This is a genomic window from Haloferax prahovense, assembly GCF_000723845.1.
In the GTDB taxonomy this organism is placed as follows: Archaea; Halobacteriota; Halobacteria; order Halobacteriales; family Haloferacaceae; genus Haloferax; species Haloferax prahovense.
This window is the reverse complement of the sequence record NZ_LK053000.1, coordinates 889,539-997,963: the sequence shown is the minus strand read 5'-3', so window position 1 is coordinate 997,963 and position 108,425 is coordinate 889,539. Positions and strand designations below refer to the sequence as shown.

Here is a 108,425-nt window from a genome sequence, read left to right as displayed (position 1 = left end):
ACGCGGTGCTGGCCGCGGGGCTGGCCCAACTGGTCATCATGAAGGGTCTGGCTGACGTGAGCGCGACGATAACCGGCGTCGACGCCCGGGTCTGGGGCGTCGCGTGGGCGGTCGTCCTCGCGGCCGGGCTGGCCGGGCGGGGCTACCGCTTCGTCGAACTCCTCGCGAAGGGGCTCGTCGCGGCCGTCGTCGTCGCGTTCCTCGCGTCGCTGTTTTTCGTCCCCATCGACCCGGCGGCCGCGGTCGGCGGGCTCGTGCCGCGCATCCCGGCCGGGGTCGACGGCGCGCTCGTCGCCGCCGGCATCCTCGGCGGCGCGGTCCACATCACGCTCATCACGATGCACTCGTACACGATGCGCGCCCGCGGCTGGACGACCCGCGACTACGGGCTGGCGACGTTCGACGTGGGCGCGTCGATGCTCGTCGCCTTCGGCATCTACAGCCTCGCCATCTTCGTCGTCGCGGCGGGCGTCCTCCATACCCCCGAGGTGGCCGCGAGCGACCTCTCGGCGGTGACGGCCGCGCAGGCGCTCGGCCCGCTGGCGGGCGCGAACGCCAAGTGGCTGTTCCTCCTCGGCCTCTTGGGCGCGGCCGTCTCCACGCTCGGCGGCAACACCGTCGTCCCGCCGTATCTCGTCGCCGACAAACTGGGCTGGGGGACGGACCTCTCCGACGGTCGGTACCGCGCGCTCCTCGCGGGCGTGGCGCTGTTCTCCGGCGTTGGCGCGTTCCTCGGCGGCGCGTTCTTCCCGCTTCTCGTGTTGGTGCTGGCGTTCGGGCTCGTCGGCACGCCCTTCGCCATCGCCGTCGTGCTCGTCCTGCTCAACAGCGACGCGGTCGCGGAGCCGAACTCGACGCTCGCCAACCTCGGCGGCGTCGTCCTGCTGGCCGTGACGACCGTCCTCGCCGCGAACTTCGTCCGCTCGCGGGCGCTGTCCGACCTCGGCGACCCGCTTTCGGTGTTCGTCGTCGCCTTCGCCGCGGCGATGGGGGCGGCGACGCTCGGACTGCTCGGCAAGTTCGTCCGCGAGACCGTCGGGCGACCGACCGCGGCCTGACCGGCAGGCGCTCACTCGCGGGGGGGAATCAAGCGACTTATTTTCGACCCCGACAAGCGACAGAGACGCGACAGTGCCCTCCGAAACAGCCGCGGACGATACTCTCGACGGCGTCGTCCCCGACGACGATGTCCCTGACAGCGACATCTCTGACGACGAACGCGAGGCGCTCTTGACCATCGGCCACGGCGCGGTCGTCGCCTCCGGCGGACAGTCGCTCCAGCGGGCGCTGACGACGGCGACCGAGTACGCGCTCGCACAGGGGTTCGGCCCGGTCGTCTACGGCGTCTACGCGTTCGCGTGGCGAGTCTCCCAGCTCTTGTTCCGTCTCGTGAACTTCGGGTCGGTCCCGACGCTCCAGCGGTACCTCTCCGCACACGACGACGACCCCGCGCGTCAGGGACGAGTGGTGGGGCTGGCGTATCTGACGACGCTCATCGTCGGTCTCGGATTCGCCGGCGGGTTGGTCCTCGCGAGCGGGCGGCTCAACGCCGCGACCGTCTCGCACCCTGACTTCCCGCCGACGATACACCTGTTCGCGGCGCTGGTTATCCTCGTCGGCTTGGTGCAGGTCCACGCGGGAATCCTCAGGGCCGTGCAGTCGGCCCGCGGCGAGGCGCTTTTCAACCGCATCCTCCGCCCGGCGGTCAGGCTGGTGGGGGCCGTCGGCGCGATGGCGCTCGGGTACTCGCTCGTCGGCGTCGCCGGCGCGTTCGTCGTCGGCATGGCCGTGCTCGTCTTGGTGGGCTTTCCGATGGCCGTCTCGGCGAGCGGTATCCGACCCGGTCTTCGCGGCGTGCGCTCCGAGGCCCGGCGGTTCTACAACCACTCCGCGCCCATCGCGCTGAGCAGCCTCGGGAAGGTGTTCCAGAACCGCGTCGACGTGATGCTCGTGGGGTTCCTCCTGACGGCGAAGGCGGCGGGCGTCTACAACGTCGTACTCGTGTTGGTGACGCTGGCGTGGATTCCGCTCCTCTCGTTCAACATGCTCCTGCCGCCGGTCGCGTCGGCGCTCTACGCCGACGACGAGATGGAAACGCTCAACGCGGTGTACACGGCGGTGACGCGGCTCATCGTCACCTGCGTCGTTCCGATACTGGTCGTGCTCACGGTGTACGGGCGGTCGATTCTCTCCGTGTTCGGCCCGAACTTCACGGCGGGCTACGTCCCACTCGTGGTCTACCTCGGCGGCGTCTTAGTCGGGAGCGCCGTCGGCGCGACGGGGTGGCTGCTCATGATGACCGACCACCAGTACGCCCGGATGGCGCTCGACTGGCTGCTCGCCGTGCTGAACACGCTCCTCACGTTCGCGTTCGTCCGGGCGTTCGGCTTGTCGGGCGCGGCGCTCGGAACGGCCGTCGCCATCGCCGTCCAGAACTCGATTCAGGTCGTCCTCCTGCGGCGCTTCGAGGGGCTGTGGCCCTTCGACGCGACGTTTTTCAAGCCGCTCGGCGCGGGCGTCGCGGCGGCCGGTGTCATGTTCTTCGTCCGCGAGGCGTTGGGCGGGGCCGGTGCGGTCGTCGTCGCCACCGGCGCGACGCTGGGCGCGGCGACGTACGTGGTCGCGCTCGTCGCGCTCGGCGTCAACGACCGCGACCGACTCGTGGTGACGGCGTTGGCCGCCCGGTACCGCCGGGCGATACGCGCGGCACTCGGTGAACGGTCCGGCACGTTCGGGGACCGATAGCGGCTGCTCGCGGGGCTTCGGATTCGCCACACTCGCGAGTCGGGCCGGCGACTGGCGACTGACGGCTGACGAGCGTCGACGAAGTCTCTCACCGAGAGAAGGTGTCGCCCAGAACACTAACGGCCGGTCTCATCCCGAGGCGGCGTGCCGCGTCGACCGGGAAACCCTCGTGCCGGGCGGTCCGTCTTTCGGGCGCGGACGTTCCGAAGTACGCCGGCGTCTGCCGGCCAGTAGCTGTTGCGTACCCGGGTTCGCCGTGCTGTCATCGCTCCCGAAGCGGGAACACTCGGACGGGGACTTGAGGTACGCAGTCGACCCTAGCGCGCCGGGGGTAAAACGAGTTCCGACCGGCGGGCGTCGTCGCCGGCGAAGAAGACGGCCCGAAGTCGGACGACCTGCCCGTTGACGCGGACGAAGTAGAGACGGTCTTCGGACCGGTCGAACGCCGGGAGCGCGTCGAGGTCCGCGCGGAGGGCGTCGTAGTCGCTCAGGCAGTCGGAGATACTCGACTCGCGGGGGTGGCCCTCGGCGGCCGCTTCGACCACCTTCAGCACCCACGGGCTGTTCGCGACCCGTGGGTCGGCGGCGTCGACGACGGTCGCCCCGTCCGGGGCGTTCCCGACCAGTTCCGCCCGGAGGACGATTTCGGCCGACGTACACCCACGAAGCGACGAGCAGCCGGCGAGGCCGCCGGTCAGCCCGACGCCGACCGCCGCGGCTCCGCGGCGGAGCAGTTGACGGCGAGAGGGTCGACCGGCCATCCACTGACAGAAATTCGGAGAAACTGATAAGTCTTCCGTCGACTACAGCGCGTACTCGTCTTCGCGCAGTTGGACGTACTTGCCCTTGCGGTACTTCACCTTCGTCCGCTGGTACTGCGTGGCGAGTTTGGCGGCGCTGAACCCCGCGCTGAGCTTCGAGGCGCCGAACGCCTTGTAGCCCTCGTCCTTTTCGAGGAGCTTCCGGGCCGCCTTGAACGTCTTGTCCCACTGGCCGGGGCCGTAGTCGTGGACGATTTCGGCCATGGCGACGTTCCGGAGGATTTCGTCGCCGATGGCGTCCTTCCAGCGGTCGTTGTAGTCGCTCAGGTCGCCCTCGGCGGCGAGTTCGCCGGCGATGGCTCCCGTCCGGACGGCGACGTGGTCGCCGCCCTCGTGGAAGGCCGAAGTCGCGCCCATCGCCCCGCCGGTGACGGCGATGCCGGCCGCCGCGGGCGAGTCGATAGGTCGCGTCGAGGAGATGGCGTACGTCTCGGTCCCCTTCGTCTTCCCGCGGTCCTCGACGAGGGGGAAGTCCTCGTCGATGTCGTACTCGTCGCCGTACTCCTGTTCGAGGAGGCGGCGGACGTACTCGCGGCCCTGCGGGATTCGCTCGTCGTCCTCGCGGAGGAGCTTGTACGCCTCGCGGTCTTCGACCTCGTCGATGTCGAGACCGATGGGCATCGTGAGGCCGACCCGGCAGACGTTGTTGTCGTTCGGGAAAATCCACGGATACGCCGTGTGGCCGGGCATGTAGCCCCACCAGAACTTAATCGCGCCGTCGACCTCGTCGAACAGTTCCGGCGGGAACTCGCGGTGTTCCTGATAGGCGATGTGGTTCGCCTCGGTCGACGACAGGCGGTCCGTGATGGGGAACGGAAGCAGGTCGTCGAGCACCTTGTTCGTGATCGTCCGCTGGGGGCCGTCGGCGAGCACGACGAAGTCAGCGCCCACGTCCTCGCCGTTGGCGAGGCGGACGACGTGCCGGGGGTCGCCGCCGGCGGCGTCGAGGTCGGTCTCCACGTCGCGGACGGAGGCCTTCACGCGGTACTCCGCGCCGACGTCTTCGGCGCGACTGCGGAGCCAGTCGTCGAACTTCGCCCGGTGGAAGGTGTAGCCGAACTCGTCGTACGAGGAGTCGATGCCGGTGCTCCGAAGGGTCAGCGACTCGTTCGGCCCGATGAACTCCGCGCGGTCGAGGATGTCGAGCACGACGTCGTCGGGGAACTCGTCGGGGTGGATGCCCATGATGTCCACCCAGTAGTCGAGGATACCGGCCGCGTCCGTCGAGTCGGGCCCGAGGCGCGGTCGGTCTGCTCGGGGGACGCCCTTCTCGAGGACCAGGGCGGAGGCCCCGGCCGAGGCCGCGGCGTGTGCCGCCGACGTGCCGGCCGGACCGCCGCCGATGATGGCGACATCTACGCGTTCCATACCGCTACAGCACTTCGCTCGGGTATTAAACCCCCTGAACCGACGCGGCGTCCGACGGTTTCGAGCCGCGCGTCCGCGCGCTGCACCGACCGCGCTCCAGCAACGCCGCGTTCGCAGCTCGACGCGCCGCCGCTCGGCCCTCTCGACGGGAACTCCCCGGTCGATTCCGTGACGTGGCTCACCGCTCTTTCAAAATACTACTACCGATAATCATAGGGCTCGATGAATTTCATCGACGTATAGCGTTTTTGTCAACAGAATCTAGCTGAATACCGGGGGTGATAACTGAGTGCGGAGGTTTATAGCGGAGAGCGCGGTAGCTCCGAGTCAATGACCGCAGACGAGCCGGACGAACCGAGAGAGCCCGTCGTGTTTCGCGACGAGACGGGCGACCTCGTCTTCGTCGACGGCGGCCCCGCCCCACAGGGGTATGCGCCCGTTGCGTGGAGACTCGGTGAAGACGGCTCGCGGTTCGTCGTCGACCCGACAGTCGATGCCGTCGCGGTCACCCGTACGATTTCGAAACGTCACCCGCGACGGCGGGAGCCCATCGAGTGAGCGTACACCCGGCCGAATCGGACAGATTCATCACCGACTTCGAGAATCATCGAGCATGTCCGACCCAGACATCGCGGTGCTTCGGCAGAAGATTCACGGCCTGTCTGCCGAGGCGTACGCCGAAACGCTCCGCGAGCGGCTCCCCGACCGCGAGGTCGCCCTCGCCACGACTCCCGCGGAGGAGCGAGACCTCCTCTCCCGCGCGCGAGTCGCGACCGGCTTCGACGCGGACGAAGCGGACCTCGAAGCCGCAGAGAACCTCGACCTGTTCGCCTGCGTGTTCGCCGGCACGGGCCACCTCCCCATCGAGGCGTTCGAGGCTCGCGACGTGGCCGTCACAAACGCCTCCGGTGTCCACGGCCCGAACATCGCCGAGCAGGTCCTCGGCAGCCTCCTCTACTTCGCCCGCCGCTTCCACGTCGCGGAGCGCCAGCAGGACGCCGGTGTCTGGCAGTCGTACCCGACGGTCGAACTGCAGGACTCGACGGTCACCGTCGTCGGTCTCGGCGCGCTCGGCGAGGCGATCGTGGACCGACTCGAACCGTTCGGCGTCGAGACCGTCGGCGTGCGCTACTCGCCGGAGAAGGGCGGCCCGACCGACGAGGTCGTCGGCTTCGACGACGAACAGGGCCTCCACGACGCCTTCGCCCGCGGGGACTACGTCGTCATCGCGTGCCCGCTGACCGACGCCACCCGCGGTCTCGTCGACGCCGACGCGTTCGCGTCGATGGCCCCCGACACCGTCCTCGTCAACGTCGGCCGCGGCCCGGTCGTCGACACCGACGCGCTCGTCTCGCAACTCCGGAGCAACGGCATCCGCGGGGCGGCACTCGACGTGACCGACCCCGAACCACTCCCCTCGGACCACCCGCTTTGGGACTTCGAGAACGTCCTCATCACCCCCCACAACGCCGGCCACACCCCGAAGTACTGGGAACGCATGGCCGACATCATCGCCGAGAACCTCGACAAACTAGACGCCGGCGACGACGACGACCTGCGGAACCGCGTGGCCTAATCCGAGTCGACTCGGCGACTCCGCGACCCCGCAGTCGGCGACACCGTGACCGAGTTCCGCACCGAAACTGTCAATCCAGTAGCTACTGTCGGTTGCGCCGTGCAGTTCGCATCGTGGCGGTGGAACCGAATCATCGCGTTCTTCGGCGGCGCTGGACTCCTCTTTTTGGTTCCGTGGTCGGGGCTCTCGCCCGCCCTCCCGGAGTGGACGATAGACGTGCTGCTGTCCGTCCCGGTCGGCCTGTGCGTCTACGGGTTCACCGAACAGCCGCGAAAAGTGATTGCGCTGATACCGGTCGGAACCGCACTCGGAATCGGGGGGTTCGCCCTGTACCGGACGTCCGGCGTGCACCTGTTTTGACGACTGTGGTCGCGTCGCGGGAGACGCCGCGGCGACTCGTCGTTACTCGTCGCGCGTGAGCGCGGGATTCGTCACCGCGCCGTTCGCGGCGGAGCCGAAGTCGCGGGCGTACTTCGCCAGCACGCCGGAGGTGTACGCCGGCGGCTTGGGTTCCCAGTCCTCTTTCCGCGCTTCGAGTTCCTCGTCGGAGAGGTCCACGGAGAGTTCGCGGTTCGGGATATCGACGGTCACCTCGTCGCCGTCTTCGAGGAGGCCGATGGGGCCGCCCTCGGTGGCCTCGGGGGCGACGTGGCCGACCATCGGGCCGCGCGTCGCGCCGGAGAACCGGCCGTCGGTGAGAAGCGCCACGTCGTCCTCGTGGCCCTGTCCGACGACGGCCGCGGTGACGCCGAGCATCTCGCGCATGCCGGGGCCGCCGCGCGGACCCTCGTTGCGGATGGCGATGACGTCGCCCTCCTCGATGTGACCCTCCTGCACGTAGCGCATCGCGTCCTCCTCGTTCTCGAAGACGCGGGCGGGGCCGGTGTGGTGGAAGGCGTCGTCGCCGGTCACCTTCAGGACCGCGCCGTCGGGCGCGAGGTTGCCGGTGAGAATCTTGATGGCTCCCTCCTCCTGATACGGCTCGTCGACCGTGTAGAGGAAGTCCGCTTCGAGGCCCTCGTCGTCCGGGAGGTCGAGGTGGTCGAGTTCCTCGGCGATGGTGCGACCGGTGACGGTCATCGCGTCGCCGTGGAACAGACCGGCCTCGACGAGACGGCGGATGACGACCGGGATGCCGCCGATTTCGTGGAGGTCGTTCATGACGCGCGTGCCGCCGGGCTGGAGGTTGGCGATTTTCGGCGTGCGTCGGGAGATTTCGTCGAACTCCTCGATGTCGAGGTCGACGCCCGCCTCGGCGGCGAGCGCGAGCAGGTGGAGCACGGCGTTGGTCGACCCGCCGGTGGCGACCTGCAGGGTGATGGCGTTCTCGAAGGACTTCTTCGTGAGGATGTCGGAGGGGCGGCGGTCGTTTTCGACGCAGTCGAGGACGACCTCGCCGGCGCGGCGGGCGTTCTCGTAGCGCTCGTCGGACTCGGCGGGCGCGGAGGCGGAGCCGAGGGGGGCCATTCCGAGCGCCTCGGAGATGGAGGCCATCGTGTTGGCCGTGAACATCCCGCCGCAGGAGCCCGCGCCGGGGCAGGCGTGGCGTTCGAGGTCGTCGAGTTCGTCGGCGCTCATGTCGCCTTCGGCGTAGGTGCCGACGCCCTCGAAGACGTTCTGGACGGTGACCTCGCGGCCCTCGTGCTGGCCGGGCATGATGGAACCGCCGTAGAGGAAGACGGAGGGGAGGTCCGTCCGGATGGCGGCCATCATCATGCCGGGGAGGTTCTTGTCGCAGCCGGCGACGGTGACGAGCGCGTCCATGCGCTCGCCGAAGGAGACGAGTTCGACGGAGTCGGCGATGACCTCGCGGGAGATGAGCGAGGCCTTCATGCCCTCGGTCCCCATGGAGATGGCGTCGGAGATGGTGACGGTCCCGAACTCGATGGGCATCCCGCCCGCGGCGTCGATACCCTCGATGGCCGCGTCGGCAACGTCGTCGAGGTGGACGTTACACGGCGTGATATCGGCGGCGGGGTTCGGCACGCCGACCATCGGCGACGAGAAGTCCTCGTCGTCGAAGCCCATGGCGCGGAACATCGCACGGTGCGGGGCCTTGTCGGGACCCTCCGTGACCTCCGTGCTGCGGAGGTTCGGGTCCTTACCGCTGGAGAACACGTCGTCCGGGTCCTCCTCGCGTGGGGACTGCTGGCTCATACCTCTTCGGAGCGTGTGCGCGAACTTAAATGGCCGCGACTGGGCAGACGTTGCAGTCGGATTCGCCCGAGGACCCCCGATTCTGTGGGCACTTACCTACTCCTCGTCGCGCCGAGCTAGGCCGGTGAGATGCGGCGCTTCCGGGACGATTATCTCCGCGGTCCCGAGTCGGGCGGCGTTTTCGCTCCCCGGCAGACAGAACGTCGGCATCCCGTCGACGACGCCCGCGGTCGCGCGGGTGCCGACGACCTTGGTGCCGATTTCGTCGTACGAGAGCCGCCGGAACAGCTCGCCGAAGCCCGGAAGCGTCTTGTCGAACAACTGGGTCGCCGCCTCGACGGTCCGGTCGTCGGGCGTGACGCCGGTCCCGCCGGTCGTGACCGTCACGTCGACGTCGCCGCGGTCGGCCATCCGCGAGACCGCGGTCTGTATCGCGTCGTAGTCGTCGTCGACGACCCGCCGGACCGACACCGAGTGTCCGGCCTCGTGGAGCAGTTCCGCTATCGCGTCGCCCGCCGGGTCGTCGTCCACGTCGCGGGTGGACGAAACCGTCAGCACCGCCGCGTCGAGGTCGTCGATGTCGTGGTGGTGATGGTCGTGGTCGTGTTCGCCGTCGCCGTGGTGACCGTCGTGGTCGTGGTGATGGCTGTCGTCTCCGGCTCCGTGGCTCTCGCCGTGGTCGTGGTCGCTCACGGCCGCGGCTTCGTCGTCTGGCGATAAAATTCCCGCGTCGGCCCGGCGGTCGCTGGCTCGCGGCGGCCGGCCGGACAGTTCACCGCCGAGCGGTGCGGCTCACTCGCCGTCGGCTTCGTCGAGGTCATCGAGCGTCAGGCGTTCTGCGTTCTCGCGGAGCGTCTCGAACTGCTCGTTGGCCCACTCGACCGCGTCTTCGGTATCGTTGCGGGCGACCCCGCCGAGGCCGGTGTCGGTGTAGACGACGATGCCCGCCTCGTCTTCCGTCACCCAGAGGCCGAACCGGAACGGAACCTCGGCCCGGTAGAGCGTCACCGACTCGTGTCGGAGCTGGTCGGCGATGACCGCGTGAGAGTCCGGAGTGGCGACGAGACGGTCGAACAGCTCGTCGGCGATTATCATCTCGACAACCGTCCCGCCGGCCGTCGCCGTCTCGTAGAACGGGCGGAGCTGACCGACGAGCGCGACCGGGGCGACGCCGTAGACTCGCTCCGCGCTCTCGACGCTCGAAAACAGCTCCTGAATCGCGCTGTCCGGGATGTTCGGACTCGACGTGTGCACCGTCGCGCCCGTCAAGAACGCGGGGTCGAGCGGCGCGTCGACCGGGAGCATCGAGAGGAGGTCTCGGGCCGCGTAGACGCCGCGGAGCGAGTCGAGACACTCGTCGTACGCGTCGAGCGCGCGCCGGCCGACGCACGTCAGTCGGTACTCGCCGTCGCCGCGCTCGACGAGCCCGGCGTCGAGCAGTTCGCGGACGACGCGGTCGACCGTCGAACGCGACGTACCGAGGTCGTCGGCGAGCCCGCGCTTGTCTCGCGGTCGCTCCGCGAGCGCTCGGACGAACGCCGACCGCCTCACGAGCAGACGCGAGAGCTGTGCTGAAGTCCCGTCTCTGGTCACGTGCGTGCCTCTCTTCGGAGCAGGGTCCGACGACTGTCGGCCCGGCTGTTCAGCCCGCTGATCCCGTCGGCGAGCGCGACTGCCAAACCCGACTGTGTTGGGTACCCTGCGTCGTATATATCTTCGCACCGATAGGTTTTGACACCTATGAAATTACGTTAAATGTCGAAATAGAGGAAAGACGATTGGCGTAAACCCACACTTTAGTTCCTACCCTCCCTCGGTGAAGTCGAGATGAAAGCGGTCCAATTCACGGAACACGGCGACCGAGACGTCCTCGAATACGGCGACTTCCCGGACCCGGAGGTCAGCCCCGACGAGGTCCTCGTCGACGTGAAGGCGGCGTCGCTCAACCACCTCGACATCTGGACGCGACGCGGTCTTCCGGGCGTCGAGTTGGAGATGCCGCACATCCCCGGCAGCGACATGGCCGGCGTCGTCACCGAGGTCGGCGAGCGCGTGACCCGGTTCGAGGCGGGCGACCACGTCGCTCTCATCGCGGGCGTCGCCGGCGGCGGCGACGAGTTCTCCCGAAAGGGCGACCCGACGCTCGCGCCGGACTTCCACATCATCGGCGAGCACGTCCGCGGCGTCCACGCCGAGTTCGCGGCGGTTCCCGAGGAGAACCTCGTGCCCGTCCCCGAGGACGTGCCGTGGGAGGTCGCCGGTTCCGCGTCGCTCGTCTTCCAGACCGCGTGGCGGATGCTCGTCGACCGCGGCGAACTGCGCCCCGGCGAGAAGGTGCTCGTCCTCGGCGCGTCCGGCGGCGTCGGGCACGCGGCCGTCCAAATCGCCGACTACGCGGGCGCGGAAGTGTACGCGACCGCCTCCACCGACGAGAAACTGGAGTACGCGAAGGAGTGCGGCGCGGACCACGTCATCAACTACGAGGAGGAGGACTTCTCGAAGGAGATTCGGAAGCTCACGGACGGCCGCGGCGTCGACATGGTCGTCGACCACATCGGCGAAGCGACCTACAAGCAGTCGCTCAAGAGCCTTGTCAAGGGCGGCCGCGTCGTCACCTGCGGGGCGACGACCGGTCCCGACCCGGGCGCGGGCCTCAACTACATCTTCTGGAACCAGCTTTCGGTCATCGGCTCGACGATGGCGACGCCCGGCGAGGCCGACGAAGTGCTCGACCTCGTCTGGGACGGCACCTTCGAACCCCGCATCCGCGAGACGCTTCCCATGAGCGAAATCGACCGCGCGCACGAACTCATCGAGGAGCGACAGGGCTTTGGCAAGGTGGTCGTAATCCCAGATAGTGAGCTCTGACACCACGACTCGGGACGACGCGACCGCCGAGTCCGACACCTACGTCCACCGGCCGGACGGCGTCGCCGTCGGCGGCGGTAGCTCGGAGCCGGAGGCGACCGGCTTCGGTGACCGCGGCTGGGTGCTCGTCGGCGTCGTCGCGCTCTGCTTCCTCGTCATCCCCGGCGCGGTGTACCTCGTGCCGTCGCTCCCAGCGATGGCCGGCCTGCCGTACCTCGCGGCCATGCTGGCCCTGCCGATGCTCCCGGCGCTCGCGCTCGGCCTCGTCGCCGTCTGGTCGATGACCGCGGCGACCCGCGGCGGTGACTGAGCCGACCGACCCGTCGAAACCGCTCTTTCGGGGAGTCGAGACGCCCGTTTTCACCCCGATTCTCTCGCATCCGAGCCGCGCTCTCGTCTGCCGGTGTCGCACCCGGCCGCCGGCTCTCAGCGGTGGAATTGCGTGCCGATATAAATGGTTCCGACAAGGCTTATCCCGTTCCGTGGTTGACATTCACACGCACAGATGTTCGAACGGTTCTCCAGCAGTTACTTCCTCGGCCGCTTGTACGTCGAACCGTACGACGGAGCCGAGGCGGCGATTCACCGAACGGAACACGAGCGACTCAACGAGTGCGTCTACACGGACGGCCGCGGCGTCGAGCGAGTCGACTACCCGCTCGTGATGAAACTCGACACGGCCCACTTCCCCGTCGTCGGCGACGACGGCGTGCCCTCGGGAACGCTCGCGCTTCCCCGAGACGCCGTGGACGCGGACGCGCTTCCGGACGACAGACCGGTGCTTCTCGCCGACGCCCCGCGGGCCGCCGAGTTGCTCCGGTACGCCGGCTACGACCTCGACGGCCTCGTCCCCGGCGGTCCCGGTGAGACCGGCGGACCCGGCCCGGACCGACCCGACGACAGGCTGGCCTGAGACCCCGACGCCGTCGCGGCGAGCGGGTTCCCGCGCCGTCCGCCTCGCGTCCGAACGCTCAAGTGGTCGGCCCGCACGCGTCCGTGTATGCTGGACGAGTTGTTGGGTCGAGCCGAACTCAAAGCGCGCATCGCCGAGTTGGAAGACGAACGCGACGCGCTAGCCGGGCGTCTGGAGGGCGAGTCCGAGCGCCGAACGGAGGCGGCCCGCGCGCGACAGGAAGCCGAGAAGGAGGTCAACCGCCTCGAAGACCGCATCACCGAACTCGAAGACCGCGTAGAACGCCTCTCGGGCGACGACGACTCTCTCGACTACCGCGGCACCGAGGACCTCCGCGGCGACCGTCTCCGCGAGGTGCTGTCCCGCCTCGACTCGCTTTCGACCGACGCAGAGGGCGCGCTCACCGCCGCCGTCACCGACGACCGCTCGCTCCCCTCGGCCGTCGAGTCCGCCTTCGGCGACCGGGCCTCGCTCGTCCGACGGGCCGCGCCCTGCGTCGCGCTCGCCGACGACGCCGGAGTCGTGACCGTCGCGCTCTCACCGCCACGGCAACCCGACGGCTTCGACGCGTGGAGCGACGGCTTCGACCTCGACCCGGCGTGGTTCCACCCGACCGAGACCACCGTCGTCGCGCTCGTCCGCGGCGACTTGTTCGCTCTCGGCCGCTACGAGGGCGGCGACCTCTCGTTCGTCGAGGGCTTCGAGAGCGACGTGAAGTCCGCCCACTCGAAAGGCGGGTTCTCGCAGGGGCGATTCGAGCGCATCCGCGAGGGCCAAATCGACGACCACCTCGACCGCTGTCACGAGGCGCTCGACGAGTTCCTCGACGGCGGTTCCGGCGCGGGCGCGGGTGCCGCCGGCGGCGACGTCGACCTCGTCGTCCTCGGCGAGCGGACCGTCCTCGGCGAGTTCCGCGACCGGGCCGCGCTGACCGCGACCGTGGACGCCAGCGGCGACCCCGAAGCGGCGCTCACGGAGGCGTCCAGAGAGTTCTGGACCACGCGGCTCTACCGGCTCTGAGCCGGCGGCGACGCCGCGGTGCGCTCCCTGTCGTCCCGAATAGTCGCAGACGACTCGGCGACGCGACCCGACGGTCGCCGCCGAACCGTCCCACCTTTTAGGGTGGCACGTAGTGTCACCCAGTATGAGCGACCCACAGCGAGTCGTCGTCCTCGCACACGAGAAGTTCCCCGACCGCGCGAAGACCGCCACGGGCGTCCTGAAGTACGCCGACTACGACGTGGTGGCCGTCCTCGACCGCGACAACCCCGGCACCTCCGCCGCCGATCACCGCCGCGACCTCCCCGACGTGCCGGTCGTCTCCTCGATGGCCGACGCGCCCGACGCCGACGCCCTCCTCATCGGCATCTCGCCCATCGGCGGCGCGTTCGACGAGACGTGGCGCGACGACGTTCGCACCGCCCTCGAACGCGGCTGCGACCTCATCTCCGGCCTCCACTACTTCCTCACCGAAGACGAGGAGTTCGTCCGACTCGCCGACGAACACGGCTGCGACATCAACGACGTTCGCAAGCCTCACGACGACCTCGGCGTCGCGCAGGGCAAATCGGCCGACGTGGACGCGGAAGTCGTCCTCACCGTCGGAACCGACTGCTCGGTCGGCAAGATGACCGCGACGCTCGAACTCGTCGAGGCCGCCCGCGAGCGCGGCATCGACGCGGGCTTCATCCCCACCGGCCAGACCGGCATCATGATTGCCGGGTGGGGCAACCCCGTCGACCGCGTCGTGAGCGACTTCACCGCCGGCGCGGTCGAGGAGATGATTCTCGAAAAGGGCGACGAACACGACGTGCTGTTCGTCGAGGGCCAAGGAAGCATCGTCCACCCGGCGTACTCCGCGGTCACCTGCGGCATCCTCCACGGCTCGATGGCCGACAAGCTCGTTCTCTGTCACGAGGCCACCCGCGAGGCGATTCACGGCTACGAGGAGTTCGCCCTGCCCGACCTCTCGGAGTACGTCTCGCTGTACGAGAACCTCGCCGCCCCGGTCCACGAGGCCGACGTGGTCGCCGGGATGCTCAACACCTCCCACGTCGACGACGACGTGGAGGCGGCCGAGGCCGTCGACACCTTCGCCGACGAACTCGGCGTCCCCGCGGTCGACCCCGTCCGGTTCGGCTCGGCCGACCTCGTCGACGAGGTGTTCTAGATGCTCGCGACCGAGTTCGAGCGCGTCTCGATGCCGCTGGCCGAGCCGTTCGGCATCGCCCGCGGCGTCCAGACCGAAGCCGAGAACGTCGTCGTCCGAATCGAGGACGAAGGCGGCATGACGGGCGTCGGCGCGGCCGCCCCGTCGTCGCACTACGGCGAGACCGCCGACACCGTCGAGGCCGTGCTTCCGGACCTGCTCTCGGTAGTCGAGCAGGTCGGCGACGCCCACGCCATCGACCGCATCGAGCGCGAGATGGCCGAGACGGTCCGCCGCAACCCGGCCGCGCGGACCGCCGTGAGCATCGCCCTCCACGACCTCGCGGCCAAGCGCCTCGGCGTCCCGCTGTACCGCCTCTGGGGGCTCGACCCCTCGAAGACGCCCACCTCGTCGTACACCGTCGGCCTCGACGACCTCGACACGATGCGCGAGAAGACCGCGGAGGCCTACGAGGCCGGCTACGACGTGCTCAAGGTCAAACTCGGCACCGACCGCGACAGGGCTATCGTCGAGGCCGTCCGCGACGAGGCCCCCGGCGTGACCATCCGGGTCGACGCCAACGAGGCGTGGACGCCCCGCGAGGCCGTCGAGATGACCGAGTTCCTCGCCGACCACGGCGTCGAGTTCGTCGAACAGCCGGTCCCCGCGGAGGACCGCGAGGGGCTGAAGTTCGTCTACGACCACGGCGCGCTCCCCATCGCGGCCGACGAGTCCTGTATCACGGCCGACGACATCCCGAAAATCGCCGACCGGGTCGACATCGCGAACCTCAAACTGATGAAGTGCGGCGGCCTCACAGAGGCGAAACGCGCCGTCCACGCCGCCCGCGCCCACGGGCTGGAAGTCATGCTCGGCTGCATGATAGAGACGAACGCCGCCATCGCGGCGGGCTGTCACCTCGCGCCGCTGCTCGACTACGCCGACCTCGACGGCTCGCTCCTCCTCGCGGACGACCCCTACGAGGGCGTCCCGATGCCGAACGGCGAAATCGACCTCGACGCGCTCGACCGCCCGGGAACCGGCGCACAGCGTCGGTGACGCGGACGCGGTGACGCCGCGACGTCGTCGCGGGACCTCCGACTCCCTCAGGACTCCCAGTCGAGGTCGTCTTCGCGGGTCTCCGACCGGAGCACGAACGGCCCGATAGAGAGCGTCCGCTTGGCGACCGTGGAAATTCGGAGAACCGCGGCCGCGAGCACCGCGAAGGGCGCGAGCGAGACGGCCACCACGAACGCGACCGTGAGAAGCAGGTTCGACACGCCGAGCGTCGCGCCCGTAATCGTCGTCGGGTCGTCGAGAAAGAGAATCGCGCCGATGCTCGCCACGAGCGCGGGGACCGCCGCGTAGAACATCGTCCGCGAGAGGTCGACCAGTTCCCACCGGAAATAGAGCGTCTTGACGTGCTCGCGGGCGGGGCCGAACAGTTCGAGCGCGTCGCGAAGCTCCGACAGCGCGGTCTTCGTCTCCGCCGAGAGGTCGGCGTCGTGGACGCGTCGGAGCCGCGCCGCCTGATAGATTTTCCACGAGTAGTTCAGGTCCAGCGCCGCCGACAGCACCGCGAACGTCCCGAACTGCCGGCCTTCCAAGCGCCCCGCGACCGCCTCGGCGTTCGACTCGACCTCCTCGGCGAACTCGCGGACGCGGGTCGTCGGGTCGTCGGCGGCGTCGACGTCGCTCGCGTCCGCGTCGCCGCTCTCGCCCGCGTCACCGTCCGCACCGAGCGTCTCTTCGACCGCCCGCGCCCGCGACGCGATACCCTCGGCCAGTGCGCGCAGGAACGCCGAGGGCTCCGGCGGCGCGACCGGCGCGTCCAGCAGGTCCGCCACGTCCTCGCGGAAGGTCATCGACCCCTTCATCCGGTCGCGCTGGTCGCCCAGCGGGCCAAGTTCGCGCGAGAGCACGAGCTGATTGATGGTGACGACGAGCGTGACACCCGTGATAATCGCGGTGAGAAGCCCCTGCGCGAGCGTTTCGATGGGGTCCGAGGCCTCGACGGCGACCCGGAGCGGGGTCGGGTCCAGTTGGCCGAGGACGACGACGCTACAGAAGATGACGACGAGCGGGGCCGCGGCGACGACGCGGCGGTCCGCGTCGAGGAGGGCGCGTAGTTTCGCGCGGCTCGTCGTCCCGCGCTCCCGCATCGTGTCGTCGGGCTCGCCGGCCGACGGGCCGCCGGTGTTCGACATGGACGAAGCTATCGCGGGGTGGGGTCAAGTGCGTACTGGCGATTAGTCGGAGGGGCGACCGAGTCGCGGGACGGTGGGGGCGGTAGGGGGGCGGAGCGGTTGAGGCGGCGAGAGAGATTGAGACGGCGGGCGTGCTCAGGAGGAAGAGGACGAGTCGTCTTCGTTCTTCAGCTCTTCGAGCTCGGCTTCGACCTCCTCGTCGGCCACGTCGGTCTCGACGTCCACGTCGGCGTCAGCGGCGCTCTCGCTTTCGGCGTCCGACGACCCGGACGACTTGCCCATCTCGGCTTTGAGCGTCTCCAGTTCGGTGTCGACCTCGGCGCTGGAGCGACCGGCTTCGAGTTCGCGCTCGATGGAGTCCTTGTCCGACAGGGCGTCGTCGAACGCGCCGGAGTCCATGAGTTCGTCCATCGCGGCCGAGCGGGCCTCCATCTCGTCGGTGCGCTCCTCGGCGCGTTCGAGCGCGCGCCCCACGTCGGCCATCTCGTCGCCGACGCCGGACATGGCCTCGGAGACGCGGCTCGACGCCTCGGCGGCCTCGTAGCGGGCCTTCATCGTCTCTTTTTTCGTGCGGAACTCCTCGATGCGGCTCTGGAGTTCGTCCTTCTTGTTGACGAGCTGGTCCTGCGTCTCCTGCAGGCTGGCGATTTGGGTCTCCAGCTCCTCGATTTGGCTCATCTTCGCCTGCTTCTTTTCGAGCGCCTTGCGCGCGAGGTCCTCGCGGTCCTGCTGGACGGCCTCGCGGGCCTGGTCGTTGTGCTTTTCGACGTTCTCTTCGAGGCGGCGCTTCTGAATTTCCAGTCGCTTCTTCTGGGTGGTCAGGTCGGCGATACCCTGTTTGACCTGCTGTAGCTCGTCGCGCATCTTCTCGTAGGAGTAGTCGAGCGTCTCGGTCGGGTCCTCCGCACGGTTGAGGAGGGCGTTTATCTTCGACCGGATGACGTACGACGTGCGAGAGAGAATTCCCATACCCAATTACTACGCGACGTTCGGCTTAAAACCTCACCAGCGCAACCTGTCTCTATGACCGAGACGATTCTCGTTCCCGGGGGGCGCGACGTGCGGGCGACCCTCGACCGCGCCCGCGAAGACGGTGCGGACGGCACGAACGACCCGGCGACCCGAAGCGACGCCGTCGTCGTCGCCTGTCCGCCCCATCCACAACACCAAGGCCGCCGCGGCGACGGCCGCCTCGTCGCCGTCAGCGACGCGCTCACCGCCCGCGGCGTCGACTGCCTCCGCTTCGATTACGGCGCGTGGGACGAGGGCTATGGCGAGCGCGCCGACACCCTCCGGGCGGTCGAGTGGGCCGCGGAACGCTACGACCGCGTGGGCCTGTTCGGCTTCTCGTTCGGCGGTGCGATGGCGCTCCTCGCGGCCGCCGAGGGCGCGGCCGTGGACGCCGTCTCCGCGCTCGGCCCCGCCGGGCGACTCGCCGACGACCTCGACGCGATCGCGGCCTTCGACCGCATCCCCGTGCCCGTGCAGGTCGTCTACGGCACCCGCGACGACGTCGCCGACTGGGAACCCGTCGTCGAGCGCGCCCGCGAGTACCACCAACCGGTCGTCGAGTTCGCGGCCGACCACTTCTTCGTCGGCCAAGAGGCGAAGGTCGCGGCCGCCGTCGCCGACTTCCTCCTCGCGAACCTCGGCGTCGAGTGAGAACGAGGGTGGGAGACGGGGTCGCCTCCGACGCCAGCGACCCGCGACGAAACGACCGATGACAATTCGACCGAACGACATTTTTGACTCGGCTCCGAAGCCGGGCGTATGGTCCCCCGAAAGCGACTCGCCGCCGTCGTCGCCCTCCTCCTCGTCGGCGTCGCGCTGAGCCAGTCGTTCGCCGTCGCCACCTCTACTTCCTCGCTCGAATCGACGTACGAAGCCGACGAGGTGACGGCCGATTCGCCGCCCGGCCTCGTCGCCTCCTACGACCCCGGCGTGGTCAACCTCGCCGCGACGGTCAACCGGACGCCGCAACTCCGAGAGCCGGTCGCCACCGCCGCCCGGACCGGCCGGTACGACGGCGATATCGAGCCCGAGGCGTACATGACCCTCTCGGACGTGAACGAAGACGCCGAGTTCGCGGTCTACGACGGCCGGTACTACCGCTTCTCGCTGAACGTCTCGGGCGACCCGGTCCGTGCGACAATCGAACTCGACCCGACCGACTGGGAGACCGTCGCCGCCGCGGCGTCGTCGCCCGCCGCGAACGCCAGCGCCGACGTGCGCGAGGCCATCGACGGCGGCACAGTCACCAACAGTACGTTCGTCGTGCCGGGGCTCTACGAGCGCGGCGACGCGCACTATCTCGTCTCCCCCGCGAACGAGGGCGAGATTCTCGGGAACTTTCTCGCCGTCATCGGTGGGTTCCTGTTCAACCCCATCGGCTGGGCGTACACCGTCGCCGGTCTCGGCCTCCTCGGTGCCATCCGGATGCGCCGCCGCGCCCGCCCGCTGGACCGCCGAACCGCCCTACTGGTCGTCCCCGGCACGCTCGTCGCGATGTGGCTGGCGACGACGCTCACCAACACGGGCTCGCTCGGCATGCGCTACGTCCTCGTTCCCGGCATCGGCGCCGTGACCGCCTTCGGACTGTTCGCCGGCTTCTGCATCCGCCGCGGGTCGTGGAAGTCGCTCGTCGGTTGGAGCGTCGCGCTCACCGTCGTCGTCATCGCGGCCGACGCCGTCGCAATCGGCCTCGTCGGGACGATATTCGGCGCTCTGGGACTCGTCGTCGGCTGGTTCGGGAGCCTGTTGCTCCTTCCGTACGGCTACGCGCTCGCGGCCGATTCCGAGGACGAAGTCGAGGACGGGCCGGGTGCGGTGACGGCCGCGGAGTTGGGTGACGGGTGACTCGGCTCGGTAAGGTGTGAGTGTGTGGAGAAGTCGGGGGGCGGGGCCTCAGTTGTACTCCCGCCACCGATAGCCGCACTCTTGGCACTTGCAAGAGTGCGGCTCAGGGGGTGCCCTGTATAAAGATTGCCCAAATCTCTTATACTGGATACTTTCTGAACCTTACTCAATGTAATCTGACCCAACGCTGTCTGCCGGTTTTGGAACCTCCAATGGTGGAGAACTACATTTCTACCAGATTCCTCACCATTTTATTTGCCCCATCAGGCAACGAGGAATTAAGTACTAATCTGAGAAATGTAGATACAGAGCCTGCGGCGGCAATACAAGGGTTCTCACCCATGAGTAAGACAAACCAGACACCGGACAATAGTGGTAACGCTGACTTAAAAGAGAATCAGGCACAACAGGACTTGTGCGATTTCCTGTCTGAGCGAAGCGAACTTGATGTCACCTACGAGGAGCCAGACGATGGGCGGGACCGTCGCCACGACTGCCTGCCTGTCGCCCGTACCTACGATGGCGATAAAGCAGAGGTGAGCGATTTCCCCAGTGGCAAGAACGATGGCCGGGGCAACTTCAGCAAGTCCACCTACACCCGATACCGGGATACGGTGAACGACTTCATCCAAACGCAAGGCGTGAGCGACTTGATGGACCTAACGCCTCGTGAGATTAATCGCTACAATCAGGTGACTCAACGTCGAGACTATGCTCGAACCACTCGTGACGGATTGCTCGAAACGCTTGAAGTGTTCTTCAAATGGGCAGAATCGGAGTGGCGTGCGCCCCGTGGTGATAACAAACTCAGTGAGACAATCGCCCGAAAGCGGGAAGATTTGGACGTAGGTGGCGACGAGAAATCACGGGCGGGCGACGACAATCACCGTATCTCGACTGAGCGAGCACAGGTGATTATCGGAGACTTGGCGGAATTCAAGTACGCATCTCGACAGATGATTGAGTTTCTTCTAATCTATCACGTCGGTATGCGGAAATCCGCGCTACTGTCCATCAATTGTGACGACGTGATGACACGAAAGGGAATCATCCAGATTCGCAATCGCCCGGAGCAAACTGGGGTCCGACTCAAGCGCGGCAATAAGGGTGAACGTGACGTGAATATAGCCAGCGGTGTCATGAGTGTCGTCATTGACTACATCGAGTCAAACCGGACGGAACCGCGAGACGGCAGTGATGCGCTACTCACATCATGGGCGGGACGGATAGATGACTCAACGCTATATCGGGATATCACCGGACTGACGAAGTGCGGTGAGTGTACCGACGACGACGGTAAGCCCCTCGTCAAGCAGAACGCCTCGGACTGCCCCGAGTCTATCGGCTGTCACGACTTGCGCCGGGTGGCGATTACCCGAATGCGAGATGAAGGAATGTCGTGGGACACGATTAGTGGACGGGTGAATGCTACTGTCCAAATGCTCAAGCACCACTACGATTCACCGACCCACTCACAGGCGGCAGAACGGCGCAAGGAAGAGGTTCTAAACGCATTATAGGGGGAAACCCTTGCGGACCACTGAGGGGCCACACAGACGCCTCACGCGCCTCTCTGTCTGTTTGTCAATCCTGTCCCGACAGTGAGGAACAGATGTTAGAAGATACTGTGTATCCGTCTACTCTAATCGTCGGAGATACGGCGCAATTCTTTGATATATCGCCTCTGCCCGTCGCTCTTGACCAGCATCGTCAGGCCATCCACTCTCGTCCCACTTTGGCTGGTACATTCCCGAACTCAATATTTCATTAGTATATCCGTCACCTATTGACCCTTTCAGTCTGGATACGTACATTTTTTCTTTTGCCTCTTCAAATAATTCTAATCCCTTCAGATTAGTCGGGGGATTACCACCACTGAATTCTTGACTCGCTACTTCAGATGTCAATTCATTCAGTGCCCGCGCAATATCTGAATCTGACTCGAACTCCTCGTCTGTCGAACCAAAACGGAAGACCGTAATTTCATCCCGATTGTCGTAGAAATCTCGCATTGTCTCTTGCGAGAATTCACTAAACGAATAATCGGAATCGACTTCTACGCCAGTTTGTTCAAGAATGAACTGTGGAATCCAATGCTTTACCAGACCTTGTTCTGGTTCGTAAGCAAATTGGCCGTTTTTGAAATAGAATACAATTGGTCTGACTGGTTGGTCGTCTGGCGCGACTTTTAACTCATCTCCATCTCTGACAGTAGCACTATTCTCTTTATCTGAGATGTAGGTGAATTGGCAGAAGGAATGGTCCCCGTGAGAGTCACTATGGTAGGAATTCATCCCCTTATGCTCAAGTGCGATTGGGTCCTCACCCTCAACTACTGTCTTCTCGCTTCGCTTTCTCCACGTATTGTCAATTAAATTGTGAAGTTCTTCTGGTGTAGGGAGGTTTTCTTCGGGAAGGTTTATTTTACCAAACCGGAATCTCATACTTTCTGCCATGTTGGTTTGAATATGATTGTCCAGACACATAAATGCTTGTGGACCACAGTGAAAGTGTAACCGCATTACAGAGCAGGGATGAAAAATAGCAGTTTTTGAACTATGGAATTGCGGCAATCTATCTGTACGCAACTGTGATTATGGATTTCCGTTATTAGCGCAACGGGAACCGCTACGAAGCAAACAATATGTACCGAAGAGTTGATGTGTTCCCTTCAGCCAAGACGTGGGTCCCGGTCCCGTTTGCCCCTCAACCAGTCTCGCATGGCTTGCTCAAGTGCCTCTCCTGATAGTTCCCCAGTCTCTTCAGAACTATGCTCAGGCCGTCGCCGTCGTAGTTCGTCACGTTTCGTCTCAGCCGACGCAAGTTCCTCAAGCCCTTCCTTCATGGCATCGGCAATGCGTTCATCGGAGAACTGCTCAAGTGCCTCTGCGTTCGAGTCAGACACCTCTACGGAAAGTTCGTAGACTCTACTCATCGTCGTCCCCGTATCGCGCAATCGTCTCCTCTGCCATCAGGCGCACCATTGCGCCACGGCTGATTCTCGACTCGCTCCCGAACCGAGCGCGAGTTGCTTCTTTAAGTGTGGACAATTCATCAGACTTCAGACTAACCATTGTGTTAGTATTACCATTCATAATTGCAAAAAGTGAGTTTGGACGAAACGGCACTCACTAAGCCAGTAACCATCATGACATAATGACATCGAGCGAAACTCGAATGAGCCACAGACGGGCCATGTAGTCAAAAGTATCAATCAATTGACTACACAATATACTACGTACTGCAACTACTTAAATCTTTTGGTTATTTGATATGTATTTTTATATGAGTGCATATTGCCTGACCAGATTTCAGGATATTTTGACAATTGAGTAGGCTGGCCCCGTCCGGCGAAAATTATCCGAATCTATAAAAAATTGTTTGGTCACAAAAAGTAGTCAGGTAACACTATGTTATCGTAAGACTTATATATTTGTAGTGCATAGTTGTATATAACGATTGCGAAAAATCTACGTTGATTCCTCTACACATTTTTGAGGAAAATTGAAAGAGAAGGGCCGAAACCTGTCTCAGCAGGATTTCAGTACAAATATTAGTACATTCTCAACTTACTAAAATCTTTCGGTCTTTTTATACTTAGTAGTCGAACCGCAGTCGTGGATGACAATTGAGTACAACGACGAACATACAGACGGCTGACAGTATCGAAAGCGAATCACTTGCCCGACTCACCGTAGAGGCAGGCAAGTATTATGGCAAGACGGCAGGCGAGACTCTGCCCCGACGTGAGGTAGTCCTACAGGCAGAGGCGAATGGCTACACCACGACAGAGGCAAATGCCCTGCTCGAAGGCAAGGGGCAGACGGTTGAGATACCAGAGCAAGGCGATTTGTTCGGGGACTTGTGGCGCACTGAATTACCCAATGCTAACCCCACACGTATTGGCTCATTCCTGACATGGCTTGAAGAACGACGAGACAAGGCTCACCCGTATCCGCTTCAACACACGTGGTCCCACCGTAACGCCCGCAAGCGATTCGCTCGCTCGAAGGACGTGGACCGCTACTTTTGGAAGAATCATGAAAATTTCACGACAGTATTGCTCACTCGCACTGCCGACAAGAGTACCGCCGGACTAATTGAGCAAACAGAGTCGTTCAACCCACGGGCATACAAGGCGAAACGCCGCAGGTTGCTCAAGAGCCTGTCTACCGACTATGCAGGAGTCTCGTGCATCGCCCCGAAGTACGACCTACCCATGGCTAACTCCACAGTCTTGAGCCATGTACACGAGGCATACTGGATTCCGGGCCACCATTCGACAGAGGACTTTCAGCCACTCTTGGACAAGCACCGTGAGACGGTCCCGGGAGCGACGACGGCACACGTCTCAGTGCAACACCATTCGTCCGATACCTACCCATGGCTAACTCCACAGAGTGAGACAGACGCTATCCGTGGGACGACGACGGCACTCCCCTACGAACTGGCGGCGAACCTGCCTCTGATGAACGTAGCGACGGACGCCTCAGACTTGCACGACTCTCGTGCGCTCGAATGGTGCGCCCGCCTCTCGGCAGGCTCAGACGGGGACCACTCCACCAAGGGTGTACGTCGATGGCAACCGTTCGGACGATTCCGTGAGTGTGCCGATACGGTGAAGGATGGCCTACGGTACAAGGTGGAGCGCGACTATCGGAGGACCGTCAGAGACGAACTGAATGACCCATGGCTAAGTCCACAACAGTCTGAGTCGAACGTCATGCACTCCCTCCCTTCAAAGGCGGCTTGATGCTCACGAAATCATCAGATTCAGAGCCTCCAACGGGATATGTCCAGTCTCAGAATATAAGGGAAATCTTATCATGAAACCAAAAGAAATCGAACTAACAATTCCAGAAACACACGACAGAATCGTAGAAATCGTAACCGCTTCTCTCGAATCGGAGGGGATTTCCTACGAGACAGAGTATTGGCTTGACGACAGCAGTAGGGTGGACGTCTACTACGATGGAATTGTCATAGAAGTCAAATCGTCGGTGGGAGTTATAGACCATGATAAACTCGCCAGATACGAGGCGCACCCAGAAGTGTCCGAAGTGGTCTTAGTCATGCCCGAACCCCATGCTTCGAGGGTCGAGACGGGGGACTATCGGATTCTCACGATTCCGAGGGAGCAGTTCACCGTGACATTTTGAGATTACTGGAAGTGACGGCAATTATTGCTGATTATTCACGGAGTATTCCAGCAAATAGGTAGTTTGAAGTGGCGGTGAACCGTTGTTTCATCTGGAAAGATTACGATGCAATCGTTGCAAGAACTAAGGCTCACCCGGAAATCCAATTCTGCCACTAATGGTGGTTCTGAGCCTTCTACCGCTGGTTTTAGTTATACTCTCTCCAGCGGTAATGACAGTCCTTGCACTTGAAAAAGCGCGTCGGCGGTTCGTCGGCAGACCCGGTCTGCTTGATTGTGTACCACGCCTTGGTGTGGCCGCAGTCGTCGCAGTGAACGTCCTTCGCGGTGGGCTTGCCCTCGAACTCCGCGCCCTCTTCGGTCTCGATGAGTTCGTCGCCCGACTGCGCCTCGGTGGAGACGAACTCCGCCGCGAGTTCCTCGTCGCGCTCGGCGGTCCCCCCGCAGTCGTCGTTCGTGCAGGTCATCGCGCCGTTCTGGCTCACCATCATCGAACCGCACTCGTCGCAGAACTGCATACCCGCCGGTAGCGGACCGAGGGCAAAGAAGCTGTCACTCCGCGCTGTCGGGAGAATCAGAACCGACCCGCCGCGCCGTAGTCAGTCGTCTTTCTCGACCATCGGGCAGTTCCGCACCCGGAAGTGGTCGCTGTCTTCGAGTTCGACGATGGTCGTCCCCTCGTGGTGGCACGCGAGCGCCGGCGGGTCGCCGAAGTGCTCGCAGCGCTGGCAGAACTCGGTCTTGGGGACGACGTGGTCCGAGACGCCGTCGGCGTCGTCGACGGGGGTGGCCTCGGCTCCGACGCCGACGGCCGTCGCGCGGTCGTCGTCTTCACCTTCGACGAGCGCCGTCCACACGTCCTCGCGGTCGAGTTCGCCGACCTCGACCGACTCGAAGAGTTCGTCCGTCTCGTCGCGCTGGTCGGTGACGCGCGAGCGAGCGCGGCGTTCGGCCACGCGTCCGGCGAGGTCCGAAAGCGGGGCCGAGTCGGCGTCGTCGCTTCGCCCGTCGCGGCTTCCGTCCGGGGCGCGGACGGCTTCGGCGCTGTCGTCTCCCGGGTCGGCGCGTCCGAATGAGTCGTCGCGGTCGCCGGAGACGGATGGCTCGCCCTCCGCCGCGTCGTCTGTTGAGTTGTCGTCGGTCATCGTCCTCGTGAGTCTTCAGTCGTCGCCGTGTTCGCTCCCCGCCGCGGCACCCTGCTGAGCCGACTCCTCCTCCCGGGAGGCGTATCGGTCGTCGTCGCCGTCGGTCGCGTCGTCGACCACGCCGGTAATCGCCTCGTCGAGGAGGTCGGCGACCTCGTCGGTCGCGCGGGCGTCGTCCGCCGATTCCAGCGCGGGGAGCCGGCCGGTGTGGAGCGTCGCCGACCCGAAGAAACCGGGCGAGGACGACAGCTCGCGGAACGGGGACCGACACGACGGACAGCGGGGCTCCGCGAGCAGGTCCAGGTGGACGGTCTCGTCGCACTCCTCGCATCGCGCTTTCTTCTCGCCGGCCGCGTTCGCGGTGCGGAGGAGTTCGGCGAGCGCCTGTCGTTCGAGGCCGGCGGCTTCGAGGTCGGCCGCCCGACCGCGGAGGTCGAGTAGCGTCCGCGCGACCGTCCGGAGGTTCTCGTCGAGCGTCGCGGTCGTCTCGTCGAGGTAGGTGAGAATCTCCTCGAAGTTCTCGAAGCCGGCGTCGACCCGCTCGTCTAGGTCGGTCACGCGGTTCCGAGCCGCGCGCACGTCGTCGGCCAGTCGGTCGAGTTCGGCGTCTAACTCCGGATGCGTGTGGTCGCGCGGAGCCTTCTCGTCCGCCTCGCGCTTGACCTGCACGACGCGCATCCGAACGTCTGATATCTTCTCGTCCAGTTCGCCTTCGAGCTCATCGACGCGCGCTTCGACCCCGCCGAGGCGGTCCGAGACCGCGTCCGCGCCGTCGAGCGATTCGCCCGCGTCGCTCACGGCGAGCCGATAGGTCCCGAGGGCCCGTGCGAGCACCGTCTCCGGGTCGACGCCCTCCTCGTCGGCGCGCGCCTCGACCCACGTGCGGAGGTCGTCTGGGAGCGACACCCCGTCTTCCCCTTCCATCTTCGTTTCCAGTTTGTCTACGCAGCCTTAAGAACTATCCCCGAATTCGCGACTGTTCGGTGATTCGACAGTCGAATCAGCGAATCTTCCGCACGTCGCTCACGTCGAGGCCGCTCTCGTTGATTTCGGTCTCGAACTGCACGATGTTCTCGCTCTCTAACCGGGCGAGCACGCCGCGGAACTCCTGGACGACCATGGTCCGCGCGCGCTTCGACCCCCCGGACTCCCACTCGAAAAGCAGCGAGCCGCCGGTCGCGCCCTTGAGGACGCCGAGTTCGGTCTTCGAGAGCGCCTCGGTGCTCACGAGCACGAGGATGAGCCCGCCCCACTGGTAGGAGGCTTTCTCCAGTCCCTTGATGACCATCGCGATGTCAGACCACGTCATCTCGTCGGACTGGCTCGCCACGAGGTCGGTCAGGGAGTCGATGACGACGAGGTTGCCGGGCGCGTGCTGACTCAGGGTGGTCCCCAGCGCGCCCAGCACGGACTCGCGGTTGTGTCGGTGGCCGAGGTCCTCCAACTTCGTCGGCTGGCCGAGGTACCACTCGCGCGGAATCGGGCTGAGTTGGAAGTACTCCGGCGAGAGGTCGTGGAACTCGATGTGTTCGACCGCGGATTCGACGAGTTCGTCGTCCATCGTGTAACCCATCTCGCGGCGCAGGTACTCCTCGCCGGCGGTAAACGAGACGTAGTGAATCTCCGGCGGCGGCGTCGCGGTGTCCGCGAGCGAGCCGTAGTGGAGGTCGAACAGCTCCTCGTCGGTGTGCGAGAGGGCGTTCATCGTCGCGCTCGTGTAGAGGAACTCCCGAGCGCCCGCGCCGGACTCGCCCGCGAGGAGCACGACGTTCCCCGGGGGTGCGCCGCCGCCGATGATGCTGTCGAGGCGGGGGACGCCGAAGGGGATTTGAGACATATCGAACCCGACTCGGCCGCGTCGGTTAGGCGTTTCGGGGAGCGCGACGCGAGGTTCCGCCGCCGGCGCTCCCGCTCCGTCGTCCCCCGCGCTCACTCCACGCTCGCGCCGCGGTTCCGCCCGCGGGCGACCGAGACGCTTCCGTCGATGTCGGCGTCAGCCAGCGCTGCCCGCCCCGCCTCGACCGCCTCGTCGACGTGGTCGGCGTCGGTCACGCCGTAGACGGTCGGCCCCCACGACGACTGACCCGCGCCGTAGACGACCGGCGACTCGGACAGCGACGAGACGAGCGCGCCGACCGGCGGCCGGTAGACGCCGCCCTGCTCGTCGGCGTACCACGTGCCGTTGAGCCGGCCGACGGACTCGACGGCCTCGCCGAAGCGCTCGGCGGACCCCTCGGCGAGCGCCGGGAGCAGTCGTCTGGTGACGATGCCGGCGATTCGGTCGCCGGTCTGTGCGTCCGCGCGCTCGACGACGGAGCGCATGCTCGACTCCTCGGCCGCGCCGTTGCGGCCGGGGTCCACGTCGGGGACGACGAGCAGGAACCGCCAGCGGTCGGGTATCTCGTGTCGGGCGGCGACCGCCGGCACCGACCACGAACCGTCTTCCGGTCGGTCGGTGGTGAACCGCGCGGTCGGGTGGCCCGCGTCGAGGACGGCCCCGCCGGCTTCGAAGGTGCCGACGCCGACGCCGGAGCGGCCGCCGCGACCCATCTCGGGGGCGAGTCGGCGCACGTCGGCCTCGCGGCCCGTCGCGGCCCCGACCGCCCGCAACACCGCGAGCGCGAGCTGTGTCCCGCTCCCGAGGCCGGCGTGTCGCGGCAGGGTGCGCTCGACCGAGAGGTCGACGCCCTCGACGCCGAGAAGTTCGACCGCCTGCTCGGCGTACTCGCGGGCGGCGGGATGCCGACACCGAACCTCGGACGCGGGCTCGGCGGCGACGACCACCCGCGGCTCGTCGAGCGCGACGCCCACGCCGCCGTAGAGGCGGTCGCGGGCGAGGCTCAGATTGAGGAAGCCGAAGTGGATGCGCGCGCCGGTCGAGACCCGGACCATGTCACCGGCTATCGGCGGGGACGCCAAAAGGGGGTTTCGACCATGGCAACGCGGGCCGGAGTCACCCGCCGCTGTCGGCCGGTTTCGACTCTCGTGGCGGTCGAAGAGGGTGGGCCGAGCGTTCGAAAGCGCAGGAAGAACGAAAGCGGGGCGAACTGAAATCGGGGCCGTGCCGCCGCGGTCGTCGCGCCGCCGGCGAGTAGCAGTCCGGTCGCGCCGAGGCTCTTCAGCATCGTTCGCCGGGAGAAAGACGACAGTTGCAACCGTCATGAAGGTCCATAAAGCCAGCAATATTTCTACAAATCAATTATTGAAAAACTCTTCGGGTCGAGACAGTCAGGCGTTCCTGACCGTCTCAGACGAGTTCTTCGGCGACCACGTCGACCGAGAGCAGGTTCGGGTCGATGGCGAGGTCGGCCTGCGCCGTGGCGAACTCCGGAAGGGAGTCGTAGGCGTAGGTCACGACGCGCACGTCGGGGTTCAGTTCCTTCGCCACCGAGATGGCCGTCGCGTCGTCCATATCGGTGAGCACGAACAGGTCGGCGTCCTCGATGCCGGCCTCGCCGAGCGAGTCGGCGGAGGCGATACCGCTGACGCGGACGACCGTCGCGCCCTCGGTTTCGAGCGCCTCGCCGAGTCCGTCGGGGTCGGTCCCCGCGACGACTGCCGTCGTCATTCGTACTCGATGGTCGCCGGCGGTTTGTGGGTCACGTCGTAGACGACGCGGGCGACGTTCTCGTTCGTTCCGGTGATGCGCGACTGGATGCGCTGGAGGGTGTCCCACGGCAGTTCCTGCGCGCGGGCGGTCATGCCGTCGCGCGACTCCACGGAGCGGACCGAGACGATCCAACCGTGGACGCGGTTGTCACCCTTGACGCCGGTGCCCTTGCCGATGACGGCGGCGAACGCCTGCCACGGCTCGTGCTTTTCGGTCTCGTCTTCGACGACGTGACACGCGTCGCGGGCGACCTGCACCTTCTCGGGCGTGACTTCGCCGAGGACGCGGACCGCGAGGCCCGGCCCCGGGAACGGCATCCGCTCGGCGATGATGGACTCGAGGCCGAGCGCGCGGGCGACCTCGCGGACCTCGTCCTTGTAGAGGTCGCGGACGGGTTCGACGATGCCCTCGAAGTCCACCACGTCCGGCAGACCGCCGACGTTGTGGTGGGACTTGATGTTGCCCTCGGACTCGATGCGGTCGGGGTAGATGGTCCCCTGTACGAGGTACTGGGCGTCGGTCTCTTTCGCCTCGCGTTCGAACTCGCGGATGAACTGCTCGCCGATGACCTTGCGCTTTTCTTCGGGGTCGACGACGCCGTCGAGGGCGTCGAAGAATCGGTCCCGGGCGTCGACGACGCGGAGGCTCTCCATGAAGGAGAAGGTGTCCGCAATCTGCTCGGTCTCGCCTTTGCGCATCAGGCCGGTGTCGACGTAGACCGGGGTGAGTTGCTCGCCGACGGCCTCGTAGGCGAGCGTCGCGGCGACCGAGGAGTCCACGCCGCCCGAGAGGGCGATGATGGCGTGCTCGTCGCCGATTTGGTCACGAATCGATGCGGTCGCGTCTTCGATGAATTCGTCTACGTTTACCATTATGCTGTCACCTCTTCGTTGCCGAGTTCGCGCGCGTCGAGTTCGCCGAGGACCGCGCGGAGGAAGCCGAGGAACGGCGGGCTCGCGCGGTCGGGTCGGGAGCGGAACTCGGGGTGGAACTGCGTCCCGAAGAAGAACGGGTGGTTGGTCAGTTCGAGAATCTCCATGCGGTTTTCGGCGCGGCCGGAAAAACGGAGCCCCTCGGACTCGAGTTCGTCGATGAGTTCGGGGTTCACCTCGTAGCGGTGGCGGTGGCGCTCCGTACAGGAGGTGTCGCCGTAGACCGCCTCCGCGAGCGTGCCGGCGTCGATGTCGGTGTCGTGCGCGCCGAGGCGCATCGTGCCGCCCATCTCGTCGACCTCGTACTGCTCGGGCAGGAGGTCGATGACGGGGTACGGCGTGTCGGGGTCGAGTTCGGCCGAGTGGGCGTCCTCGTGGCCGAGGACGTTCCGGGCCTGCTCGACGACGGCCATCTGGAAGCCCAGACAGAGGCCGAGGAACGGGATGTCGTTCTCGCGGGCGTAGCGGATGGCTTCGATTTTCCCGCCGGTTCCGCGGGAGCCGAAGCCGCCGGGGACGACGACGCCGTCGGCGTCCTTCAGGCGCTCTTCGTGCTTGTCGAGCATCTCGTCGGAGTCGACCCAGAGGATGTTCACGTCGACGCCGCACTCGATGCCCGCGTGCTTGAGCGCCTCGTGGATGGACATGTAGGCGTCTTCGAGGGCGTACTTGCCGACGAGCGCGATATCGACCGAGCCGGTTCGGTCGGCCGTGACGAGCTCGCGCCAGCGGCTGTCGCGGTCTTCCTTCGGAAGCGCCTCGTCGGCGATGCCGAGTCGCTCCATGACGTACTCGTCGAGGCCCTCCTCTTCGACCATCAGCGGGACGTGGTAGATGTCCGGCACGTCGGGGTTGGAGAACACGGCGGCGTCCGGCACGTCGCAGAACTGCGCGATTTTGGTCTTCGTCGCCGGTTCGAGCTTGTCGTCGGCGCGGCCGACGAGGATGTCGGGCTGGAGGCCGATGCTCCGAAGCTCCTTGACGGAGTGCTGGGTGGGCTTCGTCTTCTGCTCGCCGTTCTTCGAGTAGGGGACGAGCGTGACGTGCGTGAACAGCACGTCGCCGTCTTCCTCCTCGGAGGCGAACTGGCGGAGCGATTCGAGGAACGGCATCGACTCGATGTCGCCGACGGTGCCGCCGACCTCGACGATACACACGTCGGTCCCCTCGGCCGCCTCGCGGATGCGGCGCTTGATGTCTTCCGTGACGTGCGGGATAATCTGGACCGTCTTCCCGAGGTAGTCGCCGTCGCGCTCCTTCTGGATGACGTGCTGGTAGGTCTTGCCCGTCGTGATGTTGTGGTCGGCGGTCATGTCGACGCCGAGGAACCGCTCGTAGTTCCCGAGGTCGAGGTCGACTTCAGCGCCGTCTTTCAGCACGTACACCTCCCCGTGCTCGTAGGGGTTCATCGTCCCGGCGTCGACGTTCAGGTACGGGTCAATCTTGACCGCGGTGACGTCGAACCCGGCGTTCTTCAGGAGTCGGCCGGTGCTCGCGGCCGTGATACCCTTCCCGAGACCGGACATGACACCCCCGGTTACGAAAATGAACTTGCGCCCCATCTCTGGGTCGTATTCGTCCGTCGGCATACTGACCGTGTGCGAGCGTACTTCAAAACCATTTCGGAGGGAACATCGTGTGCCAGAGCACCGCACGCTCCCGAATCCGCGAGAATCGCGCGACGGCGACGCGACGATGACGCCGACTCGGCGGCGCGTCCCCAGTCAGTCCAGCCTTTTAATGACCCGCGCCGGGTTACCGCCGACGACCACCGAGTCGGGCACGTCCTTCGTGACGACCGCACCCGAGGCGACCACCACGTCGTCGCCGATGGTGACGCCGGGATTGACGACCGCCCGGCCGCCGAGCCACGCGTTGTCGCCGATGGTCACCGGCTCCCCCGACTCGGGGCCCTTGATTCGCTCCGCGGCGTCGAGCGGGTGGGTCGCGGTGTAGATGTGAACGCCCGGCGCGAGCTGGCAGTTGTCGCCGAGCGTGATGGGACACACGTCGAGGAAGACGCAGTCGAAGTTGGCGAAGAACCGCTCGCCGACGCGGATGTTGTAGCCGTAGTCGCAGCGGAACGTCGGCTCGATTTCGAACGATTCGCCGACCTCCCCGAACAGCTCCCGAATCAGCTCCTCGCGGCGTTCGATTTGGGTCTCGTCGGTCTCGTTGAACAGGCGCGTGAGCCGCCGCGCGCGCTTTCGTTCCGCGACGAGTTCCGGGTCGCTCGCGTCGTACAGTTCGCCCGCGAGCATCTTCTCCTTCTCGGAGGGCATACCCTCGATGACTGGGGGAGCGGTGGTAAGTGTACGCACGACTTCCGCAACCGCAGGATTTGACTCGCCCGCCCACGACCACCCGTGCATGAAGGACTTCCCGCGACTCGGCTTCGGGACGTACAAGCTCGAAGACCGCGACGAGTGCGTCGAGGCCGTCAAGACCGCCCTCGACGTTGGCTACCGCCACGTCGACACGGCCCAGATGTACCACAACGAGGAGTTCGTCGGCGAGGGGCTCGCCGAATCCGACGTCGACATCGACGACGTGTTCGTGGCGACGAAGCTCGACACCGACAACCTCGGCCACGACGACGTGCTGGAGACCGCCCGCGAGTCCGCCGAAAAGCTCGGCGTCGACACCATCGACCTGCTGTACGTTCACTGGCCGCTCGACAGCTACGACGAGGACGAGACGCTCGCGGCCCTCGACGAACTCGTCGAGGAGGGCGTCATCGCCAACGTCGGCCTGAGCAACTTCCGACCCGACCAGCTCGAATCGGCAATCGAGACGCTCGACGCGTCCGTGTTCGCCCACCAGGTCGAGATGCACCCGATGCTCCAGCAGCGCGAACTCCGCGAACACGCCGCGGAACACGACCACCGTCTGGTCGCCTACTCGCCCATCGCGCGCAACCAAGTCGCCGACGAGGCGGTCATCGTCGACATCGCCGAGAAGCACGACGCCTCGCCGGCGCAGGTCGCCCTCGCGTGGCTCATCGAGAAGGGTGCGACGCCCATCCCGAAGGCCGCCTCACCCGACCACATCCGCGACAACTTCGCCGCGCTCGACCTCGACCTCGACGACGAGGACGTGGCCGCCATCGACGACCTCGATTCGACCCACCGCATCGTCGACTTCGAGGAAGCGCCGTGGAACCACGCCTGACCTGAGTCGACTCAACCCTGACCGATACCGGTGACGCTGAGAATCCTCATTTTTCGCCGCGAACGGCCCGCTGTGTGTCGTCTTCGTCACCGACGAATCCCTGATAGAGCGGGCCGTGGGTCCCCGCCACAAACAGGGTGAACATATATGATGGACTCGGCCGTACTGGCGAATATGGTAACGGTGGTGGTGTGCCCGCACTGCGGACAGGAAGTGGAATCGAGATACGAGGGCGACGCCGACTTCGACGGTGTCAGACAGCGGTTAAAAAGCGAGTATCGCGTCGCGCGGCAGACCTGTCCGGTCTGTTCGAACCCGTACGATCTCCGTCGGGCCTAATCGGTTCCGACGGCGCGGCGACGACGGTCTCGGCGGGTGGCCGAGGGCGTCGGCATCGCGTTATCCCGTGTTCTTCATCCCGGCGGCGATTCCTTTGACCGTGAGCCGCAGGGTCTGTTCTTCCTCGTCGGTCCGGTGGGTCTGCGACAGCAGGTGCGTCTGCAGCAGGTTCAGCGGGTCGACGTAGGGGTTGCGGCGGCGGAGGCTCTCTTCGAGCCACTCGCGCTTCAGGAGACTGCTACGCTCGCTGATGTCGAGCATGAGGTCCGCGGCGTCCTCGTACTCCTCGGTGAGGCGGGTGAAGAACTCCTCGCGGAGCTCCTCGTCGGCGAGGTTCGCGTACTCCGTGGCGATTTCGAGGTCGGTGCGCGCCAGCGCCATCGCGGCGTTGTCGAACGTGCTCCGGAAGAACGCCCACTCGTCGTACATCTCGCGGAGGTCGTCCATGTCGCCGCCGTCTTCGAGGAAGGCGTTGACGCCGGCGGCCAGCGAGTACCAGCCGGGGAGGATACACCGCGACTGGGTCCACGAGAACACCCACGGGATGGCGCGGAGGTCCTCGACGCTGCGCTCGTCGGACCGAGAGGCCGGCCGGGAGCCGAGATTGAGTTCCTCGATGACGGTGATGGGCGTCGCCTGCTCGAAGTAGGAGACGAAACCGTCGGATTCGAGGAGGTTCCGGTACTCCTCGCGGGCGGCGGTCGCCATGGTGTCCATGGCGTCGACCCAGCGGTCGGGCACCTCCTCTTCGGGCGTCCGGATCGCCTGCAGGCGGGCGCGAATCTGGGCGTTGAGCATCTGTTCGAGGTTCCGCTCCGCGATTCGCGGGTTGGCGTACTTCTCGGCGATGGCCTCGCCCTGCTCGGTGAACTTAATCTGTCCCGTGACGGTCTCGTTCGGGAGCGCGAGCATGGCTTCGTTCATCGGACCGCCGCCGCGGGAGATGGAGCCGCCGCGGCCGTGGAACAGCCGCATCGTCACGTCGAAGTCGTCGCAGATGTCGGCGAGGCGGCGCTGGTTCTTGTAGAGGTCCCAGTTGGCCGCGAGGAAGCCGTTTTCCTTGTTCGAATCGGAGTAGCCCAGCATAATCTCCTGGACGTCGTTCCGGGCGGCGAGCGCCGTCCCGTAGGCCTCGTTTTCGAACAGCGTGCCCATGATTCGGCGCGCGCCGTTGAGCGCCGACTCGGTTTCGAGGAGCGGGACCACGTCGATGCCGCAGTGGTCGGGCAGAGAGACCACGCCCGCTTGGTCGGCGAGGAACAGCACTTCGAGGACGTGCGACGGCTCTTCGGTCATCGAGATGCAGTAGGTGTCGATAGCGCCGACGCCGTACTCGCGCTGCCACTCGCCGAGCTTGCGGAACCGGCGGAGGACGCGCTCGGCCGTCTCGGAGATGTCACCGGGGTCTTCGAGGTCGACGACCGGCTCTTCCTGCAAAATCGCGTCGGTGAGGAGTTCGACGCGCTCCTCCTCCGAGCTCCCGTAGTAGTCGAGGCCCTCGTGGGCGAGCGCCTCGTGGACGGCCTCGGTGTGGTTCTCCTGGTGGTCGCGGAGGTCGAGGCTGGCGAGGGTGAAGCCGAACGTGTCGGCCTGCCGCATCAGGGGCTCGACGTACACGTCCGCGACCTGCGCCGCGCCGGTCCGCCGGAGGCTGGCGTCGATGACTTCGAGGTCGGCCAAGAGTTCGCTCTCGTCCGCGTAGCCGTTCGGCCGCACGTCCTCGACGCGGCGGAGTCGCTCGCGCATCAGTTTGAGCTTCTGGCGGTACGGCTCGTTGGGGTAGCGCTCGTCGGCCTCCTCGGCGACGACGGGGAGGAGTTCGCGGTCGGCCTTCAGCGAGCGTTCGAGCTCGTGGCCGGGGTCGATTCGCGTCGCGTCCTGACTCAGCACACCGGAGAGACGTTTGAGCGAGTCGCTGTACTTTTCCAGGGCGACGCTGCGCTGGCGTTCGAGCGTATCCTCTGTCACCTCGGGCGTGACGAACGGGTTGCCGTCGCGGTCGGAGCCTGCCCACGACCGGAACTCGAACAGCTTCGGCACGTCGAGGCCGGGGTACTCGGCCCGAAGCTCCTCTTCGAGTTCCTCGTACACCTCGCCGACAACGTCGAAAAGCGTGTTTTCGAGGTACCACTGGACGTTGCGGGCTTCGTCGGTCGGCTCCGGGCGGCGGTCGCGGACCTGCGAGGTCTGCCAGAGGCTCGTCACCTCGGCGACGACGTGCCGCCACTCCTGGTCGTGTTCGAGGTCGGTGAGGCGGCGCTCGTCGAGCGTCTCCAGCCGGTTGGCGATGGAGCGGAGCTTCGATTTCACCGTCTTGCGGCGGGCCTCGGTCGGGTGCGCCGTGAACGTCGGTTCGATGAGCACGTCTTCGAGGACCCGTCCCAGAAGCTCCTCGTCGACCTCCTCGTCGTCCAGCGCGTCGAGCGTGTCGAGGATACCGTCTTCGAGCGTCCCCTCCTGTGACGCCTCGCGGATGACGCGAACACGCTCGCGCTCCTCGGCGAGGTTGATGAGTTCGAAGTAGGTGGTGAACGCGCGGGCGACGACGCTCTCGCGCTCCGGTTCGAGGTCGCCGACCACGTCGTAGAGCCGCTCGCGCGACCCGGACTCGCCCTTTCGGTAGGCGATGGCCGCCTGCCGAAGCTCTTCGACCGTCTCGAACGACGCCGTCGACGTCTGCGCTTCGAGCACGTCCCCGAGCAACGCCCCGAGCTCGCGAACATCTTGCCGCACGTCTCTGGTGTGCAATCGCATCGTACTCGGATACGAGTAGCACATTCTAAAAGGCCACGAGTAACGTCGAAAATTTGCCCGGAAGTCGGTTCTAAACGAACGTTACGAACGTTTTCGTCCAGTTTTCGACGACCGACGAATTCCGCGCGTTCGAGCGGTCGAACCCCCTCGCTGGCGGCCGTTTCGTGGGGCGTACTACCACGGTGGATTCGTCACGCTTTTACTGGCCGCCTCGAAGGTGGGAGTATGAGCGATAGCGACAAGTACCCCGCCGACTCGGGTCGCCGTCGGTTCGTCAAGGGCGTCGTCGGGGGAGCGGCGCTCGCGGGCGTGGGAACGACAGGCGCGGCCGCCATCAACACCGCAACGTCATCCACCGGGACCGGTGGGGGGCCGACGCAGGCGTACGCCATCGAGAACACCGGCGGTCCCGCACCGCGCGGCATGCCGCAGATTCCGATTGAGATCGACGACGAGGGCTACATCCGCGGCGTCTGGCCGGAGGTACAGACCATCACCCAGAACGGTGTGGATGTCGAACTCGCCCTCACCGAGGACTACCAGGGGACGGGCGTCACCTACTCGCAGGACTGGTACCAGTACTGCGGCGTGCAGACCTACGAGGGCCTGAACCCGACCTACGAGTCTGACAACTACTTCCGCTCCGACAACGGCGGGTACGACTGGCAGTCCGAGACGTACAGCGCCGGCGACCGCCTGAACGTCAACGACTTCGACGAGTACGAGACCTGGGGCAACGGCATCGGACAGGCCGGCATCGGGATGCCCGCGACCGGCACCTGGCGCTCCCAAGACGCCGAGGACACGATTCCGATTCAGGTGCTCCGCTCGACGCGCATCGAAGAGGCCGCCCAAGACAACGAGTGGCTCGCCGCCTCGACGGACCAGGGCGTCATCGCGTGGCTCAACAAGTGTACCCACTTCTGCTGTGTCCCCGGCTACAAGCAGACGGCCAGTTCCGCCACGTTCGGCGGCGAAAACGGGGTCTACTGCCAGTGCCACCAGTCCATCTACGACCCCTTCTCCATCGTCCAGACGCTGTTTACGGCGCTGCCGCGTCCGGGCGAGTAACGACCCTCGAAGCCGCCCTCCCGTTTCGAGTCCGACCGCGACGCGTTCCCGCCGTTTTCTCTTTTCCGACTCCCGAACGACCCGTTTCCGCCCCGACGAGCCGCTCGTTTCGACCCCGTGGTCTCGTTTTCGTCTTCCGCCCACGAGTGCCGACGGAGCCGCCGCTCGCGGGATGTGGGTCGAATCCGAGAATGGTTTCGATTCGCCGGTTCGCTCGGCGCTCCGACGCGCCGGCGCGCTAGCCGCCGCTGACCGGCGGGAAGAGCGCGAGTTCGTCGCCGGCGGCGGCCTCCTCGCCGAGCGCGGCGGCTTCGCCGTTTCGCAGAACGTTGATGTGGTCGTACAGTTCACCGTCGTCGCCGAACACCCGCGATTCGAGCGCCGGGTGCGCCCCGACGAGGGCGTCGAGCGCGTCGCCGACGGTCGCGTCGCCGTCGACGTCGACCCGAACGGTCCGCGTGCCGGCGACTTCCGCGAGGTCGGCGAACAGCTTCCACTCCATACTCCCGTCTCGTCGCCCGGCGCTCATGAGGATTGCGCCCCTGACGACCGCGGCGCGTCGCCGTCGGAGTCGCCGTTTTCGTCTCCGTCTCCGTCTCCGTCGCCCCCGCCGTCAGTTCGGCTCGTGTCGGTCGTCGCCCGGCGTTCGACCTTTCGGAGGACCTCCGGCCGGCCGACGACGTAGAGCGTGTCGCCGGCCGCCAGTTCGCGTCCCCGGCCGGGAATCGCGTCCACCGGGCGGTTCGCCGACCGGATGGCGACGACGGTCGTGTCCACGTCCGAAACCGCCAGTCCGTCGAGGTCTGCACCCGGTGCGACGGTCGTGACCGCCATCGTCTCGTCGGCGTTCCGGAGGAGCGACGCGAACTCGCGGTCGACGTGGGGGTCCGCGGGGAGCGTCACGAGTCGGTACTGCTCGCCGCTCGTCAGGCGGTCGGCGTCCTCCTCGTCGAGGGCGACGGTCGCCACGTCGTCGGCGACGCCGCGAAGTTCGCCGAAGGCGACGCGGGCCGGCGCGGCCGGCGCGTCGGTGCCGCCGTCGGACAACGACCCCGAACCGCTGGGAGGCGTCTCGGTCGTCGGTTCGGCGGACTGGGCCGGTTCAGTCGCGTCGGTCGCTCCCGCGACGGCGTCGCCCGACGGGTCGTTTTCGTCGTCAGCCGCCGGCTTCGGAACCGACCAGACCTGCACGGGGTCGCCGGCGGCCGCGCCGGAACCGGGGTCGCCGCGAATGGCGACCGCGACGGTGCCGGGTGCGAGCGTCGGCCCGAGGCCGGCCGCGCGACTGCCGAGCGCGAGGTACGACACCTCGTTCCCGCTGGCTTCGAACTCCACGTCGACGTGACCGACGCCGTGGTCGTCCTTGATGCGCGTCGCGAGTCGGTCGCGGAGCTCGGCCTCGCTGAGCCGCCGGGGGAACAGCAGCGTCTTGCCGCTCAGTTGGGTCTTGACGGCCTCGCCGACCGGGTCGTACCCCTCGATGTCGCCGATGTCCTCGGGGAGCGTCACCGACGTGACGCGGCCGACGGTCCGGACCAGTCGGCTCACGTCGGCGTCGAGTTCCTTCGCGCCCGCGACGGCGAACACGTCCGTCGCGAGTCGGTCGCCAGCGACGCGGCCGACCGGCGCGATAAGCGCTCCGCCAAGGAGCGACACGGTGTTGAAGAGGACGGTGTCGAGTTGGAACACCTCGGTCTCGGTGCCGGTGGTGAACGCGCCGAACAGGCCGATCGTGTTCAGGTAGAGCGCGACGACCGCCCCGCCGAAGAGGACCGAAAGCGCCCGCGGGATTATCTCCCGGGTGTACCACCGGTAGAGCAGCGAGGCGATCGCCGAGACGACGAACGCGCCGACGACGAGTCCGACGAACCGGAGAATCTGCAGGACGAGCGAGTCGTCCGCCGGCGGAATCGACACCTGTCCGGCGGTCGCCGACCCCCCGACCGCCGCGAGCAGGTCGGCGGCGGGTGCGGCCGAAGCGGGCCCGGCGGCCGAGGCGAGGGCGGCGAACATCACGCGACCGCCTCCTCGAAGCCGGTGAGGTCGCTTCTCGACCCGACCGCATAGAGCGTGTCGCCGGCGGAAATCTCCTGGTCTCCCCGCGGCGCAATCGTCCAGTTCCCGCCGTGGCGGACCGCGAGAACGGCCACACCGTAGCCGTCGCGGACGCCGGCCTTCCCGAGTGTCACCCCGTCAAGTGGGCTCTCGGCGCGGACCGAGAGCCGCGAGAAGCGCTTGCCCGCGCGGCGGAGCAGGGAGACGAGTTCGAACTCCCGGCGGACGCCGCGGGAGGTGACGATGAACCGCTTCACGTCGCTCCCGAGAAGCGATTCGACCTTGCCTCGGTCGACCGCGAGCGTGACGCGGCCTTCGCCGCCGACGGCCGTCGGCGCGCGCGGCGCGGCCTTCGGGGCGTCCGCGTCGTCCTCGTCCTCGTCGGCGTCGCTCGGGGTCTCGACGACCGATTCGACTCCGGCGACGCTCGCCGGGACGGTGCCGCCGTCGGTGACGACGACCACCTCGTCGCCGCGCGCGAGTCCAGTCGGGACGAGCGCCGTCACCGACACCGCGCGCTTGCCCGTCGGGAGGCGCTTCGAGAGACCGCCGACCGGGGCCGCGGCGGAGACGGTCGCACGGGCTCGTTCATCGAGTCTGACCTCGACGGCGGCGAGGTCGAACTCGTTCTGCAGGCGGTCGGCGAACCGCGATTCGAGTTCCACGAGCGGGATGTCGGCGGGGAACGTCCACTCGCCGTTTCGGATACTGGTACGGATGTCCAGCGGGACCGGCGGGTAGCCCTCGATGTCGCCGACCTCACCGGTGACGGTGACGCTGACCTGTCCGCGGCCGCCGACGAGTTCGACCACGTCGGTCGAGAGCGACCGCTCGGTGAGCTTTCGCAGCGACATCTTCCGCGGGATGTCGTTGGCGAAGGCGTCCCCGCGGTTGTGCGCGTACAGCGACCCCATCAAGACGACAAGCAGCGCGACCGTCAGCCTGACCTGACTCTCCGACTGGGTGATTGTCGGGTCGGCCAGCGCCATGAGACCGCCGCTCGCGCCCGCGATGGCGACGCTGAGGACGACGACGGCGAGGCCCGGAACGGTGACGCCGGTGACGTAGCGGAAGCCGAATCCGAGGAGCCACGCGACGGCGGCCGGGACGAGCCCGGTGAGAATGCCGAAGTACAGCCCGTAAACGACTTCGACGGGGAGTGAAGCCATGGACCGGTACACTCGCCGACGGAATAAAGACGTGACGACGCGCCCGTGACAGGCCGATACCCGACCGTTTTTGGCCTCGGACGCCAGAACTGGGAGAGACATGGCTTCGGTACGCGAGTGGGTCGGTGCCCGCGCGACGATTGGGACGGTGTTCTTCGCCGCCGTCCTATCGGTCGCCATCGGCATCCTCAACATCAGCTCCCCGGTCACCGGCGGCGTGCTGGCACCGTACATCCCGGAAGCGGTCCGCATCACCGCCGGCTTCACCGGGACGCTGACGGGCTTTCTGCTCCTCGCGAGCGTCTTCGGACTCCGCCGACGCTACCGCGCCGCGTGGTACTCGACCGCGGTGTTGCTCCCGGTGACTGCCGCGCAGGGGCTCATCCAGTCGCCGGAACGGGCGGCACCCCTCGTCGGCCTCTCGCTTATCAGTCTCGCGCTCCTGCTTTTCAACCACAGGGCGTTCGACCGCGACCTCGACCTGACGGCGACACAGCTGTCGGCCCTGCTCGCCATCGCGGGCGCACAGACCTACGCGACCGCCGGGGCGTGGGCGCTCAGAGAGCAGTTCAACGGCATCGACACGCTGTTCGACGCGTTCTACTTCGGCGTCGTCACCGGCAGCACGGTCGGCTACGGCGACATCACGCCACAGACCGCCATCGCAAAGCTGTTCGGCATCTCGGCGCTGTTGCTCACGGTGGCGACGTTCGCTGTGGCGCTCGGTGTCCTGCTCACGCCCGCAATCGAAGCGCGACTCACCAAAGCACTCGGACGCATGACCGAATCACAACTCGACATCCTGGAGAACCACGTCCTCGTCCTCGGCTACGGGGAACTGACAGAACCGATTCTCGAAGAGCTCGGCGACCGCGCCCGCGTCGTCATCGTCACGCCCGACGAGAGCCGCGCCAAGCGCCTCACCGACCGCGGCTACGACGTGGTCACGGACGACCCGAGCGACGAGGAGGCGCTCCAGCGGACCCGCGTGGACGCCGCCCGCTCGGTCGTCGTCGCCACCAACAACGACGCCGAAGACGCGCTGGCCATCCTCACGGCGCGACAGCTCAACCCCGACGTGCACATCGTCGCGGCGGCGACCCAGCGCGAAAACGAGCGAAAGCTCCGCCGCGCCGGGGCCAACACCGTCATCAGCCCGGCGGCGCTCGGCGGTCACTTCCTCGCCGAGTCCGCCGTCGGCGGGAGCGGCCTCGAAACCATCGAGGAACGGCTGCTCGACGAACAGCCCACCGACCCGACCGTAGACGAGACGGTCGAGACGAACGGGAAGGGTGCGGCCGACGAGACCGACGACACCGACGAGACGAACCGCTCGTAACCGCGCGCCGCCTCCGCTCTGACTCTACGACCGCGCGCTCAGTGCCCGCGGTCGAACACCGCAACGTCGCAGTCTATCTCGCGGATTCGCTCGAACGTCGGCGGCGAGATGAACCGCGAGGCGGGCGAGCGGTCGCCGCTGGACCCGAGCACCACGAGGTCGTAGGTGGCGGCGTTCGAGGCGATGAAGTCGGTCACGTCGGAGCGGGCGACCCGCGTCTCGATGTTCCCGTCTGCGGTTTCGACCAGATTGGCGAGTTTCGACTCCGCGGGCCGGCGCTCGACCTCGGAGGAGATGCAGGTCGTGACGCTCACGCTCCCGGTCTGCCCGGCGAGGCGGGTTGCGAAGTCTATCATCGCGTGGGCAGAGTCGCCCGGCCGCGAGACGAGGACGAGGATGCGCCGCCAGCGGGTGGTCTCACCGGTCGAGCGAAACGCCACGGTGTCGTACGACCCGCCGAAGAGGCCGCGGATGTAATCGGAAAGCAGGCCGCGATCCTCCTCGTAGGGCGTCACCACGAGGTCCGAGTTGGTGTTCGCCGCGGCCTCGGTCGTCGCGGTCAACGGGTCGCCGCGGGCGACCGCGACCTCCACGGGCACGCCCAGTCGGGTCCGCAGTTGGTGCGCGCAGGATTCGAGGCGCTCGACCGACGCGTCGGCGTCGGTGTCGAGTTCGCCGCCGGCGTTCGTCTCCGCGTCCGCGTCGCCCTCGGCGGTCGCCGCCGGCGGGAGCACGTCGAGGAGGACGACCTTGCCGGCGCTGTGGGCGGCGGCGAGTCGGGCGGCGAAGAAGGCCGTCTGGGTCGCCGCCTCCCCGCGCATCGGGACGAGCACGTGGTCGTCGCCGCGGACGGTCCCGTAGAGGTACTCCGCGCGGCGCTCGTAGAACTGCTCGCGCCAGATAGTGAACGCGATGGCGATGACGACGCTGGCGAAGAAGATGCTCACCACGTACTCCTCGGGGTTCACGTCACCCGTGACGAGCGTCAGGAGCGCCGTCGAAAACGCGGAGGGGGCTTCCACGTCGAGGAGCCACGTCGTGACCCCCGCGAGGAAGATGGCGAGCGCCGCCGCCGACGGGTGGACGATTGCGGTCCCCGTCGGGCCGTAGGTCCACCCGGTAAAACCGACCGCGACGAGGCCGCAGAGCGCGCCGATAGTGAGTGCGACGACGAACTTCACCGGCGACGCGTACCGCCCCTCTGGGTCGGAAAACAGCGTGTACGACCCCGACGCGAGCGGCGGGAACAGCAGGAACGAGAGCGTGCTGACCGAGTTGGAGACGAACGTCACCCCGGCGATGAGCACGGGGATGATGAGGAGAATCGAGAGGTGAAGCAGGTTGTTCGTGTTCTCTATCCACCGACCGAACGCCACCATCTCACGCCGCTCTATCCGGCGGAGCCGGGCGCGGAGCGCGCCGGCGCGTGCGACCGCTCGGGCCGCGAGGTGGCGCAGGTCCACGGTTCGGTTACGCGAGGTCGGTGACGGCGTCGAGCGTGATGGAGATGGCGCGCTCGACGTTGTTCTTGGCCTTCTCGGGGAGTTCCTCGTCCGAGTCGGCTCCCTTCTGGGTGCCGGCGACGAGGTTGCCGTCGACCGTGCAGATAGCCCCGGCGCGGAGGCCCTTCCGGCGGGCGAGCGAGAACACCGTCGCGGCCTCCATCTCGATGGCGAGCAGGCCGGCGGCGTTCCAGTCGTCGACGTACTCGTCGGACTCGTTGTAGAACGCGTCGTCGGAGACGATGGGGCCGACGTGGACGTCCTCGTCGTTGGCCTCCGCCGAGTCGACGAGCGACGTGAGCACGTCGTAGTCGGGGACGGCCGGGTAGACTTCGGACTCGTAGCGCTTCGAGGTGCCCTCCTCCTTGGCCGCGCCCGTGGCGACTATCATGTCGCCGACTTCGATGTCCGCCTGCAAGGCACCGATGGTGCCGACGCGGATGAACGTCTCCACGCCGACGCGGGAGAGTTCCTCGATGGCGATGGCCGCCGAGGGGCAGCCGATACCGGTCGAGGAGATGGTGAGCGGGACGCCCTCGTACTCGGCGTTGACGACCTTGTACTCGCGGTTCTGCGCGACTTCCTCGACGTTGTCACACTGCTTCGCGATGCGGTCGACGCGCCCGGGGTCGCCCGGGATGAGCGCGATGTCGTTCACGTCGCCTTCTTCGACGAGGAGATGGGGCTGTTTCGCCATGTACCGACCGACTCGGGTCGCGGGCAAAAACGACGCGGTTCGAACGGGGGCGGGTGCGATCGGCTGGAACGGCCGGCCGACTGCTCGGCCGACCGACCGAGCCGCCGTCACGCGAACCCGGTGAAAAGCGCCGGCGCGAGGACCAGCAACGTCGCGCCGAAGACGAGCGAAGAGCGGAGCCACTGCCCGCGCACCGCCGTCGCGCGCTCCTCGTAGATTCGCCGGCCGGCGCGCGGGAGGACGAAGCGGGCGAACGCGACGTAGATGAACGCCACGACGACCGCGGTCGCGACGAGATGCGACGGGAGGTCGACGCCGGCGACCCCGAGGTCCGGCGCGACGGCGTCGGTCGCGAGGTAGACGAACGCGTAGAGGACGCCGGCGAGCGCGCCGGCGGCGTGGTGGACGACGTTGGCGTCGCCGAAGCTCACCTCGTCGGGCGTCGTCCGTCGGACGACCGCCGCGGCGACGTAGGCGGGGGTAAAGCCCTCGTCCTGTCGCCACATCGGGATGGCCATCACGACCGCGGCCGCGACCCCGACGACCGCGCCGAGGAGCAGTCGCCCGGCGACCGCACCGAGGCTCGACGCGGCGTCGAGGACGGCGACGGCGACCGGGAGCTGGTCTAACATCGTCCCGACGAATGACTGGTGGGGATAAAATTTGTCGGGTCGGAACCGAACGGTGTCGAACCGAGGCGTGCGGTCGGTTCAGCCCTCGACGAGGTCGTCCAGCCGCCGCCAACTGAGTTGCGTCCGCGCGCCCGGCTCGGCCGCGGTGAGCGCGCCGCAGGCGTTGGCGACCGCCAGCGCCCGCTCGTAGGCGGCCCCGTCGAGGCGGGCGGCGATGAAGCCCGAGGCGAAGGCGTCGCCCGCGCCGGTCGTGTCCACCGCGTCGACGGGGTAACCGGGGTGAACGTGTCGGTCGTCGCCGTCTCTGACCTCCGCGCCGCGCGGACCGTGTTTGAGGACGAGCGTCGTCCGCGCGAGCGCCTCGGCGACCTCGGACGGGGGCTCCGAGCCGGCGCTTCGGCCGCGCTCGACCGCCGCCTCGCCGAGCGCGGTTGCGGCCTCGCGGTCGTTGAGAAAGACGTAGTCAACCTCGCGGAGGGCGTCGGCGTAGCCCCGGTCGCCGACGCGCCGACCGGGGTCGAAGCTGACCGTCGTATCCACCTCGTGTGCCCGTCTGGCGAGCGTCGCGGCCGTGTCGGGCGACTGGCTCGTCAGGTGGAGGTGGTCGGCCGCCGCGAGCGGGTCGGTCGGGAGGTCGGTCGCCTCGAACGCCTCGTTGACGCCGGGCGAACCGAGGACGAACACCTCGCCAGCGGCGTCGACGACGATGTATTTGACCGTGGTCGGGCCGCGGTCGACGCTGACGACGTGGCGGCAGTCGACGCCCTTCGAAGCGAGTTCGGCGACGGCGGCGTGGCCGTGTTCGTCGTCGCCGACGCTCCCGAGGAGCGCGGCGGGCACGTCGAGACCGACGAGGCCGCTGGCGACGTTGGCGGCGCTCCCGCCGCCCGCGCCGACCCGCGACTCGACGGTCGCCTCGCCGTCGGGCTCCGGCAGCGCGTCCACGCGGAGGGTGACGTCCCAGTTCACGTGGCCGGCGCAGATGACACGGGACATGCGTCCGCGTAGGTCGGTTCGCCGGTGGGATAACTCTCCCGGGTCGGGCGACTACGGAGCGCGGAGAAACAAAGCGTGGACGCGGGGCGCGGTCGCGACCCGGCCCGAACCTCAGCCGGCGATGGCGAACAGCAGGAGGTTGTGGACGCCGGGGCCGAGGCCGACGGCGGCGACGAGACCCAAGAGGAGCGACCCCTCGGTCGGGTCCTCGCGGACGTAGTCGGCGAGCAGGGCGACCACGAAACCGGCCACGACGAGTTTCACGAGGACGAACAGCCAGCCGACGCCGATGACCTCGGCGGTCGGGAGCGCAGCGGCGGCTTCGAGGATGATGCGCGACAGCGGCGTCCGCTCGCCGAATCCGAGCACGTCGATGCCGACGGCGGTCGACAGCGCGTCGAGGGCGTGCCCGAAGATGGCGAGCAGGCCGAGCGACCCCGCGGCGGCCGCGTCGGGTGCGACCCGGGTCACGACTCGCCACGTCAGCGGAGTGACCGCGAGCGCGGCGACGAGGGCGACGCCGGGCCAGACGATGGAGAGCGTGCCGGCGGCCAGACCGATGAACAGCGCGAAGCCCGAGAGTCCGGCGGCGACGAGCAGTCCGGGAACCGCGAGCGCCGTCGGGGAGGCGAGGTCGGCCGCGTCGAGCGCGAGCCACGTCGCGCCGGCGGCGACGGCCACGGAGAGGTAGACCGCGGGCGTGCCGGCGAGCGGTTCGACCGCGGGCGGGAGCGCGTCGATGACGTAGAGGACGTGCAGCGCCGACCCCGACACCATCCACGGGACGAGTGCGGCGACGTGGGCGGGCGTGACCGTCGGGCGCGTGCGGCTCAGTCCGACGCCGACGCCGACGAGTCCCGCGACGAGGACGACGAGGTAGGGAAGCGGCGGGAGCGCGAACCCCTCGGGAAGGATGGCCATGCAGGAGGCGCGGCGGGGCGGCGTGAAAGCCTTACGTTCTTTAGCCTCGGGTCGCCTCGACAGGGTATGAACCGAGCCGACCTCGCCGCCCGCATCGACCACACGGTCCTCGGACCCGAGACGACGATGGCCGACGTGGAGGCCGTCCTCGACGACGCCGACGAGTGGGGGATGAACGCCTGCATCCCGCCGTGCTACGTCGGCGAGGCGAGCGAGTACGCTCCGGACGTGTTGCTGGCGACGGTCGTCGGCTTCCCCCACGGGCAGAACACGACCACGGCCAAGCGCGAGGAGGCCGTCGACGCGTGGCAGGCCGGCGCGGACGAACTGGACATGGTCATCAACGTCGGCCGGCTCAAAGCCGGCGAGGACGAACTCGTGACCGAGGACATCTCCGAGGTCGTCGCGGCCGTCCCGATCCCGGTGAAGGTCATCATCGAGACGTCGCTCCTCACCGAGGAGGAGAAACACCGCGCCTGCGAGGCCGCCGTCGAGGCCGACGCCGCCTTCGTCAAGACCGCCACCGGCTTCGCCGACGGCGGTGCAACGGTCGAAGACGTGGCGCTCATGGCGGAGTACCTGCCCGTCAAGGCCTCCGGCGGGGTCGGCTCCTACGACGAGGCGGTCGCCATGTTCGAAGCCGGCGCGGAGCGCATCGGCGCGTCGTCGGGCGTCGACATCGTCGCCGGCGCGCCCGAGGAATAGGTCGGTCGTCGGCCGATTGGCATCGCGCGGTCGCCGGTGCCCAACATTGATTACTCGACTCCCGAGAACCCAGTACCATGCTCCGAGGCGGGCCGGTCGTTCAAATCGGCGTCATTTTCGTGTCAGTACTGGGGCTTTGGGTCGGCGCGCGGCTGTTGGTCGACGCCGCCGTCCGGTCGGCTCGGAGGTTCGGGCTCTCGGAACTTACCATCGGACTGACAATCGTCGCGATAGGGACCTCGACGCCGGAGCTCTCGGTCGCGGTCGACGCCGCGTACAAGGGGTTGGGCGACATCGCGGTCGCGAACGTCCTCGGTTCGAACATCTACAACCTGGCGTTCGTGTTGGGCGTCATCTCTCTGCTCCGGGTGATTCCGGTCGCGGAGTCGCTCGTCTATCGGGACGGCCTCGCACTGCTGGCGAGCACGCTCCCCGGCGGACTGGTCCTGTTCGACCTCCGGGTCACGAGGCTCGAAGGCGTCCTCTTAGTCGGGGCGTTCGTCGCCTACACGGCGTACCTGCTCCGGGGGTCCCAGTCAGACGGGGACGGCGCGACCGACCAGTCGCTCGGCGACGGCGGCGTGACCCGCCCGATAACCGAACGAATCGACTTCCCCGGACGAGACGCCGTGTTCCTCCTGGGCGGGTTGGGGCTGGTGTTGGTGAGCGGCGACTACATGGTGCTCGCCGCGTCGGGGTTGGCCCGTGGTGCCGGCGTCTCCGAGTGGGTCATCGGCGGGACAATCGTCGCGGCGGGGACGTCGACGCCGGAGTTCGCCGTCTCGCTGGTCGCGCTCCGACAGCGGAGTTTCGGGGTCTCGGTGGGCAACGTCGTCGGCAGCAACATCCTCAACATCACGGGCATCGTCGGCGTCGCGGCGGTCGCTAGCCCGCTCGCGGTGAGCGGGTCGGCGCTCGGAACGTTCGCGTGGCTCGTCGCGGTCACGCTCCTGATAGTCGCCGCGCTCTGGACGGGGCGGGTCCTGTCCCGCTTGGAGGGCGCTTTCTTCGCGACCTCCGAAGTCACCCGGTGGATACTGGGGCTCATCTGAGGGCCCCGGGAGTCCCCTGATGCGGTTCTTTCGGACGACCGCCCTCGCACTCTTCTGTTACTCGGCTCGCAACGCGACGAGCCGTCGCGGCCCGTCGTCGCCGCCGGATTCGAGTACGAACAGCGCGTCGCCCGCCGGCGTCGGGCCGGTCAGCGCGCCGCCCGCGAGTTCGTACCGCCAACGCTCGGCCCCGATTCGGGTGTCGTCGAGGCCGACGCCGCCCCCGGCATCGTAGGCGACGACGCGGCCGTCGTCGCTCGTGTCCGAGACGAATATCGTGTCGCCGGCACCGGCGGGCGGGGCGAAGAAGTCGTCGCCGGCCTGCCACGCGGGCGACCCCTCGCGCCTGTCGAAGGCGTCGAGGCCGGTCCCGTCGGTCGAAAAGACGCGTCGAGGGCCGACGACGAGCGAACCGTGCGGGGAGGGGTGTTCGCGGTGCCAGTCCACCGCACCGGCGCGGAGGCCGCCTCTGAGCCGGGCGACGCCCGCGCCGAAGAAGCCGGCGAACACGTCGTTCGACTGGGCGACTGCGAGCGACTGCACGCCGCCGGGGAGTTTGGTTCGCCACTGCCCGGTCGCGCCGCGCTCGACGCCCTCGTCTTGGAATGTGAACACTTCGCCGCCCTCCGTGCCGGCGACGACGGTGTCGTACCGGGCCGCGAGGGACCGGACCGCGCCGAACACCTCCTCGCGCCACTCGACGGTCCCGTCGCTGGCGCGGACGCGGTAGAGGTTCCCCGCGGTGTCAGAGACGTAGAGGCGGTCGCGGTCCGGTTCGGGTCTGACGACGGGTGCCCAGACGCTCGACTCGGTCGGCGCGTGCCACGCTTCTTCGCCGTCGTGGGTGTACGCGAGCACGCCGGTTTTGGTCCCGACGTGGCCGATGTAGACGCGCTCCGAATCGACCGTCACCGACGAGCGGAAGCCGCTCTGGGGGTCGCTTTCGACCGACCACAGTTCGGTGCCGTCGGCGACCGAAAACGCTCGGAGGCGCTCGCTGGTCGCGAGGTAGACCGTCTCGCCGAACACGACCGGGCGCGCCAGTTCGATACCGTTGACCTCGACGCCCCACGACTCGCTCGGCTTCGAGGCCGGTCCGGTCGAACGGGGGTTGTAGCCAGTCCCCTCGGGCGAGAAGTACGGGTGCGGCCAGTCGGCGCGGCCGTCGCCGGTGGAGCCCTCGTCGCCGCCGACACAGCCCGCGAGACCGGCGGCCGCGCCGATTCCGAGGGCTCCGAGGAACGTTCGTCTGGATAGGTCCGCGTCGGGTTCCGTCACGACTCCGAACCTCCAGCGTCCGCGGCTGTCCTCGCGGTCGCGTTCGTCCCCGCAGCAGCGGTCGTTCCCGCGGTCGACGCGTCGGGGTCGGCGTCGCCGACGACGGTCAGGCTGAACAGGCCGTCGTCGCGGACGAGCGGGCAGAACACGCGCCGGTTGGTCGCGGCCAGCGAGTGGCCGACGTTGCGGCCGAGCGAAATCGACCAGCGCTCGCGGTCGCCGAAGAGGCCGCGGTCGCCGGTTCGATTCAGGGCGACGAGTTCGCCCTGCCCGGTGCCGACGTAGACCGTGTCGCCGACGATGCTCGCGGCGGAGACGGTCTCTCGCGGGTCGTACTTCCACCGCTCTTCGCCGGTCGCGCTGTCGAGCGCCCGGAGCGACCCGCGGGCGGCGTAGAGGCGCTCGCCGTCGAACGCGAGTCGCTTGTGGACGCCGCGGTCGTCCTCCCAGACCACGTCGCCGTTTCGCCGTTCGAGCGCGGCGATTCGGTCCCAGCCCGCGATGTACACCCGCTCGTCGCCGACGACCGGCGCGACGGGCTCGACCGTTTCGGTCGAGACCTGCCAGAAGGGGCTGCCGTTCGTGCCGAGGCAGTAGAGTCGCTGTCCCTCGGTGACCACGAAGAGCGAATGGAGGTTGACCGCGAGGGGACGCCGAACCGCGCCGAACAGCGACCGCGTCCAGTTGACTTCTCCGGAGTCGATGTCGACCGCGCAGACGCGCTCGTCGTCGAGGCCGAGAAACAGCGTCTCGCGGTCGTTGGAGAACGCCGGCGGCGTCTGCGGACGGCCCGGGAGTTCGATAGTTCGGAACAGCCGACCCGAACGGGCGTGGTAGAGCGCGAGCCGGTTCGGCCCGTGGACCGTCGTGCCGAGCGAGTAGACGACGCCGTCGAGGACGACGGGAGCGGTCCAACGCTCGCCCTGTGCGGCCCACAACTCCTCGCCGGCGGCCGGGGCGATTACTCGCATCGGGTCGCCGGGCGTGTAGCCCACTCCGTCGGCGACGACGGGCTCGGTGGAGTCCATCCCGAAATCGGGTTCGTATTCGATGGTCGGCTCGGAGATGGGAGTCCCCTCGCGGAGGTACGCGGTGTTGGCGTCGTCGTGGGCGTAGGTCCGCCAGCCGCTTTCGAAGCGGACGCCCTCGGCGGAGTCGTCGTCGGTCTGTTCGTCGCCGCCGAGGCAACCGGCGAGGCCGACGGCCGCACCCGACCCGAGTAGTCGAAGTACGTCGCGGCGGCGTGGAAAACCGACGGAAGACGGACTGTGAGCGGCGGACGAAGCGTCGCTGTCGGTCGAGCCCGAGTCGTGGGCGGAGGGCGAACCGGGCGGTGTCCTGCGGGAACGCATCTACCACAACTGCACAACACCGTGACAAGTAACTTTTCGCCGGGAGCGGTGGCGAGGGCGCGAAAGTGAGAGGGGGTGAAAGGGAGCGTGAGGGCGCGGGAGGAAGGCGAAACGCGGACGAAAAGCAGGAACCGGGGCCGAGTCGGCTCAGGCCGCGGGTCTGGTGCGGCGGGCAGCCGAGCGGTCGTGGAGCATGCTGCCGACCGCACCGCCGATAGCGCCGGGGATGCCCGCGAGGGCGATGACGACGACGGCCGCGGCGAACACGGTCAGGCCGAAGAACGCGCCCGCGAACAGGACGTTCATAATCACGAGGCCGATGGCGACGATAATCGCGCCCAGCGTCGTGCCGACGAGGCCGTTGAGCGCACCGTCGGCCATGCCGGTCGTGACGAGGTAGCCGGCGACGAGACCGCCGATGATACCCGTGAGGACGTAGCCGACCGTGGGAAGCGTGACGTTCGTGAAGGGAACCGTGAGGCCTCCGAGGATGCCGACGACTACGGTCGCGATGAACCCGTAGGCGATGGCGCGCATGTTGAACTTCATAGCGAATCTAAATACAACTCTTGAGGTAATGAATTATATTCGTCCTCGGGCGGATGATACGGCCGACACGAGACTCATCGGCGACGGAGCGTCCGGTCGGTGCGACGCTCCGCCCGCCGTGTTCGTCGGCGTTCGTTGGCTTGTCGGCATCCGCGTCGAGCGGGCGAAGCACTCGGGAGACGATATTACGGGCCGTGGACGCCGGCGGTCTCGGGGGAGACCGCGGCGTTTTTGCCCGCTGACCCGGTACGTGGGATAACCGAATGGCCCGATACCACATCGAGACATACGGCTGCACCTCGAATCGCGGCGAGAGCCGCGCCATCGAGAGCGCGCTCCGCGACGCCGGTCACTACCGCGTCGACGGGCCCGAGGAGGCCGATGTCGCCATCATGAACACCTGTACGGTCGTGGAGAAGACGGAGCGGAACATGCTCCGTCGGGCCAAAGAGCTGGAGTCGGAGACGGCGGACCTCATCATCACCGGCTGCATGGCGCTCGCGCAGGGCAACGACTTCCGTGAGGAGGGCATCGACGCCCAGATTCTCCACTGGGACGACGTGCCGACCGCCGTCACCAACGGCGAGTGTCCCACTCCCGGCCCCGGCGTCGAACCCGTCTTGGACGGCGTCGTCGGCATCCTGCCAATCGCCCGCGGCTGTATGTCGAACTGCTCGTACTGCATCACGAAGTTCGCCACCGGCCGGGTCGATTCCCCGTCGGTCGACGAGAACGTCGAGAAGGCGCGGGCGCTCGTCCACGCCGGCGCGAAGGAACTCCGCATCACGGGCCAGGACACCGGCGTCTACGGCTGGGACAAGGGCGACCGGAAGCTCCCCGAGCTACTGGACCGCATCTGCACCGAAATCGACGGCGAGTTCCGCGTCCGCGTCGGCATGGCCAACCCCGGCGGCGTCCACGGCATCCGCGAGGAACTCGCCGGCGTGTTCGCCGAACACGACAAGCTCTACAACTTCATCCACGCGCCGGTGCAGTCCGGCTCCGACGAGGTGCTCGAACACATGCGTCGCCAGCACCGCGTCGACAAGTTCAGAGAAATCGTCGAGACGTTCGACCGGGAGCTTGCGTACTGGACGCTCTCGACCGACTTCATCGTCGGCTACCCGACCGAGACCGACGAGGACCACGAGCGGTCGATGGAGCTGCTCCGCGAGATTCGCCCCGAGAAGGTCAACGTCACGCGTTTTTCGAAGCGCCCCGGTACCGACGCCGCCGACCTGAAGGGCCTCGGCGGGACGCTCAAAAAGGAGCGCTCCAAGGAGATGTCCGAGGCGAAGATGGACATCGTCGCCGCCGCCTACGACGAGATGGTCGGCACGGAGCGCGAGGTGCTCGTCGTCGAGGAGGGCACCGGCGATTCCGTGAAGTGCCGCGACGAGGCCTACCGACAGATAATCGTCCAGAACGCGACCGAACACGGCCTCGAACCCGGCGACTTCGCCCGCGTGAAGGTGACCGCCCACCAGACCGTCTACGCCTTCGCCGAACCGGTCGAGGCACAGCCCGACCCGCGCGAGCCCACCGCTGCCTAAGCGGTCGATTCCCCGCCGATTCCCCGCCGACCGCACTCGTTTCTCAGCGCTCGTCGCGCCCCCGAACGCCGTCCTCGCCGACCCGGAGAAACATCCCTTTGGACGCCGGCGCGGTCGGTTCGAACCCCCAGCGCTCGTAGTAGCCGTCCACGTCGGCCAGGAGGTTCACGAACGCCGACGGCGGGGCCTCGCGGTCGAGGTAGTCCACGAGCGCGTCCATCACGCGGGTGCCGAGCCCGCGGCCCTGATGGTCGGGGTGAACCGCCACGTCGACGACCTGAAAGACGGTGCCGCCGTCGCCGACGAGCCGACCCATGCCGACGACGAGCTCGTCCGAGTCGTCGCCGCCACGGGCCACGTCAGCGTCGCCATCGCGGTCACCGCCGTCGAAGACGACGCGCACGCCGAACGTCGTGTTCGGAACGCCGCGCTCGGCGGCCGCGAGCGACCGGGGAGGCATTCCGGCGGCGTCGCGGAGGGCGACGTACGTTTCGGGGTCGGGAAACTCGGGGACGAGGCGGTAGTCGTCGGTCACGATTCGGCCGTCGCGCCGCCCGGTCCTAACGGTTTCTCTCCGCCGAACCCAGCAACAGATTGATAGCGACCCGCGGGGTGACAGCACCCGTGTCCGACGACAGCCCATCGGAGCCCCGAACACTCGCGAGAGACGCGCTGGAGACGGTCGCTATCGTCGTCGCGGTCGGCGCGGTGCTCTTCGCGGTGAGCGGCGTGTGGCCCCCGATGGTCGCCATCGAGAGCGGGAGCATGCAACCCACGCTCGAACGCGGCGACCTCGTCGTCGTGACCGCGGAGGGTCGCTACGGCGGCCCCGCGGCCGACGACTACGGCGTCGTCACGGCCAACGCGAGCGAGGGCTACGGACGGCTCGGTGGGCCGGGCGACGTCGTCGTCTACGACGCGCCGTCGCACCCCACACCCATCATCCACCGCGCCGTCTTCTGGGTCGAGGAGGGCGAGAACTGGTACGACCGGGCCAACGAGTCCTACGTGAGCGGCGCGGACTCCTGTGCGGAGCTTCTGAACTGTCCCGCGCCGCACGCCGGCTACGTCACCCGCGGGGACAACAACGACTACTACGACCAAGCGCAGGGTATCGCCGTGCCGGTCCGCCCCGACTGGGTGCGGGCGAAAGGCCAGTTCCACGTGCCGTACCTCGGAGCGCTACGGCTGGAAGCCGAGAAACTGTTCTGAACACCCCCCGACGCGTCAGCGACCGTCGCCGCCGTCGGGCGAGAACATGGTGTAGCGGTCCGTCTCGTCGTCTTCCTTCCACTCGCCGAGTTCCCGCGGGTCGATGTGGACGAACACGTCGTCGACCTCGTCGATGTTCCGAATCGCCTGGACGACCCACGTCTCGATGTCGTGGGCCTCGGTAATCGTCATGTCGCCTTCGACCTCGATGTGGAGGCTCACGTCGATTTCGGGGCCGACGTAGTGGGCGACCACGTCGTGTGCGCCGTAGACGTCGGGGTGCGACAGGGCGGTCTGGACGATGAGCGCCCGGAGGTACTCCGGCGGGGCGGCCCCGACGAGGTAGTTCACGTTGTCGCGGACGATTTCGTAGCCGGTGTAGACGATGCCGATGGAGACGACCATGGCGGCCAGCGGGTCCAAGATTGGGTAGCCGAACTGCCCGCCAATCACGCCGACGAGCGCCGCCCCAGCGGTGAGGATGTCGTTTCGGTTGTCGACGCCGGCGGCGACGAGCGCGGGCGAGTTCTGCTCGCGGCCGACCGAGTAGCAGTAGCGGTAGAGGACGTACTTGGCCGCCGCCGCGACGACGAGGACGACGACGCCGAGCATCCCCGCGTCTCCGCCGTAGGTTCCGGCGAGGATGCTGGACGTGCTCTGCCAGAGAATCGCCCCGCCGGCGGCGAAGATACCGACCGCGACGAAAAGCGAGATGAACGGCTCGATGCGCTCGTGGCCGTGGGGGTGTTCCCAGTCCGGCGGCTTCGTCGTCAGGTAGAGGCCGCCGAGGATGATGGTGCTGTAGACAACGTCCGCGAGGCTGTTGACCGCCTCGGACCCGAGGGCCAGACTCCCGGTCGTCCACCACACGCCGCCCTTCCCGAGGACGAGAAGCAGGTTCGCCACGAGGACGACGAATCCGACTCGACGGATGGCCCGCTTTCGCTCCATTACCGTGGCTTTCGGGAGTGGGGTTCAAATGCGCTTCGGGCCGGAGCGGCCCATTAGATGCACTTGATGCGAGTTTTAGAGTCAGTCTAATCCGAAGTGAACCGCGTCGTCGTCGCCGTCGACGACCGCGCCGTCGAGGCCGGCGAACGCCTCGTGAAGTTGGTCGTAGGAGTCGTCGAGGGCCTGCACGAGCACTTTCGTGTCGGAGATGACCGGCATGAAGTTCGTGTCGCCGCTCCACCGCGGGACGACGTGGGTGTGGAGGTGGTCGTCGATGGAGCCGCCGGCGGCCGACCCGCCGAGGTTCTCGCCCGCGTTGCAGCCGTCGGGGTCGAAGGCGGCGTCCAACGCGGCGAGCGTCTTCGATTTGAGCCGCGCGTGGTCGAGGAGCTCCGCGTCGGAGAGGGCGGCGAACTCGCCGGTGTGGCGGTACGGGATGACCATGACGTGGCCCGGCGCGTAGGGGTAGTTGTTCAGGAGGACGAACGAGTGCGGGGAGCGAGCGACGATTTTGCTCTCCCTGTCGTCGTCGCGTTCGGGGAGCGCACAGAAGGGACAGCGGTCGTCGTCCGGGTCGTCGGCGTCGGCCGCGTCTTGGTCGTCGTCGCGGGCGACCCACTCGATGCGCCACGGGGCGAACAGTTGGTCCATGGCGGCCCAACGGGACCGGACGTGCAAGCCGTTTCGGTCTCGGAGCGGTCGATACCGACCTCGAGCCCGACGCCGACCCCGACTTCGTCCGATTACCGCGTGAGGTTCTCGTAGCCGTCTTCGGTGACGATGATGGTGTCTTCGGCCTGTCCGACCAGCGCGCCCTCCTCTTCTTTCAGGACGGGGTAGCCGCGCAGGATGCCCTGTTGTTCGAGCCGGCGGATGGCCATCTCGGAGCGGCCGCCCTCGAACCAGCGACCCGCGAAGGGGAGCAGTTTGTACTTCTCGCGGACCTCGTCGAGCAGTTTGCGCGACATGCGGTCGCGGACCGAGCGGTCGTTGACGAGGCTGTAAATCTCGTTTTTCGAGCCCTCGGTGACCTTGCCGGAGCCGTCGGTGGCGAACGGTTCGATGGCGACCACGTCGCCGACTTCGAGTTCGACGCCGCGCTCTGCGCCGCGGTTCGGGATGGTCGGGTCGGTGTGGGCGTCCCACTGTTCGACGCCGTGGCCCGAGAGATTGAGGACGGGCGTGTAGCCGTAGCCGCGAATCACGTCCTCGATTTCCGCGCCGATTTTCCCGGTGTGTGCGCCCGCTTCGACCATGTCGAGGGCGGCGTCGAGCGCCTCTTCGGCGGACTCGACGAGTTCGTCGTTGCCCGAGAGGTCGACGGTCACGGCGGAGTCGGCGATGTAGCCGTCGACGTGGACGCCGACGTCGAGACAGACCATGTCCTCGCCGAACACGGTGTCGTCGTCGCGGCCGGGGCTGGCGTGCGACGCCTCCTCGTTGACGCTGATGTTGACCGGAAAGGCGCAGCCGTCGGCGAGTTCGCGGATGCGACCTTCGGCGTACTCGGCGACTTCGAGGTGGGTGACGCCGGGTTCGACCATCTCGGCCGACTCGTCCAGCACCGTGCGCAGGACCTCCCCTGCCTCTCGATACTTCTCGACCGTCTCGTCGTCGAGGGGTCCGATGCTCATGGTCGCGACTTCGCGGCCGCGCCGGAAAGCGATTGCGGGATGGCCGGCGACTGAGCGCGGGCCGCCGCAGCCGACTCGGACACCATGCGAGACAAACGCTCTCACGTCTATATAGCACAACATTCCGAAACTAGCAACCCTTTCTTAGGTAGCCGTGCTCAGAAACAGGAGAGAACGTTTCCAATGAGTGTCCCATCCTTCCATCCCGACGTCGCCGAGCAACACCTTCGAGTCGACATCGACGACTGGGACGACGTGTACGTCGTCGGCGACGTACACGGGTGTCTGCCGGCGCTCGAACGCCTCGTCGATCGGCTCGACCCGTCCGAGGACGACCTCGTCGTCTTCGTCGGCGACCTCGTGCGGAAGGGGCCGGACAGCAAGGGCGTCGTGGACTACGTCCGCGAGCGCGACAACTTCCTGACCGTCCGCGGCAACAACGAAGAAAAGCTCATCCGGGGCACGAAGGAGATAGACGCGCTGACCGACGACGACCTCGAGTGGATTTCGAACCTCCCGGTCGCCATCACGTGGGACGGGGCCATCGTCGTCCACGGCGGCATCCACCCCGAGAAACCGCTGTCCGAACACGACATCGACGCCCTCGAAAACACCCGGGCGATGAACCCCGGCGACAGCTACGACGGCCCGTTCTGGTTCGAACACTACGAGGGCCCCGAGCGCGTCTTCTTCGGCCACACCGTCATGGCCCACCCCGCCGTCTTCGAGCACGCGATGGGTCTCGACACGGGCGCGGTCTACGGCGGCGCGCTCACGGCCTACGACCTCCGCGCCGACGAACTCGTCGCCGTCGAGTCCGAGGTCACCCACGAGTCACGCAAGGACTCGAAGATTCTCGAACCGCGCCAGCCCGCGCTGGTCTGAGCCGCGCCGGGGCGGAGGCGGCGAACTAAAGGTCGCCGCCGAACCATCTCCTCTCAGCACATGTCCGACGACGAGGCTCGCGGCGGCGACTCGCAGGCCCGGCAGAGTCAGACGACCGCGCCGGTCCGCGTCCGCGAGCGCGGAGACGGCGAGTCGACCTCAGCCGACGCCGACCTCACCGACCCCGCGCTGTACCTCAACCGCGAACTCAGCGAACTCGCCTTCCACGAGCGCGTCCTCCACGAGGCGGTCGACGACCGCAACCCGCTTTTCGAGCGCGTCAAGTTCCTCTCGATTCTCACCTCGAACCTCGACGAGTTCTTCATGAAGCGCGTCGGCGGCCTGAAACAGCAGATGGCCGCCGGCGTGAGCGAACTGTCGCCCGACGGTCGGACGCCGAGCCGACAGTGGTCGCTCGTCCTCGACCGCGCCCGCGACCTGCTCGACCGGCAGTCGGCCTGCTTTCACGACCTCGTCCGACCCGCGCTCGCCGACGCGGGCATCGAAATCGTCGGCTACGACGACCTCGCGCCCGACGAGCGGGCGGCGCTCCGCGACTACTTCGAGGCCTCGGTCCTGCCGACGCTCACGCCCCTGACGTTCGACCCGGCGCACCCGTTCCCGTTCATCTCGAACCTCTCGCTGTCGCTCGCGGTCCGGACGACCGAGGGCGACGACGAGCCGACGAAGTTCTCGCGGGTCAAGGTCCCCGGCAACCGCCCGCGACTCGTCAACGTCGACGAGCGCGTCGGCGACGCGGACGGGGCGACCGTCGCCGATGCCTCCACCACCGAATCCGCCGGCTCAGCCGCTCCGGTAAGGTTCGTCCCGCTCGTGGCCGTCATCGAGCGCAACATCGACCTCCTGTTTCCGAACGTCGACGTCGTCGACACCTCGGCGTTCAGGGTGACGCGGAACGCCGAGGTCCGCCGGAACGAGGAGGTCGCCGAGGGCCTCATCGCCACGATAGAGGACGTGCTCCGCCAGCGTCGGTTCGCCACGGTCGTTCGGCTGGAAGTCCAGTCGGGCACGCCCGAGGCGGTCCGCGACCTGCTCGCGGAACAGCTCGACGTGGACGACCCCGAGGTGTTCGAGCGCGACCTGCCGCTGGACTACGGGGCGCTCACGTCGCTTTTCGACCTCGACCGCCCGGAACTCGAAGTCGAGCCGTGGACGCCGCAGCCCCACCCGCGGTTCGCCGGGCGCTCCGCCGACGACCCCGAGTCGGTGTTCGCCGAAATCGCCCGGAAGGACGTGCTCGTCCACCACCCGTACCACTCGTTTACGGGCACGGTGGGAACGTTCCTCGCGGCCGCCGCGGCCGACCCGGACGTGCTGGCCATCAAAGCCACCATCTACCGGACCGCGCCGGACTCCGAGGTCATCGAGACGCTCATCGAGGCCGCGAAGAACGGCAAGCAGGTCGCGGTGATGGTCGAACTCAAAGCGCGGTTCGACGAGGAGAACAACCTCCGGTGGGTCCGCCGCCTCGAAGAGGAGGGCATCCACGTCGCCTACGGCACTATCGGGCTGAAAACCCACTCGAAGACGGCGCTCGTCGTCCGCGAGGAAGACGACGAGGTGCGACTGTACTCCCACGTCGCCACCGGGAACTACCACTCCCAGACGGCGAAGCTCTACACCGACCTCGGGCTGTTCACGACCGACCCCGACATCGGTCACGACCTCGTGCGCCTGTTCAACTTCTTCACCGGCCACTCGCGGCAGGAGACCTACCGGAAACTGCTGGTCGCGCCGACGAACCTCCGCGAGGAGATGACTCGGCTCGTCCGCCGGGAGGCCGACCACGCCCGCGCCGGCCGCGACGCCCGCATCGTCGCCAAGATGAATGCCCTCGAAGACCCCGCGATGGTCCGCGAACTCTACGAGGCGTCGATGGCGGGCGTCGATATCGACCTCGTGGTCCGGGGCATCTGCCGGCTCAGGCCCGGCATCGAGGGGCTCTCGGAGAACGTCTCGGTGTCGAGCGTCGTCGGGCGGTTCCTCGAACACTCGCGTATCTTCTACTTCGAGAACGGGGGCGAGCCGGACTACTACGTCGGTTCCGCGGACTGGATGACTCGCAACCTCGACCGTCGGGTCGAGGCCGTCGCGCCCGTCGAGGACCCCGAGCACCGCGCGGAACTCGACGCCGTCCTCGACGCGCTCCTGTCGGACAACCGCCGGCGCTGGGTGATGGACGCCGACGGTCGGTACGAACAGCGCCGACCCGGCGACGACGAGCGGGTCAGAGAGGCCCACCGAGAGCTGATGGACCGGGCGTTCGGCGAGGCGTACCGGGCGGGCGACGACTGACCAAAAAAGACCGATTCAGGCGCTCGGTTGCACCCGCGCGAGCACGTCGCCGCGGTCGAAGTCGCCTCCCTCGGCGACGAGTATCTCCGTGACCGTCCCCGTCGCCGGCGCGGCCACGTCGATGCTCACCTTCTCGACCTGTATCTCGCAGAGCGTCTCGCCCTCGTCGACCGCCGAGCCCTCGCGGACGAACCAGTTGGCGAGGTAGCCCTCGACCACGTCGTCCGCGTCGTCGGGCCAGACAGACGCCGAATCGACGTCGATGGCGTCCGTCATGCGCGACCTCCGTCTGGTTCCGACGCTCCCGTCATTCGTGGAGTTCGCGGACGGCCGCCGCGATGTCCTCGGTGCCGGGGTTGACTTCGTCTTCCAGCGAGCGGGCGTAAGGAATCGGCACGTCCGGGATGGCGAGACGCTTGACGGCCGAGAGGTCGTCCAGCGCGCCCTCGGCGGCCCGCGCGATGATTTCCCCCGTCACGCCGAACGACTGGTAGTCCTCGTCGACGACGAGGAGTTTGCCGGTCTTGCGGACCGAGTCGAGCACCGTCTCGGTGTCGAGAGGCACGAGCGTCCGGAGGTCGATGACCTCGGCGTCGATGCCGTCGTCGTCGAGCTGTTCCGCGGCCTCCATCGCCCGGTGGACGTGCAGGCCGAGGGTGACCACGGTCACGTCGTCGCCGGGGCGCTTCACGTCCGCCTCGCCGAACGGAATCGTGTAGTCGTCCTTGGGAACCCCAGTCTTCGGGCCCGAGGGCGAGGGCATCCAGCCGAGGCCCATGAGGCGCTTGTGGAACATGTAGACGACCGGGTCGTCGTCGCGGATGGCGCTGTGCATCAGCCCCTTGGCGTCGTAGGCCGTCGAGGGGACGACGACTTTCATCCCCGGCAGGTGGGCGAAGGTCCCGTAGAGCGTCTGGGAGTGCTGGCCGGCGTCGTTGTAGGTGCCGCCGACGGCCGTAGTCAGCACCATGGGGACGGAGAACGACCCGCCGCTCATGTAGGTGTTCTTCGCCATGTTGTTGTAGATTTGGTCCATGGCGACGCCGAAGAAGTCGACGAACATCAGTTCGGCAATCGGGCGCATGCCGGCCTGTGCGGCCCCGACGGCCGCGCCGAGGTAGGCCGTCTCGCTGATGGGAACGTCCATCACGCGGTCGCGACCGAACTCGTCCAAGAGGCCCGTCGTACTGGAGAAGATGCCGCCGTAGTCGGCGACGTCCTCGCCCATGTAGAACACCTCCTCGTTCTCGCGCATCTCCCACGCGATGGCTTCCACCATCGCCCGGCTCATGGTCAGTTCGCGGTCCGTCTCGGTCGCCTCCGTGTAGTCTCGTGATTCGGTCGCCATCAGTTGTCACCTCCCGTCTCGTCGGCGTCACCCGACGCGTCTGTCGCGCTCCCGCCGTCCGTCGCCGCCTGCGCCGGCGGGTTCGTAAACACGTTCTCGTACGCCTCCTCCGGGTCCGGTTCGGGCTGCTCTTTGGCCCACGAAATCGCCTCCTCGACCCGCTCGTGGGCGCGCTCGCGAATCTCGTCGAGTTCGTCGTCGGTCACGCCGTGCGAGCGGAGGTCCTCGGCGAGTCGCTCGATGGAGTCGCGCTGTTTCGCGCGGTCGATGTCGGCCTCCGGGCGGTACGCCTCGGCGTCGCCCATGAAGTGACCCATCCGGCGGTGGACCTGCACCTCGATGAGCGTCGGCCCGTTGCCGTCGCGGGCGCGCATCACGGCCTCGCCCGCGGCCTCGTAGACCGCCGTGGCGTCGTCGGAGTCGATGCGGACGCCCGGCAGGTCGAAGCCGGCGGCGCGCTGTGCGCCGTTCTGCACGTCGGTCACGCGGTCTTTCGGCATGCTGATCGCCCAGTCGTTGTCCTCGACGACGAAGACGACCGGGAGGTCGTGGACCGCCGCGAGGTTCAGCGATTCGAGGAAGCCGCCCTGGTCGATAGCGCCCTCGCCGAGGAAGGCGACGGCGACCGAGTCGGTGTTCCGCTTTTTCGCGGCCATCGCCGCGCCGACCGCCGGCGGACAGCCCTGCGCGATGATGCCCGAACACGCGAAGTTCACGTCGGGGTCGAACAGGTGCATGTGGCCGCCCTTCCCGCGGCACAGCCCCGTCTTCCGGCCGAAAATCTCGGCCGTCATGCGCTTGAGGTCGACGCCCTTCGCGATGGCGATGTGGTGCGGTCGGTGCGGCGCGGTCACCGTGTCGTCGTCGCGGAGGTGCATGCAGACGCCCGCCCCGGACGCCTCGTGGCCGGCCGCGAGGTGCAGTTCGCCGGGAATCGGCCCCGCCGAGATGTCGAACGCCGGCTGTTTGCCGACGAGGTACTCGTCCACCAGTCGCTCCTCGTAGTGCCGAGCGGTCACCATCTGCTCGTACATCGTCTGTAGGTCGGTAACACTCACCATGGTTGGCGTCCGGGTGTACTCTCGTAGAACTATTAACATTAATTGTGTAAGTCATGACCATCAGAACGAGCGGACTACGAATTCACGCGAAGCGACGGGTCGAGACAGGTCTAAGCCCGACTCGAGCGTATCGTCTCGTATGAACGACACGACCGCGAACCTCGTCTCGATACCCGTCGGCGACGCGGTGCTGGAGGGCGACCTCCGCGTTCCGTCCGGGGCGTCGGGACTCGTGGTGTTCGCCCACGGGAGCGGCAGCAGCCGCAAGAGCCCGCGGAACACCTTCGTCGCCGAGGTCATCCGCGATCGCGGGCTCGGGACGCTCCTTTTCGACCTGCTCACGGAGTCGGAAGACGAGACGTACGAGACGCGGTTCGACATCCCGCTTCTGACCGAGCGACTGCTCGGCGCGACCGAGTGGCTCCGCGGCCGCGACGACGCCGCCGCCCTCGACTACGGCTACTTCGGGTCGAGCACCGGTGCGGCGGCGGCGGTCCTCGCGGCTGCCGACCTCGGCGACGACGCCGGCGCGGTCGTCTCTCGCGGCGGGCGCGTCGACCTCGCGGAGTCGCGGCTCGGCGACGTGACGGCACCGACGCTGTTCGTCGTCGGCGGTGCCGACGAGCCGGTTTTGAGCCTGAACCGCGACGCGTTCGACCGACTGGACTGCGAGAAGTCGCTGGCGGTCATCGACGGCGCGGGCCACCTGTTCGAGGGGCCGGGCGAACTGGACGAGGTGGCCGACCTCGCCGCCGACTGGTTCGAGAGCCACCTCGGCTGAGGGCGTCGCCCGCGGTCGCCGGCGACCACGGAGCGGCGGGTCGGGACGGTCAGCGCGAGAAATTGCGGTCCTTCGCGGGGTCTTCGACGACGACCCACCAGCGGACGTCCTCCTTCGGGTGGCGGCGCTCGACGTGTTCGTCGAGTCGCTCCCCGGAGTCGAAATCGCGGCCGCAGCGGTTGCAGCGGTGGTGTCTGTTGGCCATGGGTACGGATACGCCGTCGATGCTGATCAACATATATGGGTGGCCGCTTCCGACGCGACCGAACTGTTGTAGACGGCCTGAACCGGTACGTTTAGAACGGTTTATTCGAAAAACACCGCTCAATGACAGAACCCGAGTCGACGGAGCTCGACGAATCCGTTCGCGAGGCCGTCGAACGGTCACGAAGCGGCGCGCCGGCGGTCGGTTCGGTGGTTCGCGACCGGTTTTCGTCCGACGAGGTGTTCCAGCGCATCGTCGCGGCCGCGGACGAGGAGATAACCTCCGGCGCGCGGGAACTGTTCTTCAGCGCCCTCGCCGCGGGCTTCGCGATTACGATCACGTTCCTCCTCTACGTCTCGATGAAAGCGTCCACCGGCGGCGACCCGGTGTTAAGTGCGATGCTCTACCCGCTCGGGTTCATCTACATCATCATCGGGGGCTATCAGCTCTACACCGAGAACACGCTCCCGCCGGTCGCGTTGACGCTGGAGCGGTTGGCCAGTATCCCCGCGCTCTTGCGTAACTGGGTCGTCGTCCTCGCGGGGAACCTCTTCGGCGGGACGCTCGGTGCGGCCGCCCTCGCCTTCGGCGGCGTCCTCTCGCCGGAAGCCGCGAACGCGGCGCTCGAACTCGCTCAGAAGGGCGTCGAGACGCCCTGGTGGAGTCTCTTCTTCAAGGCCGCGTTCGCCGGCCTCATCGTCGCCGGCGTCGTCTGGGTCACCTTCGCCGCCCGCGACACCATCTCTCGCCTCGTCGTCGTCTACCTCGCGTTCCTCGCGGTTCCGCTGGGTGGCCTCTTCCACGTCGTCGTCTCCTACACCGAGATGGTCTACCTCGTGATGAACGGCCAGCTGGCGTTCCTCGTCGGCTTAACCGAGTTCGTCGTCCCCGTGCTGTTGGGCAACACCTTCGGCGGCGTCGTCCTCGTCACCGTCGTCAACTACTTCCAGACGACGGAAAACCGGTTGGAATCCGCTCGCTTCGAGGGGGCGAAACGACAGCTCTCGGTTCGCGAGTGGGTGCTGGGTGGGCTCGCGGGACGGTCGTACGTCCCGCTCATCGAGACCGAAGAGGGAACCGAAGACCACCCGGACTCCTACCGGGTCGTCGTCCCCATCGCGAATCCACGGACCGAGTCGCACGTCGTCGAACTCGCCTGCGCGCTCGCGAAGTCGAAAGAGGACGCTATCGTCGATATCGTCCACGTGGTGCAGGTCCCCTCGCGCGTCTCGCAACGCTACGGTGCCGCACAGAACCAGCGGATTATCGCACACTCCAACGAGCAGCTCGAAGACGCTCGCGAACGCGCTGCCGGCTACGATATCGAAGCCCGGACGTCGACCGTCGTCTCACACCGCTCGTTCGAGGAGATATTCACCGTCGCCCGACGCAAAGACGCGGACCTCGTCGTCATGGGCTGGAGCAACGACCGAATCTGGGCGGGGGGACGTGCAGAGCGGACGATGAGCGAGTTGACGAGTCGCCTGCCCTGTGATTTCCTCGTCCTCAACGACCGGAACTACGACACCAGTCGACTCCTCTTGCCGACGGTCGATAGCGCCCACTCGGCGCTCAGCGCCGAAGTCGCGAAATCCCTCCACTCGACCGTCGGGTCGGAGGTGACGCTCCTTCACGTCGTCGACGGCCCGGACGACCGCGAACGGGGCGAGGCGTTCCTCTCCGACTGGGCGACCGAACACGGCCTGCAGGACGCGGCGCGAATCGTCGACGATTCCGGCGACATCGAACGAGCCATCGCCGACCGGGCCGACAGCCACTCGATGGTGCTGATGGGAGCGACCGAACGGGGCCTTCTCACTCGACTCCTGACCGACTCGCTGCACCTCGACGTGGTCAACGACACCGATCACGCGGTTCTCTTGGTGGAGCGCGCCACCGACCGAAGCCTCAGGCAGCGTCTGTTCGGACGCTGAGGCGGTCGGCTACTCTCCTCGCGGCCGTTCGCTCTCTGCAACTCAGTAGCGTCGGCATTCGAACTGGTCGCCCGCGACCGCGCCGTTTTTGTAACCGTAGGAGAGACAAATACGCATGAGTTCAGACGCCGACCAGGCGATAACGGTCTACTCGGACTACGTGTGTCCCTTTTGCTACCTCGGGAGGCAGTCCCTGTCGCAGTATCAAGAGACGAGAGAGGAGGAACTCGATATCGACTGGCATCCGTTCGACCTGCGGAGTCAGAAGCGCCGCCCCGACGGAAGCATCGACTTCTCGGTCGACGACGGAAAAGACGAAGACTACTACGAGCAAGCGAGGCAGGGAGTCCGTCGGTTACAAGAGCGGTACGGCGTCGAGATGAACCTGGAACTCGGGACCGACGTGGACTCGCTTCCGGCGCAGGTCGTCTCGTACTACCTGAAGGGACACGCCGACTACGAGACGTGGCTCGCGTTCGACGAGTCGGTCTTCGAGGCGCTCTGGCAGGACGGCAAAGACATCGGCGACGAGGCGGTACTCGTCGAACTCGCCGAGTCGGTGGGCGTCGACGGCGAGGAAGTCACGTCCGCGCTCGACGACGAAACGCTTCGGACCGAAGTGCGCGAACGATTCAGTGAGGCCCAGCGACACGGCGTCACCGGTGTCCCAACGTTCGCGTACGAGGGCTACGCCGCGAGAGGTGCAGTTCCGCCGGAACAGCTAGCGCGACTCGTCGAGGGCGCGTAGACACCGGACGACCGACCAACGAGACCGACAGCGCTCGAAGAGTCGTCGCGCCCGCCGGCCGGTTCACCCGGCGGTGTTCGTTTCGAGCATCCGACGGAGCGCGACTTCCATCTCCTCGAACTCCGAGAGTTCGAGTTCGTCGGTGGTGACGATGACGCCGCGGTCCCCGGCGACGACGCGGCCGACGAACCCGTCCGAGAAGACGCGAAGGGTGAACTCGTACTCGCCGAACTCCGGACGCTCGCCGTTCCTGCCGGCGTTGTAGGTCTCCTGAGGTCCGAACCCGGTGCGCTCGCTCTCGACGAGTTCGGACTTGGCCGCGCGCGCCGCGGCCTCGTCGCCGTCGTAGAGGTCCCGCCGGACGTACAGTACGTCGAAATCGTCGCGGGTGAAGTGGACGACGCTTCGGAGAGAATCCCCGAGGGTCGTTCGGCAGGTGGAGACGAGGGCGTCGGCGACGCTCCCGGTGATTGTCGGCGTTGATTCGGTCACAGGAGTAGATAGCACGCCACAGTATTTGGCCGTCTCGCCTCTCTCACCACCCGGTTGCCGCGCCGCTCGGCCCGGCGCGGTTCAGGCCAGTCGGAACCGCGTGTCGGTGAGTTCCGCCGAGACCTCCCAGAGCCGTGCGGCAGTCTCCGGGTCTCTGGCGCGGTCGCTCGGCTCCGCGATGCCGGGGTTGCCGCGCATGCCGAACAGCCCCTGCGGGCCGACGTACTCCCCGCTTTCGACGGCCGGCGACGTGGCGGCGTACAGAAGCGGGAGCGCGCCCATCTCGGCCGACTGGGCGAATATCGCGTTGCCGAGTTTGCTCATCCAGTACCGGAGTGTCGACCCGGACGCCTCGGGGCCGCGGAACTGGAGGTTCGTGTCGGCGTAGCCGGGATGTGCGCCCACGCTCAGCACGTCGTCGATGCCCGCGGCGGTCAGCCGGCGGTCGAGTTCGAACGCGAAAAGCAGGTTCGCGAGCTTGCTCTGGGCGTAGGCGTCCCACTCGTCGTAGTCGCGTTCGCCCTGCAGGTCGTCGAAGTCCATCCGGCCGCGCTCGTGGAGGCCGCTCGACATCGCGACGAGTCGCGTCTCGCCGGGCGTGTCGCGGAGCGTCGGAAACAGGCGGGCGCTCAGGACGAAGTGACCGAGGTGGTTCACGCCGAACTGCGTCTCGAAGCCCTGTGCGGTCTCCCGCCGGGGAATCGCCATCACGCCGGCGTTGTTGCAGAGGGCGTGTAACGCCCCGTGTTCGGCGGCGAACTCGTCGGCGAACCGCCGAACCGAATCGAGGTCGGCGAGGTCGAGTTCCGAGAGGGTCAGCGAGGCCGCCGGCACCGAGTCGCGGATGTCGGCCATCGCGTCCTCGCCGCGGTCGAGGCTCCGGCAGGCCATGACGACGTGCGCGCCCTTCTCGGCGAACGCGCGCGTCGCTTCGAAGCCGAGGCCGCTGTTCGCGCCGGTGACGATGACGGTCTTCCCCGAGAGGTCGGGGGCGTCGGCCGCGGTCCAATCGCTCATGGGGAACTGCAAGGACCGAACCGAGTAAACCGTGGCGGCGACCGCCGGCGCGGCCGGGCGAGCGGTCGCAGACGCTCGATTGAGACTACTTCGACGCGGTGCTGGTCTGCATCCCGTCGGAGTTGTACGCCGAGCCGAAGCCCTCGTCGTCGAGGAGGATGATCCCCGCCGACGACCCGGTGAGTTCGCCGAACTCCTCGATGGCGAGGTCGGCCGCGGTCTGGGCGTCGCAGCCGCGTTCGAGGTGGCCGACCGCCCTGCGAGCGAGCGTCACGCGCGCGATGTCTTCTCCCGCTCCCGTGGTCGACGCGCCGCCAGCGGGGGAGGCGTAGAAGCCCGAGCCGATTTGGGGTACGTCGCCGACGCGGCCGGCGAGGGCGAACCAGCGGCCGCCGGTCGAGGTCGCGGAGGCGAACGTCTCGCCGTCGGTGGCGACCGCCCCGACCGTGTCGTGACCGGGAAGGCGAACATCGTGAGCCGAGCGGTCACTGCTTGCTGAGGTTCCCTCAGAATTGTCGTGGCCGGGCAGGCGAACGTCGTGAGCCGAGCGGCCACTGCCTGCCGAGGTCTCCTCGGAACTGTCGTGCGCCGGCAGATAACCGTCGCCCGCCTCGGCCGTCGGGTCGCTCGTGCTACCGCCGAATCGGTCGGCCAGCCACGCGAGGTGTTCGCTGGGCGAGCCCTCGGGCGCGTCCGCGTTCGCCCAGCGCTCGCGGGTCTCGTCGGTGAAGAGGTCGACGCCGGTCTCGACGCCCGCGTCGGCGGCGAAGTCGACCGCCGGCTCGCCCGTTAGGAGGACGTGCGGGGTGTCTTCGAGGACCGCGCGCGCGACGGAGACGGCGTGTTCGACGCCCTCCATGCCGGAGGCCGCGCCGGCGCGTCGGTCGCTCAGCATGACGCCCGCGTCGGTGCGGACGACGCCGTCGGACTGGACCGCGCCGCCGACGCCCGCGTTGAACCGGTGGTCCGATTCGAGGACGCGGACTGCGGTCTCGACCGCCGAAAGCGGGTCGGGTTCGCTCGCGCCCGCGTCGGCCGCGTCGTCCAGGACGGCCTGTCTGGGTTCCGGTTCGCCGGGGATGCCGCCGGCACCGCCGTGGAGGATAATTCGCATACGAGGGTGTCTTCGGAGCGCGGTCCTAAACGTATCGACCGACGAATAGAGCGATACTTGCACTTCGCCGTCGATAACGGCAGGACTTTTACACCGCACTGGAAAACCCAAATTGTTCATGAGCTACGACCAGATTGAGGTTCCGGACGACGGCGAGAAAATCACGGTCGACGAGGAGACGGGCGAGCTCTCCGTCCCCGACAACCCGATTATTCCGATCATCCACGGCGACGGAATCGGAACGGACGTCGGCCCCGCCGCACAGAAGGTCCTCGACGCCGCCGCCGAGGCGACCGGCCGCTCTGTCTCTTGGATGCGCGTCTACGCCGGTTCGTCCGCCCGCGACAAGTACGACGAGAACCTCCCGGAGGACACGGTAAGCGCCATCCGCAACCACCGCGTCGCAATCAAGGGCCCGCTCACGACACCCGTCGGTGCCGGCTTCCGCTCGCTCAACGTCGCGCTCCGCAAGAAGCTCGACCTCTACGCGAACGTCCGCCCGACCTACCACCTCGACGGCGTCCCGTCGCCCGTGAAGAACCCCTCGGCGATGGACATGGTCACGTTCCGCGAGAACACCGAAGACGTGTACGCCGGCATCGAGTGGGAAGCCGGCACCGACGAGGTCCAGAAGGTCAAGGAGTTCGTCGAAGAAGAGATGGGCGCGGACGGCGTCATCCACGACGGTCCCGTCGGCATCGGCATCAAGCCCATCACCGAGTTCGGGACGAAGCGCCTCGTCCGCGAGGCTATCGAGTACGCCCTCGAAAACGACCGCCCGTCGGTCACGCTCGTCCACAAGGGCAACATCATGAAGTTCACCGAGGGTGCCTTCCGTGACTGGGGCTACGAACTCGCAGAAGAGGAGTTCGGCGACGTCACCATCACCGAAGACGAACTGTGGGAAGAGTACGACGGCGAGCGTCCCGAGGACAAGGTCGTCGTCAAGGACCGCATCGCCGACAACATGCTCCAGCAGCTTCTCACCCGCACCGCCGACTACGACGTCATCGCCACGATGAACCTCAACGGCGACTACATGTCCGACGCCGCCGGCGCGCAGATCGGTGGTCTCGGCATCGCCCCCGGCGCGAACTTCGGCGAGGGTCTCTGCCTCGCAGAGCCCGTCCACGGCTCCGCGCCCAAGTACGCCGGCCAGGACAAGGTCAACCCGACCGCGATGATTCTCTCCGGCCGCCTCATGTTCGAGTACATGGGCTGGAAGGACGCCGGCAAGCTCATCCGCGACGCCGTCGAGAAGACCATCTCGGACGGCGACGTCACCTACGACCTCGAACGCCAGATCGAGGGCGGCAACAAGCTCGCCACGAGCGAGTACGCCGACAAGGTCGTCGAGAATATTCAGGAACTCGCGTAAGCGAACACACCACTTCTCTCTCGCGGCATCGACGCCGCAGTTCTTTCGCGCCGACTACAGTCGATTCGGGTCCCGCCAGCGCTGAATCCGGTTCCACAGGGGGCGGACGAACCCGAAGACGACCGCGCCGGCGGTGTCGGCGACGATGTCGACGCCCGTGTCCTCCAAGTAGACAGAGCGGGGCCACTCGACCCAGAAGCCGGTGAACAGACGCTCGTACACCTCGAACCACGTGCCGATGGCGGCGACCGCCATCGGGAGGACGACGAGGAGCGCGACCCGCGAGTGGAGCAGGCGGGGGTTGAGGACGTAGAGGACCGCCGCGACGCCGAACCCGGAGGCGGCGTGGACGAGGATGTCCCACCACCAGATGCGGGTGTAGAGAAACAGCGCCATGCTCGTGAAGTGCGTCGCGGTGACGGCGCCTCCGAACACCGCGACGGCGGCCATCTCTCGGGGGCGTTCTTCCCACCCCGCCAGCACCATCTCGTCCCAGGTGCGCCTCAGCATGCGCGAGGGGGTGCGCGGGTCGCGCCGAGTACGGTGTGGAGGTTCGGTGCCGGGTCTTCTGCGAGCGGAGGCATAGACGAGAGATAGGACATCATCAATATGTACGTTTTCCCGACGGAGCAACACGTTTGGGGTTAAATTAACCACCTCGGCGGGAGCATCGCGTCCGGAGTCAGCGGTTCGACGGGGAGTCGTCGTCCGCCTTCTCGCCGCCGTCGGAGCGGAGGTGACCGGCGCTGCGCGGCGAGTCGCCGCGGGGGGAATCTGCCCGCGCCCGCGACCTGAGGACGCCCTCGACGAGGACGAAAAAGCCGAGGCCGCCGACCACGTCGACCACGAGGTCAATCGCGGTGTCCTCGAGGTAGTAGGCCATCGACCAGCCCCACCAGAAGTCCTTGAACAGGTACTCGTACACCTCGAAGCCCGCGCCGATGGCGAGGATGACGCCGGCGACAACCACCGGGGCGCGATCGCCCCGGAAGGTCTGCGGGAACACGAGGAACAACACGCCCGCGACGCCGAAGCCCGAAAGCGAGTGGGTGAGCACGTCCCACCACCAGATTCTCGTGTAGATGTCGTAGGCGAGCCCGCCGAAGTGGAGCGCGCTGACGACCGCCGCCCAGACGCCGACGAACACCCACAGCCACGGCTCGCGTGCGAGCTTCGAGTGACTCATGGTCGCCCGCTGCTCGGCGGGGTATCCGGGGTGTTCGGCGCGCCGGGCGCTATCCATAGAGGAAGTACGCGGGGGAAGGGCATAGTTAGGGACTACCGTCTATCGGATGGTGACACCGGACTGATAAATGCTTTCTCCTCATGTGTTTCGAACGAAACGTTCCGGGACTCGTTCGAGAGACCCCACCCCGACGGCCCGTCAGGGAGATTCTAACGGGGGGTCGCGCTCGGCGTCAGTCCAGCCACGGCGGGTTGTCCCGCGGCGGCGAAAACACGTCGATGCCGACGACGGTCTCGTCGCCGCGGTTCTCCGCGCCGTGGAGTTCGCCGCCTGCGAGCGAGTAGGCGTCGCCGGGACCGACGACGAGTTCCTCGCCGTCGTCGCCGACGAGGAACGTCAGTTCGCCGGCGACGATGTAGCCGACCTGCTCGTGTGGGTGGTCGTGAACCGGGACGGCCGCGCCGGGTTCGATGCGGAAGTGCTGGACGTTCATCTTCTCCCCGCCCGCGAGGAGCGAGAGGGAGACGCCGTCGGCCGCCTCGGCGGACGGCGCGTCGTCGAGTGAAACTCGGTCCATGGTGGCAAGCCACAGGGAACGGGGATAAATCCGCCGGGGAGGCGCCGCGGGGGTCGTCACCCGCGAGGGGTTCACGGTCGCTTCCGCTCCCGAACGTTCAAATCCGACGCCGCGGAACATCGGCGTATGTACGCGGTCGTGGGGTGTACGGACTGCGCGAACATGTGGCTCCTTTCGGACCCCGACGGGTCGAAGACGGCGACGTGTCCGCGGTGCGGCAGGCGACACCAGACGAAAAAGCTCCGGCGGTTCTTCGAGTCCGATGACCGGGACGCCGCGCGGCAGGCGCGGTCGGCGCTCTTGGCGAAGAAACACGGCGACAGCGAGGCGTTCGCGCAGGTCGAACACGTCTCGGAGCTCGACCGGCGGGTCGAGGAGTCGGGCGTCGACGACCGCGAGTACCTCGAAGGCTCGGGACTCGACGCCGACGAGGTGTTCGAGGCGGGCGAGGCCGCCTCTCGCGGTCGGAACTCGTCGGCGGCGTCGCCCGACCGCCTGACGGTCGTCCGCGAGGCGGTTCGGGATGGCGACCGGCCGACCGAGGAGGAAATCGTCGCGACTGCGGTCGAACGCGGCGTCCCGGACGACCGCGCCCGCGACCTGCTCGACAAACTCCGGCGGCGCGGCGAGGTGTCGGAGTCGCGGGGCCGACACCGACTGGTCTGAGCGTCGCGGCGGGCGACCGGTACAAAGGGGCCGCGAGCGCAGGCACCTCAGAGCGCGCCGAGCAACTTCGCCACGGTCAGCGCGGAGGCGACGACGCCGAGGGCCAACTTCACCAGCCTGAGCGCGAGCGCCAACCGCCGCGCGTCGTCGTAGTCGTCGGGCGATTCGGGGTCGGTACTGCGTGTAGAGAGTGGCATGGGAGGGGATGGGTTGTGGACACGCCCGCGGGTGCTGCCCGACGGACGCGTTTTCATCGTTTCCGCGGAAACGGAATAAACGCGAGCCACGGGTGCGGGGTGAAAGTGAAAGTGGACGTCGATGACTGAATCCGTCGATACAGGTCTGTGGGAAGCGAATAACGGCTGTTTAGTCGTCTCCGGCAGCGGTGAAACTGAAACCGGGTTCGGATTACCGGCCGAGTTCGGCGTGGGCGCTGGAGAGGTGCCGCGAGGCGAGCGCGGAGAGGAGCGAGAGTTCGCCCGCGAGGGAGCCGACGGCGATGCATTCGGCGAGGGCGTCGGCGTTGGAGCCGGCGGGGTCGCCGCCGCCGCTGACGCCGAGGATATCGAGGCCCTCGGACTGCGTCGGGAGCTTCGTGCCGCCGCCGACGGTGCCGACTTCGAGGGAGGCGATAGAGACCGAGACGTAGAGGTCGCCGTCCTGCACCTCGGCGGTCGTGATGGCGTTCGCGCCCTCGACGACCTGCGCCTCGTCCTGTCCGGTGGCGAGGAACATCGCGGCGACGACGTTGGCGACGTGGGCGTTGAAGCCGAGGCTCGCGGCCTTCGCGGAGCCGACGAGATTCTTGCGGGTGTTGAGTTCCGCGACCGCCTCGGGCGTGGTGTGCAGGCGCGCTTCGACGACTTCGCGCGGGATGCGCACGTCGGCGGTGACGCTCCGGCCGCGCCCCTCGACGGCGTTGATTGCGGCGGGCTTCTTGTCGGTACAGAGGTTGCCCGAGAGGGCGACGAGCGAGGCGGTCGTCTCTTCTTCGACGACGCCGCAGGCGGCCTCGGTGGCGATGGTGGCCATGTTCATTCCCATCGCGTCCTTGGTGTCGTAGCGGAACCGCAGGTAGACCGAGTTGCCGACGACGTACGGCGTCACGTCGAGGAGTTCGCCGTGGTTCGTCGTCTCCTCGGCGGCTTCCTTCAGCGCCGCGAAGTTGTCGCGGGTCCACGAGACGAGCGCCTCGGCCTCGGCCACGTCGGCGACGCGGAACACCGGCGCGCGGGTCATCCCGGACTTGAGGACGCGAGCGGTCGCGCCGCCGGCGCTGTTGATGACCGAACAGCCGCGGTTGACCGACGCGAGGAGCGCGCCCTCGGTGGTCGCGAGCGGGAGGTACTTCTCGCCGGAGACGGAGCCGCCGTCGACCGAAACGGGGCCGGCGACGCCCATCGGCACCTGAATCGCGCCGACCATGTTCTCGATGGCCGACTCGGCGGCTTCGGCGGGGAAGCCGTAGTTCCCGACCGCGTCGAGCGACGCGCCGGACTGCGATTCGACGAGCAACCGGCGCGCCTCGGCGGCGGTGTCGGCGTCGGCGTGCGCTTCGAGTTCGTGGAGGCGGAGTTCGCCCTCCCGAACGCGGTCGGCGAGGGACGCGGCGTCTGTCATGCTCCGACGTTTTCCGCGCCGGCCCTAACGCGTTCCGGTTCTTTCAACGGTCGCTGTCCGGCCGCCTCCCGAACCGTTTTGCCCTCCCGCGTCGGGGTCAAACGTATGACCGCGGCAGCGGACCTCGTACTGACGAACGCGGAGGTACACACGCTCGGGTCGCCCGACGAAACCCACGAAGCCGTCGCCGTCCGCGACGGCGAGGTCGTCCGCGTCGGCCGCGCGTTCGACGTGGAACTGCTCGTCGGCGTCGAGACGCGGGTCGTCGACTGCGAGGGACGAGTCGTCCTCCCCGGCTTCATCGACGCCCACACGCACCTCCCGATGGTCGGCCGGTCGCTCGTCCACGCCGACCTCTCCACCGCCGACTCCGCGGCTGAAGCGGTCGAACTACTCCGCGAGCGAGCCGCGGAGGTCGAACGCGGAGACGAGGTCGGCGGTGACGGCGACAAGACCGACTGGGTGCTCGGCTACGGCTACGACGAGAGCACGTGGGACGAGTCCCGATACCTCGCCCGCGACGACCTCGACGAAGTCTCCGAGACGGCCCCCGTTGTGGCCTTCCGCGAGGACCTCCACACCGCCGGCGTCAACTCGGTCGTCCTCGACCGCTACGCCGACGAGATGCCCGACGCGGGCGTGCGGACCGCCGGCCGAGACGCTGTTTCCGAGGGTGTCGGCGACGGTGACGCCGCCGGCGAGCCGACGGGCGTCGTCGTCGAGGGCGCGGTCGACGTGCTCCGCGAGGCGACCGAACCGGGCCGCGAGGAGATGGCGGCGCTCGTCCGCGCCGCGCAGTCGTACGCGACCGCCCGCGGGGTCACCGGCGTCCACGACATGGTCCGTGGCTCCCGCGCTCCCGAGGTCTACCGTGACCTCGACGAAGCCGGCGAACTGGACCTCCGCGTCCGAATCAACTACTGGTCGGACCACCTCGACGCGCTCCGCGAGGTCGGCCTGCGGACGAACCACGGAGGCGGAAGCCACCGCGACCTCGTCACCGTCGGCGCGATAAAGACGTTCACCGACGGGAGCTTCGGCGGCCGGACCGCGAAGCTCACCGAACCGTACGCCGACGCCGCGGGTGACCCCGCCGCGGCCGACGACGAGACGGGCCAGTGGGTCGTCGACCCCGAAGAACTCCGCGAACTCGTCGCCGACGCGGACGAGTCGAGCTACCAGCTCACCGCGCACGCCATCGGCGACGCGGCCATCGACGCGGTTCTCGCGGCGTACGAGGAGACCGACGACCCCGGCTCGGCCCGCCACCGGGTCGAACACCTCGAACTCGCCTCCGACGAGGCCATCGAGCGGTTCGCCGAACTTGGCGTCGTCGCCTCGGTCCAGCCGAACTTTCTGAAGTGGGCCGACGAGGGCGGCCTCTACGACGCCCGCCTCGGCGAGCGACGCCTGCGAACCAACCGCTACCGCGACCTGCTCGACGCCGGGGTCGACCTCGCGTTCGGGAGCGACTGCATGCCGCTCGGGCCGCTTCTCGGCGTCGACCTCGCCACCGACCACCCGAACCCCGACCAGTCGCTCACCGTCACCGAGGCGCTCCGGGCGTACACGTCCGGCGCGGCCTACGCCGGCTTCGACGAGGACCGACTGGGAACCGTCGCGGCAGGCACCGCCGCGGACCTCGTCGTCCTCGACGAGTCGCCGTGGGAAACCGACTCGATTCGCGACGTCGCGGTCTCGATGACCGTCGTGGACGGTCGCGTCGTCTTCGAACGCGACTGAACGAGAAATCGCCATCGACGGAGGAGTACATTCGAAGAAAATTATTCTTCAACCGAGTAGACGACGTTCGAGGGTTCTGAACCCAATCAGACTGAAGTACCACCGACCAATCGGGGCTGAAGAGAATCTTTACTGGTGGGTTGCGAGTATTGAAGAAAAATATTTTTCAATAAGGGCCGATGATTGGACTTCTACCGTGGTGACCAATCGTGGTTGAATTACAGTCGGTCGGGTTCGAGTCGGAGCTCAGCCTGTTCAAATACGACACGCTCGAACAGCTTCCGGAGAGCCACCGCGACCTCGACGAGGCCGCCCGCTCCCGGCGAATCGCCGCCGCCCGCGAGGAGCTCGGCGACCGGGTTATCGTGCTCGGACACAACTACCAGCGACGCGAAATCGTCGAGCACGCGGACTTCATCGGCGACTCCTACGAGCTCTCGAAGCGCGCCGCCGAGTCCGATGCCGAGTACGTCGTCTTCGCCGGCGTGACGTTCATGGCCGAGAGCGCGGACATCATCACCGACGACGACCAGACGGTGATTCTCCCGTCGATGGAGGCGTCGTGTCCGATGGCCGGGATGGCCGAGGCCGTGCAGGTCGACTCCGCGTGGGAGACGCTCGTCGAGGAGTCCGGCGGCAAGGACATCGTCCCCGTGACGTACATGAACTCCTACGCAGACCTGAAGGCGTTCTGCGCCTCCCACGGCGGGCTCATCTGCACCTCCTCGAACGCCACCGACGCCTTCGAATGGGCCTTCGAGCGCGGCGACGCCGTGCTGTTCCTGCCCGACAAGCACCTCGGGCGCAACACGGCCGACGAACTCGGCATCGACGAAGTCGTCGAGTGGGACCCGTGGGCCGGCGACGTGGCCGAGTCGATGGGTGCCGCCGGCGAGGTCGAACCCGAGGTTCCCGACCTCGGCGACGCCGAGGTCATCCTCTGGGACGGCTACTGTCAGGTCCACGAGCGCTTCCGGGTCGACCACGTCGAGGAGGCGCAGGCCGACGGCGCGAAGGTCGTCGCCCACCCCGAGTGCCGCCCGAGCGTCGTCGCGGCCGCCGACGAGGTCGGTTCGACGAGCCACATCTGCGACGTCATCGAGAACGCCGCCCCCGGCGAGACGTGGGCCATCGGCACCGAAGTCCACCTCGCGCGACACCTCGCGCGCTGGCACCCCGAGGTCGACGTGCGGCCGCTCTGCGGCGACGCCTGCATGGACTGCAACGCCATGCGGCAGGTCGACCCCAACTACCTGACGTGGGTGCTCGAAGAACTCGCCGCGGGCCACGAACCCAACGTCGTCGAGGTCGCGCCCGAGGAGAAGGAACTCGCCGCGGTCGCGCTCGACCGCATGCTCGAACTATGAAGGCCGACGTGCTCGTCGTCGGCTCCGGTATCGCCGGCTGTGCCGCCGCCCTCGCCGCCGCCCGCGAGGGGGCCGACGTGCTGGTCGTCACGAAGGCGACCGAGCCCGAGGACGCCGCGTCCGACTGGGCGCAGGGCGGCATCGCCGTCACCCAGTCCGCGCCCGAGGAGTTCGCCGCCGACATCCGCCGGGCGAGCGACGGCACCGCCGACCCCGAGGCGGTCGAGACGCTCGTCTCCGAGTCCCGAGCCGTCGTCGAGGACGTGCTCTTGGGCACGCTCGAAGTCGAGTTCGACGCGGTGGGCGGCGGCACCGACGGCACCGGCGCCGCCGACTTCGACCTCGCCCGCGAGGCGGGCCACTCCAGCCGCCGCATCCTCCACGTCGACGCCAGCACCGGCGCACACGTCCTCCGGCCGTTTCTCCAGCACCTCTCGGCCCGCGACGGCGTGCGCATCGTCGACGACGCGACGGCGCTCGACCTCCTGACCGAGGAGGGAACCGTCCGCGGCGCGACCGTCCTCGCCGACGGCGAGGTCGAACCTGTGTTCGCCGGAGCGACCGTCCTCGCCACCGGCGGCATCGGCGACTGTTACGCCCGGTCGACCAACCCCGCGGGCGCGACCGGCGACGGCGTGGCGATGGCCGCCCTCGCCGGCGCGACCGTCTCGGACATGCAGTACGTCCAGTTCCACCCGACGGCGTACGACCCCCGGACTGACCCCCAGGCCGACGACGCGCAACCGTTCCTCGTCAGCGAAGCCGTTCGCGGCGAGGGCGCGGCCCTGCGCGACGCCGACGGCCGCCGATTCATGCCTGACGTGCACGAAGACGCCGAACTCGCCCCCCGAGACGTGGTCGCCCGCGCCGTCTCTCGCGCCCGCGACCGAACCGGCCGCGTCGTCCTCGACGCGTCCGACCTCGACTTCCGCGAGGAGTTCCCCGACCTCGCGGCGCTCTGCGACGACCGCGGCGTCGACCTCGACGCCGGTATCCCCGTCGCCCCGAGCGAGCACTTCCTCTGCGGCGGTGTCGCCGTCGACGACCGCGGCAGGACCTCGCTGTCCCGCCTGTTCGCCGCCGGCGAGTGCGCCCGCACCGGCGTCCACGGCGCGAACCGACTCGCCTCGACCAGCCTGCTCGAAGGGCTCGTCTGGGGCGTTCGCGCCGGCGAGACCGCGGCCGAGCGGGGCCGCGGCGAAGCCGAGGCCGTCGAGTACGCGTCGCCGCGCGACTCCGACCCGGCGCTGCCCGACGCCTTCGCCGACACGAAGTTCGACCGCCTCGGGCGAACGATGGACGGGTTCGTCGGCATCGAACGCACCCCCGATGGGCTCGGGACCGCGCGGGCTCGGCTCCGCCGCCTGAAGGGCGAGGTCGACGCCTACGCCCGCACCCGCGTCTCGCGGTCCATCTACGAACTCCGGAACGCCTGCGTCTCGTCGCTCCTCGTCGCCCGCGCGGCCGCCGACGCGCCGTCGGCCGGCTGTCACTCGCTGGTCGACCCGGACGGAAGCGAGGAAAGTGACGACGCGGGTCAGGGGGTGACCCCGCGTGCTGACGACTGAGACCGTCGAGCGCTGGCTGGCCGAGGACGTCGGCCACCGCGACGTGACGAACGACGTGCCCGGCGACACCACCGGGCGACTCGTGGCGAAGGAGCCGGCGGTCGCCGCCGGTCTCGACGCCGCCGTCGCCGTCTTCGACTCCCTCGGCGTCGAGGCCGAGCGAACGGTCGAAGTCGGCGACGCGGTCGAAGCCGGCGACGAAGTGCTGCGAGTCGACGGCGACGCCCGGAGCGTCCTCCGCGGCGAGCGCGTCGCCGCCAACGTCGTCGGCCACGCCTCCGGGGTCGCGACCACGACTCGCGAGGCAGTCGACGCCGCCCGCGAGGTTTCCAACTCGGTTCGGGTGGCGGCGACCCGCAAGACCACGCCCGGCCTCCGCGGCGTCGAAAAGCGCGCCGTCGTCGCCGGCGGCGGCGACACCCACCGCCTCACGCTCTCGGGGATGGTGATGGTCAAGGACAACCACGTCGCCGAACTCGGCTTGGAGGAGGCGGTCAACCGCTTCGCCGAGCGCAAGTCGTTCGCCACGAAGCTCGAAGTCGAAGTCGAGACGCCCGAGATGGGCGAGCGCGCCGCGGCCGCCGGAGCCGACATCGTCCTGTTCGACAATCTCCCGCCCGAGGCGGTCCGCGAGGGCGTCTCCCGGCTCCCCGAGGGCGTCATCGCCGAGGCCAGCGGCGGCATCACGCCGGAGACGCTCCCCGCCTACGCCGACACCGGCGTCGACGTGGTCTCGATGGGGTGGCTCACCCACAGCGCGCCGAGTTCGGACTTCTCCTTCCGGACCGGGTGAGCTGGGCGCCCGCCAGCCGCGCCGAAGGGAAAACCCCTTACTTTCGGTCGTCGCACTCGCGGGCAATGGGCTTCTTCGACGACCTCCGCGACCGCATCGAGGCGACAGACAGCGTCGTCTCGGTCGGCCTCGACGCCGACATCGACCGTATCCCCGACCACCTCCTCGACAAGGACCTCCCGCGGTGGGCGTTCAACCGCCGCATCATCGACGCGACCCACGAGCACGCCGCGGCGTTCAAGCCGAACGCGGCGTTCTACGAGGACGAAGACGGCTGGCGCTCCCTGCGCGAGACCATCGCCTACGCCCACGGCAAGGGCGTGCCGGTACTCCTCGACGCCAAGCGCGCCGACATCGGCAACACGACCCGCAAGTACGCCGACCTGCTCGACGACGCCGACGCCATCACGGTCAACCCCTACATGGGCCGCGACTCCATCCAGCCGTTCCTCGCCCGCGAGGACAAGGGCGTGTTCGTCCTCTGCCGCACCTCGAACCCCGGCGGCTCCGACCTCCAGTCGCTCGAACTCGATTCGGGAGAACCCCTCTACGAGCGCGTCGCGGCGCTCTGCGACCTCTGGAACGAACACGGGAACGTCGGCCTCGTCGTCGGCGCGACCGGTCCCGACGAACTGGAACACCTCCGCGAACAGGTGCCCGACCTGCCCTTCCTCGTCCCCGGCGTGGGGGCGCAGGGCGGCGACGCCGAGGCCGCCGTCGAGTTCGGTCTCGCCGACGGCGTCGGCCTCGTGAACTCCTCGCGCGGCATCATCTTCGCCGGCGAGGACGACGGCGAGGACTTCGACAAGGCCGCCGGACAGGCGGCAAAGCGCCTCAAAAAGCGGCTGAACCAGTACCGTTGAGTCGGCGCGGGCGCTCGATTTTCGGCAGGTGGCTCGTCGGCAGGTGACTCCCCGGCGAGACGTTTACCACCGTGCGCCCCTAACTGCGGCCGTGGACCGAGACCGACTCGTCATGGGGCTCGCGGCGGTGTTCGCGGGAATCACCATGCTCCTCGTCGTGTTGGCGTTCGCCTACCAACAGCTCCTGTTGCTGTTCGTCGCCATCCCCTTCGGCGCGACGACGTACTTCATGTACGCCCACGTCAGCGGCCGCCTCGAAGAGCGGTTCCGCAGGACCCGCGTCCGCGCCGACGCCGGGCGCGGCGGGTTCGGCTTCCGGTCGGAGCGACGGCGGGGCGACCGCCGACAGACCGGCGGCTTCGGCGCGGGTCCCCGCGGCGACCCCCAAGAGGGACCGCGAGCCGGGCGATTCGGCCCTAACGTCGGTCCCGACGGCGGGTTCGACGGCGGTCGGCGGAGACGGCGCGCCCGCGACGGAAGCGGGACGCGAGTCCGCCCGCCGCGGCGCGGTATGAGTCGGCAGAAAGCCCTCGAAACGCTCGGCCTCGACGACGACGACGCCTCCGAGGACGAGGTGAAGGCGGCCTACCGGAAGCGAGTCAAAGAGACCCACCCCGACTCGAAGACCGGCGACGAAGAGGCCTTCAAGCGCGTCAACCGCGCCTACGAGCGCCTGACCGAGTAACACGGTTTCCTTTTCACCCGCATTCGACCGCCACGACCCCCGACGAGCGCCCCCGCGTCGGTTCCGTCTCGATTGCGGTACGTTCTCATGGTAATGGCTACCGCGGAAAGCGTTTTCACGGTCGGTTTCCTACCCGCTTCCATGAGCGCGGATCGGGCCCTCTTGGATGAGGCCCTCGAGCGCGGTGAGGAAGAAGGCGGCAACGTCGAGTTCAAAGAACGCCTCACCCGCGCCGTTCACCTGTCCGACGGCCGGATGGAGTCGCTCGCGGCTCAGCTCCGACACCGAGTGCTCTCCGGCGACGGCGTGGCGACCTACGTGGTCGGCGTCACCGACGACGGCGGCATCGCCGGCATCCCGCCGGACGACTTCTCCGAGACCATGGACGTGCTGTCGCTTTTAGCCGAGGAGGCCGGCGCGCACATCGAAGACGTGGAGACGTGGGGCGTCGGCGATTCGGCCGAGCGCGGCCTCGTCGGCGTCGCGACCATCCGCGAGGGGGCGATGCTCGACGTGGACGACGACCACATCGTCGTCGGCACCGCGGGCCACGTCGACCACGGGAAGTCCACCCTCGTCGGCTCGCTCGTGACCGGACAGGCCGACAACGGCAACGGCGGCACGCGGTCGTTCCTCGACGTGCAACCCCACGAGGTCGAACGCGGACTGTCGGCGGACCTCTCGTACGCCGTCTACGGCTTTTCGGACGACGGCCCGGTCCACATGCGAAACCCCCACCGGAAGTCCGACCGGGCGCAGATCGTTCAGGAGGCCGACCGGCTGGTCTCGTTCGTCGACACCGTCGGCCACGAGCCGTGGCTCCGGACGACGATTCGCGGCCTCGTCGGTCAGCGTCTCGACTACGGCCTGCTCGTCGTCGCCGCCGACGACGGCCCGACGCGGACGACCCGCGAACACCTCGGCATCCTGCTCGCGATGGAGCTACCGACGGTCGTCGCCATTACGAAGGTCGACGCCGTCTCCGAGGAGCGCGCCGCCGAGGTGGAACGCGAGGTCGAGCGACTCCTCCGCGACGTGGGTCGGACGCCCCTGAGCGTCGAGCGCCACGGCGTCGAGGCCGCGGTCGAAGAGATAAGCGAGTCGGTCGTCCCGCTGTTCCTGACGAGCGCGGTCACGATGGACGGCCTCGGCGACCTCGACCAGTTGTTCGAGTCGCTCCCGAAGCGCAGCGCCGCGGAGGGTGACTTCAAGATGTACATCGACCGTACCTACTCGGTCACGGGCGTCGGCGCGGTCGCCTCGGGCACGGTCAACTCCGGGGCGGTCGAGGCCGGCGACAAACTGCTCTTGGGGCCGATGTCCGACGGCGAGTTCCGCGAGGTCGAGGTCCGCTCCATCGAGATGCACTACCACCGGGTCGACCGGGCCAACGCCGGCCGCATCGTCGGTATCGCCCTCAAGGGCGTCCGCGAGTCCGAAATCGAACGCGGGATGGTGCTCCTCCCGGCCGACTCGGAGCCCACCGCCGTCCGCGAGTTCGAGGCCGACGTGATGGTTCTCAACCACCCGACGCGGATTCAGGAGGGCTACGAGCCCGTGGTCCACCTCGAAACCATCTCCGAGGCGGCCGTCTTCCACCCTGACGGGGGGCGGCTCCTGCCGGGCGACACCGGTACGACCCGCGTGGAGTTCAAGTTCCGGCCGTACTTCGTCGAGGAGGGCCAGCGGTTCGTCTTCCGCGAGGGCCGGTCCAAGGGCGTCGGGACCGTGACGAAGGTCGACTAACGTAACACGGGCGGCGACGCGGATTCGTCCCCGCCGGCGGTCAAGACGATTCTTCGACCGGGGCGTAGCCGCCCGGTTTTCTCGCCGCCGCGCCGAACAGCACCGCCCAGTCGAGCAGCCGCGCGACCCTGTCTCGCCAGCGAGATTCCCACCCGTCGGGGTCGCGGTGGCGCTCCCAGTTCGGGACGGCCGGCTCGAACGCGTCGAAGACCGCGTCGGCAGACCTCGGCTCGTCGCCGAGCGCGTCGAGGGCCTCTCTCGCGCCGAAGACGTTCGCCTCGAAGGCGGCCCGCAAGGCGTCCCGCGTCGGGTCGTCGCGGACGCGCTCGAAGCCGCGGCTCACCTCGCGAGCGAGGCCGAGCGACTGGCAGAACACGAGCCAGTCGCGGCCCTCGTCGGGCGTCACGTCGAGTCGGTTCGCCACCCGGCCGCAGCAGTCGTCTTCGGAGCCCGGAATCAGGGGCACCGCGCGGTGGGCGTCCCACAGTCGGTCGAGGGAGTCCGGCGCGGGCGGGACCGGTTTGCGCCTCACAGTCCGAACGAGTCGGCGAGCACGTCCTCGTCGGTCTCGCCGAGGGTGTACGTCGGGCCGTCGACCACGTCGACGGTGACCTGCGCGGGGCCGAACACGTCGGGGTCGACCTCGCCGAAGTCCCAGTCGGCGTCCTCGAACAGTTGTTCGAACGGCACGCCGTAGTCGGGTCCGGCCGTGGAAATCGCGCGGTCGAAGTCGTCGAAATCCTCGCTGACGGTGACGTGGACGCGCCCGCCGTAGGCGACGGCGTCGTTCGTCCGTCCCATGGCGACGCTCTCGTCGTAGCTGACGGGGGCGAGCGGGGCGGAGCCGTTGATAGAGAGGACGTTCGTCGGGTCGTAGCCCGCCTCGAAGAGGTTGAACACGGCGAGTTCGGCCGCGCGGGCCGCGCCCGTGACGCTCCCGACGAGCGAGCCGGTCGCGTAGGTCGGCAGGAAGACGGCGCTCGGTTCGAGACCGGTCGTCTCCGCGACGTGTTCCGCGACCTCGTCGGTCGGGAGGTCGATGCTCTCGACGGAGAGGACCGTCAGGTCGAACTCGTCGTAGTAGCCGAGGTGGTGGAACTCCTCTTCCTCGCCGACCAGCGCGCGTGCGGGGCCGGAGCCGAGGCCGTCGAAGTCGTCGAAGGTGAGCTCCCAGCCGGCCTTCTGCGAGCAGAGGAGAGCCAGCGCGGGGCGGTCGGTGGAGAGTTCGACGTGCGGGCGGGGCGTGCCGGCGACCTCGCCCATCCGCGTCTGTACCGTGGCGAGACCCGCGGTCTGAATCTCCGCGAGGAGCATCCCCGCCTCGACACCGCCGTCGGCGTCGACGCCGAAGTCGATGACCGTCGCGCCCGAGTCGAGTTCGTAGCCCTCGATGCCGAGTTCCCCGGCGAAATCGAGCGCCTCGTCGACCAGTTCGATGGCCATCCGATTGATGCTGTCCATGCGAGGCGATTGCGCGCCTTCGGCTAAAGGGTTTGTCAGTCACCCACCGCTCCGGGGCGCGTGGACGTGCCACGTGGGGCGGGTCGCGGGAATGCGCGGCGGGTCGCCGCGCCCCCGTGCGACACTATTCGCGGTCGCTTCTCGCTTCCCGACCGAGGTGGGCTTCGACCGCGTCGACCTTGTCGGCGGCCGTCTGGTCCTTCGTGCGCTTGTCGTCTATCTTCAGGAACGTGCTCACGCGGTCGCCGTCGACCGCCTTGTGGGCCGCGCCGACCGCCGCGAGCAGTTCGTCGATGTCGTCGGCCTCGATGACCGTCCCCATCGGGTTCGTCTCGTAGGACACCTCGAAGTCGTCGAGGGCCGCGACCGCCTTGGCGACCTCGCCCGACATGCTCCCTTCGACGACCGGTGCGACGCTCAGCATCGCGATGACTGTCATGGTCGAACCCACGCGCCACGCGGTAGTAAAACGGAGTGGACCGAGACGGCCGATTCGACGACGGAACCGACGAGGCTATCCCCTCGAACAGCCACAGGTTCCGATATGTTCCAGAGCGAACTCACTCGGGTGGCACTCGTCGTGGGGGCGAACGTTGTCGGCGGGGTGACCCTCGGCTCGGCCATCGGCGGAACGGTCGGCTACGCGGCGGAGTGGACCGCGACGGGCGCCGTCTTGGGGCTGGCAGTCGCCGTCTTCGCCGCCCGACGATAGCCGCCTCCGCACCCCCGACTTGGCGGCGCATCGCGCTTTTCTCGTCGGCCGACGTATCAGTGTCCATGAATCCGCGTGTCACGAGAGCGCTCACGCTCGGCCGGGCCATCGTCTACGAGGTGCGAACCGAGCGGCTCACCTTCATGGCGGGAAGCATCGCTTACGGGGCGTTCGTCTCGCTGTTACCGCTGTTCCTGCTCGTCCTCGCGGCCGTCTCCGCCACCGGCGACAGCGGCCTCCGCGAGGGCGTCATCGCCGTCATCCAGTCCGTGTTGACCCCCGGCGCGGGCGACGTTATCATCGCCGAACTGGAATCGTCGACCCAACTGGCGAGCCTCTCGCTCGTCGGGGTGCTCGTGTTGGTGTGGGGGACGCTTCGCATCTTCCGCGGCCTCGACACCGCCTTCTCGGACATCTACGAGTCGGAGGCGGCCAACACCTTCGCCGACCAGCTCTCCGACGGCATCGTCGTCCTCGTCACCGTCGCCGTCGCCGTCGTCGCCGGCGCGCTTATCGAGTCCGCGCTCCCGGCGCTCGACGGGGCGCTCGGATGGGTCGTCTACCGCGGGCTCCTCGTGGTCGTCCTGTTCGTGACGTTCTACCCGATGTACTACATCTTCCCCGACGAGGACGTGACCTACCTCGAAGTCGTCCCCGGGACCCTCGTCGCCGCCGTCGGGCTGACGACCTTCGAGTCGCTGTTCCGGCTCTACGTCGAGTTCAGTAGCCGCGCGCCCGAGTCGAGCGTCGTCGCCGGCATCCTCGTCCTCCTGACGTGGCTCTACTTCAGCGGGCTCGTCATCCTCCTCGGCGCGGCCGTCAACGCGGTGCTGTCGAACCGCTCGCGCGACGTGAACGTCCGCCCGCTGTTCGGCGGCGTCCCCCTCGACTCGCAGACCGACGCGGTGACTCGTGGCGAGGTGACGGCCGCCATCGAACGACTCGACCACCTCGTGGCGGCCGCTCCGCACGAGGACCTGACGGTTCGCGTCGGCGACGAGTCCGTCACGCTCCCCCGGCCCGAACGGGTCGTCGTCGACACCGAAACCAGTCGATTCCTGCCGGAGGGGCCTGTCAGACTGGAACTCCGATGGTCCTCGTGGCCTGACAGTCAGGAGGAGTGATGACGGGCGTTATGTGGCTGGCGTGCGTATGCGACACTATGGCAATAAAGACCCCTGCCCGACCGACTCAGCCGGCGCGACCGCTCGAACGGGACCGAACGAGGTGGGAGGCCGTGGAGACGACCGCCGAGACCGCCTCCCGCGCGGTTCGGCCTCCGACCGTCGTCGAACACCGACGACTGCCCGAGAAGGATTTCGGCGAGGCGCGACTCGTCTGGCGCTGTGACGACTGCGGCGAACTCGGCTCGCTGACCTCGTTCCCGGCGGGGTGTCCCGACTGCGGCGCGGGTCGCGAGGCGCTGTTTTACTTCACCGAGGACTGACGCCTCGGTCGAGCGCGGTCCGCCACCGGCCGACCGCGACCGTTTTCCCGCCGGCCGACGACCCCCGGATATGTATCTCTCTCACCCCGTCCGTCGCATGCGCGACGACCCCCTCGACGACGAGGTCGCGGAACTCCGCGTCGAACCCGCGGACGACGACGCCCGCGCCGCGCTCGAAACCCGCGTCGAGTCGCTCGGCGGCAGCCTCGAACGCGAACTCCGGTTCGGCGGCGTCGTGGTCTCGATCGCCGAATCCGCCGTTTCTGACCTCTGCGAACTCGACGGCATCGAACGAATCGAGACGGTGGACACGCTCGGATATTGATTCTTCGCCCACGCGTGCGAGGCCAGAATCGCGAATGGTGTCAACTATTTAGTGTATCCTCTGCGGACGTGCCGTATGGTCTCCCTCCATTCCCGCGTCACGCGAGTGGTCGGCGTCGTCGCCGCCGCCGTCGGCGCGTCCGCCGCGCTCTCCGCCAGCGAGTTCGGCATCGAACTCCGTGAGAGCACCGCGCCCGCGTCGCTCATCACACGCCTCGCCACCCGGTCGCCGCTCGAATTCGGCGCGCTACTCGTCGTGTTCGCGGCCGTTATCGCCCTCGTGACGTTTCCGACCGAGTCATGAGCGTGCTCGCCGACCTCGGGGGCGTTCCCCTACTCGTCGCGTACCTGTTGCTCCTCGCGGGCACGGGCGTGCAGTACCGACGCGGAGCGCTCTCCGCCACGCGGGCGGTTCTCCTCGTCGGGATGTGTCTCACGTGGCTCTCGTACGCCCTCTTACAGGTGACGCAGTCCGGGACCGTGCCGACGGGAACGCCGCTCAACTACGCCCTCGACGCGCTCGCCGTCGTTGTCCTCATCGTCGGCGTGGCCGCGATGGTCTGGTGGTGGCGAGCGCGGGACGAAACGTGAGTTCTCGGGGACGCGACGAGACGCGTCGCTGACCGAGTTGAATTCAGAGAAGTGCGTCGGCTGGGATTTGAACCTCAGTCGCTCTGCTCACTCCGTTCGCGTCGCTCCCTGATTTAAATCCCACCGGGCCGCATTCACAACTCATAGTCCGAGCGACACGCACAGCGGTCGCTCGGAAGGTAGATTCGTTGTAGAAGTGCGTCGGCTGGGATTTGAACCCAGGTTGTGACCATGGCAAGGTCACGTGATACCACTACACTACCGACGCATGTGGTGGAAGTGCGCTGGCTGGGATTTGAACCCAGGTTGTGACCATGGCAAGGTCACGTGATACCACTACACTACCAGCGCATTCCGCGTGTATCGTGGCGTGCTGCTGCGTTACTCGATAGTGTCGGGTTGATAAATAAGACTTGCGAAACGGGGGAGAAATCGGGCGACGGCGCGCCACCTGCTACCACGTGAGATTCGCCTTCGCCGACCTGTCGTCGACCGTGTAATTACGTACCACGCGTCATTCGCCAATCGTCCACAAACTGGGTCGTGGGACGCTCTATCACCCCAGAACGGATTCGCTACTCTTTTAGGTAGGCCCCCGGTACAAACGCCACAGTCTAGACGAGACGAGGATGAACCCGGCATGAAACTCAGCGTACTCGTGCCGTCCTCACTCGTCCGGGAAGCCGAAGATCAACGCGAGGCAACTCGCAAACTCGGCTACGTCGCCCGCGCGGCGGCGGTCTTCCGGGCGAACGAACTCGTCGTCTTCCCCGACGAAGACGGCGAGAACAAGTGGGGCGGCGAGTTCGTCGAAACCGTACTTCGGTACGCCGCGACGCCCCCTTACCTCCGCAAAGAGGTCTGGGGCAAGCGCGACGAACTCCGCTACGCTGGTATCCTGCCGCCCGTTCTCGTGGCGTCTACGACCGCGGACGGCTCTGACGAGTCGCCCGCGTTGCGAGAAGGAATCGTGACCGAGGTCGGACCTGACGACCGCGTTCGGGTCAATTGCGGAATGCAACACCCGATCTCCCTGTTCGTCCCTCCCGGGATGGACCTCACAGAGGGAGAGCGCGTCGCTGTCAGGATCTCTTCGCGAGAACCGGTCCGTGCGCGGATCGTCGACGAGCCCCTCCCGGGCTTCGACGTATCCCGCATGGACCTCACGGAAGCACTCGGCAGGCCAGATGCGGGCGTGCGAATCGCCACGTCTCGCTATGGCGAACCGCTGTCGGTCCCCACATTGGGTGACTTGACGGCCCGCATCACCGATGTCGGCGGCATGACCGTCGTCTTCGGGTCGCCGGGCCGTGGGCTTCCGGACATGCTCGGGATGTCTCCCGAGGATGTTGCAGACGTCGAACCTTCCGTTGGTCCGGGGTTCGACCTCTGGCTCAATACGATTCCGCGACAGGGCAGCGAGGTCGTGCGAACAGAAGAAGCGATGTTCGCCTCCCTCGCCTCCCTGACACTCACGGAGTGAATCCATGCCACAACCAAGCAGACCACGAAAAGGCTCGATGGGCTTCAGCCCCCGCAAGCGTGTGACCAAAGAGGTCCCGCGTATCAAGTCGTGGCCAAGTGACGACGGTTCCCCTGCACTGCAGGGATTCGCTGGCTACAAGGCCGGTATGACCCACGTCATGATGGTCAACGACGAGGCCGACTCCCCCCGCGAGGGAATGGAGGAGTCCGTCCCGGTGACCGTCGTCGAGACGCCGCCGATGCGCGCCGTCGCCCTTCGCGCCTACGAGCAGACGCCGTACGGTATGAAGCCGCAGACCGAGGTCTGGACGGACGAGTTCCACGACGAACTCGACCGCGTCCTCGACCTGCCGGCAGAGAACACGTTCGACTCGGACGCCGACGCGCTTCGCGAGGCCGTCGAGGCCGGCGAAGTCGATGACCTCCGCGTCATCACGCACACGGTGCCCGCCGAGCTCGCGAACGTGCCCAAGAAGAAGCCCGACGTGATGGAGACTCGCGTCGGTGGCGGCTCCATGGTGGAGCGCGCCGACTTCGCCCTCGACCTCGTTGCCGAGGGCGGCGAACACGAGATGTCCGACGTGTTCCGCGCCGGCGAGTACCTCGACGCCGCGGGTGTCACGAAGGGTAAGGGTACGCAGGGTCCCGTCAAGCGATGGGGCGTCCAGAAGCGTAAGGGCAAGCACGCCCGCCAGGGCTGGAGACGCCGTATTGGCAACCTCGGCCCCTGGAACCCGTCCCGTGTCCGCTCTACGGTTCCGCAGCTCGGTCAGACTGGGTACCACCAGCGCACCGAGCTCAACAAGCGCCTCATCGACCTCGGTGAGGGTGACGAAGCCTCCGTCGAAGGTGGCTTCGTCAACTACGGCGAGGTCGACGGCTCCTACGCGCTCATCAAGGGCTCGCTGCCGGGCCCCAACAAGCGCCTTCTGCGGTTCCGCCCGGCCATCCGGCCGAACGACCAGCCGCGCCTCGACCCCGAGGTGCGCTACGTCTCTACCGCATCGAACCAGGGATAATCCATGCAGGCAACTATCCGAGACCTGAACGGCGACGACGCGGGCAGCATCGACCTGCCCGAGGTCTTCGAGACGGCTTACCGTCCCGACCTCATCAAGCGTGCCGTCATCGCCGCGCAGGCAAACCGAAAACAGCCGTACGGTGCCGACCCCTACGCCGGACTTCGAACCCCGGCAGAGTCCATGGGCAGCGGCCGTGGGATGTCCCACGACCCACGCCAGAACGGCGTCGCCCGACGCGTCCCGCACGCCGTCTCCGGCCGTCGCGCTCACCCGCCGAAGGCCGAGAAGGACCAGGGGAAGGAGATCAACACGAAGGAGCGTAAGCTCGCTGTCCGCTCGGCGCTCGCCGCCACGACGGACTCCGAGCTGGTCGCCGAGCGCGGTCACCGCTTCGACGACGACGTCGAGCTCCCCCTCGTCGTCTCCGACGACTTCGAGGACCTCGTCAAGACGAAGGAGGTCGTCGACCTCCTGCAGTCGCTCGGCGTCTACGACGACATCGAGCGCTCCGAGGAGAACAAGAAGGTCAAAGGCGGCCAAGGCAAGCTCCGCGGTCGCAAGTACACCCGTCCGAAGTCCATTCTCTTCGTGACGGCCGAGGAACCCTCGAAGGCCGCTCGCAACCTCGCCGGCGTCGACGTCGCCACCGCGGCGAACGTCTCCGCCGAGGACCTCGCGCCCGGCACCCACGCCGGTCGCCTCACGCTCTTCACCGAGAGCGCGCTCGAGGAGGTCGCAGAACGATGAGCATCATCGAACACCCGCTGGTCACGGAGAAGGCGATGAACCAGATGGACTTCGACAACAAGCTCCAGTTCATCGTCCACATCGACTCGACGAAGTCCGACGTGAAGGACGAAGTCCAGTCGCGCTACGACGTGACCGTCGAGAAGGTCAACACGCAGGTCACGATGAAAGGCAAGAAGAAAGCAACAGTTCGTCTCTCTGAAGACGACGACGCGCAGGAAGTCGCGTCGCGTATCGGGGTGTTCTAACAATGGGACGCCGAATTCAGGGCCAGCGTCGTGGTCGCGGTACGTCCACCTTCCGGGCGCCGTCGCACCGCTACAAGGCCGAACTGTCGCACAAGAAGTCCGAGGAGAAAGACACCATCACGGGCACGGTCGTCGGCATCGAGCACGACCCCGCACGCAGCGCGCCCATCGCCCTCGTCGAGTTCGAGGACGAACAGCGCATGATTCTCGCGCCCGAGGGTGTCACCGTCGGCGAAGAGCTTCAGATCGGCGTTTCCGCCGAAATCAAGCCCGGCAACACGCTGCCGCTCGCCGAGATTCCCGAGGGTGTCCCCGTCTGTAACGTCGAGCACCAGCCCGGCGACGGCGGGAAGTTCGCCCGCGCCTCCGGCGTGAGCGCACAGCTTCTCTCGCACGACCGCAAGGTCGCCATCGTGAAGCTCCCGTCGGGCGAGGTCAAGCGCCTCAACCCCAACTGCCGAGCCACCATCGGCGTCGTCGCCGGCGGCGGCCGCACGGAGAAGCCCTTCGTCAAGGCAGGCAAGAAGTACCACAAGATGAAAGCGCGCGGTATCAAGTGGCCGCGCGTGCGTGGTGTTGCTATGAACGCCGTCGACCACCCGTTCGGTGGCGGTGGCCGGCAGCACCCCGGTCAGCCGAAGTCCGTCTCGCGGAACGCTCCGCCGGGCCGGAAGGTCGGTGACATCGCCTCCAAACGCACCGGTCGCGGTGGCAAGGGAGGTAAGTAACCATGAGTACGCAATACCGCACCGGCCGCGAAGGTGAGTTCACCTACCGCGGCTACACGCTCGACGAGCTGCAGGACATGGAGCTCGACGAGGTCACGGAACTGCTCCCCGCTCGTCAGCGGCGAACCATCACCCGAGGCCTGTCGGCCGAGCACGAGAAACTGCTCGCGAAGGCTCAGGACAAGACGGAAGAGGAGACGGCTAACACGCCGATTCGAACGCACCTGCGTGACATGCCGATTCTCCCCGAATTCGTCGGTCTCACCTTCGCCGTCTACACCGGCCAGGAGTTCGAACGCACCCAGATTCAGCCCGAGATGATCGGTCACTACCTGGGCGAGTTCCAGCTGACCCGTAGCTCGGTCGAGCACGGTCAGGCCGGTATCGGCGCGACCCGGTCTTCGAAGTTCGTGCCCCTCAAGTAAACCATGGGAATCAACTACAGCGTCGAGGCCGACCCGGACACCACGGCCAAGGGTATGCTCCGGGACCGGCCCATCAGCATCAAGCACAGCAAGGCCATCTCCCGAGCCATCAAGGGGATGCCCGTCGCCGACGCAGAGGAGTACCTCGAAGCCGTCATCGACGGCGAGCGGTCGGTTCCGTTCAAGCAGCACAACTCCGGTGTCGGTCACCGAAGCGACATCGACGGCTGGGACGCGGGACGGTACCCCGAGAAGGCGTCCAAGGCGTTCCTCGAACTCCTCGAAAACGTTCGCAACAACGCGACCGAACAAGGGTTCGACGGACCGGCCATGGAGATCAAGCACGTCGCCGCCCACAAGGTCGGCGAACGTCAGGGTCGCAAGCCCCGCGCCTTCGGTCGGGCGGACCCGTGGAACACCCCAATCTGTGACGTCGAACTCATCATCGAAGAGGTCGAGGAATAATGGCTGACGAACACCAATTCATCGAGAACGGACTGCAGCGGTCCCAGATCGACGAGTTCTTCGCAGAAGAGCTCGGCCGAGCGGGCTACGGCGGCATGGACGTCGCCAAGACGCCGATGGGCACCCAGATCGTGCTCAAGGCCGAAAAGCCCGGGATGGTCATCGGGAAAGGCGGGAAGAACATCCGTAAGGTCACCCGCGAACTCGAAGAGCGATTCAACCTCGACGACCCCCAGATCGACGTGCAGGAAGTCGACGAGCCGGACCTCAACGCCCGGATCGTCGCCGACCGCCTCGCCAACGCGCTCGAGCGCGGCTGGTACTTCCGTAAGGCGGGCCACACGACCATCGACCGCATCATGGACGCCGGCGCCCTCGGTGCCGAAATCGTCCTCTCCGGTAAGGTCACGGGCGCTCGCTCCCGCGTTGAGAAGTTCAACCGCGGCTACATCAAGCACAACGGCGAGCCCGCACAGGAGATCGTCGACGAGGGCCAGGGCGTCGCAGTCATGAAGCTCGGCACCATCGGCGTGACGGTCAAGATCATCCCGCCGGGTGCGAAGCTCCCCGACGACTTCGAAGTCGAGGAAGACGCGAACCCCGAAGCGGTCGAACAGATCGAAGAGACCGAGAGCGTCGAGGACCTCCTCGAAGAGGAGCCGGAGGAGGTTCCGGACGTCTCCGAGGAGGCCGACGCCGAGACGGACGCAGTCGACGAAGACGTCGTCGAGGAAGCGGCCGTCGAAGCGGTCGAAGAAGAAGTCGTCGACGAAGCCGACGACGAGGACGACGAAGCGGTCGAGGAAGTCGTCGACGACGACGAAGAACTCGACGAAGACGTCGCCGAAGAGGCGGCCGACCTCGTCGCGGAGATGGAAGACGACGACGAAGAAGAAACGGAGGAAGAATAAATGGCGATCCTCTACACCGAAGAGATTCGCGACATGACGCCCGCAGAGCGCACCGCCGAGCTCGAAGAGCTCGAGACGGAGCTGCTCAACGCGAAGGCCGTGCAGGCCGCGGGTGGCGCGCCGGAGAACCCCGGCCGCGTCTCTGAACTGAAGAAGACCATCGCCCGAATCAAGACGATTCAGGGCGAAGAAGGCGACCTCGACGAAGAATAAAATGCCACTTACACCCGAGACCCTCACGCGACACGAGCTCAACGGCCTCCACGTGGAGGTCGTCGACGCGGCGAACCCCGACCTCGTCGGGATAGCCGGTCGCATCGTCGTCGAGACGATGCACACGCTCATGGTCGACGACGGGTCCCGGGTGCGGCAGGTGCCGAAACGAGGGGCGACCTTCGAATTCGAGATTCCGCGTACAGATGAAGCCGCCGGCGCCGCGAAGGCGTCGGGGACCGCGTCCAAACTTCGGTCGGATACTACTGGCGGATTTGATGCCAGTCAGTCTGATCGGCTCGCCGACTCATCATCGGCGGCTTCCCGTCCCGGGAATTGCGAGGGCGCGGCCTACGTTACGGTGGATGGCGCACAACTGCTCTCACGACCCGCCCTGCGCACCGAAACTACAGGTGACTCGAAATGGCGATAGGACTTGACGTTCCAATGCCTCCGGAACCTGACGATTCCGAGGCTTACGACTACGAAAAATGTCCGTTCTACGGCTCGCTCTCCGTCCGGGGTCAGACCCTGGAGGGGACAGTCGTCTCGACGGACATGGCAAAGACCGTCATCGTCGAGCGGGAGTACGACGTATTCGTTCCGAAGTACGACCGCTACATGAAGCGACGTTCCCGCATCCCGGCACACGTGCCGGGCGTGCTCGACGACGTCGCTGTCGGTGACGAAGTAACGATTGCGGAGACCCGACCTCTCTCGAAGACGAAATCCCACGTCGTCGTCGAGATTATCGGAGGTGACGAGTGATGGAAGCGCTCAAAGCGGACATCACCAAGGGTGTCGCCCGTGGCTCGCTGGTCACGTGCGCCGACAACACCGGCGCTCGTGAACTGAAGATTATCAGCGTCGCGGGTTACTCCGGCACGAAGAACCGCCACCCCAAGGCAGGCATCGGGAACAAGGTGACCGTCTCGGTCACCAAAGGTACCCCCGAGATGCGCCGCCAGGTGCTCGAAGCGGTCATCGTCCGCCAGCGGAAATCCATCCGCAGGCCCGATGGCACGCGTGTGAAGTTCGAGGACAACGCCGCCGTCATCATCGACGAGATGGAAGAGCCTCGCGGGACCGAAATCAAGGGTCCCGTCGCACGCGAAGTCGCCGAGCGCTTCGGGAGTATCGCATCGACGGCTACGATGATTGTATAGTATGACTCGACAACCGCGCAAACAGCGAACCCAGATTCGCGACGCGCCGCTCCACGAGCGGCAAAAGCAGGTCCGCGCACCGCTGTCGGACGACCTCAGCGAGGAGTACGGCAGCCGTAACGTCCGCGTCAACGCGGGCGACACGGTCGAGGTGCTCCGCGGCGACTTCGCCGGCGAAGAAAGCGAAGTCACCGAGGTCGACCTCACCGACGCCGTCATCTACGTCGACGGCGTCACCGTTGAGAAAGCCGACGGCGAGGAGGTCCCACGCCCCCTTCAGGCCAGTAACGTCCGCGTGACGGAACTGGACCTCGAAGACGACGTGCGCGAGGCCCGACTCAAGGAGGATAACGAATGACTCGACACCAGAAGCGACTGTCCGTACCGAAGTCCTGGCCGGTCGAGCGCAAGACAGGCACGTTCACGGTCAAGGCCGGAGCGGGTCCGCACGGCGAAGAGGGGGTTCCCCTCCTCATCGTCCTGCGCGACGTGCTCGGCTACGTGGACTCGAAGAAGGAGGCCCAGTACGCCCTCAACCACCAGAGCATTCTGGTCAACGGCGACGTGGCCTCCGACGTCCGCCGTCCTATCGGGATGTTCGACATCCTGGCGTTCGTCCAGCGAGAGGAGTACTACCGCGTCTTCCCCGACGAGGGAGGCCGCCTAGCGCTGACCCCCATCGACGCCGACTCGGCATCCAGCCGTCTCGGTAAGATCGTGAACAAGACGCAGGTCGGCGGTGGCGACTTCCAGCTGACGCTCCACGACGGGGCGACCCTCATCGTCGAGGACGCCTCGGAGTACAGCGGCAAGGACTCCATCGTCGTCGACAACGAGACGAAGGACGTCGTCGCGCACTTCCCCTACGAAGAAGGCGCGCTCGTCACGGCCGTCAACGGGCGGCACTCCGGCGAGATCGGCGAAATCACCGAGATTATCGTCACGCCCGGAAGCGGAAACAACTCCGTTGTCGTCGAGACCGAAGACGGCGAGTTCGAGACGGTCGAACAGTACGTCGTCGTCATCGACGAGAACTTCACGGGTTCGGACGACGAGTCCGAAGCACGTCAGGCTACTGACGGCGGTGATGACGAATGAGCGAGGCTGACTTCCACGCGATGCGCGACCCGCGCATCGAGAAGGTCGTCGTCCACATGGGCGTCGGCGAAGGTGGTCGCGAACTCGCGAAGGCCGAGGACATCCTCGAGGAGATCACCGGTCAGGAGAGCGTTCGCACGATCTCCGGCCGCGCCTCGCAGGACTTCGGCGTCCGCCGCGGCGAACCCGTCGGCGCGAAGGTCACCCTCCGTGGTGACACCGCCGTCGAGTTCCTCGAAACCGCACTCCCCATCGCGGACCTCTCCGTCTCGTCGTTCGACCAGACGGGCAACTTCGGCTTCGGCGTCGAAGAGCACACGGAGTTCCCGAGCCAGGAGTACGACCCGCAGATCGGTATCTACGGGCTGGACGTGACGGTCAACCTCGTCCGCCCCGGCTACCGAGTGAAAAAGCGCGACAAGCGTTCCCGTCAGATTCCGTCGTCCCACCGGATGACCGTCGAGGACGCCGTCGCGTTCATCGAGTCCACGTTCGACGTGGAGGTTGAAGAATGAGCGATAGCGAAACAGAACAGACGGGCGAGCACGCATCCCGCCGCACCGGCCAGGAGAACGAGTGCCGGCGCTGCGGTCGAAAGCAGGGACTTGTCAGCAAGTACGACATCAACCTGTGCCGCCAGTGCTTCCGAGAGATCGCCCGCGAGATGGGATTCAAGAAGTACCGATAAGCAATGGCTGACAACGACCCACTCAGTAGCGCTCTCTCCGGTGTGGACAACGCCGAGAGCGTCGGACATCTGTCCCACGAGATCCAGCCCGCCTCCAACATCATCGGCTCCGTCCTCGAGGTCTTCTACGACCGCGGGTACATCGACGGCTTCGAGTTCGTCGACGACGGCAAGGCCGGTCTGTTCGAGGTCGAACTGAAAGGCGCAATCAACGATTGTGGCGTCGTCAAGCCCCGGTATTCCGCCGGAGCCGACGACTTCGAGAAATGGGAGAAGCGATTCCTCCCCGCCCGTGACTACGGCGCGCTCATCGTCACGACGAGCCACGGCGTCATGAGCCATTACGAGGCCCGCGAGAAGGGCATCGGTGGCCAGATCATCGCCTACGTCTACTAGAACAATGAGCCGAATAGAAATCGAAACCCCAGACGAGGTATCCGCCGAGGTCAAAAACCTCGAGCTCACCATCGAGGGCCCCAACGGAAGCGTCACCAAGCGCCTCTGGTACCCGAACGTCTCGGTCTCCGCCGAAGACGACGCTATCGTCATCGAGAGCGACGTCGAGAACGCGAAGACCAACGCGACCATCGGTACCTTCGAGAGCCACGTGAACAACATGCTTCACGGCGCGACCGAGGGGTGGGAGTACAAGATGGAAGTCCACTACGCTCACTTCCCGATGCAGGTTAGCGTCGAAGGCAGCGACGTGGTCATCAAGAACTTCCTCGGCGAGAAGTCCCCGCGACGAGCGCAGATTCGCGGCGACACGGACGTACAGGTCGACGGCGAAGAACTCACCCTGACGGGCTCCAACAAGGAGGACGTCGGGCAGACCGCCGCCGACATCGAACAACTCACCCGCGTCAAGGACAAGGACACTCGCGTGTTCACCGACGGCGTGTACATCACCCAGAAACCGCAGACTGGTGATGCCTAATGTCGGAAGAAATCACCGAACTCGAAGACATCAGCGGCGTCGGCCCGTCGAAGGCCGACGCGCTCCGCGAAGCCGGCTTCGAGAGCGTCGACGACGTACAGGCCGCGAGCCAGTCCGAACTGGCCGAGGTCGACGGCATCGGTAACGCGCTCGCCGCGCGTATCAAAGCCGACGTCGGTGGCCTCGAGGTCTCCGACGAGGCCGAGGCCGAAGTCGAAGACGAGTCCGAAGCCGAGCCAGAGGAAGAGGAAGCCGAAGAGGTCGAGACGGAGCTTCAGCCCCGCGGTCACGCGGACAAGAAGCCCCAGCTCGACGAGGAAACCGCGGAAGCCCTGGCGCAGAAGCGCCGCGAGGGCAAGCCGCAGTTCAATCGGCAGGACCACCACAAGAAGAAGCGCACGCCCACGTCGTGGCGTCGCCCCCGTGGTGGGCTCTCCAAACAGCGTATCGGCATCAAGGGCAAGGGCCCCAAGGTCGAGGCGGGCTACCGCACGCCGAAGGCCGCCCGCGGCCTACACCCGTCGGGCTTCGAGGAGGTCCGCGTGTTCAACACGGACGACCTCGAAGGCATCGACGGCGATACGCAGGCAGTTCGCATCGCCTCCTCGGTCGGCGCGCGCAAGCGCGAGCGTATCGAGGAAGCGTGTGAGGACCGCGAGATTCGCGTCCTCAACCCCACCTACGTCGAAGTCGAGGTGGACAACTGATGACGGACCTCAAAGCGCAGAAGCGAATGGCGGCCGACGTCCTTGACGTCGGCAAGGGTCGAGTTTGGTTCGACCCAGAGGAACAGGCCGAAATCGCGGAGGCCATCACGCGCGAAGACATCCGTGAACTCGTCGACGAGGGCACGATTCGCGCCAAGGACGCCAAGGGCAACTCGAAGGGTCGCGCACGCGAGCGCGCCGCCAAGCGTTCCTACGGTCACCGCAAGGGTGCCGGCTCCCGCAAGGGCCGTTCCGGCGCTCGACAGAACAAGAAAGACGCATGGGTCAGCCGAATCCGCGCCCAGCGCCGTCGCCTGAAGGAGCTTCGCGAGGACGGAACGCTCGACCGTTCCCAGTACCGCTCGCTCTACAACAAGGCGTCCGGTGGCGAATTCGATAGCGTGGACCGGCTCGAAGCGTACATTCAGAACAACTACCAGGTGGAGATTCAATAATGGCGACCGGACCACGATACAAGGTTCCGATGCGGCGTCGCCGCGAAGTCCGGACCGATTACCATCAAAGGTTGCGCCTGCTGAAATCGGGCAAGCCCCGCCTCGTTGCTCGCGTGAGCAACAAGCACGTCAGGGCGCAGCTGGTCACTCCGGGCCCGCAGGGCGACGAGACCCACGCTGCAGCGACCTCTGCCGACCTCGACGAGTACGGCTGGGAAGCCCCCACGGGCAACCTCCCGAGCGCGTACCTCACGGGGTATCTGGCAGGTAAGCGGGCGCTGGCCGCCGGCGTCGAGGAAGCGGTCCTCGACATCGGCCTCAACACGGCCACGCCCGGAAACAAGGTCTTCGCGGTGCAGGAGGGTGCTATCGACGCTGGCCTCGAAATCCCCCACAACGACGCAGTACTCGCTGATTGGGACCGCAACCGCGGTGTCCACATCGCCGAGTACGCAGAGCAGCTCGACGAGCCGCTCTACAGTGGAGACTTCGATGCCACGAACCTCCCCGACCACTTCGACGAAGTGCTCGGGAACCTTCAGGAGGACGAATGAGCAGAAATAACAACGGCTGGGAGCCGCGAACGCGGCTCGGCCGCATGGTGCAGAACGGCGACGTCACGTCGATGGACCAGGCGCTCGAGACGGGACTTCCGCTCAAGGAACCCCAGCTCGTCGACCAGCTCCTTCCCGGACTGGACGACGAGGTGCTCGACATCAACATGGTCCAGCGCATGACCGACTCCGGCCGCCGGGTGAAGTTCCGGTGTGTCGTCGCAGTCGGGAACCGTGACGGCTACCTCGGCTACGCTGAGGCCCGCGACGACCAGGTCGGCGGTGCCATCCAGAAAGCCATCGAGGTGGCGAAACTGAACATCATCAAGGTAGACCGCGGCTCGGGGTCGTGGGAAGACCGCGCAGGCGGCCTCAACTCCCTCTCGCGCAAGGCAGAGGGGAAGGCCGGCTCCGTGACGGTCCGCATCATCCCCGCCCCGCAGGGTCTCGGCCTCGCGGCCGCAGAGACCGTCCGGAACATCCTCGAACTCGCCGGCATCCAGGACGCCTGGACCAAGAGCGACGGGAACACCCGGACCACGGTCAACCTCGCGAAGGCGACCTACAACGCGCTCAAGAACGCGTCGCAGTCCCGTACGCCCCAGCGCGCTCGTGAAGTGCGTCAGGAGGTGCGCGAATAATGCAGGCTATCGTTCAGCTTCGCGGTGAAGTCAACATCGCACAGGACGTCCGCGACACGCTCACGATGCTCAACATCCACCGCGTGAACCACGCGACGTTCGTGCCGGAAACGGACGCCTACCGCGGGATGATCTCGAAGGTCAACGACTTCGTCGCGCACGGCGAGCCGAGCGTCGACGTCGTCGAGACCCTCATCAGCACGCGCGCCGAGCCCGAGCAGGGCGACGGCGACATCACCGACGAGTGGGTCTCCGAGAACACCGACTACGACGACGTGGCCGCGCTCGCGCAGGCCATCGTCGACGAGGAGACGACGCTGCGAAAGCAGGGCGTCTCGCCCGTGCTCCGTCTGCACCCGCCGCGCGGCGGTCACCGCGGACAGAAGCACGTCACCAAGGAAGGTGGCCAACTCGGAAAGCACAGCACCGAACAGATCGACGAGCTCCTGGAGGACATGCGATGACGTCCAAGAAGCGACGCCAACGCGGTTCCCGCACGCACAGCGGCGGTACGCACAAGAACCGACGCGGTGCTGGTCACCGCGGCGGTCGCGGCCGCGCCGGACGCGACAAACACGAGTTCCACAACTACGAGCCGCTCGGCAAGCACGGCTTCAAGCGACCGGACGTCCTGCAGGACGACGTCGCCGAAGTCAAGATCCAGAAGCTCGACGAGGACGCGGCGCTCCTCGCGGCCGACGGAGTCGCCGAGAAGGACGGCGACACCTACACCATCGACGCCCGTGACGTGGCCGAGGACGGCTGGGAAGCGGACGTCGTGAAGGTGCTCGGTGGCGGGCAGGTTCGTAACGAACTGCACGTCGTCGCCGACGCCTTCACCGCCGGTGCCGTCGAACTTATCGAAGAGGCGGGCGGCAACGCCGAACTCTCCGAACGCGCCGAAGAAGCGGCTGAGGCCGAGGAATCGGCCGACGCCGACGAGGACGACGAGGAATAAATCATGGGATGGAAGGACGCCGCCGAACCAGTGCTGGCGCGGATGCCCGCAGTCGCCCGACCGGAGGGACACGTACCGTTCCGCCGGAAGCTCGGGTGGACTGGCGGGATCCTCGTTCTGTACTTCTTCCTGACGAACGTGACGCTGTTCGGTGTCGACGCCGCGACCGCGAACGACCTGTTCGGTCGGTTCCGGTCCATCTTGGCCGGCCAGCAGGGCTCGGTGCTCCAACTGGGTATCGGCCCAATCGTCACGGCGAGCATCGTCCTACAACTGCTTGGCGGTGCTGACCTGCTCGGGCTCGACACGGACAACAACCCGCGCGACCAGATCCTCTACCAGGGACTGCAGAAGCTGCTCGTCGGGGTCATGATCGTCCTGACGGGTCTGCCGATGGTGTTTGCCGGCAACTTCCTGCCGGCCGACCAGGCCGTAGCGGCGTCGCTCGGCATCGGTACGCTCGGCGTGAAGGGACTCATCTTCGCGCAGATCGCCGTCGGTGGTGTCCTCATCCTGTTCATGGACGAGATCGTCAGCAAGTGGGGCGTCGGCTCCGGGGTCGGCCTGTTCATTATCGCCGGCGTCAGCCAGCAGCTCGTCGGTGGGCTGTTCAGTTGGGAGGGCCTCGGCGGCGCGTCCGGGTTCTTCCCGACGTGGATCGGTATCGTCACCGGTGCCATCGAACTGCCTGCCTCGCCGACCGACCTGCTGTCGACGATCTTCCTCGGTCAGGGACAGCTGCTCGCGCTCATCACGACGGTGCTCATCTTCGGCATCGTCGTCTACGCCGAGAGCGTCCGCGTCGAGATTCCCCTCTCGCACGCCCGCGTGAAGGGTGCCCGCGGTCGCTTCCCGGTCAAGCTCATCTACGCGAGCGTCCTGCCGATGATCCTCGTTCGCGCCCTGCAGGCGAACATCCAGTTCCTCGGGCGCATCCTCAACAACTCGTGGGCCGCCATGCCAGCGTGGCTCGGCCAGTACACGAGCGGACAGGTCACCGGTGGCCTGTTCTACTACCTCGCGCCCATCCAGTCGCGGTCCGACTGGATGTGGTTCCTCGGGCTCACGTCGGCCGACCCGCTCGACATCGCCATCCGCGTGCTCATCGACCTGGTCTTCATGATCGTCGGTGGCGCGGTGTTCGCGATATTCTGGGTCGAGACGACGGGTATGGGTCCGGAATCGACCGCGCGACAGATTCAGAACTCCGGGATGCAGATTCCCGGGTTCCGACGCAACCCGCAGGTCATCGAGAAGGTCATGGAGCGGTACATCCCGCAAGTGACCGTCATCGGTGGCGCGCTCGTCGGCCTGCTCGCCGTCATGGCGAACATGCTCGGCACCATCGGCGCAGTCTCCGGGACGGGGCTGCTCCTTACGGTCTCCATCACGTACAAGCTGTACGAGGAGATCGCGGAGGAACAGCTCATGGAGATGCACCCGATGATGCGCAACATGTTCGGCTCCGAATAGCGGGCACCGACGCGCTCGACTGCCGCCGCACGCTCGCGGCGAACGTCACTTCCACATCACCTCATTTCTGACGCGCTCGCACCGAGAGCGGCGCGGCCGCCTCGGATCGCCCGTACCGCCGGACAATCCGGTCACTTTTGACTGCCGCCGCCGGAACAGCGGGGTATGCACGAGGGGCGACTCGCAGTCGACATCGAGACGGCCAGCCCGAACGGCCCGCCGAGCGACTTCCGGAACACCGACGACTTCGAGTTGGTCGCCGTCGGCCTCGGCCACCGTGGCGACGGCGACGACCCCGAGGTCGAAGTCGAAGTGCTCCTCCGCGACGGCGACTGGTCGCTTGAACACACCGCCGACCTCCTCCGACGGGTCGTCGAGTGGTGCGAGGCGCGCGACGAGGGCGTCGTCACCTACAACGGCGAGTACTTCGACGAACACCACCTCCGCGCGTGGGCCGACCGCGTCGCCGACGCCGGCGTCTGGGCGGACGCGCCGCGTCGAATCGACGCGCTGTTCGCCGACCACGTCGACCTCGGAACCCTCGCCGCGGACGCGTACCCGGAGGCGGTCCGTCCGAACCGCGACATTCCGGCGCTGTGGAAGGCGTGCAAGGAAGCCGGCGTCGACCAGCCGACCGTCTGGTACGACGACTACGACCTCCCGGCGGGCTACCTCGAACGCCTCGGCATCGAGGACGGCCACGTCAAGGGAGCCCACGTCGGGGAGGCGTTGGGCGAGGCGTACGTCGACGGCGTGGTCGCGGGGCTCGACCACACGCGGACGCACGCCGAACTCACTCGGCTCCTCGTCGACTACGCCGCCGGTGACATCGAACCGCTGTTTTCGCTCCACGACGCGCTCCGCCGGGCCGACGCGAGCGCGGACTGAGTCGTTTCGTCCCTGCCGACCCGGCCCGACGCCGTCGTCGGACCCGCGCGTCGTCCTGTCTCGCGGCAAACGTTTAGCCGCCGGCAGTCGTATCGCGTGGTATGAACGACCTCGAACCGGCGGCCGCCGTCGAGGAGGCGCTCCGCGGCAACGGCATCAGCGTCGAGTCAGTCTCGCTCGACGACGCCGTCTCGCTGACCTATCTCACGGCGTTCCCGGACGTCGAACCCGACCACGGCGAAGTCGGCCGCGCCGTCACGGCCTTCCTCGACCTCGCTCGCGACGACGAGTTCAACCCGAGGACCGTCGAGGCGACGGTGCTCCGAAGCGAGGGCGACGTGCAGGCGACGTGGACGCTCGAAGCCGACTGGATTCGCGCGTACAACGACTACTCGCTGGGCGACGAGGAACTGTCCCAACGCGTTCTCGACAGCCTCTACGAGGAGGGAGACGCGTGAGTGCGTGGCGTCACCGCGGCGAGCCCTCCGCCGCGCGCGGCCCGCGTCGGCCCTCGCACTTCGAGTACTCGCGCGTCTCGCTGACCTTCGAGAGCGAGGGGACGAACTGCGCGGGCTGGCTCTATCGCCCCGACGGCGTCGAGTCGCCGCCGGTAGTCGTCATGGCGGGCGAACTCGCGGCGGAGCGTCGCTTCGGGCTTCGACCCTACGCCGAGCGACTGGCCGAGGCGGGCTACGCGGCGTTCCTCTTCGACTACCGGAACACCGGTGACTCCGACGGGGAGCCCCGGAATCTCGTAGCCCCCGACTCGCAGGTCGCCGACTGGCACGCCGCGCTCGACGGACTCCGCGGGCGCGACGAAATCGACTCGCGCTCGCTCGTCCTCTGGGGTGCGGGGCTCTCCGGCGGCTACGCGCTCCGCGCGGCGGCCGAAGACGGTCGGGTCGCCGCGGTCATCGCCCAGAACCCCATGCTCGACGGAAAGGCGGTCACGCGGGGCCGAGGCGTCAAAGGGACGCTCGCGGCGGTCGCGGCCGCCGTTCGCGACAAACTCCAGTCGCGGCTCCTCGGCCCGTATCGCGTCCCCGTCGTCGGCGACGGCTCGTCGATGGCGGTCTTCGAGGACCCCGGCGTGCGCGCCGCCTACCGCGACCTCGTGCCGCCGGGGAGCGCGTGGCGCGACGAGACGCCCGCTCGGCTGTTCCTCTCGCTGCTCCGCTACCGGGCGCTCCCCGACCCGGAGGCCGTCACCTGCCCGACGCTCCTCGTCTCGGGGACGCGCGACGACCTCGCGCCCGCCGACGCGGTGGCCGACCTCGCCGACGAGCTACCGGAGTCGACGCTGGTCGAACTCCCCGCCGGCCACTTCGACCACTACGACCGGGCGTTCGAACAGACGTTCGGCCACCTCCTGTCGTTCCTCCGAACGGTTCGCTGACGGGGGACAAGTCACCCCGTTGAACGCTCGCGCGAACCATTATGTCCTCGCCCGGCCTATACCACACAGAAATGTCCACATCCACACGTTTCGTCTCGTTGTTCCTCGCCGTCGCGCTCGTCGCGGTGGCCGCGTCCGCGCCGGTGTTCGCACAGGAGTCCGAGACGCCGAGCGACGAGGAGATGCAACAGCTCCTCGAAGAGGGCGTCGCGCTGTACAACGACAACGTCGAACAGCTCGACGTCTCGTTCGCCCGAAGCCTCATCGCGGGGAAGACGGTGAACGTCTACGTCGAAGACGGCGACGAGACGCACGTGTTCTCGGCGTCGGTGCAAGACGACATGCGCATCGACGACATCTCGACCGGTCCCAACGACGAGGCGTCGACTCGAATCACGACGGACCGACAGACCCTCGAAACCATCGCCGACTCGTCTGACCCGCTCGCCGAGGTTCAAGACGCTCTCGCCGACGATCGCATCCGCGTCTCCGGCGAACGGGGTCACCCCGTCGACCAGGTCGTCTGGACCGTCGCCAACACGTTCAAGGGCTTCTTCCTCTGAACACGGGCAGAACCGAACTTCGTCCGACCCCGTCTTTTCTCCGCGTCATCGCGTCCGTAACCCACTTTGCCGCCTCCCCCGTCTCTCCGTCGATGACGTTCACGCGCACGGTCGAACTCGACGGCCACATCATCGACTCGGGGATGATGCAACAGGCCATGGGCATCGTGATGGACCTCGGGGGGGACTTCGACGTCGAGCAGTTCGACGTCGGCCGGCAGAAAGACGAGACCTCCTACTGCCGGATGTCGGTGTCCGCGGACGACCGCGAGACGCTCCAGGAGATACTGCACGAACTCCACCAAATCGGCGCGAACCTCACTGACCCCGTCGACGCGCGCGTCGAGGCCTCGCCCGCCGACCGGGTCGTCCCCGTGGGCTTTTACTCGACGACGAACCACCCGACCGACGTTCGGTATCAAGGCGAGTGGCTCCCGGTCGAGGACATCGAGATGGACTGCGCGATAGTCGTCGAGGAGACCGACGACGGCCCGCGGGCCTACACGAAGGTCCTCAACGGCATCGAGGAGGGCGACCTCGTCGTCACCGACGAGGCGGGGATTCGCGTCAAGCCGCCGGAGCGCCCCCGAGACGCCTCCGGTCCCTTCGGGTTCATGCAGGGCGGCGTCTCCTCGGAGCGACCGTCGGAGTCGCTCATCGGCGAGGTGGCCGACGCGCTCCGCGAGACCAAAGCCGATGGCGGGAACGTCCTCGTCGTCGCCGGGCCGGCGCTCATCCACTCGGGCGGCGGCGACGCCCTCGCAGAACTCGTCCGCGAGGGCTACGTGGACATGATTTCCGCCGGTAACGGCTTCGCCACCCACGACATCGAACGCGGGCTGTACGGCACCTCTCTCGGGATGGACATGGAGACGATGGAACACCCCCGAAAGGGACACAAGCACCACATCTACACCATCAGCGAGGTCATCCGCGCCGGCGGTATCGCCGAGGCCGTCGAGGAGGGACTCATCAAAGAGGGCGTGATGTACGAGTGCGTGAAAAACGACGTGCCGTACGTCCTCGCGGGGTCGATTCGAGACGACGGCCCGCTTCCGGACACCATCACCGACACCATCGAGGCGCAGAACGCCATCCGCGAGCAGGCCCACCGCGCCGACATGGTGCTCATGCTCTCGACGCTCCTGCACTCGGTCGCCGTCGGCAACTGCTTGCCCTCGACGGCGAAGACCGTCTGCGTGGACATCAACCCCGCGACCGTCACGCAACTGCTCGACCGCGGCTCCTCGCAGGCCATCGGCATGGTCACGGACATCGGGACGTTCGTGCCGACGCTCGCCGAGAAGGTGCTCGAAGCCGACGGCGAGAGCTGAGCGGGTCGCTCGCGGGTCGCGTCGTGCGCCCCCGTCTGACGTGTCTATTATGACCCCGGGTGGCCTCTCGTGTCCTGTATGCAACCCACAGCAGCGCGAGTGCTTCTCGCGGCACTCATGGTTCTCCTCGCCGGGTGCGGGGGCGGTGTCGGCGGCGACGCCACGACCGCGACCGACGCATCGACGGGTGCGACAGACGCGACCGCGACAGCCACCGACGGCGAATCGGCCGACCAGAGCGGCGACGGCGACGCCGAACGGGCCTCGTTTTCGTTCAACGGGACGTGGGACCAGCGGTACCGGACCGGGCAGTACTACCGCTACGACATCACGAGTCCGAGCATCGATGGCACCGCTACCTACGAGTGGGAGGTCGTCTCCGCGACCGACGACGAGGTGACGATTCGGACGAAACTGGTCACGCCCAACACGACGAGCGAGCAGACCGTGAGCGCGCCGCCGGACGAGATTTACGGCGAACTCGCCGGAAGCCCGTCGGGGTCGGTCGCTACCATCGGCTTCGACTCGCCGTACTACAGCGGGGTCGACGGCGAGACGCTCCGCGTCGGCGACGGCTGGGAGGCCTCGGGCGAAAACGGCAACGTGAGCTTCAAAGTCGAGGAGATATCCACCTACGCCGGCCTGGAGTGCGCGAACTTCGTCGTCCGGACGAACGGGAGCGTCTTCTGGGAGAGCTGCGTCACGCCGGAGAGCCCGCTGCCGGGCTACATGGCGTTCTACGAGGAGGAAGGCGACGAAGAGCCCGCGTTCGAGATGGTGCTCGTCGAGTACCGAGCCGGAGACTAACGCGGCCGCGGGCGACCTCGGACGCGACGATTAGACTTTTTCCAGCGGGACGACCGCCATCGGGATGTTCGAGTTCAACAGCACGTCCTGTGCCGTGCTGCCGAAGACGATTTTCGAGGTCGGATTGCGCTTTCGGACGCCGATGACGATTTCGTCCGCGTCCTGTTCGTCGGCGCACTGGAGGATGTCGTCGGCGGCGTCGTTACCGCGGATGTACTGGTGAGTCTCCACGTCCACGAGGTCGCCGAGGCGGGAGACGACGACGTTCAGGGCGTCCTCGCCGTCGCGAACGTCCTCGCTGTCGGTCTCGTCGCCGCCGCGGTGGGAGTTGACGACGTGGAGCACGTCGCCGGCGTCGATTCGTCGCGAGAGATAGTCGCAGACTTCGGCGCTGGTGTGGACCGAGTTCGTCCCGATAACGTATGTTGCCATGCCACATATCGCTACGCCG

At 67.2% G+C, this 108,425-nt stretch carries 123 protein-coding genes and 2 tRNA genes (1 of these 125 only partly in view); 73 read left to right on the top strand and 52 right to left on the bottom strand.

Features of this window, described 5'->3' with window-relative positions:
- Both BN984_RS04825 and BN984_RS04820 read left to right on the top strand, forming a co-directional pair.
- Positions 1 to 1,058: the 3' portion of an NRAMP family divalent metal transporter gene (locus BN984_RS04825; RefSeq protein WP_049913573.1), read on the top strand. Its footprint begins 301 nt before the window's first position; 1,058 of the gene's 1,359 nt are visible here — the last part of the coding sequence; the start codon falls outside the window, past its left edge; the stop codon is at positions 1,056 to 1,058.
- A gap of 73 nt (positions 1,059 to 1,131) precedes the next feature.
- Positions 1,132 to 2,745, top strand: a complete 1,614-nt coding sequence (locus tag BN984_RS04820; protein ID WP_049967793.1) for a lipopolysaccharide biosynthesis protein — start codon at positions 1,132 to 1,134, stop codon at positions 2,743 to 2,745.
- A gap of 317 nt (positions 2,746 to 3,062) precedes the next feature.
- On the opposite strand, the gene BN984_RS04815 is transcribed toward BN984_RS04820, so the two are convergent.
- Positions 3,063 to 3,506: a hypothetical protein gene (locus BN984_RS04815; RefSeq protein ID WP_008095146.1), complete on the bottom strand. Its 444-nt coding sequence runs from the start codon at positions 3,504 to 3,506 to the stop codon at positions 3,063 to 3,065.
- Between the two features lie 42 nt (positions 3,507 to 3,548).
- Entirely contained in the window at positions 3,549 to 4,934 is a 1,386-nt protein-coding gene (locus BN984_RS04810) for an NAD(P)/FAD-dependent oxidoreductase (RefSeq protein WP_049967792.1), read from the bottom strand.
- Between the two features lie 330 nt (positions 4,935 to 5,264).
- Here BN984_RS04810 and BN984_RS04805 point away from each other — a divergent pair, with 330 nt between their 5' ends.
- The 3 genes from BN984_RS04805 to BN984_RS04795 all read left to right on the top strand — a co-directional run bounded on the left by BN984_RS04805 (position 5,265) and on the right by BN984_RS04795 (position 6,870).
- On the top strand, positions 5,265 to 5,492 hold the full coding sequence (locus BN984_RS04805) for a hypothetical protein (protein WP_049967791.1): 228 nt from the start codon (positions 5,265 to 5,267) through the stop codon (positions 5,490 to 5,492).
- 55 nt (positions 5,493 to 5,547) lie between these two features.
- Positions 5,548 to 6,510, top strand: coding sequence for a D-2-hydroxyacid dehydrogenase (locus tag BN984_RS04800; RefSeq protein ID WP_049967790.1), 963 nt, complete (start codon positions 5,548 to 5,550; stop codon positions 6,508 to 6,510).
- 99 nt (positions 6,511 to 6,609) lie between these two features.
- Positions 6,610 to 6,870: a hypothetical protein gene (locus BN984_RS04795; RefSeq protein WP_008095153.1), complete on the top strand. Its 261-nt coding sequence runs from the start codon at positions 6,610 to 6,612 to the stop codon at positions 6,868 to 6,870.
- A 42-nt stretch (positions 6,871 to 6,912) separates the two neighbouring features.
- Here the strand turns inward: BN984_RS04795 and ilvD are convergent, their stop codons facing one another.
- From ilvD to BN984_RS04780, 3 genes are all read right to left on the bottom strand, one after another.
- The gene (gene ilvD, locus BN984_RS04790) at positions 6,913 to 8,667 is read right to left on the bottom strand and encodes a dihydroxy-acid dehydratase (RefSeq protein ID WP_049967789.1); all 1,755 of its coding nucleotides are present in this window, start codon (positions 8,665 to 8,667) and stop codon (positions 6,913 to 6,915) included.
- Positions 8,668 to 8,763: 96 nt separating this feature from the next.
- The gene (locus tag BN984_RS04785) at positions 8,764 to 9,360 is read right to left on the bottom strand and encodes a MogA/MoaB family molybdenum cofactor biosynthesis protein (protein WP_049967788.1); all 597 of its coding nucleotides are present in this window, start codon (positions 9,358 to 9,360) and stop codon (positions 8,764 to 8,766) included.
- A 99-nt stretch (positions 9,361 to 9,459) separates the two neighbouring features.
- Positions 9,460 to 10,260: a helix-turn-helix transcriptional regulator gene (locus BN984_RS04780; RefSeq protein WP_049913574.1), complete on the bottom strand. Its 801-nt coding sequence runs from the start codon at positions 10,258 to 10,260 to the stop codon at positions 9,460 to 9,462.
- 234 nt (positions 10,261 to 10,494) lie between these two features.
- Here BN984_RS04780 and BN984_RS04775 point away from each other — a divergent pair, with 234 nt between their 5' ends.
- The 6 genes from BN984_RS04775 to BN984_RS04750 all read left to right on the top strand — a co-directional run bounded on the left by BN984_RS04775 (position 10,495) and on the right by BN984_RS04750 (position 15,656).
- Positions 10,495 to 11,535 carry a zinc-binding dehydrogenase gene (locus tag BN984_RS04775; protein WP_008095158.1) on the top strand — a complete coding sequence of 347 codons (1,041 nt, stop codon included), beginning with the start codon at positions 10,495 to 10,497 and terminating at the stop codon, positions 11,533 to 11,535.
- The gene (locus BN984_RS04770) at positions 11,525 to 11,845 is read left to right on the top strand and encodes a hypothetical protein (protein ID WP_008095159.1); all 321 of its coding nucleotides are present in this window, start codon (positions 11,525 to 11,527) and stop codon (positions 11,843 to 11,845) included. Before BN984_RS04775 ends, BN984_RS04770 begins: the two co-directional genes overlap by 11 nt.
- Positions 11,846 to 12,040: 195 nt before the next feature.
- Positions 12,041 to 12,448, top strand: coding sequence for a DUF5802 family protein (locus BN984_RS04765; RefSeq protein WP_008095160.1), 408 nt, complete (start codon positions 12,041 to 12,043; stop codon positions 12,446 to 12,448).
- A gap of 87 nt (positions 12,449 to 12,535) precedes the next feature.
- Positions 12,536 to 13,468, top strand: coding sequence for a Vms1/Ankzf1 family peptidyl-tRNA hydrolase (locus BN984_RS04760; RefSeq protein ID WP_049967787.1), 933 nt, complete (start codon positions 12,536 to 12,538; stop codon positions 13,466 to 13,468).
- 124 nt (positions 13,469 to 13,592) lie between these two features.
- Positions 13,593 to 14,618, top strand: coding sequence for a DUF1611 domain-containing protein (locus tag BN984_RS04755; RefSeq protein ID WP_049967786.1), 1,026 nt, complete (start codon positions 13,593 to 13,595; stop codon positions 14,616 to 14,618).
- On the top strand, positions 14,619 to 15,656 hold the full coding sequence (locus tag BN984_RS04750; protein ID WP_049967785.1) for a dipeptide epimerase: 1,038 nt from the start codon (positions 14,619 to 14,621) through the stop codon (positions 15,654 to 15,656).
- A gap of 47 nt (positions 15,657 to 15,703) precedes the next feature.
- On the opposite strand, the gene BN984_RS04745 is transcribed toward BN984_RS04750, so the two are convergent.
- Together BN984_RS04745 and BN984_RS04740 are read right to left on the bottom strand one after the other, a co-directional pair.
- Complete coding sequence (locus BN984_RS04745; RefSeq protein WP_008095166.1) at positions 15,704 to 16,804, bottom strand: hypothetical protein; 1,101 nt, start codon at positions 16,802 to 16,804, stop codon at positions 15,704 to 15,706.
- A 135-nt stretch (positions 16,805 to 16,939) separates the two neighbouring features.
- The gene (locus BN984_RS04740) at positions 16,940 to 17,773 is read right to left on the bottom strand and encodes a PspA/IM30 family protein (RefSeq protein ID WP_008095168.1); all 834 of its coding nucleotides are present in this window, start codon (positions 17,771 to 17,773) and stop codon (positions 16,940 to 16,942) included.
- Positions 17,774 to 17,827: 54 nt separating this feature from the next.
- Between BN984_RS04740 and BN984_RS04735 the strand changes: the two genes are divergently transcribed.
- From BN984_RS04735 to BN984_RS04725, 3 genes are all read left to right on the top strand, one after another.
- A complete protein-coding gene (locus BN984_RS04735; protein ID WP_049967784.1) occupies positions 17,828 to 18,466 on the top strand; it encodes a dienelactone hydrolase family protein in 639 nt (212 codons plus the stop codon).
- Positions 18,467 to 18,574: 108 nt separating this feature from the next.
- Positions 18,575 to 19,660, top strand: a complete 1,086-nt coding sequence (locus BN984_RS04730) for a hypothetical protein (protein WP_049967783.1) — start codon at positions 18,575 to 18,577, stop codon at positions 19,658 to 19,660.
- 341 nt (positions 19,661 to 20,001) lie between these two features.
- Entirely contained in the window at positions 20,002 to 21,180 is a 1,179-nt protein-coding gene (locus tag BN984_RS04725) for a site-specific integrase (RefSeq protein WP_049967782.1), read from the top strand.
- 117 nt (positions 21,181 to 21,297) lie between these two features.
- On the opposite strand, the gene BN984_RS19405 is transcribed toward BN984_RS04725, so the two are convergent.
- Together BN984_RS19405 and BN984_RS19400 are read right to left on the bottom strand one after the other, a co-directional pair.
- A complete protein-coding gene (locus BN984_RS19405; protein WP_156037885.1) occupies positions 21,298 to 22,116 on the bottom strand; it encodes a hypothetical protein in 819 nt (272 codons plus the stop codon).
- 215 nt (positions 22,117 to 22,331) lie between these two features.
- The gene (locus tag BN984_RS19400; RefSeq protein WP_156037884.1) at positions 22,332 to 22,595 is read right to left on the bottom strand and encodes a hypothetical protein; all 264 of its coding nucleotides are present in this window, start codon (positions 22,593 to 22,595) and stop codon (positions 22,332 to 22,334) included.
- Positions 22,596 to 24,486: 1,891 nt separating this feature from the next.
- Between BN984_RS19400 and BN984_RS04720 the strand changes: the two genes are divergently transcribed.
- Positions 24,487 to 24,819: a hypothetical protein gene (locus tag BN984_RS04720; RefSeq protein ID WP_049967781.1), complete on the top strand. Its 333-nt coding sequence runs from the start codon at positions 24,487 to 24,489 to the stop codon at positions 24,817 to 24,819.
- Positions 24,820 to 25,006: 187 nt separating this feature from the next.
- On the opposite strand, the gene BN984_RS04715 is transcribed toward BN984_RS04720, so the two are convergent.
- From BN984_RS04715 to BN984_RS04675, 9 genes are all read right to left on the bottom strand, one after another.
- On the bottom strand, positions 25,007 to 25,336 hold the full coding sequence (locus BN984_RS04715) for a transcription factor S (protein ID WP_049967780.1): 330 nt from the start codon (positions 25,334 to 25,336) through the stop codon (positions 25,007 to 25,009).
- Between the two features lie 81 nt (positions 25,337 to 25,417).
- Positions 25,418 to 25,963 (bottom strand): hypothetical protein, encoded by a 546-nt coding sequence (locus tag BN984_RS04710; RefSeq protein ID WP_049967779.1) that lies wholly within the window; start codon positions 25,961 to 25,963, stop codon positions 25,418 to 25,420.
- A gap of 15 nt (positions 25,964 to 25,978) precedes the next feature.
- Positions 25,979 to 26,887 carry a hypothetical protein gene (locus BN984_RS04705; protein ID WP_008095176.1) on the bottom strand — a complete coding sequence of 303 codons (909 nt, stop codon included), beginning with the start codon at positions 26,885 to 26,887 and terminating at the stop codon, positions 25,979 to 25,981.
- A gap of 76 nt (positions 26,888 to 26,963) precedes the next feature.
- Complete coding sequence (locus BN984_RS04700) at positions 26,964 to 27,800, bottom strand: RAD55 family ATPase (protein WP_004974790.1); 837 nt, start codon at positions 27,798 to 27,800, stop codon at positions 26,964 to 26,966.
- A 92-nt stretch (positions 27,801 to 27,892) separates the two neighbouring features.
- Complete coding sequence (locus BN984_RS04695; RefSeq protein WP_008095178.1) at positions 27,893 to 28,855, bottom strand: beta-ribofuranosylaminobenzene 5'-phosphate synthase family protein; 963 nt, start codon at positions 28,853 to 28,855, stop codon at positions 27,893 to 27,895.
- Positions 28,856 to 29,210: 355 nt separating this feature from the next.
- Entirely contained in the window at positions 29,211 to 29,531 is a 321-nt protein-coding gene (locus BN984_RS04690; protein ID WP_008095179.1) for a DUF7126 family protein, read from the bottom strand.
- On the bottom strand, positions 29,528 to 30,445 hold the full coding sequence (guaA, locus tag BN984_RS04685) for a glutamine-hydrolyzing GMP synthase (protein WP_008095180.1): 918 nt from the start codon (positions 30,443 to 30,445) through the stop codon (positions 29,528 to 29,530). Before guaA ends, BN984_RS04690 begins: the two co-directional genes overlap by 4 nt.
- Complete coding sequence (gene pyrG, locus BN984_RS04680; RefSeq protein ID WP_008095181.1) at positions 30,445 to 32,094, bottom strand: glutamine hydrolyzing CTP synthase; 1,650 nt, start codon at positions 32,092 to 32,094, stop codon at positions 30,445 to 30,447. The genes guaA and pyrG overlap by 1 nt, the downstream gene beginning before the upstream one ends.
- A gap of 135 nt (positions 32,095 to 32,229) precedes the next feature.
- On the bottom strand, positions 32,230 to 32,787 hold the full coding sequence (locus BN984_RS04675; protein ID WP_049967778.1) for a maltose acetyltransferase domain-containing protein: 558 nt from the start codon (positions 32,785 to 32,787) through the stop codon (positions 32,230 to 32,232).
- Between the two features lie 88 nt (positions 32,788 to 32,875).
- On the opposite strand from BN984_RS04675, the gene BN984_RS04670 reads away from it, so the two are divergent.
- On the top strand, positions 32,876 to 33,676 hold the full coding sequence (locus BN984_RS04670) for an aldo/keto reductase (RefSeq protein ID WP_049967777.1): 801 nt from the start codon (positions 32,876 to 32,878) through the stop codon (positions 33,674 to 33,676).
- Positions 33,677 to 34,075: 399 nt separating this feature from the next.
- Here BN984_RS04670 and ppc read toward each other — a convergent pair whose 3' ends face one another.
- Positions 34,076 to 36,769, bottom strand: a complete 2,694-nt coding sequence (gene ppc, locus BN984_RS04660; RefSeq protein WP_004974804.1) for a phosphoenolpyruvate carboxylase — start codon at positions 36,767 to 36,769, stop codon at positions 34,076 to 34,078.
- A gap of 225 nt (positions 36,770 to 36,994) precedes the next feature.
- Here ppc and BN984_RS04655 point away from each other — a divergent pair, with 225 nt between their 5' ends.
- Complete coding sequence (locus BN984_RS04655) at positions 36,995 to 37,840, top strand: Rieske (2Fe-2S) protein (protein ID WP_008095186.1); 846 nt, start codon at positions 36,995 to 36,997, stop codon at positions 37,838 to 37,840.
- 238 nt (positions 37,841 to 38,078) lie between these two features.
- Here the strand turns inward: BN984_RS04655 and samp1 are convergent, their stop codons facing one another.
- From samp1 to BN984_RS04640, 3 genes are read right to left on the bottom strand one after another with little or no spacing between them, the layout of a single operon-like run.
- Positions 38,079 to 38,342: a ubiquitin-like modifier protein SAMP1 gene (gene samp1, locus BN984_RS04650; protein ID WP_008095188.1), complete on the bottom strand. Its 264-nt coding sequence runs from the start codon at positions 38,340 to 38,342 to the stop codon at positions 38,079 to 38,081.
- 23 nt (positions 38,343 to 38,365) lie between these two features.
- Positions 38,366 to 39,853, bottom strand: a complete 1,488-nt coding sequence (locus BN984_RS04645) for a cation:proton antiporter regulatory subunit (protein ID WP_081909181.1) — start codon at positions 39,851 to 39,853, stop codon at positions 38,366 to 38,368.
- Complete coding sequence (locus BN984_RS04640; RefSeq protein WP_049967776.1) at positions 39,853 to 41,064, bottom strand: potassium channel family protein; 1,212 nt, start codon at positions 41,062 to 41,064, stop codon at positions 39,853 to 39,855. The genes BN984_RS04645 and BN984_RS04640 overlap by 1 nt, the downstream gene beginning before the upstream one ends.
- Before the next feature lie 100 nt (positions 41,065 to 41,164).
- Here BN984_RS04640 and BN984_RS04635 point away from each other — a divergent pair, with 100 nt between their 5' ends.
- Complete coding sequence (locus tag BN984_RS04635) at positions 41,165 to 42,403, top strand: NAD-binding protein (RefSeq protein ID WP_008095195.1); 1,239 nt, start codon at positions 41,165 to 41,167, stop codon at positions 42,401 to 42,403.
- 38 nt (positions 42,404 to 42,441) lie between these two features.
- Here BN984_RS04635 and BN984_RS04630 read toward each other — a convergent pair whose 3' ends face one another.
- The 5 genes from BN984_RS04630 to BN984_RS04610 all read right to left on the bottom strand — a co-directional run bounded on the left by BN984_RS04630 (position 42,442) and on the right by BN984_RS04610 (position 47,151).
- Positions 42,442 to 43,866: a universal stress protein gene (locus BN984_RS04630; protein ID WP_008095197.1), complete on the bottom strand. Its 1,425-nt coding sequence runs from the start codon at positions 43,864 to 43,866 to the stop codon at positions 42,442 to 42,444.
- Between the two features lie 7 nt (positions 43,867 to 43,873).
- Positions 43,874 to 44,602, bottom strand: coding sequence for a nucleoside phosphorylase (locus tag BN984_RS04625; RefSeq protein ID WP_008095198.1), 729 nt, complete (start codon positions 44,600 to 44,602; stop codon positions 43,874 to 43,876).
- A 107-nt stretch (positions 44,603 to 44,709) separates the two neighbouring features.
- Positions 44,710 to 45,234 (bottom strand): hypothetical protein, encoded by a 525-nt coding sequence (locus BN984_RS04620; protein ID WP_008095199.1) that lies wholly within the window; start codon positions 45,232 to 45,234, stop codon positions 44,710 to 44,712.
- A gap of 78 nt (positions 45,235 to 45,312) precedes the next feature.
- A complete protein-coding gene (locus BN984_RS04615; protein ID WP_049967775.1) occupies positions 45,313 to 46,230 on the bottom strand; it encodes a carbohydrate kinase family protein in 918 nt (305 codons plus the stop codon).
- Between the two features lie 111 nt (positions 46,231 to 46,341).
- Positions 46,342 to 47,151 (bottom strand): DUF63 family protein, encoded by an 810-nt coding sequence (locus BN984_RS04610; RefSeq protein WP_049967774.1) that lies wholly within the window; start codon positions 47,149 to 47,151, stop codon positions 46,342 to 46,344.
- Positions 47,152 to 47,217: 66 nt separating this feature from the next.
- On the opposite strand from BN984_RS04610, the gene deoC reads away from it, so the two are divergent.
- Together deoC and BN984_RS04600 are read left to right on the top strand one after the other, a co-directional pair.
- Positions 47,218 to 47,856: a deoxyribose-phosphate aldolase gene (gene deoC, locus BN984_RS04605; protein ID WP_008095202.1), complete on the top strand. Its 639-nt coding sequence runs from the start codon at positions 47,218 to 47,220 to the stop codon at positions 47,854 to 47,856.
- A gap of 77 nt (positions 47,857 to 47,933) precedes the next feature.
- Entirely contained in the window at positions 47,934 to 48,908 is a 975-nt protein-coding gene (locus BN984_RS04600) for a sodium:calcium antiporter (RefSeq protein ID WP_049967773.1), read from the top strand.
- A gap of 57 nt (positions 48,909 to 48,965) precedes the next feature.
- Here BN984_RS04600 and BN984_RS04595 read toward each other — a convergent pair whose 3' ends face one another.
- From BN984_RS04595 to BN984_RS04585, 3 genes are all read right to left on the bottom strand, one after another.
- Positions 48,966 to 50,186, bottom strand: a complete 1,221-nt coding sequence (locus BN984_RS04595) for an outer membrane protein assembly factor BamB family protein (RefSeq protein WP_008095204.1) — start codon at positions 50,184 to 50,186, stop codon at positions 48,966 to 48,968.
- On the bottom strand, positions 50,183 to 51,538 hold the full coding sequence (locus BN984_RS04590; protein ID WP_049967772.1) for an outer membrane protein assembly factor BamB family protein: 1,356 nt from the start codon (positions 51,536 to 51,538) through the stop codon (positions 50,183 to 50,185). Before BN984_RS04590 ends, BN984_RS04595 begins: the two co-directional genes overlap by 4 nt.
- Before the next feature lie 147 nt (positions 51,539 to 51,685).
- Complete coding sequence (locus tag BN984_RS04585; protein WP_049967771.1) at positions 51,686 to 52,087, bottom strand: DUF5518 domain-containing protein; 402 nt, start codon at positions 52,085 to 52,087, stop codon at positions 51,686 to 51,688.
- A 263-nt stretch (positions 52,088 to 52,350) separates the two neighbouring features.
- Here BN984_RS04585 and BN984_RS04580 point away from each other — a divergent pair, with 263 nt between their 5' ends.
- Entirely contained in the window at positions 52,351 to 53,640 is a 1,290-nt protein-coding gene (locus BN984_RS04580; protein ID WP_008095208.1) for a tRNA (N(6)-L-threonylcarbamoyladenosine(37)-C(2))-methylthiotransferase, read from the top strand.
- A gap of 43 nt (positions 53,641 to 53,683) precedes the next feature.
- Here the strand turns inward: BN984_RS04580 and BN984_RS04575 are convergent, their stop codons facing one another.
- The gene (locus tag BN984_RS04575) at positions 53,684 to 54,175 is read right to left on the bottom strand and encodes a GNAT family N-acetyltransferase (RefSeq protein ID WP_049967770.1); all 492 of its coding nucleotides are present in this window, start codon (positions 54,173 to 54,175) and stop codon (positions 53,684 to 53,686) included.
- 89 nt (positions 54,176 to 54,264) lie between these two features.
- On the opposite strand from BN984_RS04575, the gene BN984_RS04570 reads away from it, so the two are divergent.
- Complete coding sequence (locus BN984_RS04570; protein ID WP_049967769.1) at positions 54,265 to 54,852, top strand: S26 family signal peptidase; 588 nt, start codon at positions 54,265 to 54,267, stop codon at positions 54,850 to 54,852.
- Between the two features lie 15 nt (positions 54,853 to 54,867).
- On the opposite strand, the gene BN984_RS04565 is transcribed toward BN984_RS04570, so the two are convergent.
- From BN984_RS04565 to map, 3 genes are all read right to left on the bottom strand, one after another.
- Positions 54,868 to 55,803 carry a cation diffusion facilitator family transporter gene (locus tag BN984_RS04565; protein ID WP_049967768.1) on the bottom strand — a complete coding sequence of 312 codons (936 nt, stop codon included), beginning with the start codon at positions 55,801 to 55,803 and terminating at the stop codon, positions 54,868 to 54,870.
- An 81-nt stretch (positions 55,804 to 55,884) separates the two neighbouring features.
- Positions 55,885 to 56,454 carry an HIT family protein gene (locus tag BN984_RS04560; protein WP_008095217.1) on the bottom strand — a complete coding sequence of 190 codons (570 nt, stop codon included), beginning with the start codon at positions 56,452 to 56,454 and terminating at the stop codon, positions 55,885 to 55,887.
- Positions 56,455 to 56,546: 92 nt separating this feature from the next.
- A complete protein-coding gene (gene map, locus BN984_RS04555) occupies positions 56,547 to 57,437 on the bottom strand; it encodes a type II methionyl aminopeptidase (RefSeq protein ID WP_004974836.1) in 891 nt (296 codons plus the stop codon).
- Positions 57,438 to 57,620: 183 nt separating this feature from the next.
- Here map and BN984_RS04550 point away from each other — a divergent pair, with 183 nt between their 5' ends.
- Together BN984_RS04550 and ppk1 are read left to right on the top strand one after the other, a co-directional pair.
- Positions 57,621 to 58,322, top strand: coding sequence for a metallophosphoesterase family protein (locus tag BN984_RS04550; RefSeq protein WP_008095220.1), 702 nt, complete (start codon positions 57,621 to 57,623; stop codon positions 58,320 to 58,322).
- Positions 58,323 to 58,382: 60 nt separating this feature from the next.
- Entirely contained in the window at positions 58,383 to 60,638 is a 2,256-nt protein-coding gene (gene ppk1 / locus BN984_RS04545; RefSeq protein WP_049967767.1) for a polyphosphate kinase 1, read from the top strand.
- 15 nt (positions 60,639 to 60,653) lie between these two features.
- Here ppk1 and BN984_RS04540 read toward each other — a convergent pair whose 3' ends face one another.
- From BN984_RS04540 to BN984_RS04530, 3 genes are read right to left on the bottom strand one after another with little or no spacing between them, the layout of a single operon-like run.
- Positions 60,654 to 60,914, bottom strand: a complete 261-nt coding sequence (locus BN984_RS04540; protein WP_008095224.1) for a lipoyl domain-containing protein — start codon at positions 60,912 to 60,914, stop codon at positions 60,654 to 60,656.
- A 31-nt stretch (positions 60,915 to 60,945) separates the two neighbouring features.
- The gene (locus BN984_RS04535; RefSeq protein ID WP_049967766.1) at positions 60,946 to 61,986 is read right to left on the bottom strand and encodes an alpha-ketoacid dehydrogenase subunit beta; all 1,041 of its coding nucleotides are present in this window, start codon (positions 61,984 to 61,986) and stop codon (positions 60,946 to 60,948) included.
- On the bottom strand, positions 61,986 to 63,020 hold the full coding sequence (locus tag BN984_RS04530) for a thiamine pyrophosphate-dependent dehydrogenase E1 component subunit alpha (RefSeq protein ID WP_008095229.1): 1,035 nt from the start codon (positions 63,018 to 63,020) through the stop codon (positions 61,986 to 61,988). Before BN984_RS04530 ends, BN984_RS04535 begins: the two co-directional genes overlap by 1 nt.
- 166 nt (positions 63,021 to 63,186) lie before the next feature.
- Between BN984_RS04530 and BN984_RS04525 the strand changes: the two genes are divergently transcribed.
- Complete coding sequence (locus BN984_RS04525) at positions 63,187 to 63,828, top strand: dienelactone hydrolase family protein (protein ID WP_049967765.1); 642 nt, start codon at positions 63,187 to 63,189, stop codon at positions 63,826 to 63,828.
- Between the two features lie 49 nt (positions 63,829 to 63,877).
- Here BN984_RS04525 and BN984_RS19655 read toward each other — a convergent pair whose 3' ends face one another.
- Positions 63,878 to 64,033 (bottom strand): hypothetical protein, encoded by a 156-nt coding sequence (locus BN984_RS19655; protein ID WP_181950684.1) that lies wholly within the window; start codon positions 64,031 to 64,033, stop codon positions 63,878 to 63,880.
- 122 nt (positions 64,034 to 64,155) lie between these two features.
- Here BN984_RS19655 and BN984_RS04520 point away from each other — a divergent pair, with 122 nt between their 5' ends.
- Together BN984_RS04520 and BN984_RS04515 are read left to right on the top strand one after the other, a co-directional pair.
- Positions 64,156 to 65,967 carry a formate/nitrite transporter family protein gene (locus BN984_RS04520; RefSeq protein WP_008095235.1) on the top strand — a complete coding sequence of 604 codons (1,812 nt, stop codon included), beginning with the start codon at positions 64,156 to 64,158 and terminating at the stop codon, positions 65,965 to 65,967.
- 115 nt (positions 65,968 to 66,082) lie between these two features.
- A complete protein-coding gene (locus tag BN984_RS04515; protein WP_049967764.1) occupies positions 66,083 to 66,715 on the top strand; it encodes a DsbA family oxidoreductase in 633 nt (210 codons plus the stop codon).
- A 63-nt stretch (positions 66,716 to 66,778) separates the two neighbouring features.
- On the opposite strand, the gene BN984_RS04510 is transcribed toward BN984_RS04515, so the two are convergent.
- The 3 genes from BN984_RS04510 to BN984_RS04500 all read right to left on the bottom strand — a co-directional run bounded on the left by BN984_RS04510 (position 66,779) and on the right by BN984_RS04500 (position 69,338).
- Positions 66,779 to 67,207 (bottom strand): DUF7522 family protein, encoded by a 429-nt coding sequence (locus BN984_RS04510; RefSeq protein WP_049967763.1) that lies wholly within the window; start codon positions 67,205 to 67,207, stop codon positions 66,779 to 66,781.
- An 81-nt stretch (positions 67,208 to 67,288) separates the two neighbouring features.
- The gene (locus BN984_RS04505; protein WP_049967762.1) at positions 67,289 to 68,224 is read right to left on the bottom strand and encodes an oxidoreductase; all 936 of its coding nucleotides are present in this window, start codon (positions 68,222 to 68,224) and stop codon (positions 67,289 to 67,291) included.
- An 85-nt stretch (positions 68,225 to 68,309) separates the two neighbouring features.
- Positions 68,310 to 69,338 (bottom strand): isoaspartyl peptidase/L-asparaginase, encoded by a 1,029-nt coding sequence (locus BN984_RS04500; protein ID WP_004042661.1) that lies wholly within the window; start codon positions 69,336 to 69,338, stop codon positions 68,310 to 68,312.
- Between the two features lie 118 nt (positions 69,339 to 69,456).
- On the opposite strand from BN984_RS04500, the gene icd reads away from it, so the two are divergent.
- Positions 69,457 to 70,716 (top strand): isocitrate dehydrogenase (NADP(+)), encoded by a 1,260-nt coding sequence (gene icd, locus BN984_RS04495; protein ID WP_008095245.1) that lies wholly within the window; start codon positions 69,457 to 69,459, stop codon positions 70,714 to 70,716.
- Positions 70,717 to 70,770: 54 nt separating this feature from the next.
- On the opposite strand, the gene BN984_RS04490 is transcribed toward icd, so the two are convergent.
- The 3 genes from BN984_RS04490 to BN984_RS04480 form a co-directional block, all read right to left on the bottom strand.
- Positions 70,771 to 71,226, bottom strand: a complete 456-nt coding sequence (locus BN984_RS04490) for a hypothetical protein (protein WP_049913576.1) — start codon at positions 71,224 to 71,226, stop codon at positions 70,771 to 70,773.
- Positions 71,227 to 71,398: 172 nt separating this feature from the next.
- Entirely contained in the window at positions 71,399 to 71,902 is a 504-nt protein-coding gene (locus BN984_RS04485) for a hypothetical protein (protein ID WP_081909226.1), read from the bottom strand.
- 232 nt (positions 71,903 to 72,134) lie between these two features.
- Positions 72,135 to 72,479, bottom strand: coding sequence for a cupin domain-containing protein (locus tag BN984_RS04480; RefSeq protein WP_008095252.1), 345 nt, complete (start codon positions 72,477 to 72,479; stop codon positions 72,135 to 72,137).
- Positions 72,480 to 72,605: 126 nt separating this feature from the next.
- On the opposite strand from BN984_RS04480, the gene BN984_RS04475 reads away from it, so the two are divergent.
- Positions 72,606 to 73,145 carry a DUF5817 domain-containing protein gene (locus tag BN984_RS04475; protein WP_008095253.1) on the top strand — a complete coding sequence of 180 codons (540 nt, stop codon included), beginning with the start codon at positions 72,606 to 72,608 and terminating at the stop codon, positions 73,143 to 73,145.
- A 47-nt stretch (positions 73,146 to 73,192) separates the two neighbouring features.
- Here BN984_RS04475 and BN984_RS19390 read toward each other — a convergent pair whose 3' ends face one another.
- The gene (locus BN984_RS19390) at positions 73,193 to 73,342 is read right to left on the bottom strand and encodes a hypothetical protein (RefSeq protein ID WP_156037882.1); all 150 of its coding nucleotides are present in this window, start codon (positions 73,340 to 73,342) and stop codon (positions 73,193 to 73,195) included.
- Between the two features lie 211 nt (positions 73,343 to 73,553).
- On the bottom strand, positions 73,554 to 74,765 hold the full coding sequence (hmgA, locus tag BN984_RS04470; RefSeq protein WP_008095255.1) for a hydroxymethylglutaryl-CoA reductase (NADPH): 1,212 nt from the start codon (positions 74,763 to 74,765) through the stop codon (positions 73,554 to 73,556).
- Positions 74,766 to 74,870: 105 nt separating this feature from the next.
- Between hmgA and BN984_RS04465 the strand changes: the two genes are divergently transcribed.
- The 7 genes from BN984_RS04465 to BN984_RS04435 all read left to right on the top strand — a co-directional run bounded on the left by BN984_RS04465 (position 74,871) and on the right by BN984_RS04435 (position 83,530).
- Positions 74,871 to 76,508: an amidohydrolase gene (locus BN984_RS04465; RefSeq protein WP_049967760.1), complete on the top strand. Its 1,638-nt coding sequence runs from the start codon at positions 74,871 to 74,873 to the stop codon at positions 76,506 to 76,508.
- A gap of 209 nt (positions 76,509 to 76,717) precedes the next feature.
- A complete protein-coding gene (gene nadA, locus BN984_RS04460; RefSeq protein ID WP_008095260.1) occupies positions 76,718 to 77,875 on the top strand; it encodes a quinolinate synthase NadA in 1,158 nt (385 codons plus the stop codon).
- A complete protein-coding gene (locus BN984_RS04455; protein WP_049967759.1) occupies positions 77,872 to 79,443 on the top strand; it encodes an L-aspartate oxidase in 1,572 nt (523 codons plus the stop codon). The genes nadA and BN984_RS04455 overlap by 4 nt, the downstream gene beginning before the upstream one ends.
- Positions 79,430 to 80,236 carry a carboxylating nicotinate-nucleotide diphosphorylase gene (nadC, locus tag BN984_RS04450; protein WP_049967758.1) on the top strand — a complete coding sequence of 269 codons (807 nt, stop codon included), beginning with the start codon at positions 79,430 to 79,432 and terminating at the stop codon, positions 80,234 to 80,236. Before BN984_RS04455 ends, nadC begins: the two co-directional genes overlap by 14 nt.
- A gap of 65 nt (positions 80,237 to 80,301) precedes the next feature.
- A complete protein-coding gene (pyrF, locus tag BN984_RS04445) occupies positions 80,302 to 81,099 on the top strand; it encodes an orotidine-5'-phosphate decarboxylase (RefSeq protein WP_008095265.1) in 798 nt (265 codons plus the stop codon).
- Between the two features lie 91 nt (positions 81,100 to 81,190).
- Complete coding sequence (locus BN984_RS04440) at positions 81,191 to 81,784, top strand: J domain-containing protein (RefSeq protein ID WP_008095266.1); 594 nt, start codon at positions 81,191 to 81,193, stop codon at positions 81,782 to 81,784.
- Positions 81,785 to 81,925: 141 nt separating this feature from the next.
- A complete protein-coding gene (locus tag BN984_RS04435; protein ID WP_008095267.1) occupies positions 81,926 to 83,530 on the top strand; it encodes a GTPBP1 family GTP-binding protein in 1,605 nt (534 codons plus the stop codon).
- Positions 83,531 to 83,570: 40 nt separating this feature from the next.
- Here the strand turns inward: BN984_RS04435 and BN984_RS04430 are convergent, their stop codons facing one another.
- From BN984_RS04430 to BN984_RS04420, 3 genes are all read right to left on the bottom strand, one after another.
- Positions 83,571 to 84,062, bottom strand: a complete 492-nt coding sequence (locus BN984_RS04430) for a hypothetical protein (protein WP_049967757.1) — start codon at positions 84,060 to 84,062, stop codon at positions 83,571 to 83,573.
- Positions 84,059 to 84,991, bottom strand: a complete 933-nt coding sequence (gene mch / locus BN984_RS04425; protein WP_008095269.1) for a methenyltetrahydromethanopterin cyclohydrolase — start codon at positions 84,989 to 84,991, stop codon at positions 84,059 to 84,061. The genes BN984_RS04430 and mch overlap by 4 nt, the downstream gene beginning before the upstream one ends.
- A 124-nt stretch (positions 84,992 to 85,115) precedes the next feature.
- Entirely contained in the window at positions 85,116 to 85,430 is a 315-nt protein-coding gene (locus BN984_RS04420) for an MTH1187 family thiamine-binding protein (protein ID WP_004062408.1), read from the bottom strand.
- Between the two features lie 105 nt (positions 85,431 to 85,535).
- Between BN984_RS04420 and BN984_RS19650 the strand changes: the two genes are divergently transcribed.
- From BN984_RS19650 to BN984_RS04395, 6 genes are all read left to right on the top strand, one after another.
- Complete coding sequence (locus BN984_RS19650) at positions 85,536 to 85,703, top strand: hypothetical protein (protein ID WP_162832772.1); 168 nt, start codon at positions 85,536 to 85,538, stop codon at positions 85,701 to 85,703.
- 65 nt (positions 85,704 to 85,768) lie between these two features.
- Positions 85,769 to 86,827, top strand: a complete 1,059-nt coding sequence (locus BN984_RS04415; protein WP_049967756.1) for a YihY/virulence factor BrkB family protein — start codon at positions 85,769 to 85,771, stop codon at positions 86,825 to 86,827.
- 38 nt (positions 86,828 to 86,865) lie between these two features.
- Complete coding sequence (locus BN984_RS04410; protein WP_049967755.1) at positions 86,866 to 87,150, top strand: DUF7130 family rubredoxin-like protein; 285 nt, start codon at positions 86,866 to 86,868, stop codon at positions 87,148 to 87,150.
- Between the two features lie 70 nt (positions 87,151 to 87,220).
- Complete coding sequence (locus BN984_RS04405; protein ID WP_008095276.1) at positions 87,221 to 87,475, top strand: hypothetical protein; 255 nt, start codon at positions 87,221 to 87,223, stop codon at positions 87,473 to 87,475.
- 75 nt (positions 87,476 to 87,550) lie between these two features.
- Positions 87,551 to 87,778 carry a hypothetical protein gene (locus tag BN984_RS04400; protein WP_008095278.1) on the top strand — a complete coding sequence of 76 codons (228 nt, stop codon included), beginning with the start codon at positions 87,551 to 87,553 and terminating at the stop codon, positions 87,776 to 87,778.
- Positions 87,775 to 88,065 (top strand): hypothetical protein, encoded by a 291-nt coding sequence (locus BN984_RS04395; RefSeq protein ID WP_008095280.1) that lies wholly within the window; start codon positions 87,775 to 87,777, stop codon positions 88,063 to 88,065. The genes BN984_RS04400 and BN984_RS04395 overlap by 4 nt, the downstream gene beginning before the upstream one ends.
- A 197-nt stretch (positions 88,066 to 88,262) precedes the next feature.
- Here the strand turns inward: BN984_RS04395 and BN984_RS04390 are convergent.
- Both BN984_RS04390 and BN984_RS04385 read right to left on the bottom strand, forming a co-directional pair.
- A tRNA-Gly gene (locus BN984_RS04390) sits at positions 88,263 to 88,333 on the bottom strand.
- Positions 88,334 to 88,345: 12 nt separating this feature from the next.
- Positions 88,346 to 88,416: transfer RNA gene (locus BN984_RS04385), tRNA-Gly, on the bottom strand.
- 289 nt (positions 88,417 to 88,705) lie between these two features.
- Between BN984_RS04385 and BN984_RS04380 the strand changes: the two genes are divergently transcribed.
- The 31 genes from BN984_RS04380 (at position 88,706) to BN984_RS04230 (ending at position 107,974) form a co-directional block, all read left to right on the top strand.
- The gene (locus BN984_RS04380) at positions 88,706 to 89,548 is read left to right on the top strand and encodes a putative RNA uridine N3 methyltransferase (protein WP_049967754.1); all 843 of its coding nucleotides are present in this window, start codon (positions 88,706 to 88,708) and stop codon (positions 89,546 to 89,548) included.
- 4 nt (positions 89,549 to 89,552) lie between these two features.
- A complete protein-coding gene (locus BN984_RS04375; protein ID WP_004974909.1) occupies positions 89,553 to 90,569 on the top strand; it encodes a 50S ribosomal protein L3 in 1,017 nt (338 codons plus the stop codon).
- A gap of 3 nt (positions 90,570 to 90,572) precedes the next feature.
- Complete coding sequence (rpl4p, locus tag BN984_RS04370) at positions 90,573 to 91,319, top strand: 50S ribosomal protein L4 (protein WP_008095285.1); 747 nt, start codon at positions 90,573 to 90,575, stop codon at positions 91,317 to 91,319.
- The gene (locus BN984_RS04365) at positions 91,316 to 91,567 is read left to right on the top strand and encodes a 50S ribosomal protein L23 (protein ID WP_004974911.1); all 252 of its coding nucleotides are present in this window, start codon (positions 91,316 to 91,318) and stop codon (positions 91,565 to 91,567) included. The genes rpl4p and BN984_RS04365 overlap by 4 nt, the downstream gene beginning before the upstream one ends.
- Positions 91,568 to 91,569: 2 nt before the next feature.
- Positions 91,570 to 92,295: a 50S ribosomal protein L2 gene (locus BN984_RS04360; RefSeq protein WP_004974912.1), complete on the top strand. Its 726-nt coding sequence runs from the start codon at positions 91,570 to 91,572 to the stop codon at positions 92,293 to 92,295.
- A gap of 2 nt (positions 92,296 to 92,297) precedes the next feature.
- Positions 92,298 to 92,720 (top strand): 30S ribosomal protein S19, encoded by a 423-nt coding sequence (locus tag BN984_RS04355; RefSeq protein ID WP_008095287.1) that lies wholly within the window; start codon positions 92,298 to 92,300, stop codon positions 92,718 to 92,720.
- A gap of 3 nt (positions 92,721 to 92,723) precedes the next feature.
- Positions 92,724 to 93,185 carry a 50S ribosomal protein L22 gene (locus tag BN984_RS04350; protein ID WP_004042608.1) on the top strand — a complete coding sequence of 154 codons (462 nt, stop codon included), beginning with the start codon at positions 92,724 to 92,726 and terminating at the stop codon, positions 93,183 to 93,185.
- On the top strand, positions 93,185 to 94,096 hold the full coding sequence (locus BN984_RS04345; protein ID WP_008095290.1) for a 30S ribosomal protein S3: 912 nt from the start codon (positions 93,185 to 93,187) through the stop codon (positions 94,094 to 94,096). Before BN984_RS04350 ends, BN984_RS04345 begins: the two co-directional genes overlap by 1 nt.
- Complete coding sequence (gene rpmC, locus BN984_RS04340) at positions 94,097 to 94,309, top strand: 50S ribosomal protein L29 (RefSeq protein WP_004062417.1); 213 nt, start codon at positions 94,097 to 94,099, stop codon at positions 94,307 to 94,309.
- A gap of 1 nt (position 94,310) precedes the next feature.
- On the top strand, positions 94,311 to 94,742 hold the full coding sequence (locus tag BN984_RS04335) for a ribonuclease P protein component 1 (RefSeq protein ID WP_049967753.1): 432 nt from the start codon (positions 94,311 to 94,313) through the stop codon (positions 94,740 to 94,742).
- A complete protein-coding gene (locus BN984_RS04330; RefSeq protein ID WP_042663561.1) occupies positions 94,733 to 95,077 on the top strand; it encodes a 30S ribosomal protein S17 in 345 nt (114 codons plus the stop codon). Before BN984_RS04335 ends, BN984_RS04330 begins: the two co-directional genes overlap by 10 nt.
- Positions 95,077 to 95,475 carry a 50S ribosomal protein L14 gene (locus BN984_RS04325; RefSeq protein WP_004974917.1) on the top strand — a complete coding sequence of 133 codons (399 nt, stop codon included), beginning with the start codon at positions 95,077 to 95,079 and terminating at the stop codon, positions 95,473 to 95,475. The genes BN984_RS04330 and BN984_RS04325 overlap by 1 nt, the downstream gene beginning before the upstream one ends.
- A gap of 1 nt (position 95,476) precedes the next feature.
- The gene (rplX, locus tag BN984_RS04320; protein ID WP_004974918.1) at positions 95,477 to 95,833 is read left to right on the top strand and encodes a 50S ribosomal protein L24; all 357 of its coding nucleotides are present in this window, start codon (positions 95,477 to 95,479) and stop codon (positions 95,831 to 95,833) included.
- Positions 95,830 to 96,573, top strand: coding sequence for a 30S ribosomal protein S4e (locus BN984_RS04315; protein ID WP_008095292.1), 744 nt, complete (start codon positions 95,830 to 95,832; stop codon positions 96,571 to 96,573). The genes rplX and BN984_RS04315 overlap by 4 nt, the downstream gene beginning before the upstream one ends.
- Positions 96,570 to 97,088 carry a 50S ribosomal protein L5 gene (locus BN984_RS04310; RefSeq protein ID WP_004974920.1) on the top strand — a complete coding sequence of 173 codons (519 nt, stop codon included), beginning with the start codon at positions 96,570 to 96,572 and terminating at the stop codon, positions 97,086 to 97,088. Before BN984_RS04315 ends, BN984_RS04310 begins: the two co-directional genes overlap by 4 nt.
- Positions 97,085 to 97,261 carry a 30S ribosomal protein S14 gene (locus BN984_RS04305; RefSeq protein ID WP_004042587.1) on the top strand — a complete coding sequence of 59 codons (177 nt, stop codon included), beginning with the start codon at positions 97,085 to 97,087 and terminating at the stop codon, positions 97,259 to 97,261. Before BN984_RS04310 ends, BN984_RS04305 begins: the two co-directional genes overlap by 4 nt.
- Before the next feature lie 3 nt (positions 97,262 to 97,264).
- Positions 97,265 to 97,657 carry a 30S ribosomal protein S8 gene (locus BN984_RS04300; RefSeq protein ID WP_004042581.1) on the top strand — a complete coding sequence of 131 codons (393 nt, stop codon included), beginning with the start codon at positions 97,265 to 97,267 and terminating at the stop codon, positions 97,655 to 97,657.
- A 4-nt stretch (positions 97,658 to 97,661) separates the two neighbouring features.
- On the top strand, positions 97,662 to 98,198 hold the full coding sequence (locus tag BN984_RS04295) for a 50S ribosomal protein L6 (RefSeq protein ID WP_049967752.1): 537 nt from the start codon (positions 97,662 to 97,664) through the stop codon (positions 98,196 to 98,198).
- Complete coding sequence (locus BN984_RS04290; protein WP_004974943.1) at positions 98,198 to 98,905, top strand: 50S ribosomal protein L32e; 708 nt, start codon at positions 98,198 to 98,200, stop codon at positions 98,903 to 98,905. The genes BN984_RS04295 and BN984_RS04290 overlap by 1 nt, the downstream gene beginning before the upstream one ends.
- Complete coding sequence (locus BN984_RS04285) at positions 98,905 to 99,360, top strand: 50S ribosomal protein L19e (RefSeq protein WP_008095301.1); 456 nt, start codon at positions 98,905 to 98,907, stop codon at positions 99,358 to 99,360. The genes BN984_RS04290 and BN984_RS04285 overlap by 1 nt, the downstream gene beginning before the upstream one ends.
- Complete coding sequence (locus BN984_RS04280; protein WP_004969595.1) at positions 99,360 to 99,914, top strand: 50S ribosomal protein L18; 555 nt, start codon at positions 99,360 to 99,362, stop codon at positions 99,912 to 99,914. Before BN984_RS04285 ends, BN984_RS04280 begins: the two co-directional genes overlap by 1 nt.
- Positions 99,911 to 100,555 carry a 30S ribosomal protein S5 gene (locus BN984_RS04275; protein ID WP_049905066.1) on the top strand — a complete coding sequence of 215 codons (645 nt, stop codon included), beginning with the start codon at positions 99,911 to 99,913 and terminating at the stop codon, positions 100,553 to 100,555. Before BN984_RS04280 ends, BN984_RS04275 begins: the two co-directional genes overlap by 4 nt.
- Positions 100,555 to 101,019: a 50S ribosomal protein L30 gene (locus tag BN984_RS04270; RefSeq protein WP_008095305.1), complete on the top strand. Its 465-nt coding sequence runs from the start codon at positions 100,555 to 100,557 to the stop codon at positions 101,017 to 101,019. Before BN984_RS04275 ends, BN984_RS04270 begins: the two co-directional genes overlap by 1 nt.
- Positions 101,016 to 101,513, top strand: a complete 498-nt coding sequence (locus BN984_RS04265; protein WP_004974953.1) for an uL15m family ribosomal protein — start codon at positions 101,016 to 101,018, stop codon at positions 101,511 to 101,513. The genes BN984_RS04270 and BN984_RS04265 overlap by 4 nt, the downstream gene beginning before the upstream one ends.
- Positions 101,514 to 101,516: 3 nt before the next feature.
- Positions 101,517 to 102,986, top strand: coding sequence for a preprotein translocase subunit SecY (gene secY, locus BN984_RS04260; protein ID WP_049967751.1), 1,470 nt, complete (start codon positions 101,517 to 101,519; stop codon positions 102,984 to 102,986).
- A gap of 165 nt (positions 102,987 to 103,151) precedes the next feature.
- Complete coding sequence (locus BN984_RS04255; protein ID WP_008095346.1) at positions 103,152 to 103,874, top strand: hypothetical protein; 723 nt, start codon at positions 103,152 to 103,154, stop codon at positions 103,872 to 103,874.
- Positions 103,875 to 103,975: 101 nt separating this feature from the next.
- Positions 103,976 to 104,332, top strand: coding sequence for a hypothetical protein (locus BN984_RS04250; RefSeq protein WP_004974960.1), 357 nt, complete (start codon positions 103,976 to 103,978; stop codon positions 104,330 to 104,332).
- Positions 104,329 to 105,270, top strand: a complete 942-nt coding sequence (locus BN984_RS04245; protein ID WP_049967750.1) for an alpha/beta hydrolase — start codon at positions 104,329 to 104,331, stop codon at positions 105,268 to 105,270. The genes BN984_RS04250 and BN984_RS04245 overlap by 4 nt, the downstream gene beginning before the upstream one ends.
- Before the next feature lie 71 nt (positions 105,271 to 105,341).
- On the top strand, positions 105,342 to 105,833 hold the full coding sequence (locus BN984_RS04240; RefSeq protein WP_049905067.1) for a hypothetical protein: 492 nt from the start codon (positions 105,342 to 105,344) through the stop codon (positions 105,831 to 105,833).
- A gap of 92 nt (positions 105,834 to 105,925) precedes the next feature.
- The gene (locus BN984_RS04235; RefSeq protein WP_008095352.1) at positions 105,926 to 107,167 is read left to right on the top strand and encodes an ornithine cyclodeaminase; all 1,242 of its coding nucleotides are present in this window, start codon (positions 105,926 to 105,928) and stop codon (positions 107,165 to 107,167) included.
- A 117-nt stretch (positions 107,168 to 107,284) separates the two neighbouring features.
- Positions 107,285 to 107,974 (top strand): hypothetical protein, encoded by a 690-nt coding sequence (locus tag BN984_RS04230; protein WP_008095354.1) that lies wholly within the window; start codon positions 107,285 to 107,287, stop codon positions 107,972 to 107,974.
- Positions 107,975 to 108,004: 30 nt separating this feature from the next.
- On the opposite strand, the gene BN984_RS04225 is transcribed toward BN984_RS04230, so the two are convergent.
- Positions 108,005 to 108,406 (bottom strand): universal stress protein, encoded by a 402-nt coding sequence (locus BN984_RS04225; protein WP_008095356.1) that lies wholly within the window; start codon positions 108,404 to 108,406, stop codon positions 108,005 to 108,007.
- Between the last annotated feature and the right edge of the window lie 19 nt (positions 108,407 to 108,425).

Bases quoted from the DNA above. Each gene is read 5' to 3' on its own strand.
- BN984_RS04655 (WP_008095186.1), top strand. From the start codon at position 36,995: ATGAGCGATAGCGACAAGTACCCCGCCGACTCGGGTCGCCGTCGGTTC.
- BN984_RS04565 (WP_049967768.1), bottom strand. From the start codon at position 55,803: ATGGAGCGAAAGCGGGCCATCCGTCGAGTCGGATTCGTCGTCCTCGTG.
- BN984_RS04405 (WP_008095276.1), top strand. From the start codon at position 87,221: ATGTATCTCTCTCACCCCGTCCGTCGCATGCGCGACGACCCCCTCGAC.
- BN984_RS04720 (WP_049967781.1), top strand. From the start codon at position 24,487: ATGAAACCAAAAGAAATCGAACTAACAATTCCAGAAACACACGACAGA.
- BN984_RS04730 (WP_049967783.1), top strand. From the start codon at position 18,575: ATGGTCCCCCGAAAGCGACTCGCCGCCGTCGTCGCCCTCCTCCTCGTC.
- BN984_RS04725 (WP_049967782.1), top strand. From the start codon at position 20,002: ATGAGTAAGACAAACCAGACACCGGACAATAGTGGTAACGCTGACTTA.
- BN984_RS04540 (WP_008095224.1), bottom strand. From the start codon at position 60,914: ATGACGGACGCCATCGACGTCGATTCGGCGTCTGTCTGGCCCGACGAC.
- BN984_RS04270 (WP_008095305.1), top strand. From the start codon at position 100,555: ATGCAGGCTATCGTTCAGCTTCGCGGTGAAGTCAACATCGCACAGGAC.
- BN984_RS04400 (WP_008095278.1), top strand. From the start codon at position 87,551: ATGGTCTCCCTCCATTCCCGCGTCACGCGAGTGGTCGGCGTCGTCGCC.
- BN984_RS04695 (WP_008095178.1), bottom strand. From the start codon at position 28,855: ATGGTCCGGGTCTCGACCGGCGCGCGCATCCACTTCGGCTTCCTCAAT.
- BN984_RS04805 (WP_049967791.1), top strand. From the start codon at position 5,265: ATGACCGCAGACGAGCCGGACGAACCGAGAGAGCCCGTCGTGTTTCGC.
- BN984_RS04775 (WP_008095158.1), top strand. From the start codon at position 10,495: ATGAAAGCGGTCCAATTCACGGAACACGGCGACCGAGACGTCCTCGAA.
- BN984_RS19650 (WP_162832772.1), top strand. From the start codon at position 85,536: ATGTTCCAGAGCGAACTCACTCGGGTGGCACTCGTCGTGGGGGCGAAC.
- BN984_RS04415 (WP_049967756.1), top strand. From the start codon at position 85,769: ATGAATCCGCGTGTCACGAGAGCGCTCACGCTCGGCCGGGCCATCGTC.
- BN984_RS04240 (WP_049905067.1), top strand. From the start codon at position 105,342: ATGTCCACATCCACACGTTTCGTCTCGTTGTTCCTCGCCGTCGCGCTC.
- ppk1 (WP_049967767.1), top strand. From the start codon at position 58,383: ATGTCCGACGACGAGGCTCGCGGCGGCGACTCGCAGGCCCGGCAGAGT.
- BN984_RS04625 (WP_008095198.1), bottom strand. From the start codon at position 44,602: ATGGCGAAACAGCCCCATCTCCTCGTCGAAGAAGGCGACGTGAACGAC.
- hmgA (WP_008095255.1), bottom strand. From the start codon at position 74,765: ATGACAGACGCCGCGTCCCTCGCCGACCGCGTTCGGGAGGGCGAACTC.
- BN984_RS04635 (WP_008095195.1), top strand. From the start codon at position 41,165: ATGGCTTCGGTACGCGAGTGGGTCGGTGCCCGCGCGACGATTGGGACG.
- BN984_RS04345 (WP_008095290.1), top strand. From the start codon at position 93,185: ATGGCTGACGAACACCAATTCATCGAGAACGGACTGCAGCGGTCCCAG.
- BN984_RS04235 (WP_008095352.1), top strand. From the start codon at position 105,926: ATGACGTTCACGCGCACGGTCGAACTCGACGGCCACATCATCGACTCG.
- BN984_RS04285 (WP_008095301.1), top strand. From the start codon at position 98,905: ATGACGGACCTCAAAGCGCAGAAGCGAATGGCGGCCGACGTCCTTGAC.
- BN984_RS04455 (WP_049967759.1), top strand. From the start codon at position 77,872: ATGAAGGCCGACGTGCTCGTCGTCGGCTCCGGTATCGCCGGCTGTGCC.
- BN984_RS04360 (WP_004974912.1), top strand. From the start codon at position 91,570: ATGGGACGCCGAATTCAGGGCCAGCGTCGTGGTCGCGGTACGTCCACC.
- BN984_RS04590 (WP_049967772.1), bottom strand. From the start codon at position 51,538: ATGCGTTCCCGCAGGACACCGCCCGGTTCGCCCTCCGCCCACGACTCG.
- BN984_RS04485 (WP_081909226.1), bottom strand. From the start codon at position 71,902: ATGAGTCACTCGAAGCTCGCACGCGAGCCGTGGCTGTGGGTGTTCGTC.
- BN984_RS04535 (WP_049967766.1), bottom strand. From the start codon at position 61,986: ATGGCGACCGAATCACGAGACTACACGGAGGCGACCGAGACGGACCGC.
- BN984_RS04620 (WP_008095199.1), bottom strand. From the start codon at position 45,234: ATGTTAGACCAGCTCCCGGTCGCCGTCGCCGTCCTCGACGCCGCGTCG.
- BN984_RS04580 (WP_008095208.1), top strand. From the start codon at position 52,351: ATGGCCCGATACCACATCGAGACATACGGCTGCACCTCGAATCGCGGC.
- guaA (WP_008095180.1), bottom strand. From the start codon at position 30,445: ATGGTAAACGTAGACGAATTCATCGAAGACGCGACCGCATCGATTCGT.
- BN984_RS04560 (WP_008095217.1), bottom strand. From the start codon at position 56,454: ATGGACCAACTGTTCGCCCCGTGGCGCATCGAGTGGGTCGCCCGCGAC.
- rplX (WP_004974918.1), top strand. From the start codon at position 95,477: ATGACTCGACAACCGCGCAAACAGCGAACCCAGATTCGCGACGCGCCG.
- BN984_RS04275 (WP_049905066.1), top strand. From the start codon at position 99,911: ATGAGCAGAAATAACAACGGCTGGGAGCCGCGAACGCGGCTCGGCCGC.
- BN984_RS04585 (WP_049967771.1), bottom strand. From the start codon at position 52,087: ATGAAGTTCAACATGCGCGCCATCGCCTACGGGTTCATCGCGACCGTA.
- BN984_RS04480 (WP_008095252.1), bottom strand. From the start codon at position 72,479: ATGGACCGAGTTTCACTCGACGACGCGCCGTCCGCCGAGGCGGCCGAC.
- BN984_RS04610 (WP_049967774.1), bottom strand. From the start codon at position 47,151: ATGGCCATCCTTCCCGAGGGGTTCGCGCTCCCGCCGCTTCCCTACCTC.
- BN984_RS04255 (WP_008095346.1), top strand. From the start codon at position 103,152: ATGCACGAGGGGCGACTCGCAGTCGACATCGAGACGGCCAGCCCGAAC.
- BN984_RS04670 (WP_049967777.1), top strand. From the start codon at position 32,876: ATGAAGGACTTCCCGCGACTCGGCTTCGGGACGTACAAGCTCGAAGAC.
- BN984_RS04330 (WP_042663561.1), top strand. From the start codon at position 94,733: ATGGCGATAGGACTTGACGTTCCAATGCCTCCGGAACCTGACGATTCC.
- BN984_RS04550 (WP_008095220.1), top strand. From the start codon at position 57,621: ATGAGTGTCCCATCCTTCCATCCCGACGTCGCCGAGCAACACCTTCGA.
- mch (WP_008095269.1), bottom strand. From the start codon at position 84,991: ATGGACAGCATCAATCGGATGGCCATCGAACTGGTCGACGAGGCGCTC.
- BN984_RS04265 (WP_004974953.1), top strand. From the start codon at position 101,016: ATGACGTCCAAGAAGCGACGCCAACGCGGTTCCCGCACGCACAGCGGC.
- BN984_RS19655 (WP_181950684.1), bottom strand. From the start codon at position 64,033: ATGGCCAACAGACACCACCGCTGCAACCGCTGCGGCCGCGATTTCGAC.
- BN984_RS04230 (WP_008095354.1), top strand. From the start codon at position 107,285: ATGGTTCTCCTCGCCGGGTGCGGGGGCGGTGTCGGCGGCGACGCCACG.
- BN984_RS04355 (WP_008095287.1), top strand. From the start codon at position 92,298: ATGAGTACGCAATACCGCACCGGCCGCGAAGGTGAGTTCACCTACCGC.
- rpmC (WP_004062417.1), top strand. From the start codon at position 94,097: ATGGCGATCCTCTACACCGAAGAGATTCGCGACATGACGCCCGCAGAG.
- BN984_RS04745 (WP_008095166.1), bottom strand. From the start codon at position 16,804: ATGTCGAACACCGGCGGCCCGTCGGCCGGCGAGCCCGACGACACGATG.
- BN984_RS19400 (WP_156037884.1), bottom strand. From the start codon at position 22,595: ATGAGTAGAGTCTACGAACTTTCCGTAGAGGTGTCTGACTCGAACGCA.
- icd (WP_008095245.1), top strand. From the start codon at position 69,457: ATGAGCTACGACCAGATTGAGGTTCCGGACGACGGCGAGAAAATCACG.
- BN984_RS04410 (WP_049967755.1), top strand. From the start codon at position 86,866: ATGGCAATAAAGACCCCTGCCCGACCGACTCAGCCGGCGCGACCGCTC.
- BN984_RS04520 (WP_008095235.1), top strand. From the start codon at position 64,156: ATGACAGAACCCGAGTCGACGGAGCTCGACGAATCCGTTCGCGAGGCC.
- BN984_RS04225 (WP_008095356.1), bottom strand. From the start codon at position 108,406: ATGGCAACATACGTTATCGGGACGAACTCGGTCCACACCAGCGCCGAA.
- BN984_RS04395 (WP_008095280.1), top strand. From the start codon at position 87,775: ATGAGCGTGCTCGCCGACCTCGGGGGCGTTCCCCTACTCGTCGCGTAC.
- BN984_RS04490 (WP_049913576.1), bottom strand. From the start codon at position 71,226: ATGCTGAGGCGCACCTGGGACGAGATGGTGCTGGCGGGGTGGGAAGAA.
- BN984_RS04505 (WP_049967762.1), bottom strand. From the start codon at position 68,224: ATGAGCGATTGGACCGCGGCCGACGCCCCCGACCTCTCGGGGAAGACC.
- BN984_RS04755 (WP_049967786.1), top strand. From the start codon at position 13,593: ATGAGCGACCCACAGCGAGTCGTCGTCCTCGCACACGAGAAGTTCCCC.
- BN984_RS04525 (WP_049967765.1), top strand. From the start codon at position 63,187: ATGAACGACACGACCGCGAACCTCGTCTCGATACCCGTCGGCGACGCG.
- BN984_RS04690 (WP_008095179.1), bottom strand. From the start codon at position 29,531: ATGACGACGGCAGTCGTCGCGGGGACCGACCCCGACGGACTCGGCGAG.
- BN984_RS04515 (WP_049967764.1), top strand. From the start codon at position 66,083: ATGAGTTCAGACGCCGACCAGGCGATAACGGTCTACTCGGACTACGTG.
- map (WP_004974836.1), bottom strand. From the start codon at position 57,437: ATGAGCATCGGACCCCTCGACGACGAGACGGTCGAGAAGTATCGAGAG.
- BN984_RS04335 (WP_049967753.1), top strand. From the start codon at position 94,311: ATGCCACTTACACCCGAGACCCTCACGCGACACGAGCTCAACGGCCTC.
- BN984_RS04760 (WP_049967787.1), top strand. From the start codon at position 12,536: ATGCTGGACGAGTTGTTGGGTCGAGCCGAACTCAAAGCGCGCATCGCC.
- BN984_RS04290 (WP_004974943.1), top strand. From the start codon at position 98,198: ATGTCGGAAGAAATCACCGAACTCGAAGACATCAGCGGCGTCGGCCCG.
- BN984_RS04280 (WP_004969595.1), top strand. From the start codon at position 99,360: ATGGCGACCGGACCACGATACAAGGTTCCGATGCGGCGTCGCCGCGAA.
- BN984_RS04365 (WP_004974911.1), top strand. From the start codon at position 91,316: ATGAGCATCATCGAACACCCGCTGGTCACGGAGAAGGCGATGAACCAG.
- BN984_RS19390 (WP_156037882.1), bottom strand. From the start codon at position 73,342: ATGCCACTCTCTACACGCAGTACCGACCCCGAATCGCCCGACGACTAC.
- pyrF (WP_008095265.1), top strand. From the start codon at position 80,302: ATGGGCTTCTTCGACGACCTCCGCGACCGCATCGAGGCGACAGACAGC.
- BN984_RS04305 (WP_004042587.1), top strand. From the start codon at position 97,085: ATGAGCGATAGCGAAACAGAACAGACGGGCGAGCACGCATCCCGCCGC.
- BN984_RS04615 (WP_049967775.1), bottom strand. From the start codon at position 46,230: ATGTCCCGTGTCATCTGCGCCGGCCACGTGAACTGGGACGTCACCCTC.
- BN984_RS04705 (WP_008095176.1), bottom strand. From the start codon at position 26,887: ATGGAAGGGGAAGACGGGGTGTCGCTCCCAGACGACCTCCGCACGTGG.
- BN984_RS04250 (WP_004974960.1), top strand. From the start codon at position 103,976: ATGAACGACCTCGAACCGGCGGCCGCCGTCGAGGAGGCGCTCCGCGGC.
- BN984_RS04750 (WP_049967785.1), top strand. From the start codon at position 14,619: ATGCTCGCGACCGAGTTCGAGCGCGTCTCGATGCCGCTGGCCGAGCCG.
- BN984_RS04530 (WP_008095229.1), bottom strand. From the start codon at position 63,020: ATGTACGAGCAGATGGTGACCGCTCGGCACTACGAGGAGCGACTGGTG.
- BN984_RS19405 (WP_156037885.1), bottom strand. From the start codon at position 22,116: ATGGCAGAAAGTATGAGATTCCGGTTTGGTAAAATAAACCTTCCCGAA.
- BN984_RS04740 (WP_008095168.1), bottom strand. From the start codon at position 17,773: ATGGGAATTCTCTCTCGCACGTCGTACGTCATCCGGTCGAAGATAAAC.
- BN984_RS04800 (WP_049967790.1), top strand. From the start codon at position 5,548: ATGTCCGACCCAGACATCGCGGTGCTTCGGCAGAAGATTCACGGCCTG.
- BN984_RS04675 (WP_049967778.1), bottom strand. From the start codon at position 32,787: ATGCCCTCCGAGAAGGAGAAGATGCTCGCGGGCGAACTGTACGACGCG.
- BN984_RS04710 (WP_049967779.1), bottom strand. From the start codon at position 25,963: ATGACCGACGACAACTCAACAGACGACGCGGCGGAGGGCGAGCCATCC.
- BN984_RS04375 (WP_004974909.1), top strand. From the start codon at position 89,553: ATGCCACAACCAAGCAGACCACGAAAAGGCTCGATGGGCTTCAGCCCC.
- samp1 (WP_008095188.1), bottom strand. From the start codon at position 38,342: ATGGAGTGGAAGCTGTTCGCCGACCTCGCGGAAGTCGCCGGCACGCGG.
- BN984_RS04810 (WP_049967792.1), bottom strand. From the start codon at position 4,934: ATGGAACGCGTAGATGTCGCCATCATCGGCGGCGGTCCGGCCGGCACG.
- BN984_RS04300 (WP_004042581.1), top strand. From the start codon at position 97,265: ATGGCTGACAACGACCCACTCAGTAGCGCTCTCTCCGGTGTGGACAAC.
- deoC (WP_008095202.1), top strand. From the start codon at position 47,218: ATGAACCGAGCCGACCTCGCCGCCCGCATCGACCACACGGTCCTCGGA.
- BN984_RS04315 (WP_008095292.1), top strand. From the start codon at position 95,830: ATGACTCGACACCAGAAGCGACTGTCCGTACCGAAGTCCTGGCCGGTC.
- BN984_RS04645 (WP_081909181.1), bottom strand. From the start codon at position 39,853: ATGTTCGCCGCCCTCGCCTCGGCCGCCGGGCCCGCTTCGGCCGCACCC.
- BN984_RS04325 (WP_004974917.1), top strand. From the start codon at position 95,077: ATGGAAGCGCTCAAAGCGGACATCACCAAGGGTGTCGCCCGTGGCTCG.
- BN984_RS04600 (WP_049967773.1), top strand. From the start codon at position 47,934: ATGCTCCGAGGCGGGCCGGTCGTTCAAATCGGCGTCATTTTCGTGTCA.
- BN984_RS04815 (WP_008095146.1), bottom strand. From the start codon at position 3,506: ATGGCCGGTCGACCCTCTCGCCGTCAACTGCTCCGCCGCGGAGCCGCG.
- rpl4p (WP_008095285.1), top strand. From the start codon at position 90,573: ATGCAGGCAACTATCCGAGACCTGAACGGCGACGACGCGGGCAGCATC.
- ppc (WP_004974804.1), bottom strand. From the start codon at position 36,769: ATGCGATTGCACACCAGAGACGTGCGGCAAGATGTTCGCGAGCTCGGG.
- BN984_RS04765 (WP_008095160.1), top strand. From the start codon at position 12,041: ATGTTCGAACGGTTCTCCAGCAGTTACTTCCTCGGCCGCTTGTACGTC.
- pyrG (WP_008095181.1), bottom strand. From the start codon at position 32,094: ATGCCGACGGACGAATACGACCCAGAGATGGGGCGCAAGTTCATTTTC.
- BN984_RS04310 (WP_004974920.1), top strand. From the start codon at position 96,570: ATGAGCGAGGCTGACTTCCACGCGATGCGCGACCCGCGCATCGAGAAG.
- BN984_RS04380 (WP_049967754.1), top strand. From the start codon at position 88,706: ATGAAACTCAGCGTACTCGTGCCGTCCTCACTCGTCCGGGAAGCCGAA.
- BN984_RS04715 (WP_049967780.1), bottom strand. From the start codon at position 25,336: ATGCAGTTCTGCGACGAGTGCGGTTCGATGATGGTGAGCCAGAACGGC.
- secY (WP_049967751.1), top strand. From the start codon at position 101,517: ATGGGATGGAAGGACGCCGCCGAACCAGTGCTGGCGCGGATGCCCGCA.
- ilvD (WP_049967789.1), bottom strand. From the start codon at position 8,667: ATGAGCCAGCAGTCCCCACGCGAGGAGGACCCGGACGACGTGTTCTCC.
- BN984_RS04735 (WP_049967784.1), top strand. From the start codon at position 17,828: ATGACCGAGACGATTCTCGTTCCCGGGGGGCGCGACGTGCGGGCGACC.
- BN984_RS04475 (WP_008095253.1), top strand. From the start codon at position 72,606: ATGTACGCGGTCGTGGGGTGTACGGACTGCGCGAACATGTGGCTCCTT.
- BN984_RS04295 (WP_049967752.1), top strand. From the start codon at position 97,662: ATGAGCCGAATAGAAATCGAAACCCCAGACGAGGTATCCGCCGAGGTC.
- BN984_RS04420 (WP_004062408.1), bottom strand. From the start codon at position 85,430: ATGACAGTCATCGCGATGCTGAGCGTCGCACCGGTCGTCGAAGGGAGC.
- BN984_RS04700 (WP_004974790.1), bottom strand. From the start codon at position 27,800: ATGTCTCAAATCCCCTTCGGCGTCCCCCGCCTCGACAGCATCATCGGC.
- BN984_RS04640 (WP_049967776.1), bottom strand. From the start codon at position 41,064: ATGGCTTCACTCCCCGTCGAAGTCGTTTACGGGCTGTACTTCGGCATT.
- BN984_RS04500 (WP_004042661.1), bottom strand. From the start codon at position 69,338: ATGCGAATTATCCTCCACGGCGGTGCCGGCGGCATCCCCGGCGAACCG.
- BN984_RS04465 (WP_049967760.1), top strand. From the start codon at position 74,871: ATGACCGCGGCAGCGGACCTCGTACTGACGAACGCGGAGGTACACACG.
- BN984_RS04350 (WP_004042608.1), top strand. From the start codon at position 92,724: ATGGGAATCAACTACAGCGTCGAGGCCGACCCGGACACCACGGCCAAG.
- BN984_RS04435 (WP_008095267.1), top strand. From the start codon at position 81,926: ATGAGCGCGGATCGGGCCCTCTTGGATGAGGCCCTCGAGCGCGGTGAG.